Here is a 97414-nt window from a genome sequence, read left to right as displayed (position 1 = left end):
TGGGGGGACCCACATTGGGCATTCAATTGCACATATTACCGGCGCAGAATTCCATGTACCTCATGGTATGATGTGTGCTTATGCATTGCCTGCGGCATTAAAATATGTTTCGGGTGTCCAAACTCGGAAAGTGAAAGAAATTGGACAAATTTTGGGGCTAACATTTAATGGTGATGAAGATGCTGATCAAATTGGGAATTTAGTGTCGAAAGCTTATATTCATTTCAGAGATGTAACTTTAGGAATGCAGCCAATTTCTAAATTCAATATTGATAAAGACGTGTTTGTTAATCTTTCGTCAGAAGTTGTTAAAGAACGTTTTGCATCAAATACGCCGTTACCCTTAAATGAAGAAGTTGTAAGAAGGTTAATGATAGAGATTATTGAGGGTGAATAATTATGGGAATTATCAGAAACATCATTGGTGTTATATTGATTTTGGCAATTGCTTATTTTGCATCTTGGGATAGAAAAGAAATCAAAAATCGCTTAGTAAATATTGGCGTAATGTTTGTTTTGATGTTTATTGTAGCATTCGTATCTTTACGTACAACATTTGGTATTTCTTTATTACAAGGAATTTCAAATGCTTTTGCATGGTTGAATGTACAAGCCCAAGGAGGCATTAATTTCGTTTTTGGTGGCATTATGTTTGAAGAAGGTGCTAGCGTATTCTTCTTTAATGTATTATTACCGATTGTATTCTTCTCTGCTTTAATTGGTATTTTAGATTATTTAAAAATCTTACCTTTTATTATGAAATGGGTAGGTTGGGCAATTAATAAAATCACTGGTGTTGGTGAGTTAGAAAGCCAGTATTCTATTATGACTACAATGATTGGGCAACCGACTGCATATATGACCATTAAAGACCAGATTCTAGCAATGAGTGGGAAGAGGTTGTTTACATTTCTAATGACCTCTACCTCAACAGTTGCAGCATCTACTCTGGCTGCATATATGGAGATGATCCCTGGTGAATATGTTGTAGTCGCAGTATTTCTTAATATTTTTGCAACATTTATTATTTCTAGTTTTATTAATCCGTACGACACGGCGACAGAGAATAAATATATGGAAGAAAAAATGAATGCAAATAAACCTACTGAGATTGAGAGTATTTCAGAGGTTGAGGAAGAAAATGAAGTGAAGCCTAACTTTATTTCTGTAATTAGTGATTATATTTCTAATGGTTGGGGATTAGCAGTCGCTGTAGCAGCTACTTTGGTGGGGTTTGTTGCGATTATCACATTCTTGAATAATGGACTAGATGCTTTAGTAGGTGTTACATTTACGGAAGTTGTTGGGTACATTTTCTCACCAGTTGCATTTGCTATCGGTGTACCAAGTGTGGATATTGTAGAAGTTGGTTCTATTATGGCACAAAAATTATTTACCAATGAGTTTGTGGCCTTAGCTGAGGTAGGTAATTTAACTGGTGCTATCTCAGAAAAATCTTTGGCGATGATTTCAGTATATTGTATGAGCTTTGCTAACTTAGGTACGTTAGGTATTGTTACTGGCGGTATTAAGGCTATAAGCGAAGAAAAAGCTGAAATTGTTGGTGGTTACCTGGGTAAACTACTGCTTGGTGCGACATTGTCATCATTGCTTGTAGCGGCAATAGTAGGTATGTTCTTTTAACTTCGATAAGATAATATAGAAAACAGGCAGGTAGACTAATGGAATCTACCTGCCTGTCTTTTCTTTGTTATAAAAGATATTGTATATCTATGGTGAAAAAGTGATTTTCGTTTGGCTTAGAAAATCATTGTGTCTGCGCCGTAAGGTTGACCTTGTGCTTCTTGCGCTAAGACATTTAAGAAGTTCCAAGGACGGTTGAATTCTGGTTGGAAGAAGAAATCAGCTTGTGCTAATTGGTCTACAGTCCATTCAGCTTCAATCGCAACAGAAACAGCATTAATAGCTTGAAGAATGTCATAAGTTGACATTAATTGTGCTCCTAAGATACGACCGTTATCGGCATCATAGTGAAGTTTCATTAAGACTTTTTCTTCGTCATGCATAAATGAAGGACGGATTAAGTCTTCTTTGTAAACAGATTTTACATTTCCTTGGTAAGAGTTTGCGTTAGCATCTTTGATACCAGTAGTTGCGAATTTGTAGTCAAATACAGCAAGACCTGATGTACCGTTTACGCGACCAATTTTAGCGTCTGCATCACCACTTGCGTGACGAGCCATGATGACACCTTGGCGACGAGCGTTAGTTGCTAAAGCAATATAAGCTTTATCGTTTGTTGGTGCAAAAGGAATGGCAGTTGCATCACCGGCAGCGTAAACATCTTTAACTGAAGTTTCCATGTGTTCGTTGACTTCAACAAAGCCACGACCATCAAGGGTTAAAGTGTCTTTCAACCATTGTGTGTTTGGACGAACACCAACACTGATAACAACTGTATCAGCTTCGTAAGTGCCTTTGTCAGTGACTACAGCAGTTACTTCGTTGTTTTCGTTGACTTTAAATTCTTTCACACCTTCGCCAGTTTTAATCTTCATACCTTTATCTTCCATATGTTTTGTAAGAAGACTAGTGAATTCACTGTCAAGATAAGTTGGTAAGATTGAGTCCACGAAGTCAACAACTGTAACATCAATACCAGCTTGTGCATAAGCAACTGCTACTTCGATACCGATATATCCGGCACCAACAATGACCGCTTTTTTAGCTGAAGCCATACGGTTTTTCACTTTATCTGCCCAGTTTCTACCGCGTAAGTAGAAGATGTTTTCATGTTGGTCATCTACATTAGGAATAGTTCCTGGCACGCCACCTGGAGAAAGCAATAGTTTGTCATAGCTTTCCGTAGCTTCTACACCGTCAGTTGTACGTGTTGTAATTTCTTTTGTGTCTGGGTTGATGGCAATCACACTTGTGTTCATGCGGATGTCAACACCTTGTTCTTTATAAGATGCTTCATTTGCGTAGTGTAATTCATCCAAAGATTTTGCAATATCTTCTAGATAGGACTGAATACCACATGATAGGAAAGAAGCGGTTGATCCAGCTTCAAATACAACAATTTCTGCATCTGAGTCTTTTTTCAATAGTGTTTGCACAGCTTCGAAACCTGCATGTGAAGTTCCTACTACAACGTATTTCATTCGTATTACCTCCAAAGGTCATTGTTTATCGTAAATAGAATTTATTTACCCAATTAATTATACACCTCTTTGTGAAAAAATGGGAGAATTGTCATATATAACAATTTTTCGTTTTTCTGGTCGTAAATGTCTATTAGGACGCGAAGAAATACACTTTACCCACTAAGTAAAATTTTAAGAATTAGTTTGCGTTTGAATCTCTGGGTAATTTGATCTGTTTAATTTTTCAAACAGCATTAATCGTTGACACGGAAGTGGAAATGGTGTATTATTAGTTCTGTATATTATTAATTGGATTGGGACGTGCCGAAATATTGTCCGGACGCGTTTCTAGGCGAAAACAAAAGGTAATGACAGGAAAGTCAAATCATCTTTTGTTATTTTTTTGCCCATTTTTAGGGTAAAAAGGCCTTAATGAGTAATTTCTTATCAAATTCTCATTAAATTCTAACAGTTTAAATTTCGGAGAGGTGGCTTTTAATGACTGGGCATAATGTCAATTTCGGTAAACATCGCGTTCGCCGCAGTTACTCACGTATTAATGAAGTGCTAGAATTGCCAAACTTGATTGAAATCCAAACGGACTCATACAAATGGTTCTTGGATCAAGGGATGAAAGAAATGTTTGAAGACATTTCTCCTATTGAAGATCATGCTGGTAAATTAGCCTTAGAATTTGTTGATTATTCATTTAAAGAAGCTAAATACAACTTAGCAGAAGCACGTGCACACGACACAAACTACTCAGCGCCAATTTATGTAAAATTGCGCTTAATGAATAAAGAAACTGGTGAAATCAAGGATCAAGAAGTATTCTTCGGTGATTTCCCACTAATGACTGATGGTGGTACGTTTATCATCAATGGTGCGGAACGTGTAATCGTTTCTCAATTAGTGCGTTCTCCAGGTGTCTACTTCCACGACAAATTAGATAAAAATGGTCGCCAATCATTTGGTACCACTGTAATCCCTAACCGTGGTGCATGGTTAGAAATGGAAACAGATGCGAAAAACATCTCTTACGTACGTATTGACCGTACACGTAAAGTGCCAATGTCAGTATTGATGCGTGCATTAGGTTTCTCTTCTGATGACCAAATTCGTGAAATCTTCGGAGAAAGCGAAACATTAGAATTAACTTTAGAAAAAGATGTCCACAAAGACTTATCTGATTCTCGTACAGAAGAAGCCTTAAAAGAAATTTACGAACGTCTACGTCCAGGTGAACCAAAAACTGCAGACTCATCTCGTAACTTACTAACTGCTCGTTTCTTTGACCCACGTCGCTATGACTTAGCAGCTGTTGGTCGTTACAAAGTAAACAAAAAGTTAGATATTAAAAACCGCTTATTCAACCAAATCTTGGCTGAAACTTTGGTTGATCCAGAAACTGGTGAAATCTTAGCGGATAAAGGTACTGAACTAAACCGTGAAATCATGGATAAATTAGAGCCATATTTTGACAATGGTTTAAACGTGACAACATTATATCCAAATGATGATGCTGTCTTAACAGAACCTGTTGATGTTCAAATCATTAAAATCCAAGCGCCTAAAGACGCTGACCGAGTAATCAACGTTATTGGTAACGCGAGCCCAGGTAGAGAAGCTCGTGCCTTAACAATTGCTGACGTGTTAGCTTCGTTAAACTACTTCTTAGGTTTATATGAAGGTATTGGTAAAACAGACGACATCGACCATTTAGGTAACCGTCGTATTCGTTCAGTTGGTGAATTATTACAAAACCAATTCCGTATCGGGTTATCTCGTATGGAACGTGTTGTACGTGAACGTATGTCTATCCAAGACATTGAAAAAGTAACGCCACAACAATTAATCAACATCCGTCCAGTAGTTGCGTCAATCAAAGAGTTCTTCGGTTCTTCTCAATTGTCTCAATTCATGGACCAAACCAACCCATTAGGTGAGTTGACGCACAAACGTCGTCTATCTGCCTTAGGACCTGGTGGTTTGACTCGTGACCGTGCTGGATATGAAGTTCGTGACGTTCACTACTCTCACTACGGTCGTATGTGTCCAATCGAAACACCTGAGGGACCAAACATTGGTTTGATCAACAACTTGGCGTCATATGCGAAAATCAATGAATTTGGTTTCATTGAAACACCATACCGCCGTGTTGACTGGAACACACATAAAGTAACAGACCGTATCGACTACCTAACAGCTGACGAAGAAGATAATTTCGTTATCGCCCAAGGTAACTCTATCTTGAACGAAGACGGTTCATTCGCAGAAGAAATTGTTATGGCTCGTTACGTTGAAGAAAATATCGAAGTGAAACCTGAACGTGTTGACTACATGGACGTTTCACCTAAACAGGTAGTATCTGTTGCAACAGCGTCAATTCCTTTCTTAGAAAACGATGACTCTAACCGTGCCTTGATGGGTGCTAACATGCAACGTCAAGCTGTGCCATTGTTACAACCACATGCACCACTAGTTGGTACTGGTATGGAACATAAAGCTGCAGCTGACTCCGGTGCAGCAGTCGTTGCCCAATTTGATGGTGTTGTTGAATACGTTGATGCACGTGAAATCCGTGTACGCCGTGAAGATGGTGCTTTAGACAAGTACCCATTAATCAAATACCACCGTTCAAATGCCTCAGCTTCTTACAACCAAACACCTAACGTGACTATTGGCGAATCTGTTACAGCTGGCGAAATCCTAGCTAACGGACCTTCAATGGAAAAAGGGGAAATGGCTTTAGGTCAAAACCCTCTAATCGCCTTCATGACTTGGGATGGTTATAACTACGAGGATGCGGTTATCATGTCTGAACGTTTAGTGAAAGACGATGTCTACACTTCTATTCATATTGATGAATTAGAATCTGAAGCGCGTGACACTAAATTAGGACCTGAAGAAATCACGCGTGAAATTCCTAACGTTGGTGAAGATTCATTACGTAACCTTGACGAACGCGGAATCATCCGTATTGGTGCTGAAGTGAAAGATGGTGACATCTTAGTTGGTAAAGTAACGCCTAAAGGGGTAACTGAATTATCAGCAGAAGAGCACTTATTACACGCTATCTTCGGTGAAAAAGCACGTGAAGTTCGGGATACATCATTACGCGTACCACATGGTGGTGGCGGTATCGTTAACGACGTGAAAGTATTCTACCGTGAAAACGGCGACGAATTATCACCAGGTGTTTCTATGTTAGTTCGTGTTTACATTATCCAAAAACGTAAGATCCAAGTTGGGGATAAGATGGCCGGACGTCATGGTAACAAAGGGGTTGTGTCTCGTATCTTACCTCAAGAAGACATGCCTTACATGCCGGACGGAACACCAGTTGATATCATGTTGAACCCTCTAGGGGTACCTTCTCGTATGAACATCGGGCAAGTATTAGAGTTGCATTTAGGTATGGCTGCACGCGAAATGGGCATCCACATTGCAACACCAGTATTTGACGGTGCCAACGAAGAAGACGTATGGGAAACAATCAAAGAAGCAGGTATGGCAAGCGATGCTAAAACTGTTCTTTACGATGGTCGTACAGGTGAACCATTCGACAACCGTGTTTCTGTAGGGGTAATGTACTACTTGAAACTGTCTCACATGGTCGACGACAAATTACATGCGCGTTCAACAGGTCCTTACTCACTTGTTACACAACAACCATTGGGTGGTAAAGCACAATTTGGTGGACAACGTTTCGGTGAGATGGAGGTTTGGGCACTAGAAGCATACGGTGCGGCATACACATTACAAGAAATCTTGACTTACAAGTCAGATGACGTTGTAGGACGTGTACAAACATACGAAGCTATCGTTAAAGGTGAACCAATTCCAAAACCAGGTGTACCTGAATCATTCCGTGTATTAGTTAAAGAGTTGCAATCATTAGGTCTAGACATTGAAGTATTAGACTCTGATAAGAAAGCAGTAGATTTACGTGACATGGATGAAGTAACACCGGGCTTCCCTAAAAAAGATCAAGAAAACAAAGAAAATGCGGTTGATGCAGATGCAACTGTTGAATCACAAGTAAGTGAAATCACTGCACAAAAACAAGTAAACGAATAATTTGGGCAAATTAGATAAGGGAGGTTGGCCCCTTGGTAGATGTAAATAGATTTGAAAGCATGCGTATCGGGTTAGCTTCACCAGACAAGATCAGATCATGGTCTTACGGTGAGGTTAAGAAACCCGAAACCATCAACTACCGTACACTTAAATCAGAAAAAGAAGGTCTTTTTGATGAAAGAATCTTTGGACCTTCTAAAGACTGGGAATGTTCTTGTGGTAAATACAAGGGCATTCGCTATGCTGGTGTTGTCTGTGACCGCTGTGGCGTTGAAGTTACACGTTCTAAAGTACGTCGTGAACGTATGGGTCACATTGAATTAGCGACACCTGTAACACATATTTGGTACTTCAAAGGTATCCCATCTCGTATGGGCTTGATGTTAGACATGAGCCCACGTTCGCTTGAAGAAGTTATCTACTTCGCATCTTACGTTGTAACAGATGCTGGTGATACGCCATTAGATTACAAACAATTGTTATCTGAAAAAGAGTACCGCGATAACAAACGTGAGTACGGTGAAGGCTTTAAAGCAGCAATGGGTGCTGACGCCATCAAGACCTTGTTATCACAAGTGCAAATTGATAGCGAAGTTGCCGACTTAAAAGAAGAATTAAAAACAGCTAAAGGTCAAAAACGTACACGTGCAATCCGTCGTTTAGACGTTTTAGATGCTTTCCGTAAATCAGGTAACGATCCTGCGTGGATGGTAATGGATGTTATTCCAGTTATCCCACCAGAATTACGCCCAATGGTTCAATTAGATGGTGGCCGTTTCGCTACGTCTGACTTGAACGACTTGTATCGTCGTGTAATCAACCGTAACAACCGTTTGAAACGTCTATTAGACTTAAATGCACCAAATATTATCGTGCAAAATGAAAAACGTATGTTACAAGAAGCGGTTGATGCGCTATTCGATAACGGTCGTCGTGGGCGTCCAGTTACTGGTCCAGGTAACCGTCCATTGAAATCATTGTCACACATGCTTAAAGGTAAGCAAGGACGTTTCCGTCAAAACTTACTGGGTAAACGTGTTGACTACTCTGGTCGTTCTGTAATCGTTGTTGGTCCTTCATTGAAGATGTACCAAGCTGGTTTACCAAAAGAAATGGCGCTTGAATTATTCAAACCATTCTTAATGCGTGAATTAGTTGCTCGCGATATGGCAATCAACGTGAAACACGCCAAACGTAAAATTGAACATCAAGATGAAGATGTTTGGGACGTTTTAGGCGAAATTATTCGTGAACATCCAGTTCTATTGAACCGCGCACCTACCTTACACCGTTTAGGTATTCAAGCCTTTGAACCGGTCTTAGTTGAAGGTAAAGCAATCCGTCTTCACCCACTTGTGTGTGAAGCCTACAATGCCGACTTCGATGGTGACCAAATGGCGGTCCATTTACCATTAGGGGAAGAAGCGCAAGCAGAAGCCCGTTTATTAATGCTAGCTGCAACGCATATCTTGAACCCTAAAGATGGTCAACCAGTTGTTACACCGTCTCAAGATATGGTCTTAGGTAACTACTACCTGACAATGGAAGAACCTGAAGTAATGGGTGAAGGTATGTTAATGTCTTCTATTAATGAAGCGCATATCGCCTATACGAATGGTTACGTGCAATTACATACACGTGTTGCTTTCCCAACAGATGCATTACCTAAAAAACCTTGGACTGAAAACCAAAAAGGTAAATTGATGGTGACAACTATCGGTAAATTATTCTTTAACGAGGTAATGCCTGAAGAGTTCCCGTACATCAACGAACCAACAACTGAAAACTTAGAATCATCTCTATCTGATAAATTCATTATGGAACCAGGTACAGACGTGAAAGAGTTCATTAGTCGTCAAGATATGGTTTCACCATTTAAGAAAAAATACTTAGCGCGTATCATCGCACAAGTATTTAAAGTATCTAGAATCACTGAAACTTCGATTATCTTGGATAAAATGAAAGATTTAGGTTTCAAATATTCTACACGTTCTGGTATTACCGTAGGTGTGGCAGATATTACAAACCTAGAATCAAAAGCGGCGTCTATCCAAAAAGGACATGACCGTGTTGACAAGATTACAAAACAATACCGTCGTGGTTTGATTACAAACGACGAACGTTATGACCAAGTTATCGACACTTGGAATAAAGTGAAAGATGAAATCCAAATTGCCCTAATGAACTCACTTGATCAAGATAACCCATTCTTCATCATGTCCGATTCAGGTGCCCGTGGTAATATCTCTAACTTTACCCAACTTGCTGGTATGCGTGGTTTGATGGCCGGACCTAACGGTAAAATCATCGAGTTACCAATCTTGTCTAACTTCCGTGAAGGTTTGACCGTACAAGAGATGTTTATCTCGACTCACGGTGCCCGTAAAGGTATGACCGATACGGCCCTTAAGACAGCCGATTCAGGTTACTTGACTCGTCGTCTTGTTGACGTTGCCCAAGATGTAATCATTCGTGAAGCAGACTGTGGCACTGACCGTGGGTTAGCGATTGAAGCAATCAAGAATGGGAACGAAGTGATTGAAACACTTGAAGAACGTGTGACTGGCCGTTACTTACAAAAAGAAGTACGTCATCCAGAAACTGGCGAAATCATTGCGAACCACAACGAATTAGTCGACGAACAAACTGCTCGCCGCATCGTTGAAGCTGGTGTTGAGCAAGTAACAATTCGTTCAGCCTTCACATGTAACACTCGTCACGGTGTATGTAAACATTGTTACGGACGCGACCTATCTACTAACCAAGAGGTAGAAGTAGGGGAAGCAGTTGGTACAATTGCTGCACAATCTATCGGTGAGCCAGGTACACAGTTAACAATGCGTACATTCCATACTGGTGGGGTTGCCGGTGATGACATCACTCAAGGTCTTCCTCGTATCCAAGAGATTGTTGAAGCACGTCATCCAAAAGGTCGTGCCGTAATTACTGAGGTTGCTGGAGAAATCGAAGCAATCGAAGAAGACGAAGCAAGCCGTACGAAGACAGTATTTGTTAAAGGTATGACAGACTCTCGTGAGTACAAAGTACCTTACACAGCGCGTATGAATGTTGCTGAAGGCGATACTGTTCACCGTGGACAACAATTAACAGAAGGTTCAATCGATCCCAAAGACTTACTACGTGTAACAAACACACTAACTGTTGAAACATACATGTTAGATGAAGTTCAACGTGTATACCGCTCTCAAGGGGTAGATATTAATGATAAACACGTGGAGGTTATGGTTCGTCAAATGCTACGTAAAGTACGTGTCCTTGACCCAGGTTCAACAGACTTGTTACCAGGTAAATTAATGGATACTGCAGACTTTACAGATGCCAATACTGAAGCAATCCGTTCAGGTGAACTACCTGCAACAGCGCGTCCAGTATTATTAGGTATCACTAAAGCAGCCTTAGAAACTAACAGTTTCCTATCTGCAGCCTCATTCCAAGAAACAACTAAAGTCTTAACTGACGCGGCTATCCGTGGTAAAGAAGACCACTTACTTGGATTGAAAGAAAACGTTATTATCGGTAAAATCATCCCTGCAGGTACAGGTATGGCTCGTTACCGTGAAATGGAACCGAAAAAAATCGGTGACACACAACAACTAATCTACGGCGAAGAAGTAGATGAAGATGCTGAAATTAGCCAAATTGACTACTCAAGTATTCAAGAAAACTAATTCACCATTGTAGAAACGACAAATGAATATTCAGACGAGAAAAAATCCCTAGGCCAAATTGGTCTAGGGATTTTGTGTTTTATAGAGAGAAGATTTTGAAGTTGACGACCGGGCCATTACTTTGAAGGCAATATAAGACCGGTCATCGAAGCTGACTTGGTCAGGGGTGACGCCTTTTGTGGAAATAAATTGGTCAATTAAATCCGGATCGTTTTGGATAATTTCTTGTAGATATGCCTCGGTTTCTTCAAAAGTTGGCCTAATTTCTGGATAACCATCTGACGTTAGGACAATTTCATCTCCAGCTTGAACAGGTATAGATGTGATTAAGCAGCTTGGGATCTCCTGTCCGTTTAAAACCGAATAACCAAACCGTGTATCAGCCTTGTTGGCGAATATGTTTGTGGAAACTAAATAGGGCATAATGGCGTCCCTAGCTTCTTGGTGTTGCTTAGGGTTGATATGCAAGATGAGAGACCTAAATGCACTTAAAATAGCATCAGATGCCTTTGATTGGGTATATAATTGCCCGCTTACACTAGCCTGACAATCCCCAATTAAGTAGATACACTTGTGAAAGTCAGAATACAATGCCATGGCAGCTTGTGGACCATGTTCGATTCGGTTTAGTGGGAAATCCACATGTGCATAAAATTTCTCCTCGAAAGCTTGGTTAACGCCCGAAATAACTGTCTCGATAGAGGCCTGCGGATCTAGTGTGGCTAAGAAGTCTTTGATGATATTGGATGCTATTTTGCCAGTTTTCATGCCCTCATGGGTGAAATTCGATTTTGAAGTCACCCCATCTACAACTGCGATGAAATACTCATTTGTAAAAAGAGCGTCCTCACATAAAGCTGGCTGGTCATATTTACCCTGGATAAAAGTGTGTTGAATCTGCATATTCTCTCCCTCACGTTCTATACCTTGCTAATTACAGTATATAGAAGATGATGGGATAGGCAAAGAATAAGTAAGGGATAAATGGCAGACCAGTTGGCAAGCTCGTATGTCTGATTTTCAAATAAAATATGTGACAAAGGGCTAGACCGCTAGCGATTAAAAGGAGGTATGAGAAGTTAAAGGGGCCGAGCATTAGAGCTAAGACTACCAGTGTTTTAATATCGCCACCACCAATACCCTGATGGAGTATGTAATTGGTGGTGATTAAAGTAGTGAGGACTAATAGGGAAAAGGTAATGTGGGTTAAGCGCGCTAGGTCCGGATTTCGATATAGATAATTAATCACAACTAATAATAATATGACTTGAAACCGGTCTGGTATGATATGTAAAGCCAGATCGGCACTGGTCATGATGAGCAGGATAGTAAAAATCAGGAAGAGAAGAATTGCTGTTTCAGTCGTATGGCTCAGAAAAAACAAGAAAGAGAATATAGTGAAAAATCCTTCAGAAAGCGGATAAATCAGTGGAATTGGCTGGCGGCAAGTCTGACATTTACCTGTTGATAGGCCGTAACCGATGATTGGTATCAAAGCTAAGGGTGAAATCGGGACATGGCAATTGTCGCACTTGGAACGACCGTGGATAAAGGATTGTCCAAGGACTGTTCTTGAGCCGACCACCATAAAAAACGAAGCAAGACTAGCAAAAAGGGCCAATAAAATGGTATAATAAATAAACAATATCATTTTCAACCTCCATATGTTTTATATACGATTTTTTTCTGCCGATGCGCTAAAAAATGATGAAAAATAAAATTTTTATGGAAATTGTGTTGACAGTGTCTAAATCAGATGGTATTATTTAATAGTTGTCTTTGATAGATAACTAATTGAAATATTTACGGAGAATTAGCTCAGCTGGGAGAGCGTCTGCCTTACAAGCAGGATGTCGGGGGTTCGAGCCCCTCATTCTCCACCATGACTCGTTAGCTCAGTTGGTAGAGCAACTGACTTTTAATCAGTGGGTCGTAGGTTCGAATCCTACACGGGTCATATTCATTTTGAATAAAACATATTTGCCGGCTTAGCTCAGTTGGTAGAGCATCTGATTTGTAATCAGAGGGTCGAGGGTTCAAGTCCTTTAGCCGGCATATATAAAAAAACTCCTTCATCGAAAGATGGCGGAGTTTTTTGTTTTTTCTACATTTTACAGACAATCTTGTATTCTTAAGGGAAAGCTAAGTAAATCTTTAAATTTGTGCATATTCATTTCGCGTATAATGGACTTTTATGAGGAAAATAAAATAGCAACAAAAATGAGGAATAGAAAATGGAGGATGTGAATTAATGAGGAACGATCAATACCAAGGTCTAACGGATGAAGAGGTCCAGTCCAAAGTGGCAAAAGGGCAAGTTAACCAAACCAGTCATTCAAACCAGAAGACGACGGCTGAAATTATTAAAGAGAATGTTTTCACCCTATTTAATGCCCTAAACTTCTTGTTGGCCTTCTTATTGTTACTGGTTGGCGCTTATTCCAACATGGCCTTTATTGCCATCATTATTTTAAATATTGTGATTGGGATTGTCCAAGAGATTCGAGCTCGCGATTTGGTCAGCAAGTTGACCATTTTATCCAACAAACCAGTCAAAGTGGTCCGAAATGGCCAGGAAGCCATTGTGCCATCGACTGAATTGGTGGTTGGCGACTTGATTATACTTGAAAGCGGTGACCAGGTACCGTCAGACGCCACTGTGGTGGACGGATCTAGTGAAGTGAATGAGTCCCTTTTAACGGGTGAGTCGGATGCCATTTTAAAACAAGCAGGTGATGAATTATTATCCGGTTCTTACTTAACTAGTGGGCAATTGCTGGCTGAGTTGATCCATGTTGGAGATGACAATTACGCGGAGCAGTTGGTGGCTGAAACCAAGTCTCAACCTTACGCACGTTCTGAATTAACCGATGCTATTAAGAAGATTGCTAAGTTTACCTCCTACATCATTGTGCCACTGGGGATTCTCTTGTTCTTGCAAGCTTTTTTCCTACGAAGTGATGCCGTGGATGTAGCGGTGATAAACTCGGTGGCTGCCCTGATCGGTATGCTGCCTAAAGGTCTAGTATTGTTGATTTCACTAGCCCTTTCAACGGCTGTTTTAAAACTAGGCAAAAAGAATGTCCTCGTGCAAAATATGTATGCAGTTGAAGCCTTGGCACACATGGATATGCTGTGTTTAGATAAGACTGGGACAATTACGCAAGGGAAAATGACAGTGGAGGGGATTTTCCCACTCGGTGACTTATCTCAAGCAGATTTAGAAGACCAGTTAGCCAATTACACAGCCGCATCAACCGATAGTAATTTAACCATGACAGCCTTGAAAAACCACTTCGACGGCCAAGCCTCTACTTTAGAAGCCTTACAAGTCATGCCCTTTTCATCTGAACGGAAGTGGGGGGCAATCAGTTTTGAAGAAGCCGGTACAATTTTCGTTGGTGCAGCTGAATACCTTATCGACCAACCGATTCAGCAAGTAATTACCGCGCAAAATGACGGTCTGCGGGTTTTGTTGGTGGGCCAATCGACTGAACTTTTAGACGACAAGACTGAAATCGCGAATTTAGCGATCAAACCAATTGGCTACATTACTTTGAGCGACCCAATTCGGCCAAATTCGAAATCTACCCTGGAATTTTTCCAAAATGAGGGTGTGGACATCAAAATTATTTCAGGTGACAACCCGCAAACCGTTGCTAGAGTCGCTAAGAACGCAGGACTCGCAGGCGACGCCCAAGCGATTGATATGAGTCAAATCCAAGCGGAAGCAGATGTAAGAGCAGCAGCCCACCAATACAATGTTTTCGGCCGAGTCTCACCCCAACAAAAGAAACTCTTGGTGTCTGAATTTCAAGATGAAGACCATATTGTTGGGATGACTGGTGACGGGGTTAACGATATTTTAGCCTTGTCCCAAGCTGACTTATCCATCGCTATGGCTGAAGGGGACGGGGCAACCCGTCAAATGGCCGATTTAATCCTGGTCAATTCAGACTTTGGTGACTTACCAGCAGTCATTTCTGAAGGCCGCCGTGTGGTCAACAACATCACCCGGTCATCCAGCGTATTCTTTATCAAAACCCTATATTCCTTAATCGTGACCTTAATTTGTATTGCCTTGAATTTCCCGTTTCCATTTATTCCCTTACAAATTACCATGATTGACGCCTTTATCGAGGGCTATCCTGCCTTCTTCATGTCGTTTGAACCTAATAACCAGCAAGTCAAAGAGCGGTTCCTACCTAAATCCCTTGCCGCTGCGCTACCTTCAGCCCTAACGGTGTCTGTAGCCATTTTCGCCTCCTTAGTCATGGTGAAACTGGGCATGATCGACTTTGAAACCGCCCGGACCTTTGACTATGTCATGTTAACCGGTGTCTCTTTATTTGCGGTATGGCAGTCCTGCTTCCCGTTTAACAAGTTGCGTCTCTTTCTCGCATCAACCGCGACCCTTGCCATGCTTGCCGTCGCACTGGTCTTGCCACATTTTTCAGACATTCTGACCATCCAACCCATGACCGCTAGCGAAACCCTAATCAGTCTCGCCTTGTTGGCGCTCGCTTTTGCCTTTTGGAAAATGGTCAACCGCTATCAAGCTCGCTTCAAAGCCTTTTTCACACGGATGCATTTTTAAATGAACCGCATCTTTGCGTGTAAATATCACAACAAATGGACACAGAAAACCCCAGTAAGTAGCCTCGATGAGGCGCCTTACTGGGGTTTGTTTGTGTTATTTCTTCAAGATGTCGACCTTATCTGTTTTTTCCCAAGTAAAGTCTTGGTCATCACGACCAAAGTGGCCGTAAGCAGCAGTCCTGCTGAAGATTGGTTGGCGAAGAGATAGCATGTCGATAATACCATTTGGTGTTAAGTCAAAGTTATCGCGAACTAAAGCAACTAAATCATTTTCAGTTAAGTCACTTGTACCGAATGTGTCAATCGCAATAGACACAGGTTCTGCAACCCCAATAGCATAAGCTAATTGGATTTCAACTTTACGCGCTAAGCCAGCTGCAACCAAGTTTTTGGCAATATAGCGAGCCGCGTATGAAGCAGACCGGTCAACTTTAGTAGCGTCTTTACCTGAGAAGGCCCCACCGCCGTGGTGAGCAGATCCACCATAAGTGTCGACAATAATTTTACGGCCAGTTAAACCTGAATCGGCTTCTGGACCACCAGATACAAACTTACCTGTTGGGTTAATGAAGTAACGTGTATTTTCATCTAACCAGTTTTCTGGCATAGTTGGCTCAACAACGTGTTTAATCACGTCTTGGCGGATTTGGTCTAATTCAATACCTTCAGTATGTTGTGTTGAAATGACGATGGTATCAATGCGTTGTGGTTGGTTGTTGTCATCATATTCCATCGTTACCTGTGTCTTACCGTCTGGACCTAAGTAGTTTAATTCACCACTTTTACGGACTTCAGCTAGTCGGCGAGATAGGCGGTGACTTAATGCAATGGGCATTGGCATTAACTCTGTTGTTTCGTCTGTTGCGTAACCGAACATAATCCCTTGGTCTCCAGCACCGATCAACTTGTTGTCCACTTCACCCTTTTCCCGGGTTTCAATGGCATCATCAACACCTTGTGCGATGTCTGGTGATTGTTCGTCTAGTGAAACCAATACGGCGATTGAGTCAGCGTCGAAGCCGAATTTGCCGTCACGGTAACCAATTTCACGAACGGTGTCGCGAACGATTTTTTGAATATCCACATAGGCGCTAGTTGTTACCTCACCAAATACTAGGACAAGTCCTGTATTGACGGCAGTTTCGCAAGCAACTCGAGCTTGTGGGTCTTGTGCAAGAATCGCGTCAAGAATGGCATCAGAAATTTGGTCAGCGACCTTATCTGGATGTCCTTCCGTGACAGATTCAGAAGTAAATAGTCGTTTATTCATGTTGTTTCCCCCAAAATATAAATTTTATGGTTACAAGGAATTTTTGCCTAAGCAAACCCTATCGGGAAGAATTTATTGTAACGTTTCTCATTATACAGGATATGTGGGGAATAGTAAGGGGCAAATGGCTTCAATTTCGAAAATTTCGTAGTTTTCAGCACCTAGATTTTTTGATCTAAGTACTTCGGTCTACGCTTTGCCTATCATGGCCGTAAATATAGGATGTGTTCATGACGTTGAGACAGGAGATGCTGGATAATGGGTAAAAAGCGACTACTATAGTTATCATTAAAGGGATTTCCCATGGGTAACCCACACTTACTTTTAAAATTGTTACTTTTTCCACACGACTGTCTTACCGTGGAGTGCGGTCTTATTTCGTGTTATAATATTCGAGATGATTAAATGTAGCAAGTTTAAGGAGGCAGCGATGAGTTACCAAGCATTATACCGCGTTTGGCGGCCGCAGACATTTGGAGATATTGTTGGCCAAGAGGCTGTTGCGCGTACGCTGCAAAATGCCATTCGAACTGGCAAAACGAGTCACGCTTACTTGTTTACGGGTCCAAGAGGGACTGGTAAGACGAGTGCGGCTAAAATTCTATCGAAAGCGATCAACTGTCCAAACCAGGTGGATGGGGAACCATGTAATGAATGTGAGATTTGCCGGGCAATTACGGACGGAACTTTGCCGGATGTGATTGAAATCGATGCGGCGTCTAACAACGGGGTTGAGGAGATTCGTGATATCCGTGATAAGGTTCGCTATGCACCAACGGAAGCGCAATATAAGGTCTATATCATTGATGAGGTCCACATGCTTTCAACGGGTGCTTTCAATGCTTTATTAAAAACCTTAGAAGAACCACCAGCTAATGTCATTTTTATTTTAGCAACGACTGAGCCGCATAAGATACCTGCAACGATTATTTCAAGAACCCAACGTTTTGATTTTAAACGTATTTCACGTCAGGCGATTGAAGACCGGATGGCATTTATCTTGGACCAAGACGGTATTGAATATGAGAATGGGGCCCTTACTATAATTGCTCGGGCAGCAAACGGTGGGATGCGAGATGCCTTATCCTTGTTAGACCAAGTGATTTCCTTTTCCGATGGGACTTTATCACTTGAAACGAGTCGGTTGGTGACGGGGGCCTTGTCTGAAGAGCAATTGGTTGAATATACGGAGGCCCTAGCTAATGGGCAAGTGACGGCAGCATTAGACCACTTACATGCTTTATTGGCTGGTGGTCAAGATGCGGCGCGCTTTGTGGAAGAGCAGTTGGTTTTTGTGCGTGATTTAATGATTGCCAAGGAAACCAAGGCGGATACGGCTGAGATTGAAGAGTTGACCCAACGTTATGACGAAGCATTTTATAGTCTGGCCAAAACGATTGATGTGAATGTCTTGTATAAGATGATGAAAGTTTTCCGAGAAACGCAGGCAGAGATTCGTTTTTCATTGCAACCAACGATCTATCTAGAGGTGGCAACGGTTCAGATAGCTAGCCAAATCGGTAGTCAGTCGGCTGTTGGTCAAAGTGGTAACCAACAAGTGGTGGCTAACCAAGAAGGTGACCATGTCTTGCCAACGCAAGTGAGCCAAGCGTTAGCTGAATTGCAAGAACAAGTGGCGAATTTAACGGCACAGGTCCAAAATGGGGGCGGAGAGCCAGCTAAACCTGCGGCAAGTAAGCCGGCTAAGCGGTCAGGGAATGCGACGGCCTTTACGCCAAATCTGACGAAGGTCTTCCAAGTGTTAAATCAAGCGACTAAGAAAGACTTGAATGATATTGCTAATTTATGGGAAGGTCTAATTGAGAGTCTACCAAGTATGCAAGCAGCCTTATTAAAGGCAACCTTCCCAGCAGCAGCGTCACCAAATGCTTTCGTAGTGCGGTTTGATTATGAAATTCTGTGCAAGAAGGTGGATGACGATACGGAGACCCGTCAAGAAATTGAGCGGATTCTATCTAATCAACTAGGTCACCCAACGAAGATGTATTATTTAACGAGTGACCAGTGGCAGTCTGCCCGTCAAAGTTATGTCCAAGCTATGAAGAATGGCGAATTGAGTGACTTGGTTGGGAACGATGCAGTGGCTACTAAAGGGTCGGCGACAGATGCTGAGGCCTTTACTCAGGAAGATGAAGTGGTGGATGATGGGCTGGATGAGAATGGATTGAATGAGCAAGAATCGCGTTCGCGTCAAGAGCAAGTCGATCAAGCAACTTCACTATTTGGTAAGGATAATGTTACAATAATAGATGATTAGGTCATGGGGCTTGATGCCAAAATGACAATGAATATGTAATTTAAAAAATATGAAAAGCTAAAAGGAGACGATAAAATGGCAGGCGGAATGGGAAATATGCAACAAATGATGCGTAAAATGCAAAAGATGCAACAAGAGATGGAGTCAGAACAAAAGAATATTGAAACAAAAGAGTTTCAAGGGACTGAACCATCAGGCATGGTGAATGTGACGGTCACAGGTGACCGCCGTGTGAAAGCAATCAACATCAAACCGGATGCAGTCGATCCAGAAGATGTTGACATGTTACAAGATTTGTTGATTGAAGCAGTAAATAATGGTCTTGAAAAAGTAGACACTGAAACTGCAAATGTTATGGGCAAATACACTAAAGGTATCCCAGGACTATAGTCAAAACAAAGTTTATGGTTGATCATGAACAACCATTTTTTACCATGGGTAGGAGGACTATCCATGGTATTTTTGATAAGATATGGTATTACAGACAGGGACAGTTAGGTTACGAGCACAGCTGCCTAGTGTTGGTGTCCCATTTTGTCAGCGTGTTATCCTTTTATCAAAAAGGTTTAAAATGTAAGGAAAGTTAGATGCAGGGGTGTAGAGAATGCAGTATCCAGAACCAATTGCCAAGTTAATCGATTCTTTTAGTAAGTTGCCAGGGATTGGCGCGAAGACGGCGTCTAGGTTGGCCTTCTTTGTCTTGGACATGCCTGAGGCGGATGTGCTGCAATTTGCGTCTTCTTTGGTGGATGCAAAGCGTGAGCTGCGGTATTGCTCAGTTTGCGGGAATATTACCCAGTCTGATCCTTGCGAAATCTGTGCGGATGAAAACCGGGACCGGTCACGGATTCTAGTGGTGGAGCAGGTGCGTGATGTGGTATCTATGGAACGGATGCGTGAGTATCACGGCCTCTACCATGTCTTGCACGGGGTGTTATCCCCAATGGAAGGCACTGGGCCGGAAGATTTGAATATCCAGCCCCTATTGACCCGTCTGCAAGATGACCAGGTCAAGGAAGTGATTGTGGCGACCAATGCAACAGCTGAAGGGGAAGCGACCGCAACCTACCTGTCTCGTTTGATTAAACCTGCAGGCATTCAAGTATCGCGGATTGCCTATGGTTTATCTGTCGGCAGTGATATTGAATATGCGGATGAGATGACCCTATTGCGTGCCCTTGAAGGCCGCCGTGATATCGATTAACTAGTCTATAACAGATTTTAAGGAGACCTCATGGATACACAAAAATTTTCTGGGAAATTTATTACTGTTGAAGGACCCGATGGCGCAGGCAAAACGACCCTTATTCAGGGACTAACAGCGAAACTTGAAGAAAAGCTAGCTGTGCCTTTAAAGCTGACGCGCGAGCCAGGTGGCGACCCGATTGCGGAAGATATCAGAGAAGTGATTTTAAGCCCGGAGAACGTAGCCCTAGATCCTAGAGCTGAAGCCCTTTTATACGCAGCTAGCCGTCGTCAACATTTAGTTCATACCGTACTGCCTGCACTTGAAGCTGGGCACATGGTCTTATGCGACCGGTTCGTCGACTCGTCAATTGCCTACCAAGGCTACGGTCGTGAAATTGGGGAAGAGGGAATCATGGCCATCAACCAATTCGCAACTGATGGGCGCCAACCCGACTTGACCTTGTATTTAGATATTACGGCAGAAGAGGGTATTCGCCGGATTCAAGCTAACCGCAGTCAGGCTGAACAAAACCGTTTGGATGTTGAAGCCATTGATTTCCATCAACGTGTCCATCAAGGGTATGGCGTCTTGAAAGACCGTTTCCCAGACCGGATTCAAGTCATTGATGCCACTCAAGATCCTGAAAGTATGCAGCGGGATGCTTTGGCTATTTTAGAAAGCCATTTCCCAACTTTATTTCGTTAATTCAGCTAGTCATTCAAATCATTAAAGCACCTTAAAGTAATGGAAAGGAGTCCATCAATGGCACACGAACATTTTGATATCGCCAAGAAGCAAGCGGATTTGACCGCTATGATGGACCGGGTCCTCGTCAATAACCGCCTTGGCCATGCCTATATATTTGAAGGTATGGTGGGTTCTGGTCAAGAAGACATGGCCCTATATCTCGCGGCCTATTTGAATTGCCTCAATCCAACTGATAATGGGACACCTTGCGGGACATGTAATCATTGTAGTCGGATATTGTCCGCTGATTATCCGGATGTTTTTCATATAGAACCGGACGGGAATACCATTAAAATTGACCAAACGAGAGACCTAAAAGAACGGTTGTCTATGTCTTCGCTTGAAGGAGACAACCAAATTTTTATTATCCATGAAGCAGAGAAAATGACTGTCAACGCAGCCAATTCTTTGTTGAAGTTTATCGAGGAACCGCATGAAAATGTCTTTATTTTTCTCCTAACCAATAATAGGGATGCGATCTTGTCGACAATTGTCTCCCGCTGCCAGATGATTCATTTTCCCCAATTAAACCGGGTGGACCTACAAGCCTTATTTGAGGAAGCGGGGATTAAGCCAAGTATGGCAACGACTCTGACCGCTTTAACCAATGACGTGAGTGAAGCGACGGCGTTGGCAGAGAATGAAGATTTCCAGCAACGACTCAACTGGTCCTTGCAGTGGGTGGATTTAATCGTGAAAAAGGACCCTCGTGGTCTAACAATGGTGGCGTCAGACTGGATGAAGGGTCCTAAGGGTAGGACGGATATGATTCAGGCCCTAAATCTGGTGGCCTTTCATTTCCATGATTTATTATATTTACTTCTACATGTAGATCAGGGACAAGACAATCAAGCGCAATTGGTCTTCCCTAATGACTTTGGTAAATACCAAGGGATGGTCAATAAAATAACAGTAGCAGAAGCGACAAAAGCCCTACATTTAGTAGGGCAAGCACAGCGGATGATTCAATCGAATGTGAGTGTACAGTCCGCAATGGAATATATGGTATTAGCCTACTGGAAAAAGTAGGCCGAAATGTTTAAAGAACGCCAATGATACCGAAAATTGCAATCGTAGTTAGTAAAGATAAGATTTTTTGTTTCATGATTTCGTCTCCTTTTTGTTAAAATATAACAGAATTATAGGGGAAAATTCATTTTTTATCATATATAACAAAAGGAGCAACAGAATGAATATTGGAATAAGCTACAGAGATCTAAGAAGAGAGCGCGGTTTGACACTTATGGATGTCACAACCACGGGGGAGATTTCCTACTCCCAACTCTCAAAGTTTGAACGTGGTGAAACAAGTATTACAATTCATCACTTAGTCAATCTAGTCCATAACCTGGGCATCTCCTTTGCTGAATTTATGACGGCAATTGAGGAATACAATAGTCCTTATAAATTCTACATCGAAGAAATTGATAACGCTTATAAAAAAGCTGATATTGACGCCTTGAACGTAATCGCGCAAACACAAGAAAACTTGTATGGTGAAACCAACCAAATCTTATTTAAATACAATGCTATAATGACGAAACTCTTATTGAATGATTTAACTGAGGTGGAAATTCCTGAAGCAGACAAGCATTTAATCAGTGAATACATCTTGAAATGTTCCATTTGGACGAGTTACGAGGTTATTTTGCTAGGGAATTCCCTTCGAGGATTGACGCAGTCATTGCAAGACGTATTAGTAGCAGATATGATTGCGAAATTGCCTACAATACAAGAAAGCAATCCCTTGAAGGTGCACATACTGAGCATCTTAATCAATGTCTGTTTCGATCGATTACGGTCAGATGAGACTGACGAAGTGAATGATATTATGGCAGCAATTCAACCACAGTTGAGCACAAATGCTTATTACTTTAAAAACCGTCTCTTATTCCTAAAAGGGATTGTGGCGATTGTTCAAGGACAAACAGATGAAGGTGTCGCTCAATGCCAAACAGCCATTCAAGTCTTTGAGTTATTTGACCCACCATTCGCTAAAATGCACGAAGATGAACTGAATAGCTACCTAACTATGGATGAATAAATGAAAAATTGTTATATATGACTATTTTCGATTTTAACCAATATTTTCTGTAAAATGTAAAGCAACAATATGACTTTACATATCTGACAGAGAATTGGCAAAATACCGATTCAATAGAAGGATTTAAGAGATCTGTAACGAATATTGTTGCAGGTCTTTTTCTGTTTTGAAAAAGGGCAATCGCCCAAAAAGCTGATAACAGTGTAGACATTATTGTTGCGGGTAAATAAGTTTGGACAGATACATAGATACTTTTAGCATTGGGAGGTTTTTATCATGAAAAGATTGCTATTGTTTTCCAGTTTAAGTGTATTTTTGATGGCTTGTGCTAATCAAACAATAGAGGAAAATGAAAGTGTGGATGCAGAAACATCCGTAAGTAGTGAACAATCATCGAGTTCGGAGGCGTCTGAAGCCACATATCAGAGTATTGTGGAAAACTTTACTTTGGTTACGGCAGAAGAAGTCACAGATAAAATCAATAATGGCGATGCATTTTATCTATTTGCGGGTGAGGAAAATTCTCAAGACGCAACCTTGTTTGCTTCTAAACTTGAAGAAGCTTCTGCTATTTTAGAAAATCCATCTACAGCAGGAATAGAAAGTGAGATTTACTATCTGGACCTAACAGAGGTGGATGATCAAGCAACAGAAGCTTTTGTGGATGAATATGACATTGAATCAGTGCCTATCTTCCAATTCTTCGAGGGTCAGATTTACTATAGTGCCATATCAGATATTGATAGTGAAAGTATCACAGTTGAAGATATTCAATATTTCATCAATTATCCATACAGCGATGAAGATGTCACAGCAGCACCGGATGTAGAGGATGAAAATGGAGAAACATAGATAAAGTGAGGTAAATAAATGAGAATTATATTCCTTGAAGATAGCATTTATCAGCAAGCTTACTTGAAAAAATTATCAATAAAGCTGGGCGAGCGATTTTCAATTCGTGAAAAAAACATTGTAATTACATCGAAAGTTGAAGAAGTGATTGATTGTGCAAAACACCATATTGGGCGTACCTTATTTTTTCTAGATTTAGAAATTTATGATGATCCTATGTATGGATATAAAGTTGCAAGAGAAATACGGAAATTTGATATTTTTTCAAATATAGTAATCATTACTTCTCATAATGAGTTAATGGATCTCGCATTTGACTATAAAATTTCGGCAATTGATTTTATTGATAAAAAAATATTACGAATTGAGGATAAAATTTTTGAAAATGTCGCAATTTTTCAGGAAAAACTGCGATTAAATTCATCTTCACCAGTACTGACAATTGATAATAAGTTTGAGTTTTTTAAAATTCCTATTTCTGAAATATTTTATATTGAGACCTCTCATGTACCACACAAATTGCACTTAGTTGGGGAACATCAAGATATAAACTTTTATGGAAAGCTAAAAAATATATTGCTTGTAGATCCGTTATTTGTGCAGACACATAAGTCTAATGTAGTGAATGTTGCAAATATTCAACAAGTCGATAAGAAAAATCGCCGAATAATCTTCAGAAATGGTATAGAAACGAATTTAATATCAAGATGCTACTTCAATCAATTAGTGGAATCATTAAATTAAAAGAAAACGAACTTAATTTTTTATGTTAAGTTCGTTTTTTGACATATTTAAATGATTTTATAAGGGTTGAAACCACTGTTTAAATTACAACCTTGTATTATCTTTTTTTCTCCATAAGTAATTCAAAATAAATGTAATAAAGGTTGGGAATAAAATTGTTGCGGCAATTTTTAAATTAAAAGAGGATGTCCCTTTTATTATCCAAGCATAAATAACTAATATAATTAAGAATAAGATGCTTGCAATGATATAATTTTTCTTCATAGATACTCCTTTAAGAATGTAGTTGCTGATTTTTTAAATAATAAATTTTAGATGCTAACTGATTTTGAATTTCGGTAGAATGGGAAGAAAATAAAAATATTCTCCCTGTTTCAGCCTCCTTCTTAATTAAATTAATCATAATATTTTGACTATCGTGATCTAAAGAGTTAAGTGGCTCGTCTAGTATGACCAGGGGTGTATCGATTGAGAAAAAACAGGCCAGGGCTACCTTATATCGCATACCTAGAGAGTATGTCTCAATAAGCTGTGTATTGCTAGTATCAAAATTCAGCTCATCTAAAAATTGAAAGACATTATCTATATATGTATTATCTTGTTTCCAAAGGTACTGAATTATTTGAATATTTTCAAGTAAAGACAACTTATCATAGAATTGGGGTTCACTGGGGATGAATACTAACTTCTTTTTAAATTCTTCGACATTAAGTGTTGTTGTATCGACTAGAATTTTAAACTTATTTTTAGGATGAATAATCCCGGTTAAGAGTTTTAGCAGGGTGGTTTTTCCAGTTCCATTATCCCCAATAATGCAACTGATGTCTCCAGCATTCATTTGCAGATGGACGTTGTTTAGTATAGGCATTGTGTCATAACTAAAGCTCAGGTCTGCAATTTTTATTAATTCGACGCGATTCATTTCTTCACCTCCTAAAGTTTAATATTTAATCTAGATTCTATCAGAGCTGCCAATATCAATAGACAAGTTAATAAAATGAAAAAATATAAACTATATCGCAATTTTATATATCGGATTTCCACATGACGGATATTGTAGATAAATTTCTGTGTTTCAAGCGAGATACTTCCTGCCATTAAAAGGGCGATCATTTCAGGGAAAACATGGGGCAATATCCCAGTTATTAATGGGTTTACGCCATACTTATTAAATACAGAAATAAGCACATTACCTAGAAATACACCATTAAAAATAACTATGAATGAGCTACCGATGCCAAAAGATAAATTACCTACGATGATTAAGACTAGTGCTAATATAATATTATTTTTAAAGACATATAAAAAGGATACTGATTGAGGATTGATGCTGTATGAACTATCTTTAAAAATAATGATTCCAATCAATAATGAGAGGATGTATAGAATAACCATGAATAGAAAGGAATCTTTAAAATAACGAAAAGCATCTGCATATTTAGATAGAAGTGTTTTCAAAAATGTAAACTCCTTTTATAAGCAATTTTTTTTCTTCACGAATTAATGCAAATGTATATGGTAAGATAAAGCCAAAATAAGCTAAGAAAAGAATATATATCAAATTCTCAGGGATAATGATGACAATGCTATTAAACAATAAAAGGTAATACCAAGGTAGAATGAGTATATTTTTCCATAAAGAATAAATTCTAAGATAAATTTTTTCTTCAAGAGAATCAGTATCATTTATGTAATTCGTACTCAACAAATTGATTAAACTTTTGCTGAATATAAATGGACTAGCCAACAAACTTAATGTATTCCCTATAAAATAGGACCAAATTGTGATTAAAACGATCAAAGTTGAAGTGATTAAGGCTATCACAAAGTTAGGAATAAAATAAAAATTCAATAAATTCACTAAAACAAAAGAAATTAAAATTGGTACGATGGTCATTATGAATAACAATTCTTTTTTTACAAGATATAGTTTTTCCAGGCTCGTTCCAGACAATTTGAAAAGATAAATGCTTTGTGTATCTATATGGTAACGAAAGATGGATAAAAATTTATATTGAATTTCTTGAATAATACCAGTCACAATCACTAAAGTAATAAATACCAATAGAAAACTTTTCAATACAAGATTTTCTATATGGGTCATAAAAATAAAAGTAATCCATAAGCTCAAAATAGTTTGCGTAGAAATAAAGTAAGAGATAATATTTCTTTCTGCAAGTTCTTTGCTATTTCTAATTAGATTTAGTTGGATATATGATATCGGGTTATTAAACTTAAACTTTCTTCCAATGAAATTCCATAAATTTAATAAGCGTGTTTTATTGTCGGAAGGAGTATACACGAACTCATTTGTTGTAAAAACCCGTTCTAAGCCATTTTTAACGTGAAACCCTATAATCAAAATGATAATCAGAAGAATTATAATAATAGAAAAAATTGCAAATTCTTGTGAAAGGATTCTGGATACTTCTAGATAGTACGAAATAAACTGATTGCTTTTATGTGTCCAAAGAATTAACAATTCATCATTTAAGATATTCATCGAGTCAGCAGAGAAGCTTTCAGTTTTTAAAATAGATTTAACCAGTTGAAAGCTATCTATTAAAAACTCTAAAAAGATGTAGATAGTCCCCATGCCAATTGCTAGTTTTGACCAATGTAATATAACCGAAGTTGGTTTGTGATTGGTTTGTTTTTTTATTAAATCCCGTTTCTTGTATTGAAAAATTCTAAATAACAAAATGAATAGAGAAAGTAATGGACATATTATTAAAAGCGCTAGCGCTAACATAGAATTTGTAAAACTTAAGAAAATTAAAATGCCAATTAACTTATCAAAATAAATGTAATAAAAAAGCAAGAATTCATTTAAAACTTCAAGATACAAATTATTCCAAAAACCTCTAGGATTAGTTGATACCCATTCAAAATTTAAATTTGCGACAATAACTTTTGGTTTTTTTATGACGAATTCTAAGTGCAGAAAAATAAATAATAAGGTAAGGATATTCACATAGATATTCTGTATACCAAGGTTTGTCATTAATTTTTGAGCTAGGAATAACGTCAACATGAAAATTATATATTTGCTAACTAGTAAACCTATGAATATAACTTTTTTATTTTTTATAGGAGAATGAGACAGTAGTAACTGATAATTGCTAACTAATCGATTCTTTAAATTATTTCTTAAATATTGATACAAAACATTTGACCCCCAGTTATGATTAACTTATATTAGTTACGTTAGTATGCGATTGCTGAAGCCATACTTTTCTTTGCAAGGTTTTGAACAGTCTTTTTAAACGCTGCCCATCCAATTGTCATAATTGTTGTTGCACCCCCAGATGCAACAGAAGAAATTATACCTAGTACAGTTACTAATGTGCCGGCCCCTAAGATAACATTAACTACGGTTGTTGCTACCGCGGTTGGGATACCAAGGGCAGCTGCTACAAATGCTAAAATCATTATGATTCATTCCTCTCTTTTTATACATTTTTGGGGATCAAATGATGTCCTCGTATGGGACACATATATAATATCAACGGCAAAAACAAAAAATTGTATAATTTCATAAGAAGTAGACAAATTGTCTTCAAATGCTAGATTAAAAAATATATTGGATGATATTATGATTTTTTTGTTATTCTCCTTACTATAGTGAGAAGTAAGTATCCGTGCTATCATGAAGATAACTTGAACAGCGAAAATAAATGTAACACTTGGCAACAGACAAAATACTGATTATCGATTTTGTATAGATCACAACATAAAGGCGCAAGAGTTGATGAGCTCTTGCGCCTTTTAATGATTCTAATTTCTGCTATGCTGCCTTATTCCTCATCCATTTCTGCTAGGGCAGTGATGGCTGCGATCCGTCCAAAAGTAAAGATATCAGTTAGGGCGTTACCACCTAAACGGTTACCAGCGTGGATCCCACCAGCAACTTCACCAGCTGCAAATAGCCCAGGAATTACTTGGCCATCAGTGTTGATTACTCTAGCTTCTGTATCTATTTTTAAACCACCCATTGTGTGGTGAACGGCTGGTTTACGTGGCGTTGCATAGAATGGTGCTTGTACCACTTTTAACGCAAAAGCTGACTTGTGGAATTCAGGGTCTTCACCAGCATCAACATAGCTATTGTATTTTGCAATCGTATCTGCAAGCACAGCTGGATCCATACCTAATTGCTCGGCTAAGCCTTCGATCGTATCATCGCGGAAAAGGGTACCAGCAGCGACTTGTTGGTCGATTTTTTCTTGACTGGTATTATAAGCTGTTTCCTTGATTAAATCATCGGCAATTAAGTAGAACAATCCACCCACATTAATAGCCGCTTGGGCTAGTTCGTCACGGCTACCAAATTCATTGACGAAGCGTTTTCCTTCAGTATCGACCATTACAAAGTTTGCTGGTGGCACTTGTAAACCAGAGAATAAGCCACCCGTTTCAGGATCGGATGTAGGCATCAGTTGTGAGAAGCCCATACCAACTAAGTCGGCGCCTACAGATTCACCTAATAAGATACCATCCCCTGTAATAGCTGGCGAGTTTGAGGTTTTAATATCATCTGCGATTTCAGTCCAGTAGGTATTGTATTTTTGTAGCATCTTTGTATTTGCACCAAAACCACCAGAAGTGATGATGGTTGCTTTGGCGTGAACGATGACTTTGTCACCCTTAGCATTTTGACCAATTGCACCCGTAATTTTACCATCTTCTACCAGTAATTCTTTAGCCGGTGTTTCAGTGAGAATTAGACCACCATATTCCTCAACGTATGGTTTTAGGACAGAGATAAAAGCGAATCCTTCGTTTCCTTCAGGTTTATGACCACGACGCCATAAAGCACCAACTGGCATAGAGACGTCGTCACGTTCAAATGGTACGCCAATCTCAGTCAACCATTCAACAGATCCTAAAGCATTGTCCGTCAATTGTTTCACTAGGGCATAGTTGCCGTGAATTTCTTGCCCGTTCAAGTCACTACGTTTACCGCCTAAATAAGTTTGAATACGGTGTAGTAGGACTGAATCGAATAGGTAGTCTTCCCCATTTCCAGTGCGGTTTAGGTAGTCATTGATTTGGTCACGCAATTCCAGAAAGTCGTCTAAGTATTCAGGATCAATGGCTGCCACATCAATCGCTGCAACTTCAGCTAGGGTATGGGCTTCACCAGGGTTGGCTTTGAAAGTTGCTTGCCATGCGGGTTCAGCGGCGTTCATTGGCCCACCAGCCCGGACAGTATTGCCACCTAATGATGGGAATTTTTCTAGTAAGATCACATCTTTACCTTTTTGAAGGGTTGCAGCAGCAGCGGCTAAACCAGCACCACCCCCACCGATAACCAGGATATCTGTATCATATTCAATTGTTTCGCTAGCAGTTTTATTAGCTGTTTTTGGTCGTTTCTTCAAGATGTTTGGGTCAGCACCAGCCAAGCGCACAGCATCCGCAACGCCGTCAATCACACTCTGACTTGTGACAGAAGCACCTGAAACCGCGTCAACATTTAAGGTCTGGTTTTCAAGAATTTGTTCTGGAATACGCGTGAAGACTAAGTCCGCAATCCCTTCAGTCTCACCACTTGAATCAATATCAATCTTATCAATGCGGGTATCACTAAATGACACAGTAATCGGAAGTGGCCCATTATGCCCAACTGCTTTCACCTCATATTGACCAGGTTCGAAGCGAATCTCTTCAGGTAGGGCTAAGATACTAGCCACATCGGCAAAACGAATAAACTGATCAAGACAAGTTTCTAGGAAGTGTACAGTGTTTTCGTCCTTCAAGTTGCCATCCTCATCAAAGGCTTGGTGCGCGCGTCCCAATAAGAATTCGTATCCAGGCATGACAATGGCGTTTACACCGGGTGTATCTAAGATTTGACGCAAATGTAATTGGGCACGTGACGAGCCTTGAATGTCATATGAAGCACCCACTAACATGACTGGTTTACCGTCAAGTGGATGTAAATTAAAGGATAAGTGTTCAATTAAACTCTTAAGGGCAGAAGGGACAGAGTGGTTATGTTCAGGTGTTGCTAGGATCACACCGTCGGCAGCGGCAATTTTTTTATTAAAGGTTTGAATAATAGGTAAGTTATCCTGATCTTCCGTTTCCACAAACATAGGCACTTCACGAAGCTCTAGAATTTCAATCTCAACTTTATTAGCAAAATGCTTTTGCATAAATTCAAGTAAAGTACGGTTGTATGATTTGTCAGCGGCACTACCGGCAACAGCAATAAATTTCATCATATATCATGTCCTCCTTAGCCAATTTCCCACGAAAAGTTTGTGTCCCGACGGCTTGTTAATTGCCCTTGTTCACGCAGTTGTGCAAGGATTTCAACAAAGCCAATGAATTCGGTGAAATGTTTTTCTAGTTCAACAACTTTCTCTGGATAGATTAAGTGGCCATCTTCATCAAAAGCTTTACCTGAATTAGGTAAATAGTATTCAGTACCTGGCATGACACGTGCTTTTAATTCAGGTGAATCAAGGATTTGACGTAGATGATTTTGTGCACGAGAAGTCCCTAAGCTACCTAGTGAGCCACCAACAATCATCACCGCTTTATCCATGAGTGCTTGGTCAGTATAGGAAATCCATTCTAATAAGGATTTCAAACCAGCGGTAATTGAGTGGTCATATTCAGGTGTTGAAATAATCACCCCATCAGCTTCAGTGATTTTTTTCGAGATAGCTTGGACAATCTCAGGTGCAATTTTGTCTTCTGGTTGGGTAAAAACAGGTACGCCCTTGATTTCTACTACTTCTATTTCAGCCTGGTTAGCAAAATGATCAGCCATAAAATGCAACAACTGGCGATTGGTTGATCTATCAGAGTTTGTACCAACAATAGCAACAAATTTCATATATTAACCTCCAATTTTATTGTGAATAAAATAACGAACTTTGATGAGTTAAAAAGAGCATTTTTTGTACATAAGTAGATAAAAATTATAAAATACCTATTTTGTAGGCTTGTTCCACATAAAAATATACTAAATTCTTCTAACTGACACGAGTATATAACAAAACATTTGTGAAAACAATTACAAATAAGGGAGAAAATCGTATGAATAAATCTCGGTAAATCACAAAAACCGAGACGGCTAGGTCTCGGTTTTTAAGCTTAATGCAAGGTCTATTTCTATAGGACTAATCGTTTTTTCAAGACTAAAGCTAGGGAAATGGCTGCTACGTTTTTAATGATATCGGTTGGTAGGAAAATTATCATACCTGACATAAGTGTTTGCATCCAAGTAATTGGTGAATCTAGTAAGAAGTTTAAAGCTAAGTACATGTATGTTAAACCACATAAGAATATTATGACATTCATGACAATTGCACGAATGGTTAATACTTTCCAACCATTTTCAAGTGCCGGGTTTTGACTGGCAAAAATCATGGCTACAATAAAGCCGATGATAAAACCAAAAGAAGGGCTGTAAATAAAGGCACCTTTAAACATAAATAAAAGAATGGCGTTTAATAGCATGGTAACTGCTGCATATTTTCTTGGTAGTAATAAACCTGTTAAAATAACAGCTAAAGTTTGCAGGGTGAAGGGGATGGCACCAAATGGTACAACAACATAGGAAGCGATCAGCGTAACCACGCTCATAAGTGCTGAAAGTACCCAGTAGTAAGTAGATGATTTTGTCATATTAATCTCCTTTTAATTGAGTCAACCAGAATTTATTTATGGTTGACCATTTATTTTATAGATGGACGTGCGCTAAATGATCACACATCCAAAAGTTATTGCTATTAAAATTTAAGTGGGCTATTGGTCAGCAAATTGCTGACTAGAGAAAGATACTTCGCCAGATACAAGCGTCCGTACGTTTCCATCTGGTGTTTCAATTGAAAGATGCCCAAGGTCTGTTACACCAAGGATTTTACCACGATAGTTTTCGTGATTTTCTGTATAGTTGACCCATTGGTTTTTACCTAATAAGTGACTGCGGTAATAGTCCAAGAAAGCCAGACTAGATAGGTCATCATAGTAGGATTTAAATTTAATCAAAAAGTTCGTGATTAAATCGTTAGGATTAAATGCTCTTGGTAATTGCGGTCCGAACAAGGTGCCCGCAACGGATTGATTTTCAGCATTTTCTTTAGAAAAGTCACCCGCAAGGTTAGACCCAACCCCTAATACCAAATGTGAAATGGTCTGACTTTCCATATCAAAAGTCGCTTCAGTTAGGATACCGACAACCTTTTTTCCTTGATAAAATAGGTCATTCACCCACTTAATCATGACATCATCAGTTAAATAGTTGGATAATGTTTCTGCATATGCTGAAGCAGAAGCAATAGTCATGGAAGCGACCAGTTCATTATTGACACCTTTTGGTGGGGTCATGACGAGTGAAAAGTAAAGTCCCTGGCTAAGCGATGAATAAAAAGCACGACCACGACGACCGCGACCAGCTGTCTGTTCATTTGAAATGAAGAGGGCAGGCTGGTTAGGATGATCTGCTGCGTGTTTACGACCAAGGTCATTGGTTGACGAGGTAGATTCTTGGTAGTAAATCTTTAATTCAGGCCAAACGTTTTGTAGGCCATGGCTAATTTGGCTAGGATCAATGGCATGGTTGAGGTTTTCTAAGGCATAGCCATTTTTAGGGTGACGGATAATTTCATATCCTTCAGTTTCTAGTTGCTTCACAGCTTTCCAAACAGCGTTGCGGCTGACTTGGAAGTGGTCAGCTAATTCTGGACCAGTATGGAAATGACCTGGGTGGTCTAGTAAGTAAGCCAATAATTTCGCTTTAACTGTCATGAAATATATCCTTCCTTTCTTTTTATACAAGCATTAGATTAGCAAGTTAATTAGATGTTGTCAACTGAATTTTAAAACAGGGTGACGACGTATGTTTAAGCATATAATAAAAACCCTTTATTCATGTGCTTTCGACTTTAGTGAATCAAAAGTTTTAACACGATTAAAGGGCTTTTGTAATACTTATTTTATTCGTCTTCAAATGCTTCGAATTCATCAAAGTCATCAAAAGCAGCATTTTCAAGCATATAAGCAACTGGGTCAGCTTGGTAAGTTTGGATGTCTTCAATGATGGGGGCTTCGATTTTGCGGTTTAGTCCAATCTGCATGCCTACATCTTGATACCCTTGTTTTATATACATGTCATATGGTGTATCGTCAGCATCAGCAGACAGGATAACCATTTTACCTTCAGCTAGGGCTTTATCACATACCCATTGTTGGATAAGTGAACCGATTCCTTGACGCTGGTAATCGTCTAAAACTTGGAAATTATCAATTTCATAGGCATGAGCAAGACGGATGACATCTGTAATAGCGACTAATTTGTTATCGATATAGACAGCTAGGGCAGTAGTATTATTTTCCGCTAGAAACCATGGGTAATAATTTAACTTTTGTGCTGCAAATTGACCTGAGTCATCAATCGCTTTATCAAAAACTTGGTTGAAATTAAAGTAGTCTTGTTCAATAGAAGAATCTACTTCTTTTAAGACGAGACGGTCGCCGTAGGTATCTTTGGCTTTGGTTGTAGCTTTGAAGTCAGCGGGATCTAGCACCATCAACTTGGTTAGTGAAATTTCGTAGCCTACTTCACCGATTGAAGCGAACAAATCTGGTGCTAGGGGTTGGTTTATTGGTAAAACAAAGCTGTAGTAGGACAAGTTTAGCTCATAAGCGTAATCTAGGAAATTGTCTTCTAGAATATCTAATTCTTCAGCTGTAGGGACGAAATCTAGGACGATTTTGTTGTTACTATACATGCTAGGGACCTTGCGATTACCAATGAAATAGTATAATTCGGTTTCATCGTAGGTATCAGCTAGGGTAAACATATTGTCAAAGGTAAATGCTTGCATGAGTGAAACTCCGTTCGTTTGAAATTTTTTGTCGATTCATTGTCTTTATTTTAGCACAGGTCAGTCTAATCGTTTTAGGAAATGGTAGGTAAGGTAAAGCTACTGCATCAAGTAATATGACTAAATCATTTTATCCGTACATTTTACCAATCAAAAACCGAACAGGTGTGCTATAATTGACGCTAGTTGAAAATGAAGTTTTCATTTAGGTTAGCCACATCATGTGGTATCATGGAGAGTGAAAAAGCGTAGATATTGCGTTTTAACTGAAATGATCCGATAGCCAAATAGGCTTTGGCTAAACAGGTATAGGATGACTAGTAGAAAGTAGGTGTGGGAACGTGGATGAACATCATGTAGCAGAAGAAATTACTGCATTGAAGAGTGATTTGCAGGGGATGATTGAAAAAATTGATGCTATCAATGAGGAATGGGACAAATTATTGATTTCTTCCCATAACTTGAAAATGGAAAATTTTTATTTACGTGAACGGGTACAAGAGTTAACGGAATTAAACGATAGTTTATCGCAAAATACTGCGAAAACAGATGAACCTGCTGACGAGGATACGCCACAGGTGATGTCAAAAGCCCGTCAAAATCTTATGAATATCTACGAAGATGGCTTCCATATTTGTAATATTTCCTACGGTCAACGCCGAGGAAATGACGAACAGTGTATGTTCTGTTTAGATATTCTTTATGGTGAGCGTGCTGGTGAGGGGAATCAAGGCTAATGGAGACACCCTTATTACAAGCAGGCGAACGGTTGGATGCCTTAATTCCGCAAAATCTTGAAATTATTCAAAGTGACCTGACCTTCTCCTTCTCAGTAGACGCAATTTTATTGGCGCATTTCGCCCAGGTGTCTTCGAGTCGTGTGAAGCAGGTCATTGATTTTTGTTCGGGTAACGGGGTGATTCCTTTATTACTGTCGGCTAAAACGAGTGATAAAACCCAGATTCATGGGATTGAAATTCAACCTCAAGTAGCAGACATGGCCAAGCGATCGATGGTACATAATGACTTGGCGGACAAAATTACGGTTCACCAGATGGATTTAAAATCGGTTAGTGACCATTTTAAAAAGGATTCTGTAGATGTTGTGACTTGTAATCCGCCTTATTTCAAGAAATACGATGAATCTAAGGTCAATTTATTGGATGCTAAAACCTTGGCCCGCCATGAAGTGGCGATGACAGCGGAAGACATTTTCCAGCAGGCTCAGTTTGTCCTACGTAACCGTGGTAAATTATATATTGTCCATAGACCTGAGCGGTTGAGTGAGTTGATTGTTTTAGGTAACCAATACCATTTGACTTTGAAACGGCTGCAATTTATCTATCCGAAACCAGGTAAAGAAGCGAAAACCATTTTGCTAGAATTCATGAAAGATGGCCATGATAAGGGTTTGCGGGTCTTGCCACCTTTCTACACGCAAACCTTGTCGGACGAGTATACACCAGAAATGAGACAGTTAATTTATGGCGAATAAGTCAGAAAAATGGCACTATTTCTACGTGCTAGCTTGCAGTGATAATACGCTTTATACAGGATATACGACTGATCCTGATCGTCGGGAAATGGTTCATAACCAAGGTAAGGGAGCCAAGTATACTCAGGCAGCTGGGCGTCGGCCAGTCCATATGGTTTACAGCAAGCCGTTTACATCAAAGTCGCGGGCCATGTCAGCGGAGTATCGGTTTAAGCAGTTGACTAGACGTCAAAAGGAAAACTTTCTTAAAGAACGGGGCGTCAAACAGGTTTGGCCACCATCTATGTGGTCGGACCGGGTGGCTGACAGCGTGGAGAGTGGTTTACCCTTTTTGCCGGAGGAAGAAAAAGCAGTTAAAGATGAGGAGTGAGGGCATGGTTCAGGTACAACATTCATTTACAAAGCAGGAAAATGAAGGGTTTGGGACCTTGTATTTGGTGCCAACGCCGATTGGGAATTTGGAGGATATGACCTTTCGTGCGGTCAATACGTTGAAGTCTGTGGAGATGATTCTGGCGGAGGATACGCGAAATACGCAGAAATTGTTGAATCATTTCGAGGTGGCGACTAGCCAGATGTCGTACCACCAACACAATAGTCAGGCGCGGATGCCACAAATTTTAGCTATGCTGAAGGATGGACAGGATTTAGCGCAGGTGTCTGATGCTGGGATGCCAGCGATTTCTGACCCAGGCTTTGAGTTGGCGCAAGCAGCTATTGCAGAAGGTATTCGGGTTGTGCCACTGCCGGGTGCTAATGCGGCCTTAACGGGGCTTGTGGCGTCAGGTTTGGATACTGACCAGTTTGCCTTTATTGGCTTTTTACCGCGTAAGAAATCTGAGAAAAAGGCTTTCTTGGATGACCTGGTGAATTTTCCCTACACGATGATGTTTTATGAATCGCCTTACCGCTTGGTGCAAACTCTTGAGGATTGCCGAGATGCCTTTGGTCCTGACCGGCCTGCGGTAGTGGTACGGGAGTTGACTAAGAAGTTTGAGGAGTTTAACCGAGGCAGCCTGGATGATTTGGCTGTGCATTTTGACCAAAATGGACCGATTAAAGGGGAAATTTGCTTCTATATTGCGGGTAATGATGCGCCAGTGACTGAGGCGACGATGTTGCAGGATGCTTTAGAGGAGATGTCCTTGAAAGACCAGGTGGACTGGTGGATGGGGCAAAAAGACTTGTCGACAAAGGATGCCATTAAACAAGTGGCTAAGCAAACGGGCGTGAATAAGCGGGACGTGTACGCAGCTTACCACGAAATCTAGGAGGCTTTATGATTCCATATCTCATAGCGCTGACATGTTTTCTTGTTGGCATCGTCATTTTAGTGATTGCACCGAGGAATTTGGTGGATAATTTCCTTTTTTTAGCAGGTTTTATTATCTTATTTTTTGCAATTTTAAATGATCCGACTTTTAACAACCATCCCTTCTTCCAGCATGTCTTTTATTGGTTGGACAGGTATGTCCGGTTATTAGCGCCTTTATTTACCATGATTTTTGGGATCGGGATGATTTCCTATGCTTTGAAAGTCTATCGGATTGAAAAGTCAAAATTGCAGTTGACGGTAGGTTTACTATTGGCTGCTGTATTGATTGGCGGGACTGTCTTCCAATATGTTGCCAGCTTCTTCTACTCGACCCTTTTTAACCAGGAAGTGGTAAGGGTCTTCCAGTTTGCGATGGCCTATTTCGTGCTCGCTTTCGTTAATTATTTGGTGGTAACCTTGCGATTGACCTTGTTGGAGGATGAGGGCCAACAGGATTTTGTGCTGATTTTGGGGGAGCAGTTGTCTAAGGATGGGAAACCTTCGGGTGTTTTGGAGAGTCGGTTGGATATGGCAGTGGATTATATCGAGCGGCAACAGTTCCAATTTCAATCGGTGCCACGGATTATCGTGAGTGGGACGTCGACTGGGGCGGATTCGCAAGTGAGTGAGGCGCGGATTATGGCTGATTATTTGGTGGATCACGGGGTGCCACCTGAGATGATTTTGCTTGAGGACCAGGCGCGAAATACCCATGAGAATTTTATTTATGCAAAAGGGATTATGCAGGCGAATGTCAAGCAGTTGAAAACCACGAAAGCGGTCTTTGTGACGTCGTCTTACCATTTATATCGCAGTCAGTTGTACGCCAATATGGAGGGCTTGTACCAGATGTCTGGTGTGGGTGCACAGGCGACGGTGATGGAGCGGATGTTAAATTGGGTGCGGGAGTTTGTGGCCATTATTTTCATGCACCGGAAGTTGCATTTGGTGGTTTCTTGTTTGATGATTGGTTTAGGGGTCATCAATTTCGTACATTTTTAATACAATATTGAAATTTTTAGCTTAAAATTGTACTTTTTTTGTATAGTTCTAGGCTATTTTTTTACAAAAAATGACCGGTATGGTTAAATAAATTATGTATTATTCATCATATTTTATTTAAGGGAGGAAACAAAAATGTTAAAAGAATTCCGCGATTTTATCGCTAAAGGCAATGTTTTAGATTTGGCTATTGGGGTTGTAATGGCGACTGCATTTACTGCTATCGTTAACTCGTTAGTAAGTGATATCATCATGCCATTTGTTGGATTGATTTTAGGGTCAACAGACTTTACTTCTATCACAGTTCAATTAGGTTCAGCTGTATTAACTGTGGGTAACTTTATCCAAGCAGTGATCACATTCTTAATTATCTCATTAGTATTATTCTTCGTTATGAAAGCTGTAGCAACATTGAAGAGCCAATTTGAAAAAGAAGAAGATGGTGTTGAAGAAGACGACGAAGTAGCGCTTGTTGATAGCCAAGAATTACTATTAACAGAAATCCGTGACTTATTAAAAGAACAAAATAATAAGTAAAGGGTGTAAGCGAGACCGCTAAGCTCAAAAACACTGGAAGAATAGTGCTGTATCACACAAAGTGTGATGCAAACTATTCTGAAGTGGACTTGAGCTGGTCGAACGCACCCGACTAGTAAGGATGCGAGGACCGACGCCAAGAAAGGAACCGTTGGAAGATTAAGGCTGTAGATGACGCAGTCAGCTACAGCTTAAACTGAAACGCAGTCCTTTCTGGAGGTCCGAACTCGACTATAAGATGTGAGCTCGATTTTAGGCACCGTCCTTTAATCTATCTTCATCTATTGTGAACAAGATAAAAGGCCTAGCTGAGTATATAAGTATACTCAGCTAGGCCTTTTTTTAGTTGGCATAATGTTCTTAATTGACTTTCACTTGCCCTAGTAAGTCAGTTAAGACGCTGATATCAACGTTTTCGATATCTTTGATGGTCGCAGCAATCTTATCTGCTAGGTCAGCATCGATTTTACTTGTAAGGCCCTTATATTTTTCCATTAAGACGTCCCAATCGGCAGGGTGGGTGTTGAAGCCGTGGTAGTCATTTTTCTCAATTTCAAATACTTGGCCGTCGTTGGTTTCTAGTTCAATACGGCAAGCCATTTCTGCTGGGAAACGGTCGCTGTATGCTTGAACTGGTTCAACATGGACTTTTTGTAAGAGGTCTTGAACGTCTGAACTAGTAATGCGGGCTGGTTCGTATTGTTCAGGCATGACTTGTCCGTCTAAGTAGGCGACAGCGAGCATGTAAGGTAGTGAATGGTCTGCTTCCTCTTTCAATTGGATGTTCTTTTTGCCACCTTCCTCGCCACCACCGATAATATTGAAGGCCACGTCAAAGGTATACAAGCGAATTTCCTTGATGCCATCAGCGGCGATATTTTCTGCATCTTTCAATTCCAGCAAACCTTCAATAGAAGATTGGGAATGAATTTCAGCATTGTAGCGTTTGGTGATGGTTTTGGTTACCCGGTTTAAATCTTCTTTCGACCAGTCGATATCAAATTTACCAGCAATGGAATCCATGAATCCTTTGTTTCCTTCAAAGACCTCTTCAGGTCCAGTAATGCCGTAGCTAGCGAGTAAAGTCGCATGCATGGCACCCATAGCCGTGTTTGGATAAGCTAAACCTTTCCAGTGAGATAAGGCACCGGTCCTAGTCACCCGTAATGAATTGTAGCCTGTACCCGCAATGGCAATGGCATTTGCGGTCTTATCAGCATCTAATTTTAAGGCAGCGGCCGCACCTGCAGCGGCACCGTAACTTCCTTGTACAGTATGGTCAAAACCATGGTCACGTACAGGGGCAACGTCAGATAAGCGGGCTTGGACTTGGTAGGCAATGCCTAAGCCAAGTAAGAAGTCTTTCCCGCTACCGCCAGCGTATTCAGTAGCGGCTAATACTGGGGCAATATTATCAGATGGGTGGCAGGTTTCGTTTTTCGCTAGGTATGAGTCGTTGTAGTCTAAATAACGGATAGCTGCCCCGTTATAAAAAGTTGCGTAGTCAGGGCTAGATTTACCGCCACCTAGTAAGGTTACTAGTGGGGCGCCACCTAAATCTTCTGTCATCTTGCGGATATCTTTCACGGGTTGACCTTCTAAGGCGCCGATCCCAACTCCAATACTATCTAAGAGACGTAATTTTAATACTTTAATGGCTTCATCTGATAAGTCATCATAGCTACGGCTTTCTACCCAGCTTGCAAGTTGTTGAACCAATGTTTGTTTATCGTTTGACATCTACTCGACCTCCGAAATGTTATTCAGTCTATTTTCTTTATAGATATATATAAGAAGGGTATGGTCAAAAACGCATACCCCCCTATAGTTGACGTTTATATGACTACTTAGTTTTTATCGTCGTTTAAGGTAATTACACGGCCGAATAATTCGTTGTTACCCCAGATACCGCGACGAATACCTTCTAATTGTACGATTTGACTATGGTCAACGAACAAGTTCACGTCTGGACCGTAGTTTTTAATATACCAAGAGAATACATCCGGATCAGCTGCTTCAAACATGACTTTTTCAGTACCTAATTCTGAAGCGAAACGGGTAGCAATTTCTGTTCTCCAGCTAGCCACACTTTCAGTGATCCCTTCAGACTCGATCATCAACATGTAAGCCCCAGCTTCTAAACAACGTTTACCTACTTCAATCGCTTGAGCTGGATCAAGTAGACCGGCTGCTTCATTTTGTTCGATTGTGTTGGTACCACCTGAACCAAATTGCACACCGATTTCTGGTTTGGCTAATAGACCGGCATCTTGCACGCGTTCTACTAAACGGACAATGTCATCAGTTGGCATAGTAATGAATCCTGTAGAGATTTCAATGATGTCAAAACCAACACGCTTACATTCACTAATGTAGTAGTCTACCGCTTCAATTCCTTGTGTTAAAACATATTCCATGAATCCACCTGTAGATACTTTGACACCATATTCATGCGCCAAGTCTAAAATTTTAATCAATTCTTCTTCAGGCATTAAGGTGAAAGAACCACCAGCAAATTTCAAGATATCTACATGTTCACCCATTGTTTCTAACACATCGCGTAAGTAGCGTTCACCCATAACCGTATAGTATGGTCCACGGATTTCTGTAATTCCGCGTGTACGTGGTTTTGCTTGACGGTTGTTATGTTTAATTTTAGCAAAGGCTTCTTTGTTGTTTAAATCAGTGTTGTTTCCCATAGTAATCACTTTCCCTTTCGTAAACCAGAGTGTCTGTTATTATTTGATCGTTACTTGATAGCTAGTTGACTGTGTTTGCTTTCCCTATCTTCCATGGCAAGGTAGGCCTTGTTTTCGGAAATATTGACATAAGCTGGGCGGATAATTTTCGGGTCTTGAATTTGTTCCAAGCGATGGGCGCACCAACCGGCAGTTCGTGCGACGGCAAAGATTGGGGTATAGAGGTCTGGACTCAGTCCAAGCATTCTATAAACAAGGCCCGTGTATAAATCGACGTTGGCACAAATTTCACTGCCAGGACGCTTTTCATTGAGGAGGTCTTTGGTGATGTCTTCGATGTTACTTAGGAGGTTGAAGTCATCGCAATAACCTTTTTCAATGGCCATTTCTTTCGCCTTATCTTTCAACAAAACAGCTCGTGGGTCTGACTTTGTATATACTGCATGCCCCATACCGTAGATGAGGCCTGACTTGTCAAAGGCTTGCTTATTTAAGATATCACGTAGGTATTTTTCAACTTGGTCCTTATCCGTCCAATCAGCCGTTGTGGCTTTTAAATCTTGCACCATGGCTTCTACCATCGAATTGGCCCCACCGTGTTTTGACCCTTTAAGCGAACTTAAGGCTGTTGAAATGGTTGAATAAGTATCCGTTCCTGTTGAGGACACTACGTGAGTAGCGAAGGTTGAATTGTTCCCGCCACCGTGTTCGGCATGGATAATCAAACATAGGTCTAATAACTTGGCTTCCTCATCTGTAAATGTCGCATCTGGACGAATGAGATGAAGGATCGTTTCAGCTGTCGACATATTCGGCTCCAGGTGATGCAAGATAAGTGACGCATCATCGTAGTAATACTTCTTACCTATGTAGGAATAGGCAAGTATGAGTGGCATCTTCGCAATGATAGAAATGACTTGAGAGATTTGATTTTCAAAATCACGATCTTCCGCCTTATCATCAAAGGAATAAAGTGCCAACAATACCCGCTGCATATTATTCATTACGTTTTCGGATGGCGAATTAATAATGAAATTTTCAATGAAGCTATCGGGGAGTTTTCGATTCTCCTCCAGTAATTCATTGAAAGCAGCCATTTCCCCTTTAGTTGGTAAACTGCCTGAGAGCAAGAGGTAGATGGTTTCTTCATAGCCGAACTTATCTTCTTTAAAATAATTCTCTACTAAGTCTGTCAATCGAATTCCCCGATAACGGAGTTCCCCTTCTGTCGGCATTATTTTATTATCTAGCATTTTATATCCTGAAACTGAAGCAATCCCAGACACGCCAACTAATACCCCTGTACCATCGTCATTCCGTAGACCGTGTTTCAAGTCATAGGTAGAATAATGATCATGAGAGATGGTCGTGTTAGCTTTTACGACATCAACAAATTGACGTCCAAACGCTCTGTTATCAAAATCGATAGACAAGATATACCGCACCCTTTCTTTAATTTTAATAAAACATGCAAAACAAAATTCTTGTAGAAAAGCCTACAAGTAAGTTTTGATACCTGTATCCTAGTCACTTTGAATTTGAATGTCAACTATTATTTTAAGAATACGATGAGAGTTAATCTCATCTTTTTCTTATCTCTCAAGGGTTTGCGTCGTGTAAAATAATTTAAAAAAATTTTTAAAAAAAGTAGGATGACAGAAGATACCTCACATGATTTTCTCATCGATGTAACATTATCTACGCGATTCATGTTAGCTTTGTAAGAAAAAGCACAATGCTAGCAGGATTAGAAAATAATTCAAAAGTTATGCGAACTAAGTAGGTGAAAAAAGAACGCGAAAAAGTCCTTGCTGATTCATTCGATACAGCAAGGACTTTGTATTGTATTGTTTAGTTGAAATGATTAGAAAGACATTCCTACTATTGCACACGTTTTTGGATATAATTTTCAACGGCATAGTCGCTAGGATCAAGCAAGGTTTCCTCATTGTTGATTAGGCGACTCATCTCTCTAGCAATCAAAGGGCCAGTGGTTAAACCAGATGAACCCAAGCCGGATGCTACATAAACATTTGGTCGGTCAGGCAATGGTCCGTAGAAGGGCGCATAGTCAGAGGTGTAAGCCCGGCTACCAATTTTATAATCAGTGACTGGATAGTTAGCCAATTCAGGGACCAGTTGATAGATTGTGGAAAAGATATCCACTAATCGACTTGGGTCTGTGGATAAATCAAATCCTTCTTCGTCTTCATGACTAGCACCCACAAAGATTTTCCCGTCTAAATGGGGGATAAAATCACCTTCACCTTCAGGCATAATCAGGGGTAATGCTTGGGTATCCCAGTCAGTTTCAAACACTGCCAGTTGGCCTTTTTGAGGGCGGACATCTACTTGATAGCCCAGTGGGTCAAGGACCTGACCCAACCAAGCACCAGTCGCTAAAACCACGGTATCATAGACTTCTTGGTCATTTTTCACCATAACTTTACCATCATCTAAGAAAGTTAAATCTGCCCGAACATTCACAACTTTTAGATTTTCCCCCTTAGCTGCGGTAATTAAATCCTGACATAAATCATGACCGTCTACTACCGCACCGCCATCCGTTTCAATCAGGTCGTTGTCATAGTGAAAATGGGGAAATCGCGCCTGTTGATAAGTTGGGGATAACTTGTTAATTTCTTGGATTAAAGGTGCTTCTGCCTGACGTTTTTCAGCAATCGCCATCAAATCATCGATCAGTTTGGGTTTCTTCTTCAACAACCAAGTCGTTTTTTGTTGATAAGCCTGGGTCACTATCCCAGCGTCCGCCAAATCTTTCAATAAGTCTCGGTAAAAATGGGCCCCACCATTGGCTAGGCGGTACCAGGGTTTATTGCGACGTTTAGAGAACCAGGGGCAGATAATGCCGGCCGCCGCTTTAGTAGCTTGTCCAATTCCGTCGTCATATAGGGTTACATCATGGTCTTTGGTTAAATAAAAGGCAGCGGTCGATCCAAGAATCCCGCCACCTATTACTGCTATCTTCACTTAGTTAGCTCCTTACTATATATCGGTACAATGTATCAGTACTATTTATCAGTACCAATATCAGCGAATTTCAGCTTTTGTTAGCCCTTATTTTTTACGGCGCTGACTGGTTTTGCCAGATTCGCTATTTTTCTTGTTGTCTTTATCTGCCTTATCGCTATAACCATCGCGTTCTTGACGGTCTTGCATTTCCCGGTAAGTCTTCCGGTTAATAATCGGACGTTTCAACATAACGGTATTCCACAAGTTATTTAGACGCATAGGTTCATCAGAGACTGCCGGTTTTTCCTCATGATTACTATTAGGTGTTTGGTCTAATTCCCGAACGGGGGTTAAATCCTTGTCGTCATCCCCCGGCTGGCCTGTTAAATAGGCGCCTAAAGTTGGTGAATAGGTGTCATCATCACTTAAAGTCGACTGAGCTGCTCGGTTTGAAATCCACAAGTCTACTTTGTCGCCCACATTAAAGTAAGAGACTAAGAAGTAGTATGCGGCAGCGATAATGGCAAGGGCCCATACCAACCAGACTGGCAGGTTAATCTGCGCTACCCGGTATGAACGGATAATGTAGGGTAGAGTGAAGACTAGTGCGGCAGAAAAGATGCCGGCAAATAAATATAAGACATTAAAGCCTTGATACCACTTGCGGCCAAAGGCAGTATTGCGGTTGAAAGTCACCCAGAAGAAAATGGCTGTGAAAATCACGAAAACCTGTAGAGGCAACCCTAAAATTGATACCGCAACTGGCATCTGGATAGCAGAAGCAAAGTCCCCCCACCATGCGTAACCGGCAATAAACATATAAGTCGCATAAATGGTTAAAGTTAAGATGAAAAATGATAGAACAGCTGGTACATACTTAGCTAAATTAAAATCATAACGTTCAATATTCAAGCGACGTAGGGTCAACTTACAATAATCTTCCCCTGACATCCCCAGCACTTCCTCCGCTGAAATTTGTCGCAATTCCGCTACTTGCAACCGGTCCACTAATTTTGATAACTCCTGATAAATCGCAGGTTGCGCCGGACCGCTCGTTAGAAAGTACCCCTCACAATCCTGGAAGAAGGACCGCATATCCGCCGATAAGGCGCTGGCTTTCTCATGCGTCTCGGCTCGCAAAACTTGCATTTGGTTGACACTCGCATCCGTATTATATCTCCGTTGTGCCATCGTATACACTCCTCATTATTACACTTGATATATTTATTTGGAAAAAGGGTTAAAGCATTTTTGCTGGCATCCCTTATAATGCCACTTCCTTTTCATTATATACTACCAAAAGTCAGACCAATAGCGGTAGCCTTTAAATCTTTTGTAATTTTTAAAGCTTAGGAACTGCCCTTTTACAAAAAGGTTTAGAAAACGCATCACGATTTTTGGAGATAAGTGCTACAATATAGAAAATATGCGGTTGGGGAACTGGCCGGTTAATGAGAGGATTTTGTGGTATGACGATTAATGAGCGGTTGAAGCAGATTACGCCGTCTGAGATTCGGGCTTTTGATGCGCAGGTGTCAACGATTCCAGGCTTATTGAATTTTACGATTGGGGAGCCGAATTTTGATGTGCCTGAATTTATCAAGGATGCGATGAAAGAGGCTTTGGATAAGAATTTTACCCACTATGCGGCTTCGGATGGTTTACAGGAGTTGCGTCAGGCGATTGCCAATTTTTACCAACGTCGTCATCAGCTGAAGTTAAACTGGCAACAAATTATGGTGACGGTGGGGGCTAGTCAAGGTTTTATGATTACCATGATGGCTCTATTGAATCCTGGCGATAAGGTATTGATTCCATCACCATATTTTCCACTATATGGCTATTCTTCTATCTTATCTGGTGGGGAATCAATTTTTGTGGATACGTCTGCGGATGACTTTGTCTTAACGCCTGAAGCTTTGGACCGTGAATTACAGGCGCATCCTGAGATCAAGTTGTTGATGCTGAATTACCCAAATAATCCAACTGGGACAACTTACTCTAAGGACCAGGTCAAGAGATTGGCGGAGGTCTTGCGGAAGTATCCGGATGTTTATATCTTATCGGATGAAATATACGGAGACTTGGTTTATGACGGCGACCACTATTCAATGGTGGAAGAATTGCCTGACCGGACAATTTTATTGGCAGGTGCGTCTAAATCTTATGCCATGACCGGCTTTAGACTAGGCTTCTTACATATTCCAGCTGACCTATACGAAGAGTTGTTCAAGATTTTCCAAACTATGGTAACCTGTGTATCAACACCTGACCAGTGGGCTGGGGTAGCTGCTTATAACGACGGCGACCAAGCCATTGAGGACATGAAGGGTGAATACAACCACCGCCGGAAGATGATTATGGACCGGATGACGGCTATGGGATTTGATATCCCGCATCCAGCCGGCGCATTTTATGTATTCCCCCGCATTCCAGCCAAATACGGCGACGATGACCAAGCCTTTGCTTTAGACCTAGCGGAAAAAGCAAAAGTCGGTGTCATTCCTGGCTCAGCCTTTGGGCCAGGTGGCCAAGGTTACTTCCGTTTCTCTTATGCTGCAGCCTACGAGGATATCGCCGTAGCCATGGACCGGATGGCTGCCTTTATGGAAGCATTATAGAAAGATAAATAGATTAAATAAAGTCGGGGCCACTGGTCTCGATTTTTTTGTTTCGTCAAAGTAGGTTTCGATTTCATTAGCATTTGCCTATAAATTACTTGTATATGCCCTTTTGAACGGCTTAAATATCGACAGGGATGGCTTGGTCGAGTAAGATGAAAGACGAAGAAAGTTTGAAATATGGGGGAGATTTCCATGAATGAAATCAATGAACAAACAAATAGCAACTGGGTAAGGGATGTCGCATTATTCCTAACCAGTCAGGGGATTTCCCTATTCGGCTCATCCATCGTCCAGTATGCCATTATGTGGCATATTACGATTGAAACAGGGTCTGGTGTCATGATGACCTTGTATATCATCTGCGCATTTTTACCAACCTTTTTACTATCGCCAGTAACAGGGGTCTGGGCTGACCGGTTTAACCGTAAGCAATTAATCATGTGGGCTGATGGTGGAATTGCACTAGCTACGCTGATTTTAGCCTTTTTGTATATGCAAGGTTACCAAGAGATTTGGATGTTACTGATTGTGGCGGCCATTCGTGCCTTTGGGGCAGCCGTCCAAACACCGGCAGTGGGTGCAATTTTGCCACAAATCGTCCCTAAATCAGAATTAACTCGGATTAACGGCCTCAATTCCTCAATTCAAGGGATCCTAAACTTCGGGTCGCCTTTGATATCAGCGGGTTTACTAGCAGCTTGGCCACTGGCTTATATCTTCCTAGTCGATGTGGTTACAGCGGGATTAGCGATTGTCACCATGCTCTTCTTGAAAGTTCGGACCCATGATAAGGCAAGTAGAAACCAGTCTGCGTCCTATACTGCTGATTTTATGATGGGTGTCCGTTACGTCAAAAACCATGACTTTCTAAGAAACCTATTCATCTTCTTCGGAATCTTCATGTTACTAATCGCGCCAGCCTCAATGTTACCGACCTTAGTTGTGACAAGGACATATGGAGACGAAGTGTGGCGGTTGTCAGCTATTGAAATTGCCTTCTCAGTCGGGTTCGTATTAGGTGGTGGCTTGATTTCTTGGTGGCAAGGATTTCCCAACCGAATCAAGACCATGGCCTTGGGTTCCTTTATCTTGGCAGCCTGTACCTTGGGATTAGGGTCGACCAACACCTTCTGGTTGTATGTCGTCCTGATGGTCATTACGGGGATTGCGGTCCCTTTATTCAATACACCGTCTATGGTATTGATCCAAGACCACGTGGAAGAAGCCTATCTAGGTCGGGTATTTGGCGTTATGTCTATGATTAACACCGCCATGATGCCTTTAGGGATGGCCTTGTTTGGCCCATTAGCCGACTTTATGCCCATTTCCTATATCCTGTTGTTCGCAGGATTTGCCTTAGTCATTCTATCATTTGGCTTTCTACGGAATAAAGCCTTGATGGAAGCAGGGAAACCAATAGCTAAAGTGAAATAAAACAAGGTGTGACAAAAGTTGTTTAGACACGGTGCGCTAGTCCAAAACCGAACAATTGCTGCTAAGTAATTGGCGTATTTTGGGAAGTGTCGGAAGCGTTTGACTTTTGGAACCCGATTATAAGCGATATTTCATAAGTAAAAGAGGTCGAAACAAATGTTACGACCTCCACGTATACAAGAGTAGCGATTTGCTACTCTTTTTTATTTGAAAAATGACTTAGTGGCTTTTACGCTGAAATAGCTTGTATAGGTCATTTGTGGCAATCACTAGAAATGCTAAAACAAGCACATTGACAAAGGGTGACGTAATCAAGTCAAAGAGGGAAATAATATATTGGCTCACCGCAACAACTACTACAAGCATGATAGTCAACTTCGAATCCTTGATAAAAAGTCCCTCCTTAATTTTAAGCTTATTTGCTTAAGACTAGTTACTTAAAACTATTTACTCAAAATAGCTTTGACTCTTTCTGGATCCCAATGTGGTGCTTGGTTTGGTTGTCCAGTATCTAAGCCTTTCAGTTTGGCCATATCTTCATCTGATAATTCAAAATCAAAGACATCAAAGTTTTCATCCATGCGTTCTTTATGGGTAGTTTTTGGAATCACTACATAACCTAATTGCAATAAGAACCGTAAGCCGACTTGGCTATTTGACTTACCATATTTATCACCAATGGCCTTGATATCAGAGTGGTTAAAGAAATCATGATTACCTTGTGCAAGTGGACCCCAAGCTTCAAGAACTGTACCATATGGTTCCATCACCTTTTGTAAGGCTTCTTGTTGGTAGAAGACGTGTGCTTCTACTTGGTTGACCATAGGTTTTACATTCACAAAATGTACGAAATCTTGGTAGCGACCTGGGTAGAAGTTAGAAATACCAATCGATCGAATAACACCTTGGCGGTAAAGTTTTTCTAAGGCACGCCAAGCACCAAAGTAATCACCGAATGGCTGATGTAATAAGACTAAGTCTAGGTAATCAGTTCCTAAACGGTTTAGGGATCCTAAAACCGCATCGTGTGTTTTTTCTTCACCGTAGTCACTTGGCCAGATTTTAGACGTTAAAAAGATATCCTCACGTGGCACATCTGACTGGGCTAGACCCGAACCGACTGCTTCCTCATTTTGATAAAATTGGGCCGTATCAATCGACCGATAGCCGGATGCCAAAGCATCAATCACTGAACGTTCACATTCCGAATAATCCTTGATTAGAAAGACACCAAAACCTAATTGAGGCATATCAACACCATTATATAAACGAATATTTTCCATATTCCCACCTCCGTTACCTTCATTATAATTGAAAAAGCTTACAAAGTTAAAATGTAAGCTTTCTTGTAGAAGTTTATTTGAAAGTATAGGATTGAATTTTAGGGATAATATGATATTTGTTAGAAAGCTAGATAAAAGTATCTGTTAAGTTTTCGTCTAGTGGTGTGATTTTACCTGTTTTGGTCATGGCGTGGATTTGCGTCAAGATAGGTTCAAACAAGGTAATGTTGTCACGGTTTTTCCCGTAGAACAATTCATTCGGTAAGAATAGTCGCTCATCACCGCGCTGTTGACCAGTAAAGGCTGCGATTAAACTCGAAGCTTTTGACAATTCGACCATGTGGCCATTTTTCTCAACCAATTCAATTTGCGTACGTGGTTTCTCCGCATTTGGTCGGTAGAAATCATACGGTAAATCAAAGCGCGAGTTCATGGCAACATAGTATTGGATGTCATAGCCTAATTTGCCCACTAAGTCGATCAAGACTTTCACGTCCTCTTGGTTTTCAATCTCGTTATAAGTGACTGACTTAAATGGTTTACGGTTAACAAAGCGGTCAGCTAAATCTCGCAAGACTGGGTCTTCTGAGTAGAAAATCCAGTGTTGGAAGTAAGTTTGTAAGACCCCGTCATCTAGGCGCAAGTAGTCTTCTAATGTCCAGTCCTGAGTAAAAAATGGTTCTAAGAATGAAGCGTGGGTATCACGACTGGTAAATTCATTTTTTGTCAGGAACAATTCTTGAGCGCGTTTTAACAAATGGTGGAGTAGCATTTCCATCCCTCTTGAAACAGGGTGGAAGTAGACTTGCATGTACATTTGATAACGACTTGTAATATAGTCCTCCACTGCATGCATGCCGTTATAGTCAAAACGAATCCCATCCTGATAAGGGTGCATCACTCGTAGAATCCGGCTTAAATCAAAGTTCCCGTAATTGGTCCCAGAGAAGTAAGAGTCACGGAGTAGATAATCCATTCGGTCAGCGTCAATTTGACTAGAAATTAACTGAACAACTTGCGGATTTGGATAGGTTTTATCAATGACAGACGCTACTTGTCTTGGGAAATCAGCGGATACCCCACGCAAAATCTGGTTGACCTCAGTGGCTTCTGACAAAATGATTTCTCTTGTCATCTTTTCGTGATCGGTATTGAAGATATTCTCAAAAGTATGGGAAAAAGGCCCGTGTCCAATGTCATGCAAGAGGGCTGCACATAAAACCACTAACCGCTCAGAATCATCCCAAACCCCGCCGTTTTCAATCGAAAAGTTACGGACGAATTTATCACAAATCTTCCGAGCAATTTCATACACACCCAAGGAATGGCTAAACCGTGAATGTTCCGCCCCGTGGAAGGTATAAGAAGCCGTCCCCATTTGTTTGATTCGGCGTAGGCGTTGCATTTCTTTAGCATTGATCAGGTCCATAATTACCTGGTGTTGGACGTGGATGTAGTCGTGCACGGGGTCCCGAAACACCTTCTCGGGTATGCGTTTACTCGCTTCTGCAATACTCATAACAATCTCCTTTATCAAACTCTGCTTCACTATATTTATACGTGAAGGTGGGCGGTTTCTATCTATTGATTCGCTAATATATCGTAAAGGACTTGGTTTCGTTTCTGCATCCGTTGGCTATAAGTCGCCGTATCTAAGTCGTCTTGACTTCGTTCGTTTAATTCAACCCCAGCATCCGCAATGACCCTTAACAAGTCATCGACAAATTTTTCGACTGTATCAATAGGCGCGAATTCGGACAAGTTGGCCATAACATTCGGGTCCACGTTTGGATACCGGCCTTTTTCATCTTTACTTGCTTGACCGGATTTGTACATATCAGCGACTAATTGGCCGCGACTGGCTTGATCTCCGGTGATTGACATGTAGAGGTAGATACCTACTGCATGACCGATTCTACGTTGGGCAATACCGGCTACTTTTTGCCCATGAATGGATACGTCAAATTTACCAGGGCAGTAGGAGGTTGCGACTTCCCCGACTTCTAGTGATATACCATGTGCGTCCATCATTTCTTGTAAGAGTGCGACGATAAATTCATAAGCCTGATCAATGGTAAAGGCTTGGTTTTTAGTGTCCATTAATAGGGTCACGTTCAAGACATTTGGATCAGATACCACCGCTAAACCACCAGCAGGTCGTACAACAGGCAAAATGGCTTGGTCCTCATACAGCCAAGTCACAGCCTGATTAAAGTCTGGTAGCCTAGTGTCCATCCCCCCAAGAATAACAGTTGGGCGGGTTGGCCAGAAATGAATGGCTAAGGGCGCTTCAAAAGTTTCTTGGTTAATAGCATTCAAGATGGCATCATCAACTGCAAAGGGTAACAAGGCTGCATCTGCTTCCTCTAAACCATAGGCTTGATTATTTTGAGTAATATCTTTATAAACCGCCATAGTCAGCGGTTTGTCGCTTGTTTTAAAGTCGTCAAACATCATGTGAAAGTCCTTCCCACTAATTTGTCTATATTGTACCATAAAAGTAGCTATTTCCCCTATTTCACGGCGGTTTCATAGGTATCTAATCTTTGAAGTCTAAGCGAATCGTGTTAGAATAGGGGAGGTTAAATATACAAGAAAAGGTGTCATTAGAGGAGGTTGCCAAATGGCAAATGCTGGTAAACAAGCAATCCAGTTAAAAGTTAAAAACTATATCCAACAAGATCGTGATGGCCAACAAGTGCAAGAGGAATTTACAACAAAAACAAATGGTTACTACTATGAAGTCGGCGAGGCTATTTATGTAGAATATGAAGAAAAAATCACTGAAAACACGGTAGCTGTCCGTTTAAAATTTGAAGCTAACGATAAAGTGACTATCCGTCGTCAAGTGAACGGTACAGAAACGACAATGAATCTAGTCAAAGGTAAAAAAACGGATATCCTCTACCATGTGACAGATGCACAAGCAATTACTTTCCAGGGACAATTAAATTTACTTAATGTAAACCAAAACGATGCGGATACCTTTAATGCCCGGATGGCATACAACTTATACCAATCAGAAGAAATGATTGGGCAATACCAAATCGAATTGCAAACAAGGGTCCATGTGTAGTAATATATAATGGATATACTAGACGATTAATCACAAGTGCGTTGGTTATAAGGCGAAAGGATGAACTAGTAGTGGAATTAAAAGGATTTGCTGGTCAAAACAAAGAACAGTTATCAATGGTTGAAGTCGCATACCAAATTTTAGTGGAAACGAATAATGTATTCGAGTTCAATGATTTATTAGCTGAAATTCAAGATTTCTTGAACATGCCACAAGACGAATTAGAAGGCAAAATGGCGAATTTCTACACAGAAATGAACTATGATGGTAGTTTTATCTCTTTAGGTGAAAACCGTTGGGGCTTACGTGAGTGGTATGCAGTTGATTCAATCGATGAAGAAATTGTTTCGTCAATTGATGACGACGATATCAAAGCGAAACACAAAGGTAGCAAGAGTCTGTTGGCTTCTGTTGAAGATGAAGACTTAATTGACTACGCGTCTGACGACCCAGAAGATGTGGACTACGTTGAAGACGAAGAAGATTACGATGACGAAGAAGAAGATGAAGAAGACGAAATTTCAGCTTACTCTTCTGATTTAGGTGAATTAGGTGACGACGAGGAAGAAGACGATCTTGAAGATGGTCTTGAAGGCGACCTTAGCCTAGTTGACGAAGAAGATGATGATGAGGAAGATGAAGAAGACTTCTAACAAAGATTTCTAAACTTCTATAAAAAATATGTTGTTTTTCCTTGACTCAAATAAGTGAATGAATTATTATTCTATTTGGGCACTTTAGTTTCATAACTATTGTGAGATGAACACGTTACTCCCTGTCTTTCTTAGGAAAGATGGGGATTTTTTTATTTTTTCTAAGGAAAATAGTTATCCGCATCTCCCTTCTTATGTAAGCATATAAATTTTTTGGAAAAGGAAGGATATCATGACAAAGTATATTTTTGTAACCGGTGGGGTAGTTTCTTCAATCGGTAAAGGTTTAGTTGCAGCATCTTTAGGACGTTTATTAAAAAATAGAGGTTTAAAAGTAACCATTCAAAAGTTTGACCCATACATTAACGTTGACCCAGGTACTATGAGCCCTTATCAACACGGGGAAGTATTTGTGTTAAATGATGGAACTGAAACTGACTTAGACTTAGGTCACTACGAACGTTTTATTGATATCAACTTAAATCAATATTCAAACGTAACAACTGGTAAAATTTACTCAGAAGTTATCAACAAAGAACGTCGCGGGGACTACTTAGGGGCAACTGTCCAAGTAATTCCACACATCACTGACTCAATCAAAGATAAAATCTTACGTGCAGGTGATACAACAGGCGCTGACGTCGTGATTACTGAGGTTGGTGGTACTGTTGGGGATATTGAATCAACACCATTCGTTGAAGCATTACGTCAAATGCGTTCACAAGTTGGTGCTGACAACGTTTGCTACATCCACACAACTTTACTACCATATATCGCAGCAGCTGGTGAGTTGAAAACAAAACCTACGCAACACTCTGTGAAAGAATTACGTGGTATGGGTATCCAACCTAATATCCTAGTTGTACGTTCAGAACACCCACTACCAGACGGTATGACTGCGAAAATCGCACAATTCTGTGACGTTGAAGAAGATGCCGTTATCCAAAATCGTGATGTAGAAACAATCTATACACTACCATTGCGTCTACAACAAGAAGGTTTAGACGATAAAGTATGTGAAGTATTAGGTCTAGACGAAACACCAGAAGCAGACATGCGCGAATGGCGTAACCTTGAAAACCGTGTATTAAACCTATCTAAGAAAGTAAAAATCGCTCTAGTTGGTAAATACGTATCGCTTCAAGACGCTTACCTATCAGTAGCAGAATCATTACGCCACGCAGGTTATGCCCATGATGCAGAAATCGACATCGACTGGATCGACTCTGAAACCATTACAGCGGACAACGTACAAGAGATCCTTGGCAATGCTGACGGTATCTTAGTACCAGGTGGATTTGGTAACCGTGGTATTGAAGGTAAAATCCAAGCAATCAAATATGCACGTGAAAACAATGTACCATTCCAAGGGATTTGTTTAGGGCTACAAGTGGCTTCTATTGAGTTTGCCCGTCACGTATTAGGTTACACAGACGCTAACTCAACTGAAATCAATCCAAACACTGAACACCCAGTAATCGACTTGATGACAACACAATCAGGCCTTGAAAACTTAGGTGGTACACAACGTTTAGGTTTATACCCATGTGCCCTTAAAGAAGGTTCTAAAGCACGTGAATTATACAACAATGAAGCCTTAGTTGAAGAACGTCACCGTCACCGTTGGGAATTCAACAACACTTACCGTGAAGAATTCGAAAAAGCTGGTATGATCTTCTCTGGAACATCACCAGATGGCAATCTAGTTGAAATCATTGAAATTCCAGAACATCCATTCTTTGTGGCATCTCAATTCCACCCAGAATTTATTTCACGTCCAGACCGTCCACAAGCAATCTTTAATGGATTCATTGGCGCGGCATTAGAAGTGTAATTCTCTTAAAAAAGTGTATTTTAACTTGTTAAAATACAATAAAAACCTACTCCAAAAACTTTAGGGAGTAGGTTTTTTTCATAAAAGGATTCTTCAGAACAATGGTTGTTAAGGAATACAGAAAACAATAAAGAAAAAGGAATACCAGACAATAAGTTATCCATTAAAGACCAACCAAGAGAATCTGACAAACAGTTACCAAATACCGGCGAGACTGCTTACTACTTACTAAATCTGATGGGCGCATTCGTTGTTTTGGAGTATTCTTGATCCTTGAACGCAAACAATTGTCTTCCAGTAACTTATAGTCGGCTTTTCGATAGAGTAACGCATTGCAGTATAACAACAATGCCGTTGGAGCTTAAACGTTTGTTGTTATGGATCAACATCAAACCAAATGCACCACAAAAATGGACTCCTTCGTAGAAATGTTTGTTAATGAAGAGGGCAACACCTACGTCAGTACCGATACCTCCGGATTTTTCCTGTTGAACCTAATGTATCGAAAAGTAAACACTTCTGGGGAGTAACGATTACGCAGGGAGGGTAACATTACGTATAGTAGAAATGATTTAGAAAATTAGTTATAAATTAGAGAATCACTAATCGTTTTATCTTAACTTTCTTAGAATATATCTGATATAGTCATTTTAATTAATAATCAAACACGATGAAAAAGAAAGTAAAGCTTTTGTTTTTTTTCTAGAGAACCTCGGTAGCTGAAAAGAGGCAAAGAACAAATGCTTGAAAATGGCTTTTGAGTGGATTCTCTGAATAATTAAGAGAATACGGGAGATGTTCCGTTAGCAGACAGCAGTCTCCACTGTACTGGGAACTGAGTGAGGCAGTATTTCGCGAGAATGCTGCAAATTAAGGTGGTAACGCAGTTTTATGCCCTTAGATATTTTTTGATATCTAAGGGCTTTTTTTATATCTAGGTAAAGGAGGACAGGTAAGTATTGCCAAGCAAGTCGAGTCGTCGGTGGTAAAAGAAAATAGCAAAATTTAGGAGGAAAAGAAAATGGCAGAAGTCGAAAGTTTTACATTAGATCACACGAAAGTTAAAGCCCCTTATGTCCGATTAATTGCGGAAGAAGTAGGAACGAAAGGCGATGTGATTGCCAATTATGATTTACGATTTTTACAACCAAATGAGAAAGAAATGCCAACAGCAGCGGTTCATACATTAGAGCACTTGCTTGCAGATTTACTGCGTGATCGCTTAGATGGCATCATTGATATTTCACCATTTGGCTGTCGAACAGGATTTCATTTGATTACTTGGGAAGTCCCTAGTGCGACCGAGGTAGCGCAGGCTTTGACCGAGGTATTAACAATCATTGCAAATGAGTCACAATGGGAAGATGTTCAAGGTGTTGATATAGAAAGCTGTGGGAATTATCGCGACCATTCATTATTTGGTGCTAAGGAGTATGCCAAAATCGTTATTGAAGAAGGAATCAGTGACGATGCGTTTCAAAGACATGTGGTGAAATAGATGTATTTTGACGCTTTAGCAAAACAAGTTGTTCTAGTTATCGGCTCAAAACAAGGAATTGGTGAGGCAGTTGTACAAACCTTTTTGAAAGAGCAGGCAATTGTAATTGCCGCTGATATTGGCTTCCAAGGGTCAATGTTGCGAAGGATCACCGATCAGTATTATCAAGTCAACGTGGATGTTGGAAGAGAAACTTCGTTAGTGGATCTGGTTAAGCAACTAATCGAATACAAACTGATTCCTGATATTTTTGTAGAGGTAGCTGGTGTTTCTACAATAGACTTTTTGACAGAGAGCCAGACCAGTGATTTTGATAGGGTGCAAGCAGTCAATTTAAGAGGGGTCTATTTAAGTCTAAAATACATCGCAAAGTTGATGCAAGACAATAAAAAAGAAGGAAGAATTATCGTGGTTTCTTCACAGGCCGGCAAAAATGGCTATCGTGGTATGGCAGGTTATGTCGCATCCAAACATGGTGTATTAGGTCTGGTAAAAACATTAGCTGTTGAAGTTGCCAATCAGGGAATATTAGTTAATGCTGTTTGTCCAGGAATTATTGAAACGCCCATGAAACACCGGGAACGTATCGAAGGTGGTCTTATTCGAAATATGACACCAGAAGAAATTTTGGTGGAAGACCAAAGTCAAGTTCCTTTGGGAAGAATAGGTACACCTCAAGACGTTGCAAATGTTATTTTATTTTTAGCTAGTCCGCTAGCAAGCTACATGACTGGTCAAGCAATCAATGTGACTGGTGGCATGACGATGCATTAAGAAGGAGTGAAATAAATGAGAAAAATTATTAAAGGGATTGGTTTACTGACAGTGGCTTTTATGCTTATAGCTTGTAGTAATCAAGAAACTGCCAATACAGCGGAATCAACTGAAAATTCAACAATCGTAGTCGGTTCAGTCGGTTCCGATGCAGAAATCTGGACATATATCGCAGAATCGGAGGCCGCAAAAGAAGCGGGATTAACAATTGAAGTTAAAGAAATCACTGGTGGACCGGCTACCAATCAAGCCACTGTAGATGGTGATGTGGATGCAAATGCCTTTCAGTCAATTGGATACTTAGAAAGCTTTAATGAAGAGAGCCCTGAACAATTAGTACCGATTGCAGCAACCTATGTCGAACCGATGGGCATCTACTCTGATAAATTTACGAGTATAGATGAGATCGCGGATGGCTCAGTAGTAGCATTGGCTGACAATCCTTCAAATACCGCCAGAGGGTTACGCTTATTGGAAACGGCTGGTTTAATTAAGTTAAAGGATGACTTTGATGCTGGAACAGGAACAACTAGCGATGTAATCGAAAATCCCAAGAACTTAGAATTTACACTCATTGATGATTTAACTGGTCCACGAGTTTTACCGGATGTTGACTTGGTTTTAATCAGCAATACGATTGCCCTTGAAGGTGGCTTAAATGTATTACAGGATTCCATTTTTCATGAAGAGGCGGACACGGCTGTTCGAGAAACGGTCAATATTTTAGCAGTAAGGAGTCTCGTAAAGACGAAGACACTTTACAAAAATTAGGTGAGTTGTACCATGACCCGGAAATTCAAAACTATATTGAAGAAAAATTTGAAGGAACAAAAGTGGAAGTAACCACTCCGATCGCAGAGATATGGGGGAACTAGGATGAGAATAGCAGTAGTTGCAGCAATGGAAGAAGAGTTGGCACCTTTTCGTAACTTTTATACTTCCACGGTTATTTGGCAAAAGGGAAAAACAATCATTGAAAAGGTTCATGAAGACTTATATTTGGTAGCATCAGGGATTGGTAAAGCCAATGCAGCCGCAACTGCTGCCTGGATTTGTGAGCAGCTATCGTTAGATCTCCTGATAAACACGGGGTCTATCGGTTCCTTCCGTAAAGAGCTTCCTCTGGGAAGCATTGTTTTCACTGATCGCTTCGTCTATAGTGATGTGGACGCAACAGGGTTTGATTATGCTTATGGTCAGATACCGCAAATGCCGGCGGACTATCCTGTTTCAAAAACGATTCTGGCGGCAATTAAGCAAGTGTTTACCCAAAATCAAATTTCTGCCTTTCAAGGAACAATTGGGACAGCTGATTCCTTTATGAGTGATGAATTAGCTGTTTCAGCAATCAAACAGGCATTCCCCTCACTTACAGCATCTGATATGGAAAGTTGCGCGCTGGCGCAAATCGCAAGTTTTTATGAGATTCCGGTAATCAATGTCAGAGGGATTTCAGATCATGTAGGGGAGCATGCACCAGCTACTTTTGATAACAATCTTGAGTTGGCTTCCAATCAAGCATTTCATGCAGTTCGTAGTCTAATCGATTTTTGGCAACAAGAACCAAACTGATATAAGCTTAGAGAGATTCGTATGAGAAGCATAGGGAACATTTTCTGTTTTTTTAACGAGCTATTTCTGACAAGCGAGCATATCGTGTAAAAACGGTTATTAGTTAGAGTTGCACTCGGTACGCTATTTCCAAAATATTGGAATTGGAATTACGAAAGTCGTCATCTAAGGTTTCTGGAGGTTCTACTAATCAAGGAGAAAAATGAGTCAGAGCCCCTATCTTAAAAGGCTTCAACTAATTCATAATAAAGGATATGCCTCCTTCTGGAGCATAGAAAAGCCAAGAAATCAAACAATCATCATTGCTTCAGTGAGAAATGAATATTTTGGTGCTCGGAAACTTTTCCATGGTTTGTATTTATAGTGGTTGATGCTTGCACGATTTTTTAACAATGATATATCAGTCCAATAAATTATAGAGTCTATTTTTGTACGTTTTGTATAAGAGAACGGATATTTTTATTTAGATATCCTTGTCTTATCAAGCTTTCATTTGAATTTTAAATATTTATTAAAATATATGTTGACTCTTTCTTTCTAAGTCGGTACAATAGCCAACAGAGTAAAAACAGGGGAAACTGCACTAGCGTATGGATGCCCTGCACATAAGAGCTGTTCGCTCACAAGAATAATCATTTTATTTTGTCAGTGAACAAATTTTAAGACCAGCATCCGCTAGTATATAATCAGCAACCTTGTTTCGTTGTTGGTTATTTTTTTTGCCCATTTTTAGATAAATGAGAGAAAAATGAATAAATAACAGAAAAATATGAGAGGAAGTGCCATGTGAATCCGAAGAAACCAATTATTGCCTTAGATTTTCCTAATCAAGAAGAGGTATTTGCGTTCCTTGATCAGTTCCAAGGTCAACAACTAAATGTAAAAGTAGGTATGGAATTGTTTTATGCTGGTGGGACAGCTTTCTTAAAAGAGTTACAAGCAAAAGGCCACGATATTTTCTTAGACTTAAAATTACATGATATTCCTAATACGGTTGAGCGCGCAATGGCCATTTTAGCGAGTACTGGTGTCGCAATGGTTAATGTACATGCGGCAGGTGGGAAAGAGATGATGCAAGCAGCGCTTCGTGGTTTAGAGGCAGGTTCGACAGGTAAACGACCTATGTTAATTAGTGTAACTCAATTAACGTCCACTTCTACTGAACAAATGAACGAAGAACAAGGCATTCCAGGTGAAGTATTGGATTCAGTATTGCGCTACGCTAAATTAACGAAAGCAGCAGGACTTGATGGTGTGGTTTGTTCACCTCTTGAAGCGGCGGCTATTAAAGAAGCTTGCGGGGAAAACTTCCAAACGATTACACCGGGTATCCGCCTAGCGACTTCTGTGGCAGATGACCAAAAACGAATCATGACACCAAGCCAAGCAGCCAAAGGTGGTTCTGATTATATCGTTGTTGGACGACCAATTACACAATCGGATAACTCAAAAGTAACTTACGATCAAATCACAGCTGATTGGTCTGGACAATAAGGAGGGTGCAAGATGACAGTAGAAAAAGCGGATTTAGTAGCACAAAAATTACTAGAAATTAAGGCAGTAAACTTTAGCCCTGAGGCACCATATACTTGGGCTAGCGGACTTAAAGCACCGATTTATACAGATAACCGATTAATCATGTCATACCCGAGTGTGCGTTCAACAGTGGAAGATGCTTTGGCTGAATTAATCAAAGAAAACTTCCCTGACGTAGATGTGATTGCAGGTACTGCAACTGCTGGTATTCCACATGCTGCATTTGTAAGTGAACGTTTAGACTTACCAATGATTTATGTGCGTTCTTCTGCTAAAGATCACGGTAAACAAAATGCTATTGAAGGTGCTTTAGAAGCAGGCGCAAAAGTAGTGATCATTGAAGACTTGATTTCGACTGGTGGTAGCGTGATTACTGCAGCTGACAAGATTCAAGAAGCGGGCGGAGAAGTTATTGCAGCAGTAGCTATTTTTGACTATTTATTAGCAGCTTCAAAAGATGCTTTTGAAAAAGCGGGCTATCCATTAATGACTTTGACAAACTATGTGAAGATTTTGGATTACGCAGTGAAAGATCCTAAATTATCACCACATTATGACAAGTTGATGGAATGGTACAAAGACCCTAAAGCTTGGTCTAAAAAACACGGTTAAGTTGACCTAACCTACTATATAAATAACAGCTTTACCAAATTTACGTCCTTATTTTTTTTTGCCCATTTTTATTTTCACGGTGATTGAATGAGGGAATTACACCAGTTTTACCAAAAAAGGAGCACAAAAATGGAAAAAACAATCGAAAAAAATGCATTACAAGCGGAAGATCACAAGTTAAACAAATCGCAACGAAATGCCTTGATTGCGGCTATTGTTGCATCAGGGACAGATGATTTGAACGTGATGTTCTTATCATTTTCAATGTCATCTATCATTAGCCAATTAGGGATTTCAAGTGTAGCTGCTGGTTGGATCGCAACAATTACCAACTTAGGGATGCTAGCTGGAGGTTTACTATTCGGTGTCTTAGCTGACCGGTGGGACAAGATGAAGGTTTTCTACCTAACAATTCTTACTTTTTCTATCGCAACAGCTTTAATTTTCTTTACGCCAAATATTCAATACCTATACTTATTACGCTTTATCGCAGGTATCGGGGTTGGTGGTGAGTATGGGGTAGCCATCTCGATTATGGCCGGACTTGTCCCTGCTAAACAGTTAGGCCGGATTTCATCATTGAACGGGATTGTTGGTCAAATCGGTTCTATCAGTTCGGCGCTTCTAGCAGGTTTTATTGTACCAACACTTGGTTGGAGAGGGTTATTCCTATTCGGTATTCTACCAATTCTAGTGGTAGTATGGGCGAAATTAACTATTAAAGAAGATGAATTAGGGATTAATACAGATGAAGTCACAGAAGACCTAGTAGATATTAATGAAAATGATAAACCTTCTATTAGCGAATTATTTAAGACACCAGGTCAAACCTATCAAACAATCATCTTAATGGTGATGACAACTGTACAAATCGCTGGTTATTTTGGGATGATGAACTGGTTACCAACTATTATGCAAGAACAAGTTGGTGTGACGGTTTCTGGGTCCTCTACTTGGATGGTAACGACGATCTTGGGTATGTGTTTAGGGATGCTAACATTTGGGCAAATTTTAGATAGATTAGGGCCAAGATTGTCTTATGGTATGTATTTAATTGCATCAGCAGTTTCAGTTTACTTGTTCACTTTTGCCAACTCAGCTATGACCATCTTAATCGGTGGTGCCGTCGTTGGTTTCTTCGTAAATGGGATGTTCGCAGGCTACGGGGCGATGATTTCACGTCTTTATCCATTTAAAGTGAATGCGATTGCCAATAACACGATTTTAAACGTTGGACGTGCAGTGGGTGGTTTTTCATCAGTTATCATTGGTTTCATCTTAGATGCTTCAGGTGTAGGTATGGTCATGCTTTTCTTAGCAAGCCTTTATCTAGTTAGCTTTATCGCTATGATGAGTTTGCCACAACTAAAACAAGCGAACTATGAACAACATCAATTAAATATTCGTCATAAGGCGCTAGATAAGTAATACAATTTGGTTCAAGATTGATAATAAAATAAGACATATTTTAGAGGGTGCAGCACAAATGTTGCACTCTCTTTTTAGTATTTGAATATTTCGTTGACGAAATAATTGTAAATTGGTAATTTGAGGTAGACCTATCATGTGATTTTTTTCTCAAGAAGTGAGGGATGGAAATGAGGACTATTAAAGAGAAGTTTTTTCTAATATTGGGCTTGTTAAGTGTGGTACTAGGGAGTGTAGGAGTCGTATTACCTGTTCTACCGACAACCCCTTTCTTGTTGCTTGCTGGCTGGTTTTTCACGCGAAGTTCACCGCGATTTAAAAACTGGTTAGAATCTACTCGTTTGTATGAAAGTTATGTTGGCGAATTTAAGCGACAAGGTGGTATCAGCAAGCGCAAAAAAATTCATATACTAATGACAACATATCTTGTGATGGGTTTATCAATGTTACTTATGCCTTTAAAAGGTGTACAAATTTTTGTAAGCGTTTGTGGTTTAGTTTTTGGTTACTGTCTACTATTTAGGGTGGAAGAGGTTTAAGGAGTTGGAGGCTAGTGATTTGGACTTTGAGCAACGGCATTCTATAAATTTGATGGGTACGACGATTGACCTGATGGTTGACCATCCAAATAGTCATTCTTTATTACTTGCTGCAGTCCAGCGTTTGTTTCAATTGGAAGCGCGTTTTTCAGCGAATGACCCATCTTCTGAATTAATGGCGGTTAATCAAATGGCAGGATTAAATGCTGTACGCGTTCATCCAGAGTTATTTCATCTCATTCAAATTGGTAAAAAAGAGAGTATTGCATCGGGACGAAAGCTAAATATAGCTATTGGCCCTTTAGTTAACTTGTGGCGGATTGGTTTTTCGGATTATCGTAAACCTAGCCAGCAAGATATCGATGATCGCCTTACTTTAGTAGACCCGAATGAAATTCATCTGGATGAAATAGAGAAAACAGTTTACCTTGCTAAGCCAGGTATGTCGATTGATTTAGGTGCGCTTGCAAAAGGGTATGCAGCAGATCAAATTATCGCCTATTTCAAAAATCAAGGCGTAACCAGGGCATCTATTAATCTTGGTGGTAACCTTAGATTCTATGGCCATCGACCCAGTCATATTGAAAGTACACAATGGCGTATAGGTATCCAAGATCCTGACCAAACCCGTGGTTATAACAAGGCCATTGTCGATTTAAGTAACCGATCGGTTGTAACGTCTGGGGATTACGTACGCGTATTCGAACAGGATGGACATCTTTACCACCATATTTTAGATTCCACAAACGGTAAGCCATTTCAAGCGGACGTTCGCAGTGTCACTGTGGTAAGTGAATCTTCGTTAGATGGTGAAATTTGGACTACTCGATTGTTTCCCTTATCTAAGGAAGCAATTATAAATCAAGCAGAACAAATAGAACAGATTGAAGTGTTGGTTGTTGACCAACAGGGACAAGTCACCTATACATCTGGTTTAGAGGGCAAAGTTGAACTTATTTGTTAGCAGGTTATATTTCTACTATAGAAAGGACAGAAAATCATGAAGCATATTATCGGAATCGTAGGGACAAATTCTAAGAAATCTACTAATAGAAAACTTCTTAAATATATTCAGAAACATTTTGCAGATCAAGCTGAAATTGAATTATTGGAAATCCGTGATTATCCAATATTTACTAAACCAGAAGATAAGACACTTCCAAATATTGTTGAAGAGGACGCTAAAAAAATCGAGCAAGCAGATGCGGTCATTATTAGTGCTGCAGAATATAATCATTCCATTACTTCTTCACTAACTAATGCCTTACATTGGTTAAGCTATTATATTTATCCCTTAGCAGATAAACCAATTATGATTACTGGTGCCTCTAACGGTCGTTTAGGATCTTCTAGAGCACAAATGCACTTGCGCCAGATTCTAGACTCACCAGATATTAGAGCACGTGTGATACCAAATTCAGAATTTCTATTAGGAAATTCTTTACAAGCTTTTGATGATGATGGTGATTTAAGTGACCAAAAATCTGTTAAACAATTAGAAGATATTTTTAAAGAATTTATTCAATTTATTGATCATACACAAGAATTTACGCAGCTAAGAACTGAGACAAAAGCAGCTGCTGAAAACTACGAGTGGACCAAGTAGAAAGGACTAGGGTGACAAAATGAAAATTGTTGGAATTGTTGGCTCAACTGCTGAAAAATCATATAACCGTTTATTGTTACAATATATTCAAAGAGAATTCACTGATTTATTTGATCTAGAGATTCTTGAAATTGACCAAATACCTTTATTTAACCAAGATAACCCGGAGTTAGCGACAGAGGGGCCTGTTCATACATTGAATCGGAAGATCCGACAAGCAGATGGTGTGATTATTGCTACAGCGGAGCACAACCATACAACGCCAGGACCTTTGAAGAGTGCATTGGAATGGCTATCCTTCACAATTCATCCATTGAAAAACAAACCTGTAAAAATCATCGGTGCTTCTTATCTAGACCAAGGAACATCACGATCACAATTACACTTACGTCAAATTCTTGAGGCACCCGGAATCGATGCCTTAGTAATGCCAGGTCAAGAGTTCCTATTAGGAAATTGTAAGGAGGCAATCAACGCTAATGGTGATTTAGTTGAACCTAGCACTGTAAGTTTCTTGAAAGGTAGCTTAGAGAAGTTTATGAAGTACGTTGAATCTGTTCAACCACTTAAAGATAACCCCATATTCCCTGAGGAAGATTTAACTGCAACTAAGCATTGTGACACAACCATTGAAGGTGTAGACATGACCGCACCGGATTGGGTTGAGCAAGCTGCAGCAAAAGTGGGCGCTGTCGAAGGTGATACCTATGTGAAACTGGATAGAGGATTGTTAACAGTAAACCAATTAAACTGGTTCTTAAAGACTATCCCTCTTGAATTGACTTATGCAGATGAGAACAACCAGTATATTTACTATAACCGAGTGAAACCTGGTCAAGACATGTTTGCTTCTCGTTACGAAAAAGATGTTGGTAGCCCACTTGGTGCTGTTCACCCACCACGTGCTGTGAAGAACGTTTCTTGGGTAATCTCTCAATTGCGGTCAGGAAACAAGGAAGGTGTTCATGTACACGTACCAATTCATAAAGATCATTATGTTGTCCATAATTATGTAGCTATTCATGATGAAGATGGTAAGTATCGTGGAATCAACGAGCATGTTTTAGACTTGCAACCTGTAATTGAGTGGTATCTAGAACAAACAGGACAAAAGGTAGTGAAAATTGAGGAAGATACAACTGATGCTTCAACTAGCGCTTCAATGAATGGTGCATGGAGTCACGATGATAAAAACGCTGTGGAAGCTGATGCTAAAAGTGGTGCAAGTGATGCAGAAGTAGCTGATACAACCACTGCAGCTATTGGTACTGATGAAGATTCGAGTGCTAGCCAGTCTTAGTCAGTCTTAGTCAGTCTTAGTCAGTGTGATAGCCAGGTTTAGGAGGAAATGATCATTTTCAGTCAAACAAACCTATAAAACGACTAGGGTTATTATTGCAAAAATTGTATGAGCAGAATAATAAAGGTAATGTATACGTTTGCTGATTGTTATTTTATGGCAACAATTAATATTTATTTTTTTATGAGACAAAACTCTTGTAAAATGCAATTGATAAGGGTTACAATAAGCACGAGCACATCAAAATTAAAAATCAGGGGGATCTATTTATGCCATTAGAAAACATGGTCGACATGCTGACAAAAGCGAAAGACGGTCAATATGCAGTAGCACAATTAAACATTAACAACTTGGAATGGACTCAAGCTGTTTTAGAAGCAGCCCAAGCAGAAAACTCACCAGTAATTTTAGGTGTTTCTGAGGGTGCTGGTAAATACATGGGTGGCCCAGAAGTTGTTGCCGCTATGGTTAAAGCTTTAATTGAAACAATGGAAATCACTGTTCCTGTTGCATTACATTTAGACCACGGTTCATCTTTTGAAACTGCTAAACGTGCAATCGACGCTGGATACACTTCAGTAATGATCGATGGTTCTCATCACCCAATTGAGGACAACATCGCTATGACTAAACAAGTTGTAGAATACGCACACGAACGTGGCGCTTCTGTTGAAGGTGAAATCGGTACTGTTGGTGGTACTGAAGACGGCGTTACTGCTGGTATCAACTACGCAGATAAAGAAGAATGTAAACGTATCGTTGACGAAGCTGGTATCGATGCATTAGCTGCAGCCTTAGGTTCAGTTCATGGTCCTTACTCAGGCGAACCTGTTTTAGGTTTCGATGAAATGAAAGAAATTTCTGAATACACAAACACACCATTAGTATTACACGGTGGTTCAGGTATTCCAGAAGAACAAATCAAAAAAGCTATCGAACGCGGTCATGCGAAAATCAACGTAAATACTGAATTACAAATCGTATTTACTGCTGCAGTTCGTGAAAACTTAAACAACGATGACAAAGTATACGACCCACGTAAAGTTTTAGCACCAGGTAAAGCTGCGATCGTTAAAACAGCACGTGAAACATTACGTATGTTTGGTTCATCAAACAAAGCATAATTCATTTTAGCCAGTGAATTTTCGCTTTATATATCCTTTTTCGAGCAATGACCTTTTGGTTGTTGCTCTTTTTTTGTACTTGAAATCCTCAAATTTACGTGAAATTGCCCTTTTTCCAAGTTGTTTAAATCTATCGGATGAATATTGGTTAGTTCGTGGGTTATAATAAATTAAATGGCTCCTATAACTGATTGTATATATGTCAAATTTTACATAGAAGTTAAAAAAACCATTAAAATTGGTGGGGACGGTAGTTATATCATAGAGAATTATGTATAATCAATCTTGCATTATCTATCATAGAATCGGGAAAGTATGCAAAAATAGCATGTGTGACGAGTATAGGTAATTAATGAACAAATAAGAGCTAGACTATGTAATTAAAAGAATGAAAACATAACGTAAATAAAACAAAAATGAAAACGATGAGTGAGGGGTTTTATAATGGAAAAATTTATCATCAAGGGTGGTAATCCGTTAAAGGGTGAGATTACGGTTTCTGGAGCGAAGAATAGTGCAGTAGCGCTAATTCCTGCAGCGATTATGGCGGATTCACCGGTGGTAATTGAGGGCGTACCGGAAATTGACGACGTGTTCGCTTTGATTGAAATTTTGAAAGATTTTAATGTGGACGTTGATTTCAATGACCATGTGATGCGTATTGATCCATCGAACATGGAAAATATCCCAATGCCTGATGGTAAGATCCAAAGCTTGCGCGCGTCTTACTACTTCATGGGTGCCTTATTAGGTAAATACGGTGAGGGTGTTGTTGGTTTACCAGGTGGTTGTAACTTGGGGCCTCGTCCAATGGATTTACACTTAAAAGGTTTTGAAGCTTTAGGTGCTGAAGTAAGCAACGAATTAGGTGCTATGCATTTAACAACTAACGGTAATGGTCTTACAGGTACTGAAATTTACCTAGATGTAGTCAGCGTCGGCGCAACCATCAACATTATGTTGGCAGCTTCTCGCGCTAAAGGGATAACTGTCATTGAAAATGCAGCCCGCGAACCTGAAATCATTGATATCGCTATGTTATTAAATAAGATGGGTGCTAAGATTAAAGGTGTGGGTACTTCTACTATCCGTATCGAAGGCGTGGACGAGATGTACGGTGCTTCTCACCAACAAATTCCTGACCGTATTGAAGCAGGTACTTATATTGCAGCCGCTGCGGCAGTTGGCCAAGGGGTTACTGTCAAGAACGTCATTGCTGAACATATTGAAAGTTTCCTAGCGAAATTACGTGAGATGGGTGTCAAAATGGACATCAGCGATGATGCTATTTACATTCATCCAAATGATGGTCAATTAAAAGCTGTAGATATTAAAACAGCGCCATACCCAGGATTCGCAACTGACTTACAACAACCTATTACGCCATTATTATTAACAGCAAATGGTAACGGTAAATTAGTGGATACGATTTATCCAAAACGTGTGAAACATGTACCTGAGTTAGCGCGTATGGGTGCAAATATTGAAGCACAAAATGATCAAATTACTTACAATGGCCCTAACCAATTAACAGGTGCAACTGTAACGGCTTCAGACTTACGTGCTGGTGCTGGTCTAGTAATTGCTGGGTTAATGGCTGAAGGTGAAACTGAATTATATGGTGCCGGTAATATTTTACGTGGTTATGACCATATCGTTGAAAAATTGTCAGCTTTAGGTGCTGATATTCAATTGGTACAATACGATTATTCTACAGTAAACTAATGTTGTCGCTGTAGTGATGCATGTTGGGGCTGTGGCAAAGGTGTCGCAGTCCTTTACATTTTTACCCAAACAACAAGCAAGTCCTCTCTTAACACTTCTTAGACCCAAGGAGCTGCTGGCTTCATAATAGCTAGCGACATCTTTTTGCACTCAGCTTCTAGGCGGTCGTCCTTTTCCAGAAAGTAACTAAGTATTAATAGAAATGAAGGTTTTTTTATGTCAGATAATGAGCAAGAACACGTGAAGTTGCATAGTTTGCAGGCTATGACGTTGAAGGAGATTTACCAGTATGCGAAGGCGTATAAGGTCCCTTATTATAGTCAAATGAATAAGAAGGAGCTGATTATGGCTGTCTTGCGGGCGCAAGAGGTGAGTCAGGGCTTTATGAATGTCGAGGGTGTGCTTGATATTACGGGGGCTGATTTTGGTTTCTTGCGGTCGATTAATTATTCGCCTAGTCAGGAGGATATTTATATTTCAAATTCTCAGATTCGCCGGTTTGGTTTGCGGAATGGGGATTTAGTTTCGGGTACAGCTCGTCCACCTAAGGCTTCTGAGCGGTATTTGGGTTTGATGCATGTGTACGCGGTGAATGGTAAGGACCCGGATGAGGCGAAGGAACGGGCGCATTTCCCGGCCTTGACCCCTGTTTATCCGAATGAACAGTTACGGTTGGAGTCAACGCCTGGACGTTTGTCAGCGCGGATGATTGATTTGATTTCGCCTGTTGGTTATGGTCAACGTGGTTTGATTGTGGCACCCCCTAAGGCTGGTAAGACGGTCTTGATGAAGGAAATCGCCAACGGGATTACAGCTAATAATCCGGATGTTGAGTTGATTATGCTGTTAATTGATGAGCGTCCTGAAGAGGTGACGGATTTAGAGCGGTCAATTGATGGGGAAGTGGTTTCTTCTACTTTTGATCAACGACCTGAAAACCATGTGCGGATTGCGGAATTGGTTTTAGAACGGGCGCGTCGCTTGGTGGAAGATAAGCGTGATGTCGTTATTTTGATGGATTCAATTACGCGTTTAGCCCGTGCTTACAACTTGGTTGAGAAGCCGAGTGGCCGGACTTTATCTGGTGGTATTGATCCAGCTGCATTCTATAAGCCGAAGAAATTCTTTGGGTCAGCCCGTAATATTGAAGATGGGGGCTCCTTAACTATTCTGGCGACAGCTTTAGTAGATACTGGTTCTCGTATGGACGATATGATTTACGAGGAGTTTAAGGGTACGGGTAATGCGGAGATTCACTTATCTCGTGACTTGGCAGAATCTCGTGTCTTCCCAGCGATTGATATTCGTCGTTCATCTACTCGTAAGGAAGAGTTGTTGCATGACGAGTCGACCTTGAAAGTTTTATGGAAATTGCGCCAGACGATGAAGGGCGATATGTTGGTTTATACCAATGAAATGCTGAAAGAGATGAAGAAAACTGAAACCAATGATCAGTTTATTGACCGGCTTGATGTCTTTTTATCCAAAGGAAAAAAACAAGGGTAAATCATAAATATCTACTTGAAAGTGATAGTGCATTGTGATAGACTACTCGTGTTATGTTAAAAATAATCTCTGGGCTGCAGAAGTTCAGGGCGAAAAGGAGAGTATGTACAAATGAAACAAGAGATTCATCCAGATTACCATCCAGTAGTATTTATGGATACAAGTACAGGATACAAATTCTTATCTGGTTCAACAGTTCATTCTGCTGAAACAGTTGAGTGGGAAGATGGTAACACTTACCCATTAATCCGTGTTGAGACTTCATCAGACTCACATCCATTCTACACTGGACGTCAAAAATTCACACAAGCAGATGGTCGTGTGGACCGTTTCAACAAAAAATACGGTTTCAAAGACGAAAACGCAGAAGAAGCATAAAAAGACTGAATTTATCAGTTTTCAAGGGTATCCATGTTGGATATCCTTTTTTTATGTATTTAAATTTAGGGCATCATATATCTAATGTTTATAATGATGATAACCCTAAAAGGTGGATAGGGATACTTTATGTTTAATTTAACCATCGACAATTCTCCTAAATTAGTAAATAATAGATATATAAGATTAAAAAATTATTAGAGGAGATGTTATCTATGACAAAAAAAGCAATTGCAACTGAAAATGCACCAGCAGCTCTGGGGCCATATTCTCAAGCCGTTAGTGTGAATGGTACTGTTTATGTGTCTGGACAATTACCAATTGATCCAGCAACGGGTGAATTTGCGACTACTGATATTCAAGGGCAAACCCATCAATCATTAACCAATATTCAAGCTATTTTAGCGGAAGCAGGATTGGATATGTCTAATGTAGTAAAGACAACAGTTTTATTAGATAATATCGATGATTTTGCGGCTATGAATGAAGTCTACGCTGAATTCTTTACAGGTGTAACGCCTGCTCGTGCAGCTTTTGAAGTTGCGGCAATTCCTAAAGGGGCACTAGTAGAAATTGAAGCGGTTGCTGTAGCAGAACAATAATTGAATAACACCAATGTATTTTGAAAGAGTAGTTTTCCTTGGGGAGGCTACTCTTTTTTTGATGGCTAGAAGAGCAATTTGATGGATTTGTCGCAAGTGACATAATGTTCGTTTTTAATCCGTTGTATCTGTTGGTATATGAAATAGGTAAAATACAAAAGGTTAAAACCGAACAATGTTATAATAAATACGTATAATATTCATAATTTTATTGTAATCCGTTCGTGTTTGTGCTTAAATGATTAGTATGTTTTAAAAGAAAGGAAGAAAAATAATGCACAAAGTAAGTCGCACGATAGCACTACTACCAACCCTTATATTGGTAATTGTGTTCTTGCTAATTCCTTTAGCCATGCTATTTGTGACCACATTTGTCACCGAATCTGGTAATCCAATTGAATATTATCGTTCGTTTTTTGAAAGTAGCTATAGTTTGAATGTCTTATGGCGAACACTTTATATCGCTTTGACTGTTACGGTGATTTGTATCATTTTAGGGGTACCGACTGCCTACTTCATATCTGGATTGAATAGTCGATGGAAGAATATCATGATGGCAGTTACTGTTTTCCCTTTATTAACCAATTCCGTGGTTCGGAGTTTTGCTTGGATTAATATTCTTGGACAAAATGGCGTGGTCAATCAACTCTTATTATCGTCGAAGATCATTGATCAATCTTTAAGTCTCTTGTATACCGAGTTTGCGATTATCATCGGTTCTGTTTATTTGTTTCTACCAACAATGATTACTTCTTTGGTGGGGGTTATGGACAATATTGATGATGAAATTGTTGAAGCTGCTGGTAGTTTAGGATTAAACCAACTTCAAGTGTTTATCAAGGTAGTTGTACCGCTAAGTGTTTCGGGCATGATAGTTGGGTCTATTCTAGTTTTTACAGGTACCCTAACAGCTTATACCACACCGCAACTATTGGGAGGCAATCGTAATATGGTCTTGGCTACATATTTAAGACAGTCAGCGATGACGCTTGGAGATTGGCAATTAGCCAGTGTGATTGCAGTGATTATGGTTGTGGTAACAGTTCTGGTTATGTGGCTATTGAATAAATTAGCTGCTCGTCTTGATCGACGGTTGTATGAGGAGGAAAACTGATGCGAAAATCTAAATTACTCCTTTTGATAGCTAGTATGGTGTTTATATTTCTGTTGATTCCTTTAGTCGTTATAGTAGTGACATCTTTTGGGACTGCGGCAACTATTCAATTCCCCATTCAAGGTTTCACACTAGATTGGTATCTAGTCGTCTTTCAATCAGAAACTTTTAAGCGTTCCTTTATGACGAGTTTAATCGTAGGCCTTGTGGCAGTAATTGTTGCCCTTCTTATTGGCATTCCGGCAGCTTATGCGCTGGAAAAGGGAAACTTTAAAGGGAAAAACTTCCTTAATAATATTTTCCTGTCACCCACTTTAGTTCCGGGTATGGTGATCGGGTACGTATTAATGCAGCTGGTTACCGTTCAATTTCAATTATCTATTATGACTGGATTAATCATGAGTCATTTAATTATTTCCATTCCTTATGTGATTCGAGTTGTTGGATCAGCCTTACAAAATATGGATGATTCATTGGAAGAAGCAGCATGGACGCTTGGATTAACTAGGACACAAGCTTTAATTCAGATTGTCTTGCCTAATATTCGTTCAGGAATCATGTCTGCATTTTTATTGGCGTTTATCAATTCTTTTAACAATATTCCAGTTTCCATGTTCTTGTCGGGTCCAGGTGTTTCGACGCTACCGATTACCTTAATGAGCTATATGGAATTCAACTATGACCCGTCTGTTTCAGCTTTATCCACATTATTAATGGTAGTGACTATTGTGTTAATGGTGCTAGTAGACAAAACGATTGGCATTTCTGCCATCAACCAAACCAATGATGAAGGAGGCCAATAATGGCTTTTGTAGAATTAAATAATATTGGCGTTTCTTATGATAAGAAAGAGCATTATGTTCTTGAAGACCTTTCTATTGAAATCAAGCAAGGAGAATTCCTTTCTTTACTTGGTCCTAGTGGTTGCGGGAAGACGACAACATTGCGTGTGATTGCAGGGCTAATCAATCCGCAAAAAGGGCAATTCATTCTAGATGGTGAAGATATGACGGATGTGCCCGTTCATAAACGCGGCTTTGGAATGGTTTTTCAAAGTTATGCTTTGTTTCCACATTTATGTGTCTTTGACAATGTTGCTTTTGGTTTAAAAGCAAAAAAAATTGCGACAGCAGTGATTGAAGAAAAAGTACAACGTTTTATTGAAATTTGTGGACTTAAAGGCTTTGAACAACGTTTTCCAAAACAATTATCTGGTGGTCAACGACAACGTGTAGCCTTAGCTAGAGCGCTAGTTTTAGAACCCAAGTTATTGTTATTGGATGAGCCGTTATCCAATCTAGATGCGAAACTTCGTGTAACGATGCGTCAGGAAATTCGCCGTATTCAACAACAATTAGGGATTACAACTATCTTTGTGACCCATGATCAGGAAGAGTGCTTCTCTATTTCTGACAAGGTAGCGATTATGAATCAAGGGGTTATTGAGCAATTCAATACACCAGAAGAAATCTACCGCCATCCTAGAAGTCATTTCGTAGCCGACTTTATTGGTTTTGAAAACTTCATTACTGTAACCAAGGAAGGCAGTGCATATATTGATAATAAAGGTCAGCAGTTTGAAGTCGATGCAAGTGATGAGACATCTACTGCTGGTCAAGTCGTTTTGACCATTCGCCCAGCTGACATTCAAATGAGGGCAGATGACGCTATCCCAGGAAGTAATCAAATTCGTGGAAAAATTCGTGTTCGGACCTATCTTGGTAGAGGGTATCAATATGAAGTAGCAAGTGAGCAAGGTAATTTTATTGTGACGACTGCTGATAGTGATTTATTTGAGGTTGATCAAGAGGTTACACTTACCTTACCAAGCGACCGAATGATTATATTGGCTAAATAATTGACAGAGAATGACTAGATACAGCATTGATATATAAAGAGGAGAATAATCTTATGAAGAAAAGTATTTTAACTTTAATTGGCGTTCCAGCTATTTTATTAACTTTAGCAGGTTGTGGCAATTCCGCGGCTAATCTTGAGAGTTCGTCTGCAAGTTCAAGTGAAACTGCTAGCAATTCTGGTGAGGCTGGTCAGTTTACTTTATCTACTTTTGGCTTAAGCCAAGATATCGTTGAGCAGGATGTTACAACACCTTTTGGGGAGAACAGTAACTATGATGTTGTTTTAGAAGTAGGAAATGCGGCAGAACGCTTGTCTAAAGTTGAAAGTGGCGCTTCTACAGGGATAGATGCAATTGAGTTATCTCAATTACAAGCAGATCAAGGTGCTAGTGCAGACCTTTTTGACACTGTAACTGAAGAACAGGTACCAAATATTGCGAATTTATCTGAAGGTGCTAAGGAAGTATACGAAAATGGTGCAGGTGTACCGTATACAGTCAATAGTATTGGGATTGTTTATGATCCTGACGTAGTTGGGCATGAAATTGAAGAATGGAACCAATTATGGGACGAGGAATATGCAAGTGCCATCTCTATTCCAGATATTTCAACAACTTTTGGTCCAGCGATGTTATATCTAGCGAGTGATTATAAAGATGCGGACATTACTTCAGATAAAGGAGAAGCAGCATTTGTGGGATTAAGTGAATTATCACCAAATGTAGTCAAAACTTACGAAAAATCTTCAGATCTAGTTAATATGTTCCAAGCCGGTGAAATTGAAGTAGCCGTTGTTGCTGACTTTGCCTATGACCTTATCAAAGAAAGTAATCCAAACGTTGAATATGTGGTGCCAGAATCAGGTACTTATGCTAACTACAATACGATTAATATCCCAACTACAGCTGAAAACAAAGAAGCAGCATATGCTTATATTGACTGGAGAATTTCTCAAGAATTACAATCTACTACTGCAACTTCATTAAACGAAGCACCCGTAAATGCGACGGTTGAATTATCTGAAGAAGCTGCTGCCAATAAAACTTATGGGGCTGTGGCTGAACGTGCGCAGTCAATTGACACGAAATTTGTCAACGAGCAAATGGCAGATTGGTTAACTAAATGGAATGAAACCTTGAACAAATAGCGAGGAGTTTTATCGATGAAGACACTCATAAAAAATGCATGGATAGTCACTATGGATGATGATTGGAATGATTACCCCGAAGGCTTTCTACTAATTGAAGATACAGTGATTCAAGATCTTGGGACAATGGCCAAATATGATGACACATATCCGGATGCTTTTGAAGAGGGTATCAAGGTGGTAGATGCTGCTGGTGGACTCCTGATACCTGGAATGATTAACACGCATTGTCATATGGGTATGATTCCTTTTCGGGGATTAGGCGACGATATGAAAGATCGGTTATTCCGGCTTTTGTTACCATTAGAGCGTAGTCTGACAAAAGAATTATGTTGTGCATCTTCCAAGATGGCTATTGCAGAAATGCTACAATCTGGTATTACGACTGTTTTTGATATGTATTTCTACGAAAATGACGTAGCAGAGGTAGCTGACGAAATGGGAATACGTGCCTTTCTTGGCCAAACTGTTCAATCGTCTACTTCGTGCGAAAATTTAGACGAAATTAATTATGGCATGAAGCTCTTACCTGAATTCATCGAAAAATGGCGTAACCATGAATTGGTGAAACCAGCGATTGGCCCACATGCGACTTATTCAGTTGACCTACCAGTCTTACAAGAAATCGCTCAAATTGCGAAGGACAATGATATCTTATATGGGATTCACATGTCGGAAATGGACCAGGAGATGGCGGAATTTAAGGAAAAATATCAATCAACACCAGTTCAGTATTTAGCTGATCAAGGCGTTTTGAATGATCATATGGTTGCTGTACACTGCATTCACACGAATGAGAAAGATATAAAAGTACTAGACCAATACGGCGTATCCGTTGCCCATTGTGTTGTGGCGAATACCAAGTCAGCTAAGGGTGTGGCACCTATTCAAAAAATGCTTGATGTAGGTGTGACAGTTGGTTTAGGAACAGATGGACCAAGTTCGGGCAATGTCTTAGATATGTTCAATCAAATGCGTACAATGGCTTATGCGCAGAAAACAGCTAATAAAAACCGGTCAGCTTTTCCCGCTAAAGACATTTTTTACCTAGCCACACGTGGTGGGGCTAAGGCTTTGCACATAGAAAATAAGGTAGGCCAATTGTCTGTAGGTTATCAAGCAGATGTTACCTTATTGGAAACAAATTCTTTTAATATGTTTCCGGTATACGATCCTTATTCAACGATTGTTTACCAAGGGAAGTCAGAGAATGTCCAAGATGTCTGGGTTAATGGCGCCCATCTAGTTGATAATGGTCAATTAACTCGAGTACACCAAGAAGAGATGAAACGAGAAATTTCAGCGGTAATGGATGAGTTTGTAGCGACAGCAAAAGAAATGCTAGAAGAAGTGTAATTGAAAGAAGAATAGCTATGTATAAGTAAGGGTGCTGGTGAAGAAATTCGTCAGCGCTCTTTTTTGATAGTAGAAATCTTTTTTCAAAAAAGCGACTTAACATGTCCGTTAAGTCGCTGTAGTAACCAATCTATAAAATATCTTCTAAAGTCGTTTTAAAGGTCTGCATACCCATTTTTTCATAGAAAGATATGGCTGAGTCGTTGAAGGCCCAAACGTTTAAGGTGATGCGGCGGCAACCTGTATCGGCGGCTAATTCTTTAGTGGCTTGGTAAATTTTTTGGCCGACGTGTTTACCACGGGCATTTTGATCAACACAGATATCATCAATGTATAAGGATTTCTCGCCAACTAGAAACGCACTTTCAGCGGTTTCTTGGAAGATACCAAACATGTAACCAAGTACATGATTATCTTCAACAGCGACTAAAATTGGACGTTGTGGATCTTCAATAATGTTCGCAATTTCATCCGAAGTATACTTAGGCGCTTCCTTCAGGATGTCTGGCCGAGCTTGGTGGTGAATCCAATTGACTTGTTCTAGTAGTTTTAAAATATCAGGAATATCTATACCCTGTGCGAATCGAATATCCATATGTACCTCCAAGAGATTTAATAATTCCATGATACGCCTTTAATCCGTATTGTCAAAATGGTTATCCCCCTTTCCTGATAGACAAATACAATCAAAACCCTTCAATTATTCAGTAGTCCTAAAGTGAGCAAAGCAATTGCTAATGGCCTATGAAAAGGGTACCATACGGTTAGAAAGAAAACCTTGTCTTTCAAAGGACTAATTAAAGACCTAAAGGCAAGATTTGAGATGATAACAATGATTTTATATATGGAGGAATTTTATGTTATTTGAAAATATTGTAGACGCGATTGGTTATACACCCTTGGTCAAAATTAATGGTTTAGATGCAGATTCTGCCGATATCTATGTTAAGTTAGAGAAGAATAATCCATCAGGTTCGGTAAAAGACCGTCCAGTAAAATACATTGTCCAAGACTTGTTGGATTCAGGCAAAGTATCAGTTGGCGGAACGATTGTTGAATCAACTTCTGGTAATACGGGTGTTGGATTAGCTATGGTTGGTGCGGCTTTAGGCATTAATGTCGTGATTGTGATGCCAGAATCAATGAGTATCGAGCGTCGTCAATTGATCCAAGCTTACGGTGCGGAACTGATTTTGACAGATAAATCTGGTGGTATGGCATTGGCTGGTGAAACCGCTGAAAAAGTTGCGGCTGAACGTAATGGTGTGGTCTTTGGTCAATTTACAAACGGAGCCAATGTGACTGCCCACGAGGAAACAACTGCCAAAGAAATCTTAGCTGACTTACCGAATGTTGACGGCTTTGTGGTTGGTATCGGTACTGGTGGTACGGTTTCAGGTGTTGGTCATGTCTTAAAAGAGAAGAATCCAGCTACTGTTATTTGGGGTGGTGAGCCAAGTGATTCACCGCTATTAACTGAAGGTAAGGCAGGCCCTCATAAGATTCAAGGATTAGGTGCCAACTTTATTCCTAAAGTCTTAGATCAATCTATTTTAGACAAAGTAGCGACTGTTTCAAATGAAGATGCGATTGCGGCAGCCAAAGAATTGGCGACTTCTCAAGGAATTTTCGCTGGTTTCTCTTCAGGTGCTAACTATGTAGCGGCGAAAGCACTCGCTAAAGAGTTAGGTAAAGGTAAGGTTGTTGTCACCGTATTACCAGATTCAGGTGAACGTTACCTATCAACCGGCCAATTCGGTGATGGGCATGCTGAGTGATGAATTAAACGAAGCCCACCGCGACTTCGCTCAATATATCTATGACCATGATCCAGCGCCCCATTCCTTAGAAGAAGTCTTTCTATATCCAGGTTTTCAGGCAGTGGTCCGCCATATCGCCGAGCGGGACTTGTATTTACAAGAAGACTATTATGGTGCCCGGAAAATGGCAGAAGCCACCCGAAAGGACACGGGGATTGAAATCCATCCTGGTGCCCAAATTGGGGAAAACGTCTTTATCGACCACGGCATGGGCGTTGTCATTGGGGAAACAGCTATTGTTGGCGACCGGGTCAAGTTGTACCACGGGGTCACTTTAGGTGGGACTGGCAATGACAAAGGGGCAAAACGCCATCCGACCATCCAACATGACGCTGAAGTGGGTGCTAACGCCACTGTTTTAGGTAATGTCACAATTGGCCACCATGCCAAAGTCGGGGCCAATGCAGTTGTGATTCATGATGTGCCACCCTATGCGACGGCCGTTGGGGTACCTGCTCGCATAATTTTACATGACAAGAATTGGAACCGGATTGGTGAATACAGTATTTAACATAAGAGATGTGACAAAAGTCGCTAAGAATTGACGCGCTGGACCAAAAGCCAAACAATTACTGCAAGTAATTGGCGTATTTTGGGAAGTGTCGGATAATGCTGACTTTTGGAACCCGATAGTACAAGTATTTTCAAAATGGGGATAAGTTTCATGACTCAGTGGATATGTGTGGTTAAAACCACCTTCATCCACAGTATAATAGGAAAAAGGACACTTTGTAAGGTAAAAGTGTCCTTTTTTCTGCATTTTGTGTATGAGTCTGTGGATTTGTGGATAAGTATGTGGGTAAATGGGGGTATTTTTGTGTAAAATCTGTGTAAACGTCTGAATACTTATCAACAAGTTGTGGGAAACTTGTGCAAAAACAGTTGAAAACTTGATAAATAAGGGTGGTATTTTTCAAATGGTGTGAATAAGTTGTTGGAAAGTCAAAATTCTGTCTGTGGATGGAATTTATGATAAAGGCTTGGATAGCGGATGGTTGTAAAATGTGGGATAATGAGTCTAGAGCTTAATGTGAATTGGAAGTAGGTGTCTAGTGATGAGAAGATTGGGCTTTCGCCGGTTTTTAGGACTGATATTATTGGGGATTGGGATAGTCATTATGGTCAGCCAAGCTTGGCCAGTGGTTCAGGCGTATTTAAACCAGCAGGATGTGGCGGTAGCAAATTATACGGCAGAAGAGTTACAAGAAAATGCGTCGGACCAGTCAAATGGCCAGTTTGATTTCAATGAGGTCCGCAATGTGTCGGCGGCAGAAGTCAACCAAGTGCGGTCAGATATTGAATCTGGAAATGCAGACTTGGATATTTTGGGTGCTGTCGCTATCCCTAATGCCAATTTAAATACCGCGGTCATTAAAGGCATGTCTGATGCGGCTATGGTGTCGGGTGCAGGGACCATGTTTCCAGACCAAGTTATGGGCCAAGGGAATTATACCTTGACTAGCCACCATATCGGCTACGGGACAGATATCTTACTGAATAACATTTCGGATTCAGTGACGGTTGGGGATAAAATTTACCTGACAGATTTGACCAACGTTTACGTATACGAGACTTTCTTCGTTGAAGCAGTGAATCCTGATCAAGTGCAATATATTTCGCAAGAAATGACGGGTGATCCTATTATCACCTTGATGACGTGTACAGCTGATTTGACCCAACGGTGGATTGTCCAAGGGAATTTAACCGAAACAGTGGCTTTCGGAGAGGCGCCAGCTGAAGTGCAATCATTATTTCAATAGTACATACCAATAATGATAAGATAATAGAAACAAAAAACGGCTAGCCCAGTTGAAAGGGTTAGCCGTTTTTTTGAATAGCGTCCTATAAGGATAAAATTGATTTGTGGCCTTGGCTGTATGTGTTCAAGGCTGTTTGGAATTGGTCGAAGGATTTTGTACCGAAATGAGCCAGCAAGTTTTGCCAGTCATTTTGCCATTCTTGCCCTAAAAGTTGGCCGTAGTCTGCGAGTAGATCGGCAATTTCCTCGAATGAATTGGCTTGTAAGATGGCTGCATTCACCCGGTGATAGGAGACTAATGTTGGTGCTGGTAGTCCTAAAAACCGGTGTTCGAATAAGTCTAAAAAGCTAGCGAAGTCGGGCGCTAAAATGCTGACTTGGCCTAAACCGACATCCATATAGGCAATGGCCGGTTCGCCTTTGTCGCTGACTTGACTAAAGTCGAAATAGGCGACGCGGTCGTGGTCTTCGTAAAAGATCATCCCTGTATCTGGAATATTAGGTCGGTGGACGAAGTCATTTTGCCTAGTGATGGACGGGATGTGGTAATCGGCGCCTGGTTTCTGTTCGTACATACCAGCGATATAAGGAATGTAGACGGCGGTAAGCGCGTCTCGACTTGGCCGTTTGCTTGCCACGTAACTGTGTGAGGTATAGCCGCCATTTTGTTGGTTGACCAGATTATGATAAGAAATTGGTAAATCTGCGACAGAATACTGTTTATATATTGGTGATTTAGGTAAATAAGTGTAAAATTGTTTTTGCAATGGAGATGCAATCAAGTGCATGTTGAAAAGCCTCCTTAAAGATTTGACTATCAATCATTGGTATTTTAAAGCTTTTATCTGACGAAAGATAGTGTTTTGAAACGTAATTTGATAAAATATTTACTGGAATAAGAGGTGCACAGCTGTGACAAATGACTATATATACATTTTTACAAACCCTATCTCGAATCAGGTACAATCATTAGGTGTGGGTTTGAAATATTTTACAAGTGCGGTAAATACAGTACCAAATAACTTGTTACTCATCAAGAATCCAAACCATTTAGGTCGTTTTGATGAATTTACCCGTTTCCATATAGTGAGCGGACACGAGGCTGTGAGAGAATTTATTGATGGCCAAGCTAACGAAGTCCAATCCCATACCAAATGGATTGATTTTAAATATGAATCCCTATTCCAGCAGCTATCTGACCAGGAAATTGCGGAGCTCTTATTTTTAGGCCATACGGATGCACCGTTGAACCAGCCGACTTTTTATAAGTTGGGTAACCGATTTACCTTTTTTGGTTCAACCTATCCCAATTCATACCCAACAACTAAAATGTACTACCGAGACATTCATGACTTCTTCAGACAACTAGGCTACGTCTTAGCTGAGAAAGTGACTGAAGACTTACAGGAGCAAAAGCCCATGTTTTTATTCCGTAAGAAGACGGTAATAAAAACAGTCAAGCCAGTCCCCATACCGACCAAGCCAATTTTGGGTCATCTAGCACGGTTAAGTCACGACGGTATCGTGATTACCTTTGAAGGGGCTGATCATGTCGGCGCCAACAAACGTGAATTTCGCGTATACCTCGCTGAAGATAACCCGCGTTTTGTTGAAACAGACAAGGCCTTGCATTTATTATTTGGCAGACTCACCTATGATTTAACAACAGAAACTTGGGACTTCCAAGCATAAAAAACTGATAGATTTTAATACGACAGACAATTGACGGAGGAATTTTCATGGAAATTATCGTTTTATTCGGTGGAAAAAGTGCGGAGCATGATATTTCTATCTTAACTGCAACAGCCATCATGCAAAATATTCAATACGATCGCCATAGCGTAACACCGGTATATATTGACCGCCAAGGCCACTGGTTTAAAGGTACCAACATGACAGAAAAACCAGATGCGCAAGTAAACTTTCAGCTAGACCAAGTGGGCCAAGCGATCGTGCCTACTGATGTTTTGCTAGAAGGCGCTGACCAAATTGTTTTCCCAGCACTACACGGACCAAACGGGGAAGACGGGACCATTCAAGGTTTATTCGAGAGTTTAAACGTGGCTTACGTTGGTGCAGGCGTCTTAGCGTCGGCAGCTGGTATGGATAAGATTGTCTCAAAACACTTGTTCAACCAAGCGGGCTTACCGCAAGTGCCATTTGTGACCTTAACTTCATATGAATGGGAGAAAAACCAGGAAGTAGCTATTGAAAAAGTAACCAGTGAACTGGCCTACCCAGTATTTGTGAAACCAGCTAATATGGGGTCAAGCGTTGGGATATCTGAAGCGAATGATGATGCTTCATTATTAGCAGCCTTAACCTTAGCTTTCCGTTATGACCGCCGTGTTTTAGTTGAAACCAGCGTTCAAAATCCGCGTGAAGTGGAACTGGCAGTCTTGGGGAACGACGAAGTTTTCGTTTCAGTACCTGGTGAATTAGCAAAAGGGCAAGGTTTCTACAACTATGAAGAGAAATACTTGAAAAATACCACTGAGATGATCATTCCGGCAGCGATTGACGAGCCAACGGTGGCGAAATTGCAAGACTATGCACGTAAGGCTTTCCTAGCCTTAGACGGGTCAGGTTTATCGCGGGCGGACTTTTTCCTAACTGAAACTGGTGAAATTTATATTAATGAGGTCAACACCTTACCAGGCTTCACCCAATTCTCGATGTACCCAGCTTTATGGGAAGCGAGCGGCAAATCTTACGCTGATTTATTAGAAGAATTGATTCAATTAGGATTAAGTCGCTATAATAAGAAACAAAGTATTCAGCAGTCACTCTAGTCACTGTAGCAAGTCTGATAGGATACCTTAAATAAGTAGTCTAAATAGTTACTAAATCACAGAAGCGATTACAGCTAAGGCGCTGGATGCAAGAATGAGCGACCTTTAATAGTTAGAGAGGCAAGTATGAAACCCACACAAATTAAAGATATCGTAAAAGCTGTTGAGGCCATTGATTTCACATCAACAGCTCGGTTTACAGAAATTGATTCAGTCGAATTCGATTCACGATTAATTACCCCAGGTGCCCTGTTTGTACCCTTGAAAGGTGCGACAGATGGCCATTCTTATATTGATAAAGCCATTGAGAACGGGGCGGTTGCGGCCTTATGGTCCAACGACCCCAATGAAGCGCCTGTTGGTTTTCCAATTATTCAAGTAGAAGATACCCTGGTTGCTATGCAGGCGTTTGCCAAGGCATACCTAGGGTGGATTAAGCCCAAAGTGGTTGGGATTACCGGTTCTTCTGGGAAGACAACTACCAAAGATATGACGGCAGAAGCCCTATCGACGGCCTTGAAAGTCCACAAGACAAACGGAAATTACAACAATGATATTGGTTTACCTAAAACCATCCTAGATATGCCAGAAGATACAGACGTTATTGTCCTAGAAATGGGTATGTCAGGTGCTGGTGAAATTTCCTTCTTGAGTAAATTGGCGGAACCGGATGTTGTGGTCATTACAATGATTGGGGAAAACCATATCGAATTCCTAGGGTCACGGGAAAATATTGCCAAGGCTAAGTTGGAAATCTTAGATGGCTTGAAAGAAGAAGGGACGTTTATTTATCCAGGGGACGAGCCTTTAATTGTCGACCAAATGCCAACCGATTTAAAGCAATCGACTTTAACAGTAGGCTTAAATGATGATCAAGATATCTTCGCTTTTGATGTGATGATGGACCAATTCCAATCGACCTTCTATACCAATTTGTCACCTGAATTAAAAATGGAAATTCCTTTATCAGGTGGCTATAATGTACAGAACGCCTTATATGCCTTAGGGGTTGCTTACTCATTTGGTTTATCACTGGAGCAAGTTCGTCCTAATTTAGCTGAGTTTTCAATTACGCCTGATCGTGGTTCGTGGGAGCGAGGCATTTTAGATACGCAAATCTTGAACGATACCTACAATGCCAGCCCTTCAGCCATGAAAGCTGTCATCCGCAACTTCTCAGCAATTGCTTCAAAAGGCATGTCTCAAAAGATTTTAGTCTTGGGAGACATGTTAGAACTGGGTGCTTTCTCTGATGAATTGCATAAAGAGATTGCTACTGTGATTGGTTTGAATACCTTCAAGCATGTCTTTTTATATGGACCGCGCATCAAACCCCTAGTGGATGCTTTGCTCGAAAAGGGGATGCATCCAGATTTAATTACCTATATTGAGTCAGACAAGGAAGCCTTGATTGAACAAGTTAAAGCCATTTTGCAGCCAGAGGACAAGGTCTTAGTGAAGGCAAGTAATGGGATGGGCTTAATTGAGGTGGTGGAAGCTTTAAGAATCGCTTCACCTGAAGAATAATAAACCTTAAGCCCCTTCACCACTAATATTAAACTCTAGTGAGATTTGTGCTTTTCGTTTGTACCTCGCCTTTAGATGTGCTATAGTATCCTAGCTTGAGTATGTTTAGAGGAGTAGCGGAGATTCTGCTACTAAAGTAATCAATATCAGTTGGAAATAGTCGAGCCTGATGCATTTGGCATACTCGGCTATTTTTGTTATGTGGAAAGCTTTTTCACAGAGATAAATAGTTCACTCAAGTAGAAAAAGGAGAGACTAGATGAAATTTAATGAAATGAATCTATCAAAGCCACTGCTTCGCGCGATCGAAGAGATGGGTTTTGAGGAAGCAACACCCATCCAAGCACAAACGATTCCAATGGCACTTGAGGGGAAAGATGTCTTTGGACAAGCCCAAACAGGTACTGGTAAAACAGCCGCTTTTGGTTTGCCATTACTAGAAAAAGTTCATGAAACGGGTGGTGTACAAGCCCTAATTATTGAACCAACTCGTGAATTAGCTGTGCAAACAGGTGAAGAATTATACCGCCTTGGTAAATTTAAAGGTATCCACACAACAACTGTATACGGTGGTGCGTCAATCGGACACCAAATCAAATTATTGAAGAAAAACCCACCAGTTGTAATTGGTACACCAGGTCGTATCTTAGACCTTATCAAACGTGGTGTATTGAAATTAAACAATGTGGAAACATTGGTATTAGATGAAGCAGACGAAATGTTGAAAATGGGCTTTGTTGAAGATATCGAATCTATTATTCGTGAATTACCAACAGAACGCCAAACGCTACTTTTCTCTGCAACAGTACCGCAAGAAATCAAACGTATTGCGGATAACTTCATGAAAGACCCAGAAACTGTTCATATCAAAACCAAACAAATGACTGCGGACTTAATTGATCAATATTACACACGTTGCAAAGACTACGAAAAATTCGACTTGTTAACACGTTTTATCGATGTGCATAATCCTGAATTGTCAATCGTTTTCGCTCGTACAAAACGTCGCGTTGACGAAGTGGCACGTGGATTAATTGAACGCGGTTACTCAGCTGAAGGTATCCACGGTGACTTAAGCCAAGATAAACGTTTAGGTGTTTTACGTAACTTCAAAAATGGTAAATTAGATATCTTAGTAGCGACAGACGTTGCTGCACGTGGTTTAGATATTTCAGGCGTAACACATGTTTACAACTTCGATATTCCACAAGACCCTGAATCATATGTTCACCGTATTGGTCGTACAGGTCGTGCTGGTAAAGAAGGTATGTCAGTAACATTCGTTACAGGTAACGAAATGTCTTACTTACGTACAATTGAAGATCTAACCAAGAAACAAATGTCTGCCCTACGTCCACCTACGACACAAGAAGCCTTCCGTGGCCAATTAGCAAATGTAGTTGAAATCGTTAAAGAGTTAACTGAAGTTGACAATACAGACATGTACCAAGATGCGATTACTTACTTATCAGAAAACTATACTGAAGACGAAATTGCCTTAGCATTAGTTCGTTCATTAGTGAAAGATCCTTCTTCTGTAAAAGTAGAAATCACACCAGAACGTCCATTACCAAATCGTAACAAACGTAACTTCCACCGTAATGCGTCAAACCGCAAAAACAATGGTGGCGGAAACCGTGACCGTAACGGTAAAGGCGGCGGCTACAAAGGTGACCGAAAAGGTGGCTACAAAGGTAACGCTAAAGACAAAAACCGTAACAACTATGACCGTAAAAAATCAAACGGTGGTAACAAACAATCAAAAGGCAAATCAGCAGAATTTAAAATTCGTTAGTAAGCTGTTACAAAAGTCGTTTAGACTTGTAACGTGCTGGAACAAAAGCCGAACAAGCACTGTAAGTGTTTAGCGTATTTTGTGAAGTGTCGACCGAGTCTGACGTTTGATGCCCGATGATAGTGCAAGGTTTAAAAGACTCGCATTCAAACCCTTAAAGACTTTCGACCCAATCAAACAGGTAAGTGAGGTTAAATAACTTCATTTGCCTGTTTTTTTGCTTCTCATAAAGGTGCAGTTTTGTGATAAATAGGCTAAAATATAAGTAAATAGTTATTTAATAGATGATAGGAAGAGGTCCCATGATTATTGGTTTAGGAACAGATTTAGTTGAAACTGCACGGATTAAGGAGGCGATTGCCAACAACGCACGTTTTGTCGGTAAATTACTCACAGATCAAGAACTGAGCACTTATCAAGAGATTCATAATGAAAAACGGCAGATAGAGTTTATTGCTGGCCGTTGGGCCGCCAAAGAAGCTTTCGCCAAAGCATACGGAACAGGTATTTCAAGTCAGCTGCATTTTCACGATATTGAAGTCTCTAACGATGACCAACGTAAACCCCTCATTATTTGCAATAAGGTCACAAGTCCGATTCATATCACCATCAGCCATACCGACCACTATGCGACCGCAACTGTCATCATTGAAGCGTAACTAGTAAAAGATGAAACTCAACCATCTTTTCGCATAATAAATACTAGATAGAACAGTTTTCACTATTTTTACATTTCAAGTATACAAAAATTGTATATTTAAAAATTCAATTTTTAGTCATTAAAAAGGCGAACAATTCCTTATAACTTATACAATGTTATTGTAAAGTTAACTTCTTACAAAAGTGGATTTGTCGCCTTTTTGTCCAATAAATCGATATATATTTGGTCATCTTTTCAAATTTTGATAGAGTTAAAAGAGACTTTTTCTATAAAAAGGCAAAAATTAGGAGGATTAAGTAATGATAGAATTCAAAAATGTCGAAAAGGTATATCCAGGGGGCACAACCGCTGTAAAAGATGCCTCTTTGACAATTGATGATGGTGAGTTTGTATGTTTCATTGGGACTTCGGGTTCTGGTAAGACAACAGCGCTACGGATGATTAACCGTATGCACGATCCATCAAGCGGGGAAATTCTGATTGACGGCGAAGCAACAACTTCAAAAGATCCAGTAGAATTACGCCGCGGAATTGGCTATGTAATCCAACAAACAGGATTAATGCCACATATGACTGTATACGACAACATCGTAACGGTACCTCGCTTACTAAAATGGGATGAGAAGAAGAACAGAGATATCGCAGAACGTTTAATGAACCGTGTTGAATTACCTGTAGAATACTTAGACCGCTACCCAAGCGAGTTATCAGGTGGACAACAACAACGTATCGGGGTTATTCGTGCCTTAGCAGCCAATCCAAAAATCGTTTTGATGGATGAGCCATTTGGTGCCTTAGACCCAATTACCCGTGATGCATTACAAGAATTGGTAAAAGAACTACAAGTAGAATTTGGTTCAACTTTCGTATTCGTAACACATGATATGGATGAAGCCCTAAACTTAGCTGACCGTATTGCGGTATGGCATGAAGGTGACTTGATTCAATATGATACACCAGATGAAATCTTACGAAACCCTGCTAATGAACATGTACGTGGTTTCTTAGGTGAAGACCGCTTAATGCAAGCGCAAACTGATTTCATTACGGTAAAAGAAATTATGATTACTACACCGTTAACAGCTACTTTAGGTATGTCTTTAGGTAAAGCCATTACCATCATGCGTGACAACCATGTCGATTCATTATTTGTTATCGATGATGACCACCACTTAAAAGGGTTATTAACATTAAATGACGTGGTTTCACGTGGTGCAAACACAAGCTTATCGGTAGCTGACGTAATGCATACAAATCTACGTCCAGTATATGAAGATGCCTTAGTGCAAGATACAACAACACAAATTCTAAAAGGGCGTATTCCAAACATGCCGGTTGTTGACCGTGCTGGTCGTTTGACTGGACTGGTTACACGTTCAGCCTTAGTAAACCTTGTTTACAACTCAATTTGGGGTGACGAGGAAGAAATTGACAAGTTAACTGATGAACCCGTATTTGAAAATGCAGAATCACCAGCAGTTCACCCAGTTGATGCGACTACTGAAGGAGCTGATAAATAATGCAAGAGTTTATTGCCAGCCAAGGTAGTGAAGTCATTCGCCTACTTTGGGAGCATATTTACATGTCCCTGATTTCCTTAGGATTAGGTGTTATTGTGGCTGTACCTTTAGGTATCTTCCTTTCACAAGTACCAAAGGTAGCCAATGTCGTGATTTCTATTGTGTCAGTTATGCAAACAATTCCAACGCTAGCGCTTTTAGCTTTAATGATTCCCTTCCTAGGTGTTGGTAAGGTGCCGGCAATTGTCGCCTTATTTATCTACTCGCTATTACCGATTCTCCGTAATACATACTTAGGGATGTCAAACGTAAACCCAGACTTATTAGATGCCGCTAAAGGGATGGGGTTGAAACGAATGCAAATTATTCGCCAAGTACAACTACCACTTGCGGTACCAGTTATTATGGCCGGTATCCGTCTATCAACTGTTTACGTTATCGCATGGACAACACTAGCTTCTTATATCGGTGGTGGTGGTCTAGGGGACATGATTTTTAATGGATTGAACCTATTTAGACCAGACTTAATTTTAGGTGGTACGATTCCTGTAACCATCCTTGCGGTCGTTGTTGATTTAGTGATGGCACGAATAGAGGAATGGGTTACACCAACAACCTCTTCTAAGAAAGGAGATGAATCACTTGCGTAAAATGAAATATCTTAAGACATCCATTGTTGCTGTCTTATCGACAATTATTTTAACAGCTTGTTCATTACCTGGATTAGGTGGGTCATCTGAAAACGGGATTTCCATTGTTTCTGGGTCAACAACAGAACGTCTAATCTTAGGGCATATCGTTGAAGGTATGGTTAACCATTATACGGATGCACCAACAAATATTATTCCTAATTTAGGGTCATCAACGATGAACCATCAAGCGCTTGAAACAGGTGATGCCAATGTATCAGCGGTAAACTATACCGGGACATCACTAACAGGTGAATTAGGTTTGGAAGCTGAAACTGATCCAGAGGTGGCCTTAGATACAGTTGTATCAGAATTCGAGTCGCAATTCGATATGCATTGGTATACACCTGGTTATGGTTTTGCCAACACATATGCCTTCATGGTTCGCCGTGAAGATGCAGAAGAATATGGTTTAGAAACGGTATCTGATCTAGAAGAGTACGTTGACGAATTTTCAGTTGGGGTAGATAATACTTGGTTAAACCGTGAAGGGGATGGTTACGATGCCTTCAAAGAAGTTTACGGCTTTGAATTTTCTGAATTATACCCAATGACAATCGGTTTGGTTTATTCAGCGGTATCTTCTGGTGAAGTAGACGTTGTATTAGGTTACTCTACTGATGGTCGAATTATTTCCGAAGACTTAGTTGTACTCGAGGATGATAAACGTCTTTTCCCACCATATGATGGGGCACCAGTTGCAACTAATGAAGCGCGCGAGGAGTTTCCAGAATTGGATGGTATCTTCCAAAAATTAGCTAATACAATTTCTGACGAAACGATGCAAGAACTAAACTTCCAAAGTGACCAATACTTACTTGAACCACAAATCGTGGCAGAACGCTTTTTAGAAGAAAATAACTATTTCGAAGATGCAGAACCCTTTATTGAACCAGTGTCGCAAGATAATTTAGGAGGTGAAGAATAATGGTGGACGTTACACAATTAAACTTATTTGAGCAAATCGTTTATTACTTCCAGCAAAATGGGATGTACCTATTATCCCAATTCTTCCGCCAACTATTGATGACCTCTTACGGGGTAGTCTTTGCAATCATGGTGGCCGTACCATTAGGTTTCTTTATCGCCCACAAACGTAAAACGTCTGGCTTTATCTTAGGTTTAGCCAATATTATTCAAACTGTGCCGAACTTAGCTTTACTTTCAGTAGTGATGTTAGTGATGGGTCTAGGACCTAACTTGGTTGTATTTACCATTTTCCTATACTCAATCTTACCAATTCTACGAAATACTTATACCGGTGTTATCAGTGTAGATGATACAATGGTAGATGTTGGTAAAGGGATGGGGATGACCCCTTGGCAAGTGATTTATAAAGTTGAACTGCCACTAGCACTTTCAGTGATCATGGGTGGTATCCGTAATGCCTTTATTACAGGTATCGGGATTTCTACAATCGGTACATTCGTTGGTGCCGGTGGACTTGGTGACGTCTTGCAACGTGGTGTAAATGCTTCAGATGGTACATCAATCATCATCGCAGCAGTTATTCCAATCTCACTTATGTCAATCCTAGCTGACTGGTTGTTAGGACTAATTGAGAAACGATTAGACCCGTCATCAACTAAATAATCTAGCAATAAATGAAAGGATGAGTCTATGGATTGGAGCTTACTACTACAAATCTTTCTCATCAACTTGATATACATCATGTTGAATACCATTCGGACCCTATTGACCATGCGTGGTTATCAAAAAATTGCGCCAATCATAGCCGTTGTAGAGGTAACGGTTTATACATTAGGGCTATCCATGGTAATGCAATACCTATCAAATCCAATTTACCTAATCGTCTACGCATTAGGATTCGGTGTAGGGATTTATTGCGGGATGATGATTGAAAGCAAGCTCGCGCTGGGCTACTCAGTAGTCGAAGTTTACGTGCAAAATGACGACCATACTCTAGCTAACGCCTTACGTGAACGTGGCTACGGGGTAACCATTCAAGTAGGTTACGGCCGTGACGGTGACCGGTTGATCTTAACGATCCTGACACCGCGGTCAAATGAAATCTATTTGCACCGGACTATTGATGAAATTGACCCCAAAGCATTCTACCTATCTTATGATGCCAAATATATCCACGGCGGTTTCTGGTCTAAACGGGTAAACCCGCGTTTGATCAAACGATCAAAATTAAAAGATCAACAAACCGACAATATTGTGGTTGAAGAGGTAGAATCAAGAGAAGAATATGTAGAAGAATCAAGTTACTTATTCGAAGAAGAGGTCAACCAAGCAACAAAAGACCCTTCAACTAAACAAGATTCTGATGAAAACTCAGGTAAAGAATAGGTAGTACAACAAAAAGCAGTGATTGACAAAAAAGTCAGTCACTGCTTTTTTATAGGCAAAATAGCGCTATTCCTATCTTGTATTATTGTCAAAGTTACTGTATTTTTATAACTGTTGTTCGCAACCATCCAACAGAAAAAAACTAGGAGGCATTTTTATGAAAACAAGAAAACTGGTGAACTCAGCTATGATCACCGCGATTTACATCGTTTTGATGTATTTCGTTCAACCTTTAGGATTCGGCGCCATTCAATTCCGCGTATCAGAGGGCTTGAACCACTTAGCCGTTTTTCACAAAGACTATAAATGGGGCGTCGTATTGGGGGTCTTCCTATCTAACCTAATGTTCTCGGCATCTCTAGGTATTTACGATATCGTATTTGGGACACTGCACACTTTGCTATCATTCTTAGTGGCCGAGTACCTATTCAGATTCGCTAAAGACACCAAACAACGCATGATCATCCTCAGTCTGGTCTTCTCAGTCATGATCTTCATCATCGCGCTAGAATTATTCTGGGTGATCCAACTTCCATTCTGGTTGACATACTTTACTACGTTCTTAAGTGAAATCATCATTATGGGGATCACCGCACCATTATTCTACTACTTAGACAAACGCCTAAACTTCAGAAAATTGATGGAAGGGTAATTGTTTGTCCTTTAGAGGGTTGATTGCTAAAATATGTAAAGAAAGACACTATGTGACCGTCTAATAAAGGTGGAGGGATAACGGATGCATGTATATCAATTAACAGTAGGACCTGTCCAAGAACATCCTTACTTTATCGTCAAAGACAACAAGGATACACTGATCATTGATCCTGGGGACCAAACAGAAACAATTGAAGAACTGATCGCAGAAAACCAGTTAAATCCAGTGGCGATTCTCTTGACCCACGCCCATTTCGATCACATCGGTGCCGTAGAAGACATTCGCGAGCGGTATAACATTGATGTATGGCAACATATCATCGAAGCCGACTGGTTGAAAGACAAGCAAACCAGAATACCTAAAACCCATACCCATTATTGGGACAAAATGGGGCAACAATCCGTTGCTGGCTTCACTTTTAAAACTGCACACGTACCAGGGCATTCCCCAGGATCCGTTGTATATATTTTTGAGGAAGACGGCTTCGTCGTTGCTGGCGATACCTTATTCAAAGGGACGATTGGCCGAACTGACTTAGATCACGGTGACAAAGATGCATTAATTAGTGGTATCAAGCGTCATCTGTTGACCTTACCGGATGAATTGCAAGTTCTTCCAGGACATGGTGAAATTACTACAATTGGTCAGGAAAAGGCGACCAATCCATTTTTACAAGGCAATCTTTAAAATAAAAACAATCATTATATAAGCAAAGAAAAACCTAGTCCATTGACGCCATTACGGTAGTCAAAGGGCTAGGTTTTCTTGTGTCTAAATGCACACCTTAGCTTAAGGCGATTGATTTAGTATTACCAACAGAAAGAATCTTATAATTCTTCCGTTCAATCCTTGAGATAATTTTCTCAAGCGATTGATGTGAACAGTCACCTTTTAATGAAATGATGATATTCGATAAGTCAGTTTTCGGATCAACAGTCGTAACCACCGTATTGATAGAAGCAAAGCGACCGATAATACGGGAAATGACTGCTAAAGCACCTTGGTCTTCTTGGTTTGCTTGAATCGTTAAGACAAAACCGTCCTCATCCAAAGACCAAGCCTTGAACAAACCGCGCTCATAAGCACGGTGAGTCAGGATGCCATAGAAGGTATGGTCTTCGTTCAAGACACTGATATAAGGTAGGTCCCGAATGGCAAAGATGGTTTGGAAAAGGGTTGAATTGGTATAGATGTATTTCGTTGCATTCTTTAAATGGTGGGTAACCGATACGTCTAAAGACTCGCCATTTAAAAGTCTCTTGTAAATGTGTTGTCGGTAAATGTTTCCGCGATACATCGTTCCGGACTGACTTAAGATCGGCAGGGACCGGAAATTATATTCTTTCATAATGTCTAAGGCTTCTTGTAAGGTATTCGCCTCGGTGACATATTTAACGTCCTCCCGCTTGATACTTAGTTCCCGGATGTTCATATGTATGACCTCGCTCTTTCATTATATTCATATTCGACCCAATTATAACATAAGAATGGCAAAATCATGCTAAAGATTATAGTAAGGTTAGAAGGTTGCGAAAATTGTTGCAGGTAATGTACAAGGTTTTGCATGGGCAGCATCTAAAAGTACGTCGAATATTCAATTCTACGTAAGCGAAATCCCTACAATTTAGGTACCAGTGGACCATCCATTCGCCTTAACTGATGTACCTCACGTACAAAATTACATCAAAGCTTACGATGATAAAGACTTCAACTTAGATATTTTATTAGAAAAAATAGCGCAAGGTTCTCAAGTATTCAAAGGTGTGGACCAAGTGGATTCATTCACTGTTTTCGAAGATACGCGTTACGCTTCAGCTGACATATATGCTAATGATTTTAACCTAGCTAAAACTATACAATAATCAAAAGAATCTCTAAAATATTTAAACACCTGCATGCGTGTGGGGCCTTTTTTGATTTAACAGAATTAGAATCTGTAAAAATGAGGGATATTTTTTCTCTACAATTTTTTTTAATTTTCTTGGTTTTGTATTCTTGCAAAACAGTTAATCAAAAATGCTTGGAAACAGGATGAGATCCGCAATCTTTAACCATACTTATAAGTTGAATCTTGCCTTTTAAACCTAGGGGTTGTATACTAAAATCAGATTATTGTACATACATATAATAAAGGAGAGAATTCGACATTATGGGAGATCCTGGGTCCTCAAACGTAGGTGGACAGATATTATTAATTATTATTTTAACATTGGTGAATGCCTTCCTGGCAGGGGCTGAAATGGCCTTTGTATCTGTGAACCATTCAAAACTAGAAACTATGGCAGAAGAAGGAGATGTAAAATCCCAAAAAGTAATAAAACTTCTTGAAAACTCTGATGATTTCTTATCAACGATTCAAGTAGGGATTACTTTTGCTGGTTTCTTCTCGTCTGCAGCGGCGTCTACTACCTTCGTTTCTTATTTAGAACCGTATCTATCTGGTATTCCAGCAGGTGAGACAATTGCTACAGCAGCTGTAACCTTAATCTTGTCATACTTTACATTAGTACTAGGTGAGCTATATCCAAAACAATTAGCTTTACAAGTGCCTGAATCGTATGCACGACAATCAGCTGGTATTATTTCGGTGTTAAAAACATTCTTCAAACCTTTCGTATGGTTGCTAACAGCGTCAACAAATATATTGAAGAAAATCACTCCACTCGAGTTTTCTGAAGACAGCCAACAATTTACTCGTGAAGAAATTCAAGGGATTATTAATTCCTCACGTCGTGAAGGTGTAATTGATAGTGACGAGTTCCAAATGATGCAAGGTGTATTATCCTTGGATACCAAATTAGCTAGAGAGGTAATGACTCCTCGTACAGATACCTTTATGGTAGATATTGAAGATGACAACCAAGAAATCGTAAATGAAATCTTAAGCTCACAATATTCTCGTGTGCCAGTCTTTAAAGATGATAAAGATAACATTGTTGGGATTATCCATACAAAAGATATTTTACGTGAAGCGCGTAAGGTAGGTTTTGAAAATATCGAAATTGCCAACGTTGTTAAACCAGCTTTCTTTGCACCGGAAACAAGCTTTATTGATGATTTACTATTCGACTTTAAGAAAAATCACCAACACATGGCCATAATCAAAGATGAATATAATGGTGTAGTTGGTTTAGTTACCCTAGAAGACTTAATCGAAGAAATCGTCGGCGATATTGAAGACGAGTATGATGAAATTTCACATCTTTACAAACGCATCAATGATACTACCTACATCATCAATGGAATCATGCCAATCGATAAGTTTAACCAATTATTTAAAACAAGCGTAGAATCCGATGAGTCAGATACCATTGCAGGTTACATGATTGAAATTTTAGGTTACTTCCCTGAAGACCGAGCGGAAGAAGTGATCCGAATCGAAAATTATAAGCTAATGACCACTGCAGTAGAAAATGGCCGTATCCGTGGTATCCAAGTTAAGAAGTTAGATATCGATGAATTAGCTGAAGAAGAAGTAGAAGAAGAAAAGAAATAGCATTAAAAAGTTCGGAATCTTTCCGGACTTTTTTCAACTAAAGGAGTAAATATGACTGAAGCAAATCAAGCAAATCAAGTAAATGAAACGAAAGAAAAAATAGTGCAAAATGAAATGATGGACCGCCCAGTAGTAGAAGCAGGTGTATTAAACTTCATGCGCACTGGACAAAATGACTTTCCAACACCACTAAAAGAATTAGAAGATTATGCTCATGAAAACCGCGTACCAGTAATCCCTCATGAAACAGCAGTTTTCTTAGATTTTCTATTAAGTGTTAAACAACCAAGGAAAATACTAGAAATCGGTATGGCCATCGGATTCTCTGGATCATTAATGGTTTATGACCATCCTGAAAGAAGCTTAGATACCATCGATCGTTATGACAAAATGATTGCTGCTGCTAAAGTTAACTTTGAAAAATTAGGTGTAGCAGACCAAGTGACTATCCATGAAGGTGACGCTAAAGATGTATTGCCAACTCTAGAAACTAAATATGACTTTGCCTTATTAGATTCAGCGAAAGCAAAATACTTCGACTTCTTCCCGTTAATCATGGACCGACTAGAAGTTGGTGGCATCTTGATGATTGACGATATCTTCCAAGGTGGTACAGTCTTTAATGAATTGGACACTATTCCAAAACGAGTGCGTAAAATCCATAAAAAATTAAACCTACTTTTAGAGGAAGTGGTGGGTCATCCAAATTTAAAAACCTCTGTCTTACCTCTAGGTGATGGTGTCTTACTTGTAGAAAAAATTGATGATACAGATTTCTCTTACTTGTTAGAGAAAAACTTCTAAGAAATAATATAGATAGAAATTAAGTCGTGGATGAACTTCATGGCTTTTTTTCTTAACTTAAAAGTTGAGAAGGGAAAATTTGTCAAATATTTTTAATTCTAAACCATTGACTTTGATGAAATAGGATGGTAATATAAATAACCAATAGCGGAGACGACATTGTGCGTTAAATACTATTGAAAAATAAATATTGACTTGGATTTAAACTTGAGTTACTATGTAAAAGTTGCTTGTTGATATGACCTCAAGTCAAGTGATATGATATTCAAGTCGTCAACACGACATCGTTTGTATAAAATAGCAAAAAACTTTTTGTTGACAAACATCGAATGAAGATGATATGATATACGAGTTGCTAATGAAGCAACGAGATAGACCTTTGAAAACTGAACAAAGAAGACAAACCAAAAATTGTGTATGGAATCATTTGATTCCAACAGTTAAAAGTAGTGAGAACTACTATAAATAAGTCAGCAAACTTTAATGAGCAATCAAGCTCATGAAAATCTTTCATGAGAGTTTGATCCTGGCTCAG

General features: G+C 40.1%; 88 protein-coding genes, 3 tRNA genes, 2 pseudogenes, 1 riboswitch and 1 other annotated feature. Of the genes and pseudogenes, 67 read left to right on the top strand and 26 right to left on the bottom strand.

Annotated elements, in window-relative coordinates:
* On the top strand, positions 1-397 hold a 397-nt coding region (locus ACFW0C_RS03345; RefSeq protein ID WP_378105369.1), incomplete at its 5' end, for an iron-containing alcohol dehydrogenase.
* A gap of 2 nt (positions 398-399) precedes the next feature.
* Positions 400-1644 (top strand): nucleoside transporter C-terminal domain-containing protein, encoded by a 1245-nt coding sequence (locus ACFW0C_RS03340; RefSeq protein WP_338191845.1) that lies wholly within the window; start codon positions 400-402, stop codon positions 1642-1644.
* A 116-nt stretch (positions 1645-1760) separates the two neighbouring features.
* On the opposite strand, the gene ACFW0C_RS03335 is transcribed toward ACFW0C_RS03340, so the two are convergent.
* Positions 1761-3125, bottom strand: a complete 1365-nt coding sequence (locus ACFW0C_RS03335) for an FAD-dependent oxidoreductase (protein ID WP_338191844.1) — start codon at positions 3123-3125, stop codon at positions 1761-1763.
* Positions 3126-3605: 480 nt separating this feature from the next.
* On the opposite strand from ACFW0C_RS03335, the pseudogene rpoB reads away from it, so the two are divergent.
* Both rpoB and rpoC read left to right on the top strand, forming a co-directional pair.
* Positions 3606-7070: pseudogene (gene rpoB / locus ACFW0C_RS03330) on the top strand (DNA-directed RNA polymerase subunit beta); the annotation flags it as partial.
* A gap of 149 nt (positions 7071-7219) precedes the next feature.
* Positions 7220-10876, top strand: a complete 3657-nt coding sequence (gene rpoC / locus ACFW0C_RS03325; RefSeq protein WP_378105368.1) for a DNA-directed RNA polymerase subunit beta' — start codon at positions 7220-7222, stop codon at positions 10874-10876.
* Between the two features lie 63 nt (positions 10877-10939).
* On the opposite strand, the gene ACFW0C_RS03320 is transcribed toward rpoC, so the two are convergent.
* Both ACFW0C_RS03320 and ACFW0C_RS03315 read right to left on the bottom strand, forming a co-directional pair.
* The gene (locus ACFW0C_RS03320; protein WP_378105367.1) at positions 10940-11779 is read right to left on the bottom strand and encodes a hypothetical protein; all 840 of its coding nucleotides are present in this window, start codon (positions 11777-11779) and stop codon (positions 10940-10942) included.
* 31 nt (positions 11780-11810) lie between these two features.
* Positions 11811-12527 carry a prepilin peptidase gene (locus ACFW0C_RS03315; protein WP_378105364.1) on the bottom strand — a complete coding sequence of 239 codons (717 nt, stop codon included), beginning with the start codon at positions 12525-12527 and terminating at the stop codon, positions 11811-11813.
* A gap of 156 nt (positions 12528-12683) precedes the next feature.
* Here ACFW0C_RS03315 and ACFW0C_RS03310 point away from each other — a divergent pair.
* The 4 genes from ACFW0C_RS03310 (at position 12684) to ACFW0C_RS03295 (ending at position 15473) form a co-directional block, all read left to right on the top strand.
* Positions 12684-12759, top strand: a tRNA-Val gene (locus ACFW0C_RS03310).
* A 1-nt stretch (position 12760) separates the two neighbouring features.
* A tRNA-Lys gene (locus ACFW0C_RS03305) sits at positions 12761-12833 on the top strand.
* 25 nt (positions 12834-12858) lie between these two features.
* A tRNA-Thr gene (locus ACFW0C_RS03300) sits at positions 12859-12931 on the top strand.
* Between the two features lie 196 nt (positions 12932-13127).
* On the top strand, positions 13128-15473 hold the full coding sequence (locus ACFW0C_RS03295; RefSeq protein ID WP_378105361.1) for an HAD-IC family P-type ATPase: 2346 nt from the start codon (positions 13128-13130) through the stop codon (positions 15471-15473).
* A gap of 96 nt (positions 15474-15569) precedes the next feature.
* Here ACFW0C_RS03295 and metK read toward each other — a convergent pair whose 3' ends face one another.
* A complete protein-coding gene (metK, locus tag ACFW0C_RS03290) occupies positions 15570-16745 on the bottom strand; it encodes a methionine adenosyltransferase (protein ID WP_378105360.1) in 1176 nt (391 codons plus the stop codon).
* Positions 16743-16831, bottom strand: a riboswitch (SMK box riboswitch). Its footprint overlaps the gene before it by 3 nt.
* A 344-nt stretch (positions 16832-17175) precedes the next feature.
* On the opposite strand from metK, the gene dnaX reads away from it, so the two are divergent.
* The 8 genes from dnaX to ACFW0C_RS03250 all read left to right on the top strand — a co-directional run bounded on the left by dnaX (position 17176) and on the right by ACFW0C_RS03250 (position 24599).
* Entirely contained in the window at positions 17176-19023 is a 1848-nt protein-coding gene (dnaX, locus tag ACFW0C_RS03285) for a DNA polymerase III subunit gamma/tau (protein WP_378105359.1), read from the top strand.
* A 75-nt stretch (positions 19024-19098) separates the two neighbouring features.
* The gene (locus tag ACFW0C_RS03280; protein WP_378105357.1) at positions 19099-19413 is read left to right on the top strand and encodes a YbaB/EbfC family nucleoid-associated protein; all 315 of its coding nucleotides are present in this window, start codon (positions 19099-19101) and stop codon (positions 19411-19413) included.
* A 214-nt stretch (positions 19414-19627) separates the two neighbouring features.
* Positions 19628-20227, top strand: a complete 600-nt coding sequence (gene recR, locus ACFW0C_RS03275; RefSeq protein ID WP_016897879.1) for a recombination mediator RecR — start codon at positions 19628-19630, stop codon at positions 20225-20227.
* 30 nt (positions 20228-20257) lie between these two features.
* On the top strand, positions 20258-20917 hold the full coding sequence (gene tmk, locus ACFW0C_RS03270; RefSeq protein ID WP_378105355.1) for a dTMP kinase: 660 nt from the start codon (positions 20258-20260) through the stop codon (positions 20915-20917).
* 57 nt (positions 20918-20974) lie between these two features.
* A complete protein-coding gene (gene holB, locus ACFW0C_RS03265; RefSeq protein WP_378105354.1) occupies positions 20975-21988 on the top strand; it encodes a DNA polymerase III subunit delta' in 1014 nt (337 codons plus the stop codon).
* 160 nt (positions 21989-22148) lie between these two features.
* On the top strand, positions 22149-23003 hold the full coding sequence (locus ACFW0C_RS03260; RefSeq protein ID WP_378105353.1) for a helix-turn-helix domain-containing protein: 855 nt from the start codon (positions 22149-22151) through the stop codon (positions 23001-23003).
* A 276-nt stretch (positions 23004-23279) separates the two neighbouring features.
* Positions 23280-23855 carry a thioredoxin gene (locus ACFW0C_RS03255; protein ID WP_378105352.1) on the top strand — a complete coding sequence of 192 codons (576 nt, stop codon included), beginning with the start codon at positions 23280-23282 and terminating at the stop codon, positions 23853-23855.
* A gap of 18 nt (positions 23856-23873) precedes the next feature.
* Entirely contained in the window at positions 23874-24599 is a 726-nt protein-coding gene (locus tag ACFW0C_RS03250; RefSeq protein ID WP_279100065.1) for a response regulator transcription factor, read from the top strand.
* Between the two features lie 84 nt (positions 24600-24683).
* On the opposite strand, the gene ACFW0C_RS03245 is transcribed toward ACFW0C_RS03250, so the two are convergent.
* The 10 genes from ACFW0C_RS03245 to ACFW0C_RS03200 form a co-directional block, all read right to left on the bottom strand.
* The gene (locus tag ACFW0C_RS03245; RefSeq protein ID WP_026465662.1) at positions 24684-24863 is read right to left on the bottom strand and encodes a hypothetical protein; all 180 of its coding nucleotides are present in this window, start codon (positions 24861-24863) and stop codon (positions 24684-24686) included.
* 10 nt (positions 24864-24873) lie between these two features.
* Positions 24874-25521: an ATP-binding cassette domain-containing protein gene (locus tag ACFW0C_RS03240; protein WP_026465663.1), complete on the bottom strand. Its 648-nt coding sequence runs from the start codon at positions 25519-25521 to the stop codon at positions 24874-24876.
* 11 nt (positions 25522-25532) lie between these two features.
* Positions 25533-26057: a stage II sporulation protein M gene (locus ACFW0C_RS03235; RefSeq protein ID WP_026465664.1), complete on the bottom strand. Its 525-nt coding sequence runs from the start codon at positions 26055-26057 to the stop codon at positions 25533-25535.
* Positions 26038-27765 (bottom strand): hypothetical protein, encoded by a 1728-nt coding sequence (locus ACFW0C_RS03230; RefSeq protein WP_026465665.1) that lies wholly within the window; start codon positions 27763-27765, stop codon positions 26038-26040. Before ACFW0C_RS03230 ends, ACFW0C_RS03235 begins: the two co-directional genes overlap by 20 nt.
* Before the next feature lie 41 nt (positions 27766-27806).
* A complete protein-coding gene (locus ACFW0C_RS03225; RefSeq protein ID WP_026465666.1) occupies positions 27807-28031 on the bottom strand; it encodes an uberolysin/carnocyclin family circular bacteriocin in 225 nt (74 codons plus the stop codon).
* A gap of 365 nt (positions 28032-28396) precedes the next feature.
* Entirely contained in the window at positions 28397-30826 is a 2430-nt protein-coding gene (locus ACFW0C_RS03220; RefSeq protein ID WP_378105585.1) for a flavocytochrome c, read from the bottom strand.
* Between the two features lie 17 nt (positions 30827-30843).
* Positions 30844-31449, bottom strand: coding sequence for an NADPH-dependent FMN reductase (locus ACFW0C_RS03215; RefSeq protein WP_378105351.1), 606 nt, complete (start codon positions 31447-31449; stop codon positions 30844-30846).
* A gap of 278 nt (positions 31450-31727) precedes the next feature.
* Positions 31728-32243 (bottom strand): biotin transporter BioY, encoded by a 516-nt coding sequence (locus ACFW0C_RS03210; RefSeq protein ID WP_378105349.1) that lies wholly within the window; start codon positions 32241-32243, stop codon positions 31728-31730.
* A 120-nt stretch (positions 32244-32363) separates the two neighbouring features.
* Positions 32364-33365, bottom strand: a complete 1002-nt coding sequence (locus ACFW0C_RS03205; protein ID WP_378105347.1) for a biotin--[acetyl-CoA-carboxylase] ligase — start codon at positions 33363-33365, stop codon at positions 32364-32366.
* Positions 33366-33553: 188 nt separating this feature from the next.
* Positions 33554-34444: a GNAT family N-acetyltransferase gene (locus tag ACFW0C_RS03200; RefSeq protein WP_378105344.1), complete on the bottom strand. Its 891-nt coding sequence runs from the start codon at positions 34442-34444 to the stop codon at positions 33554-33556.
* Positions 34445-34785: 341 nt separating this feature from the next.
* Between ACFW0C_RS03200 and ACFW0C_RS03195 the strand changes: the two genes are divergently transcribed.
* From ACFW0C_RS03195 to mscL, 6 genes are all read left to right on the top strand, one after another.
* The gene (locus ACFW0C_RS03195) at positions 34786-35181 is read left to right on the top strand and encodes an initiation control protein YabA (RefSeq protein WP_016897868.1); all 396 of its coding nucleotides are present in this window, start codon (positions 34786-34788) and stop codon (positions 35179-35181) included.
* Positions 35181-35939 (top strand): tRNA1(Val) (adenine(37)-N6)-methyltransferase, encoded by a 759-nt coding sequence (locus ACFW0C_RS03190; RefSeq protein WP_290520852.1) that lies wholly within the window; start codon positions 35181-35183, stop codon positions 35937-35939. Before ACFW0C_RS03195 ends, ACFW0C_RS03190 begins: the two co-directional genes overlap by 1 nt.
* The gene (locus tag ACFW0C_RS03185) at positions 35929-36309 is read left to right on the top strand and encodes a GIY-YIG nuclease family protein (RefSeq protein ID WP_378105343.1); all 381 of its coding nucleotides are present in this window, start codon (positions 35929-35931) and stop codon (positions 36307-36309) included. Before ACFW0C_RS03190 ends, ACFW0C_RS03185 begins: the two co-directional genes overlap by 11 nt.
* Before the next feature lie 4 nt (positions 36310-36313).
* On the top strand, positions 36314-37210 hold the full coding sequence (rsmI, locus tag ACFW0C_RS03180; RefSeq protein ID WP_378105341.1) for a 16S rRNA (cytidine(1402)-2'-O)-methyltransferase: 897 nt from the start codon (positions 36314-36316) through the stop codon (positions 37208-37210).
* Between the two features lie 8 nt (positions 37211-37218).
* The gene (locus ACFW0C_RS03175) at positions 37219-38256 is read left to right on the top strand and encodes a YdcF family protein (RefSeq protein ID WP_378105340.1); all 1038 of its coding nucleotides are present in this window, start codon (positions 37219-37221) and stop codon (positions 38254-38256) included.
* A gap of 135 nt (positions 38257-38391) precedes the next feature.
* Positions 38392-38793, top strand: a complete 402-nt coding sequence (mscL, locus tag ACFW0C_RS03170) for a large conductance mechanosensitive channel protein MscL (RefSeq protein ID WP_378105338.1) — start codon at positions 38392-38394, stop codon at positions 38791-38793.
* 360 nt (positions 38794-39153) lie between these two features.
* On the opposite strand, the gene ACFW0C_RS03165 is transcribed toward mscL, so the two are convergent.
* The 5 genes from ACFW0C_RS03165 to ACFW0C_RS03145 form a co-directional block, all read right to left on the bottom strand.
* Positions 39154-40533: an MmgE/PrpD family protein gene (locus ACFW0C_RS03165; protein WP_378105336.1), complete on the bottom strand. Its 1380-nt coding sequence runs from the start codon at positions 40531-40533 to the stop codon at positions 39154-39156.
* Positions 40534-40640: 107 nt separating this feature from the next.
* Positions 40641-41492, bottom strand: coding sequence for a phosphosulfolactate synthase (locus ACFW0C_RS03160; RefSeq protein ID WP_378105333.1), 852 nt, complete (start codon positions 41490-41492; stop codon positions 40641-40643).
* Between the two features lie 50 nt (positions 41493-41542).
* Positions 41543-42925: a citrate synthase gene (locus ACFW0C_RS03155; protein ID WP_378105331.1), complete on the bottom strand. Its 1383-nt coding sequence runs from the start codon at positions 42923-42925 to the stop codon at positions 41543-41545.
* Between the two features lie 448 nt (positions 42926-43373).
* On the bottom strand, positions 43374-44483 hold the full coding sequence (locus tag ACFW0C_RS03150; RefSeq protein ID WP_378105329.1) for an NAD(P)/FAD-dependent oxidoreductase: 1110 nt from the start codon (positions 44481-44483) through the stop codon (positions 43374-43376).
* Between the two features lie 87 nt (positions 44484-44570).
* Complete coding sequence (locus tag ACFW0C_RS03145; protein ID WP_378105327.1) at positions 44571-45656, bottom strand: hypothetical protein; 1086 nt, start codon at positions 45654-45656, stop codon at positions 44571-44573.
* 278 nt (positions 45657-45934) lie between these two features.
* On the opposite strand from ACFW0C_RS03145, the gene ACFW0C_RS03140 reads away from it, so the two are divergent.
* Both ACFW0C_RS03140 and ACFW0C_RS03135 read left to right on the top strand, forming a co-directional pair.
* On the top strand, positions 45935-47086 hold the full coding sequence (locus ACFW0C_RS03140; protein WP_378105325.1) for a pyridoxal phosphate-dependent aminotransferase: 1152 nt from the start codon (positions 45935-45937) through the stop codon (positions 47084-47086).
* Between the two features lie 195 nt (positions 47087-47281).
* Positions 47282-48523, top strand: coding sequence for an MFS transporter (locus ACFW0C_RS03135; RefSeq protein ID WP_378105322.1), 1242 nt, complete (start codon positions 47282-47284; stop codon positions 48521-48523).
* A gap of 443 nt (positions 48524-48966) precedes the next feature.
* On the opposite strand, the gene ACFW0C_RS03130 is transcribed toward ACFW0C_RS03135, so the two are convergent.
* From ACFW0C_RS03130 to ACFW0C_RS03120, 3 genes are all read right to left on the bottom strand, one after another.
* Positions 48967-49806: an aldo/keto reductase gene (locus ACFW0C_RS03130; RefSeq protein ID WP_378105320.1), complete on the bottom strand. Its 840-nt coding sequence runs from the start codon at positions 49804-49806 to the stop codon at positions 48967-48969.
* Between the two features lie 127 nt (positions 49807-49933).
* The gene (locus ACFW0C_RS03125) at positions 49934-51325 is read right to left on the bottom strand and encodes an HD domain-containing protein (RefSeq protein ID WP_378105318.1); all 1392 of its coding nucleotides are present in this window, start codon (positions 51323-51325) and stop codon (positions 49934-49936) included.
* Between the two features lie 62 nt (positions 51326-51387).
* Positions 51388-52263: a biotin/lipoate A/B protein ligase family protein gene (locus ACFW0C_RS03120; protein ID WP_378105315.1), complete on the bottom strand. Its 876-nt coding sequence runs from the start codon at positions 52261-52263 to the stop codon at positions 51388-51390.
* A gap of 166 nt (positions 52264-52429) precedes the next feature.
* On the opposite strand from ACFW0C_RS03120, the gene ACFW0C_RS03115 reads away from it, so the two are divergent.
* The 8 genes from ACFW0C_RS03115 (at position 52430) to mtnN (ending at position 59213) form a co-directional block, all read left to right on the top strand.
* Positions 52430-52882 carry a DUF1934 family protein gene (locus ACFW0C_RS03115; protein ID WP_378105312.1) on the top strand — a complete coding sequence of 151 codons (453 nt, stop codon included), beginning with the start codon at positions 52430-52432 and terminating at the stop codon, positions 52880-52882.
* 71 nt (positions 52883-52953) lie between these two features.
* Positions 52954-53535, top strand: a complete 582-nt coding sequence (gene rpoE, locus ACFW0C_RS03110; protein WP_378105309.1) for a DNA-directed RNA polymerase subunit delta — start codon at positions 52954-52956, stop codon at positions 53533-53535.
* Positions 53536-53767: 232 nt separating this feature from the next.
* On the top strand, positions 53768-55369 hold the full coding sequence (locus ACFW0C_RS03105; RefSeq protein WP_378105306.1) for a CTP synthase: 1602 nt from the start codon (positions 53768-53770) through the stop codon (positions 55367-55369).
* Positions 55370-55474: 105 nt separating this feature from the next.
* On the top strand, positions 55475-55639 hold the full coding sequence (locus ACFW0C_RS03100) for an LPXTG cell wall anchor domain-containing protein (RefSeq protein WP_378105303.1): 165 nt from the start codon (positions 55475-55477) through the stop codon (positions 55637-55639).
* Between the two features lie 391 nt (positions 55640-56030).
* Positions 56031-56271: a binding site (T-box leader), on the top strand.
* Positions 56272-56390: 119 nt separating this feature from the next.
* The gene (locus tag ACFW0C_RS03095) at positions 56391-56867 is read left to right on the top strand and encodes an S-ribosylhomocysteine lyase (protein ID WP_059349256.1); all 477 of its coding nucleotides are present in this window, start codon (positions 56391-56393) and stop codon (positions 56865-56867) included.
* On the top strand, positions 56868-57641 hold the full coding sequence (locus tag ACFW0C_RS03090; RefSeq protein WP_378105301.1) for an SDR family NAD(P)-dependent oxidoreductase: 774 nt from the start codon (positions 56868-56870) through the stop codon (positions 57639-57641).
* A gap of 15 nt (positions 57642-57656) precedes the next feature.
* Positions 57657-58412 (top strand): MetQ/NlpA family ABC transporter substrate-binding protein, encoded by a 756-nt coding sequence (locus tag ACFW0C_RS03085; protein ID WP_378105298.1) that lies wholly within the window; start codon positions 57657-57659, stop codon positions 58410-58412.
* A gap of 105 nt (positions 58413-58517) precedes the next feature.
* Positions 58518-59213 carry a 5'-methylthioadenosine/S-adenosylhomocysteine nucleosidase gene (gene mtnN, locus ACFW0C_RS03080; RefSeq protein WP_378105297.1) on the top strand — a complete coding sequence of 232 codons (696 nt, stop codon included), beginning with the start codon at positions 58518-58520 and terminating at the stop codon, positions 59211-59213.
* Between the two features lie 130 nt (positions 59214-59343).
* On the opposite strand, the pseudogene ACFW0C_RS03075 reads toward mtnN, so the two are convergent.
* Positions 59344-59606, bottom strand: a pseudogene (locus ACFW0C_RS03075) (ISL3 family transposase); the annotation flags it as partial.
* Between the two features lie 393 nt (positions 59607-59999).
* On the opposite strand from ACFW0C_RS03075, the gene pyrF reads away from it, so the two are divergent.
* From pyrF to ACFW0C_RS02990, 17 genes are all read left to right on the top strand, one after another.
* Positions 60000-60707, top strand: a complete 708-nt coding sequence (gene pyrF / locus ACFW0C_RS03070) for an orotidine-5'-phosphate decarboxylase (protein ID WP_378105295.1) — start codon at positions 60000-60002, stop codon at positions 60705-60707.
* 12 nt (positions 60708-60719) lie between these two features.
* Complete coding sequence (pyrE, locus tag ACFW0C_RS03065; RefSeq protein ID WP_378105294.1) at positions 60720-61361, top strand: orotate phosphoribosyltransferase; 642 nt, start codon at positions 60720-60722, stop codon at positions 61359-61361.
* Between the two features lie 129 nt (positions 61362-61490).
* The gene (locus ACFW0C_RS03060) at positions 61491-62789 is read left to right on the top strand and encodes an MFS transporter (RefSeq protein ID WP_378105292.1); all 1299 of its coding nucleotides are present in this window, start codon (positions 61491-61493) and stop codon (positions 62787-62789) included.
* A 170-nt stretch (positions 62790-62959) separates the two neighbouring features.
* Positions 62960-63328 (top strand): YbaN family protein, encoded by a 369-nt coding sequence (locus ACFW0C_RS03055; RefSeq protein WP_378105290.1) that lies wholly within the window; start codon positions 62960-62962, stop codon positions 63326-63328.
* 19 nt (positions 63329-63347) lie between these two features.
* Entirely contained in the window at positions 63348-64292 is a 945-nt protein-coding gene (locus ACFW0C_RS03050; protein WP_378105583.1) for an FAD:protein FMN transferase, read from the top strand.
* Positions 64293-64328: 36 nt separating this feature from the next.
* Positions 64329-64934 carry an NADPH-dependent FMN reductase gene (locus ACFW0C_RS03045; protein ID WP_290490672.1) on the top strand — a complete coding sequence of 202 codons (606 nt, stop codon included), beginning with the start codon at positions 64329-64331 and terminating at the stop codon, positions 64932-64934.
* A gap of 19 nt (positions 64935-64953) precedes the next feature.
* Positions 64954-66234 carry an NAD(P)H-dependent oxidoreductase gene (locus ACFW0C_RS03040; RefSeq protein ID WP_378105289.1) on the top strand — a complete coding sequence of 427 codons (1281 nt, stop codon included), beginning with the start codon at positions 64954-64956 and terminating at the stop codon, positions 66232-66234.
* 269 nt (positions 66235-66503) lie between these two features.
* Positions 66504-67358, top strand: a complete 855-nt coding sequence (gene fba / locus ACFW0C_RS03035) for a class II fructose-1,6-bisphosphate aldolase (RefSeq protein WP_378105287.1) — start codon at positions 66504-66506, stop codon at positions 67356-67358.
* 444 nt (positions 67359-67802) lie between these two features.
* The gene (locus ACFW0C_RS03030) at positions 67803-69083 is read left to right on the top strand and encodes a UDP-N-acetylglucosamine 1-carboxyvinyltransferase (protein WP_378105285.1); all 1281 of its coding nucleotides are present in this window, start codon (positions 67803-67805) and stop codon (positions 69081-69083) included.
* 216 nt (positions 69084-69299) lie between these two features.
* Positions 69300-70589 (top strand): transcription termination factor Rho, encoded by a 1290-nt coding sequence (gene rho / locus ACFW0C_RS03025; protein WP_378105282.1) that lies wholly within the window; start codon positions 69300-69302, stop codon positions 70587-70589.
* 111 nt (positions 70590-70700) lie between these two features.
* Positions 70701-70967: a type B 50S ribosomal protein L31 gene (locus ACFW0C_RS03020; protein ID WP_003142271.1), complete on the top strand. Its 267-nt coding sequence runs from the start codon at positions 70701-70703 to the stop codon at positions 70965-70967.
* A 215-nt stretch (positions 70968-71182) separates the two neighbouring features.
* A complete protein-coding gene (locus ACFW0C_RS03015) occupies positions 71183-71569 on the top strand; it encodes a RidA family protein (protein ID WP_378105280.1) in 387 nt (128 codons plus the stop codon).
* A 274-nt stretch (positions 71570-71843) separates the two neighbouring features.
* Positions 71844-72683 (top strand): ABC transporter permease, encoded by an 840-nt coding sequence (locus ACFW0C_RS03010; protein WP_378105279.1) that lies wholly within the window; start codon positions 71844-71846, stop codon positions 72681-72683.
* Positions 72683-73486 (top strand): ABC transporter permease, encoded by an 804-nt coding sequence (locus tag ACFW0C_RS03005; protein WP_378105277.1) that lies wholly within the window; start codon positions 72683-72685, stop codon positions 73484-73486. The genes ACFW0C_RS03010 and ACFW0C_RS03005 overlap by 1 nt, the downstream gene beginning before the upstream one ends.
* The gene (locus tag ACFW0C_RS03000) at positions 73486-74541 is read left to right on the top strand and encodes an ABC transporter ATP-binding protein (protein WP_378105276.1); all 1056 of its coding nucleotides are present in this window, start codon (positions 73486-73488) and stop codon (positions 74539-74541) included. The genes ACFW0C_RS03005 and ACFW0C_RS03000 overlap by 1 nt, the downstream gene beginning before the upstream one ends.
* 53 nt (positions 74542-74594) lie before the next feature.
* Positions 74595-75689, top strand: a complete 1095-nt coding sequence (locus tag ACFW0C_RS02995) for an extracellular solute-binding protein (RefSeq protein WP_378105274.1) — start codon at positions 74595-74597, stop codon at positions 75687-75689.
* A gap of 15 nt (positions 75690-75704) precedes the next feature.
* Complete coding sequence (locus ACFW0C_RS02990; protein WP_378105272.1) at positions 75705-77045, top strand: amidohydrolase; 1341 nt, start codon at positions 75705-75707, stop codon at positions 77043-77045.
* Between the two features lie 130 nt (positions 77046-77175).
* Here the strand turns inward: ACFW0C_RS02990 and ACFW0C_RS02985 are convergent, their stop codons facing one another.
* Positions 77176-77640 carry a GNAT family N-acetyltransferase gene (locus ACFW0C_RS02985; protein ID WP_378105271.1) on the bottom strand — a complete coding sequence of 155 codons (465 nt, stop codon included), beginning with the start codon at positions 77638-77640 and terminating at the stop codon, positions 77176-77178.
* Positions 77641-77902: 262 nt separating this feature from the next.
* Here ACFW0C_RS02985 and cysK point away from each other — a divergent pair, with 262 nt between their 5' ends.
* The 3 genes from cysK to ACFW0C_RS02970 all read left to right on the top strand — a co-directional run bounded on the left by cysK (position 77903) and on the right by ACFW0C_RS02970 (position 80625).
* Entirely contained in the window at positions 77903-78823 is a 921-nt protein-coding gene (gene cysK, locus ACFW0C_RS02980; RefSeq protein WP_378105269.1) for a cysteine synthase A, read from the top strand.
* Entirely contained in the window at positions 78813-79376 is a 564-nt protein-coding gene (gene epsC / locus ACFW0C_RS02975) for a serine O-acetyltransferase EpsC (RefSeq protein ID WP_378105581.1), read from the top strand. Before cysK ends, epsC begins: the two co-directional genes overlap by 11 nt.
* A 544-nt stretch (positions 79377-79920) precedes the next feature.
* Positions 79921-80625: a class A sortase gene (locus ACFW0C_RS02970; protein ID WP_378105266.1), complete on the top strand. Its 705-nt coding sequence runs from the start codon at positions 79921-79923 to the stop codon at positions 80623-80625.
* Positions 80626-80707: 82 nt separating this feature from the next.
* On the opposite strand, the gene ACFW0C_RS02965 is transcribed toward ACFW0C_RS02970, so the two are convergent.
* Complete coding sequence (locus ACFW0C_RS02965; protein ID WP_378105264.1) at positions 80708-81412, bottom strand: hypothetical protein; 705 nt, start codon at positions 81410-81412, stop codon at positions 80708-80710.
* Between the two features lie 187 nt (positions 81413-81599).
* Between ACFW0C_RS02965 and ACFW0C_RS02960 the strand changes: the two genes are divergently transcribed.
* The 12 genes from ACFW0C_RS02960 to ACFW0C_RS02905 all read left to right on the top strand — a co-directional run bounded on the left by ACFW0C_RS02960 (position 81600) and on the right by ACFW0C_RS02905 (position 93266).
* Positions 81600-82316, top strand: a complete 717-nt coding sequence (locus ACFW0C_RS02960; protein WP_378105579.1) for a hypothetical protein — start codon at positions 81600-81602, stop codon at positions 82314-82316.
* Between the two features lie 47 nt (positions 82317-82363).
* On the top strand, positions 82364-83416 hold the full coding sequence (locus tag ACFW0C_RS02955; protein ID WP_378105263.1) for a D-alanine--D-alanine ligase: 1053 nt from the start codon (positions 82364-82366) through the stop codon (positions 83414-83416).
* 126 nt (positions 83417-83542) lie between these two features.
* Positions 83543-84943 (top strand): UDP-N-acetylmuramoyl-tripeptide--D-alanyl-D-alanine ligase, encoded by a 1401-nt coding sequence (gene murF, locus ACFW0C_RS02950; protein ID WP_378105261.1) that lies wholly within the window; start codon positions 83543-83545, stop codon positions 84941-84943.
* 259 nt (positions 84944-85202) lie between these two features.
* Positions 85203-86738, top strand: a complete 1536-nt coding sequence (locus ACFW0C_RS02945; protein WP_378105260.1) for a DEAD/DEAH box helicase — start codon at positions 85203-85205, stop codon at positions 86736-86738.
* Between the two features lie 284 nt (positions 86739-87022).
* A complete protein-coding gene (gene acpS / locus ACFW0C_RS02940; RefSeq protein ID WP_290490655.1) occupies positions 87023-87397 on the top strand; it encodes a holo-ACP synthase in 375 nt (124 codons plus the stop codon).
* Positions 87398-87698: 301 nt separating this feature from the next.
* Positions 87699-88919 carry an ABC transporter ATP-binding protein gene (locus ACFW0C_RS02935; protein ID WP_378105259.1) on the top strand — a complete coding sequence of 407 codons (1221 nt, stop codon included), beginning with the start codon at positions 87699-87701 and terminating at the stop codon, positions 88917-88919.
* On the top strand, positions 88919-89569 hold the full coding sequence (locus tag ACFW0C_RS02930) for an ABC transporter permease (RefSeq protein ID WP_378105257.1): 651 nt from the start codon (positions 88919-88921) through the stop codon (positions 89567-89569). The genes ACFW0C_RS02935 and ACFW0C_RS02930 overlap by 1 nt, the downstream gene beginning before the upstream one ends.
* Positions 89553-90536: an osmoprotectant ABC transporter substrate-binding protein gene (locus ACFW0C_RS02925; RefSeq protein WP_378105255.1), complete on the top strand. Its 984-nt coding sequence runs from the start codon at positions 89553-89555 to the stop codon at positions 90534-90536. The genes ACFW0C_RS02930 and ACFW0C_RS02925 overlap by 17 nt, the downstream gene beginning before the upstream one ends.
* Positions 90536-91201 (top strand): ABC transporter permease, encoded by a 666-nt coding sequence (locus ACFW0C_RS02920; protein ID WP_378105252.1) that lies wholly within the window; start codon positions 90536-90538, stop codon positions 91199-91201. The genes ACFW0C_RS02925 and ACFW0C_RS02920 overlap by 1 nt, the downstream gene beginning before the upstream one ends.
* Positions 91202-91228: 27 nt before the next feature.
* Positions 91229-91924, top strand: a complete 696-nt coding sequence (locus ACFW0C_RS02915) for a DUF2179 domain-containing protein (RefSeq protein WP_378105249.1) — start codon at positions 91229-91231, stop codon at positions 91922-91924.
* A 157-nt stretch (positions 91925-92081) separates the two neighbouring features.
* Complete coding sequence (locus ACFW0C_RS02910) at positions 92082-92576, top strand: QueT transporter family protein (RefSeq protein ID WP_378105247.1); 495 nt, start codon at positions 92082-92084, stop codon at positions 92574-92576.
* 84 nt (positions 92577-92660) lie between these two features.
* Positions 92661-93266: an MBL fold metallo-hydrolase gene (locus tag ACFW0C_RS02905; protein WP_378105246.1), complete on the top strand. Its 606-nt coding sequence runs from the start codon at positions 92661-92663 to the stop codon at positions 93264-93266.
* Between the two features lie 97 nt (positions 93267-93363).
* Here ACFW0C_RS02905 and cbpA read toward each other — a convergent pair whose 3' ends face one another.
* A complete protein-coding gene (gene cbpA, locus ACFW0C_RS02900; protein WP_338192338.1) occupies positions 93364-94011 on the bottom strand; it encodes a cyclic di-AMP binding protein CbpA in 648 nt (215 codons plus the stop codon).
* Between the two features lie 202 nt (positions 94012-94213).
* On the opposite strand from cbpA, the gene ACFW0C_RS02895 reads away from it, so the two are divergent.
* The 3 genes from ACFW0C_RS02895 (at position 94214) to ACFW0C_RS02885 (ending at position 96879) form a co-directional block, all read left to right on the top strand.
* On the top strand, positions 94214-94441 hold the full coding sequence (locus ACFW0C_RS02895; protein ID WP_378105243.1) for a hypothetical protein: 228 nt from the start codon (positions 94214-94216) through the stop codon (positions 94439-94441).
* A gap of 287 nt (positions 94442-94728) precedes the next feature.
* The gene (locus ACFW0C_RS02890) at positions 94729-96075 is read left to right on the top strand and encodes a hemolysin family protein (protein WP_378105240.1); all 1347 of its coding nucleotides are present in this window, start codon (positions 94729-94731) and stop codon (positions 96073-96075) included.
* A 51-nt stretch (positions 96076-96126) separates the two neighbouring features.
* The gene (locus tag ACFW0C_RS02885; protein WP_378105239.1) at positions 96127-96879 is read left to right on the top strand and encodes an O-methyltransferase; all 753 of its coding nucleotides are present in this window, start codon (positions 96127-96129) and stop codon (positions 96877-96879) included.
* Positions 96880-97414: the final 535 nt, after the last annotated feature.

This window comes from Aerococcus sp. NPDC058936 (assembly GCF_042741995.1).
Classification (GTDB): domain Bacteria; phylum Bacillota; class Bacilli; order Lactobacillales; family Aerococcaceae; genus Aerococcus.
The sequence above is the reverse complement of the archived record's forward strand: the minus strand, read 5'-3'. Positions and strand labels throughout refer to the sequence as shown.

Excerpts from the sequence above, each read along its gene's own strand:
- ACFW0C_RS03340 (WP_338191845.1), top strand. The coding sequence starts at position 400 with ATGGGAATTATCAGAAACATCATTGGTGTTATATTGATTTTGGCAATT.
- ACFW0C_RS03335 (WP_338191844.1), bottom strand. The coding sequence starts at position 3,125 with ATGAAATACGTTGTAGTAGGAACTTCACATGCAGGTTTCGAAGCTGTG.
- ACFW0C_RS03320 (WP_378105367.1), bottom strand. The coding sequence starts at position 11,779 with ATGCAGATTCAACACACTTTTATCCAGGGTAAATATGACCAGCCAGCT.
- ACFW0C_RS03315 (WP_378105364.1), bottom strand. The coding sequence starts at position 12,527 with ATGATATTGTTTATTTATTATACCATTTTATTGGCCCTTTTTGCTAGT.
- ACFW0C_RS03295 (WP_378105361.1), top strand. The coding sequence starts at position 13,128 with ATGAGGAACGATCAATACCAAGGTCTAACGGATGAAGAGGTCCAGTCC.
- metK (WP_378105360.1), bottom strand. The coding sequence starts at position 16,745 with ATGAATAAACGACTATTTACTTCTGAATCTGTCACGGAAGGACATCCA.
- dnaX (WP_378105359.1), top strand. The coding sequence starts at position 17,176 with ATGAGTTACCAAGCATTATACCGCGTTTGGCGGCCGCAGACATTTGGA.
- ACFW0C_RS03280 (WP_378105357.1), top strand. The coding sequence starts at position 19,099 with ATGGCAGGCGGAATGGGAAATATGCAACAAATGATGCGTAAAATGCAA.
- recR (WP_016897879.1), top strand. The coding sequence starts at position 19,628 with ATGCAGTATCCAGAACCAATTGCCAAGTTAATCGATTCTTTTAGTAAG.
- tmk (WP_378105355.1), top strand. The coding sequence starts at position 20,258 with ATGGATACACAAAAATTTTCTGGGAAATTTATTACTGTTGAAGGACCC.
- holB (WP_378105354.1), top strand. The coding sequence starts at position 20,975 with ATGGCACACGAACATTTTGATATCGCCAAGAAGCAAGCGGATTTGACC.
- ACFW0C_RS03260 (WP_378105353.1), top strand. The coding sequence starts at position 22,149 with ATGAATATTGGAATAAGCTACAGAGATCTAAGAAGAGAGCGCGGTTTG.
- ACFW0C_RS03255 (WP_378105352.1), top strand. The coding sequence starts at position 23,280 with ATGAAAAGATTGCTATTGTTTTCCAGTTTAAGTGTATTTTTGATGGCT.
- ACFW0C_RS03250 (WP_279100065.1), top strand. The coding sequence starts at position 23,874 with ATGAGAATTATATTCCTTGAAGATAGCATTTATCAGCAAGCTTACTTG.
- ACFW0C_RS03245 (WP_026465662.1), bottom strand. The coding sequence starts at position 24,863 with ATGAAGAAAAATTATATCATTGCAAGCATCTTATTCTTAATTATATTA.
- ACFW0C_RS03240 (WP_026465663.1), bottom strand. The coding sequence starts at position 25,521 with ATGAATCGCGTCGAATTAATAAAAATTGCAGACCTGAGCTTTAGTTAT.
- ACFW0C_RS03225 (WP_026465666.1), bottom strand. The coding sequence starts at position 28,031 with ATGATTTTAGCATTTGTAGCAGCTGCCCTTGGTATCCCAACCGCGGTA.
- ACFW0C_RS03220 (WP_378105585.1), bottom strand. The coding sequence starts at position 30,826 with ATGAAATTTATTGCTGTTGCCGGTAGTGCCGCTGACAAATCATACAAC.
- ACFW0C_RS03215 (WP_378105351.1), bottom strand. The coding sequence starts at position 31,449 with ATGAAATTTGTTGCTATTGTTGGTACAAACTCTGATAGATCAACCAAT.
- ACFW0C_RS03210 (WP_378105349.1), bottom strand. The coding sequence starts at position 32,243 with ATGACAAAATCATCTACTTACTACTGGGTACTTTCAGCACTTATGAGC.
- ACFW0C_RS03205 (WP_378105347.1), bottom strand. The coding sequence starts at position 33,365 with ATGACAGTTAAAGCGAAATTATTGGCTTACTTACTAGACCACCCAGGT.
- ACFW0C_RS03200 (WP_378105344.1), bottom strand. The coding sequence starts at position 34,444 with ATGCAAGCATTTACCTTTGACAATATGTTTACCCTAGCTGATACCTAC.
- ACFW0C_RS03190 (WP_290520852.1), top strand. The coding sequence starts at position 35,181 with ATGGAGACACCCTTATTACAAGCAGGCGAACGGTTGGATGCCTTAATT.
- ACFW0C_RS03185 (WP_378105343.1), top strand. The coding sequence starts at position 35,929 with ATGGCGAATAAGTCAGAAAAATGGCACTATTTCTACGTGCTAGCTTGC.
- rsmI (WP_378105341.1), top strand. The coding sequence starts at position 36,314 with ATGGTTCAGGTACAACATTCATTTACAAAGCAGGAAAATGAAGGGTTT.
- ACFW0C_RS03175 (WP_378105340.1), top strand. The coding sequence starts at position 37,219 with ATGATTCCATATCTCATAGCGCTGACATGTTTTCTTGTTGGCATCGTC.
- mscL (WP_378105338.1), top strand. The coding sequence starts at position 38,392 with ATGTTAAAAGAATTCCGCGATTTTATCGCTAAAGGCAATGTTTTAGAT.
- ACFW0C_RS03165 (WP_378105336.1), bottom strand. The coding sequence starts at position 40,533 with ATGTCAAACGATAAACAAACATTGGTTCAACAACTTGCAAGCTGGGTA.
- ACFW0C_RS03160 (WP_378105333.1), bottom strand. The coding sequence starts at position 41,492 with ATGGGAAACAACACTGATTTAAACAACAAAGAAGCCTTTGCTAAAATT.
- ACFW0C_RS03145 (WP_378105327.1), bottom strand. The coding sequence starts at position 45,656 with ATGGCACAACGGAGATATAATACGGATGCGAGTGTCAACCAAATGCAA.
- ACFW0C_RS03140 (WP_378105325.1), top strand. The coding sequence starts at position 45,935 with ATGACGATTAATGAGCGGTTGAAGCAGATTACGCCGTCTGAGATTCGG.
- ACFW0C_RS03135 (WP_378105322.1), top strand. The coding sequence starts at position 47,282 with ATGAATGAAATCAATGAACAAACAAATAGCAACTGGGTAAGGGATGTC.
- ACFW0C_RS03130 (WP_378105320.1), bottom strand. The coding sequence starts at position 49,806 with ATGGAAAATATTCGTTTATATAATGGTGTTGATATGCCTCAATTAGGT.
- ACFW0C_RS03125 (WP_378105318.1), bottom strand. The coding sequence starts at position 51,325 with ATGAGTATTGCAGAAGCGAGTAAACGCATACCCGAGAAGGTGTTTCGG.
- ACFW0C_RS03120 (WP_378105315.1), bottom strand. The coding sequence starts at position 52,263 with ATGATGTTTGACGACTTTAAAACAAGCGACAAACCGCTGACTATGGCG.
- ACFW0C_RS03115 (WP_378105312.1), top strand. The coding sequence starts at position 52,430 with ATGGCAAATGCTGGTAAACAAGCAATCCAGTTAAAAGTTAAAAACTAT.
- ACFW0C_RS03105 (WP_378105306.1), top strand. The coding sequence starts at position 53,768 with ATGACAAAGTATATTTTTGTAACCGGTGGGGTAGTTTCTTCAATCGGT.
- ACFW0C_RS03095 (WP_059349256.1), top strand. The coding sequence starts at position 56,391 with ATGGCAGAAGTCGAAAGTTTTACATTAGATCACACGAAAGTTAAAGCC.
- ACFW0C_RS03090 (WP_378105301.1), top strand. The coding sequence starts at position 56,868 with ATGTATTTTGACGCTTTAGCAAAACAAGTTGTTCTAGTTATCGGCTCA.
- ACFW0C_RS03085 (WP_378105298.1), top strand. The coding sequence starts at position 57,657 with ATGAGAAAAATTATTAAAGGGATTGGTTTACTGACAGTGGCTTTTATG.
- mtnN (WP_378105297.1), top strand. The coding sequence starts at position 58,518 with ATGAGAATAGCAGTAGTTGCAGCAATGGAAGAAGAGTTGGCACCTTTT.
- pyrE (WP_378105294.1), top strand. The coding sequence starts at position 60,720 with ATGACAGTAGAAAAAGCGGATTTAGTAGCACAAAAATTACTAGAAATT.
- ACFW0C_RS03060 (WP_378105292.1), top strand. The coding sequence starts at position 61,491 with ATGGAAAAAACAATCGAAAAAAATGCATTACAAGCGGAAGATCACAAG.
- ACFW0C_RS03055 (WP_378105290.1), top strand. The coding sequence starts at position 62,960 with ATGAGGACTATTAAAGAGAAGTTTTTTCTAATATTGGGCTTGTTAAGT.
- ACFW0C_RS03045 (WP_290490672.1), top strand. The coding sequence starts at position 64,329 with ATGAAGCATATTATCGGAATCGTAGGGACAAATTCTAAGAAATCTACT.
- ACFW0C_RS03040 (WP_378105289.1), top strand. The coding sequence starts at position 64,954 with ATGAAAATTGTTGGAATTGTTGGCTCAACTGCTGAAAAATCATATAAC.
- fba (WP_378105287.1), top strand. The coding sequence starts at position 66,504 with ATGCCATTAGAAAACATGGTCGACATGCTGACAAAAGCGAAAGACGGT.
- ACFW0C_RS03030 (WP_378105285.1), top strand. The coding sequence starts at position 67,803 with ATGGAAAAATTTATCATCAAGGGTGGTAATCCGTTAAAGGGTGAGATT.
- rho (WP_378105282.1), top strand. The coding sequence starts at position 69,300 with ATGTCAGATAATGAGCAAGAACACGTGAAGTTGCATAGTTTGCAGGCT.
- ACFW0C_RS03020 (WP_003142271.1), top strand. The coding sequence starts at position 70,701 with ATGAAACAAGAGATTCATCCAGATTACCATCCAGTAGTATTTATGGAT.
- ACFW0C_RS03015 (WP_378105280.1), top strand. The coding sequence starts at position 71,183 with ATGACAAAAAAAGCAATTGCAACTGAAAATGCACCAGCAGCTCTGGGG.
- ACFW0C_RS03010 (WP_378105279.1), top strand. The coding sequence starts at position 71,844 with ATGCACAAAGTAAGTCGCACGATAGCACTACTACCAACCCTTATATTG.
- ACFW0C_RS03005 (WP_378105277.1), top strand. The coding sequence starts at position 72,683 with ATGCGAAAATCTAAATTACTCCTTTTGATAGCTAGTATGGTGTTTATA.
- ACFW0C_RS03000 (WP_378105276.1), top strand. The coding sequence starts at position 73,486 with ATGGCTTTTGTAGAATTAAATAATATTGGCGTTTCTTATGATAAGAAA.
- ACFW0C_RS02995 (WP_378105274.1), top strand. The coding sequence starts at position 74,595 with ATGAAGAAAAGTATTTTAACTTTAATTGGCGTTCCAGCTATTTTATTA.
- ACFW0C_RS02990 (WP_378105272.1), top strand. The coding sequence starts at position 75,705 with ATGAAGACACTCATAAAAAATGCATGGATAGTCACTATGGATGATGAT.
- ACFW0C_RS02985 (WP_378105271.1), bottom strand. The coding sequence starts at position 77,640 with ATGGATATTCGATTCGCACAGGGTATAGATATTCCTGATATTTTAAAA.
- cysK (WP_378105269.1), top strand. The coding sequence starts at position 77,903 with ATGTTATTTGAAAATATTGTAGACGCGATTGGTTATACACCCTTGGTC.
- epsC (WP_378105581.1), top strand. The coding sequence starts at position 78,813 with ATGCTGAGTGATGAATTAAACGAAGCCCACCGCGACTTCGCTCAATAT.
- ACFW0C_RS02970 (WP_378105266.1), top strand. The coding sequence starts at position 79,921 with ATGAGAAGATTGGGCTTTCGCCGGTTTTTAGGACTGATATTATTGGGG.
- ACFW0C_RS02965 (WP_378105264.1), bottom strand. The coding sequence starts at position 81,412 with ATGCACTTGATTGCATCTCCATTGCAAAAACAATTTTACACTTATTTA.
- ACFW0C_RS02955 (WP_378105263.1), top strand. The coding sequence starts at position 82,364 with ATGGAAATTATCGTTTTATTCGGTGGAAAAAGTGCGGAGCATGATATT.
- murF (WP_378105261.1), top strand. The coding sequence starts at position 83,543 with ATGAAACCCACACAAATTAAAGATATCGTAAAAGCTGTTGAGGCCATT.
- ACFW0C_RS02945 (WP_378105260.1), top strand. The coding sequence starts at position 85,203 with ATGAAATTTAATGAAATGAATCTATCAAAGCCACTGCTTCGCGCGATC.
- acpS (WP_290490655.1), top strand. The coding sequence starts at position 87,023 with ATGATAGGAAGAGGTCCCATGATTATTGGTTTAGGAACAGATTTAGTT.
- ACFW0C_RS02935 (WP_378105259.1), top strand. The coding sequence starts at position 87,699 with ATGATAGAATTCAAAAATGTCGAAAAGGTATATCCAGGGGGCACAACC.
- ACFW0C_RS02930 (WP_378105257.1), top strand. The coding sequence starts at position 88,919 with ATGCAAGAGTTTATTGCCAGCCAAGGTAGTGAAGTCATTCGCCTACTT.
- ACFW0C_RS02925 (WP_378105255.1), top strand. The coding sequence starts at position 89,553 with ATGAATCACTTGCGTAAAATGAAATATCTTAAGACATCCATTGTTGCT.
- ACFW0C_RS02920 (WP_378105252.1), top strand. The coding sequence starts at position 90,536 with ATGGTGGACGTTACACAATTAAACTTATTTGAGCAAATCGTTTATTAC.
- ACFW0C_RS02915 (WP_378105249.1), top strand. The coding sequence starts at position 91,229 with ATGGATTGGAGCTTACTACTACAAATCTTTCTCATCAACTTGATATAC.
- ACFW0C_RS02910 (WP_378105247.1), top strand. The coding sequence starts at position 92,082 with ATGAAAACAAGAAAACTGGTGAACTCAGCTATGATCACCGCGATTTAC.
- ACFW0C_RS02905 (WP_378105246.1), top strand. The coding sequence starts at position 92,661 with ATGCATGTATATCAATTAACAGTAGGACCTGTCCAAGAACATCCTTAC.
- cbpA (WP_338192338.1), bottom strand. The coding sequence starts at position 94,011 with ATGAACATCCGGGAACTAAGTATCAAGCGGGAGGACGTTAAATATGTC.
- ACFW0C_RS02890 (WP_378105240.1), top strand. The coding sequence starts at position 94,729 with ATGGGAGATCCTGGGTCCTCAAACGTAGGTGGACAGATATTATTAATT.
- ACFW0C_RS02885 (WP_378105239.1), top strand. The coding sequence starts at position 96,127 with ATGACTGAAGCAAATCAAGCAAATCAAGTAAATGAAACGAAAGAAAAA.